Source organism: Pseudolysinimonas sp. (genome assembly GCF_039912695.1).
Lineage (GTDB): Bacteria > Actinomycetota > Actinomycetes > Actinomycetales > Microbacteriaceae > Pseudolysinimonas_A.
Genome location: NZ_JBDSPJ010000012.1, coordinates 1 through 106,800, shown reverse-complemented (window position 1 = coordinate 106,800; position 106,800 = coordinate 1). Strand labels below are relative to the sequence as shown.

Here is a 106,800-nt window from a genome sequence, read left to right as displayed (position 1 = left end):
CGTCGCACTGCGGCGCGGACCCCCGCTCCTCTCACCCCGAGCTAACTGACGGCCCCCGAGCTAACTGACGGCCCCCGAGCTCACTGACGTCCCCTCGAGCTCACTGACGCAATCTGAGGAATGTGATGGCGACGATCCGCGATGTCGCGCTGCACGCTGGTGTGTCTGCCGGGACCGTCAGCAACGTCCTCAATCGACCGAGCTATGTCTCGGCCGAGGTGCGGCGAAGGGTGCTCGACTCGATTTCGGCACTCGCTTTCACTCCGAGCGATTCGGCCCGCAAGTTTCGCCCCGGCCGCGAGCGCACGCTGGGTCTGGTCGTCGCCGACCTCGGGAACCCCTTTTTCGTCGATGTAACCCTCGGCGCCGACGCGGAAGCGAAAGTGCAGGGCGTCGGCGTGGTGATGGTCCACAACGGCCTCGACCGATTGCGCGAAGAACAGAACCTCGATGTGCTGATCCAACAGCGCGTCCACGGGATCATCATCACGCCCGTCGAGGAGGAGAACTCCCGGCTTGAGGAACTCGCCGAACAGGGCATCCCGATCGTCTATGTCGACCGTATTTCGGGAGACCGACCGTGCTGCTGGGTGCGCACCGACGATGTCGCCGGCGGTCGCCTCGCGGGCGAGCATCTCATCGAGCGCGGCCATCGACGCCTCATGTATGCCGGTGGCACCCGAATCTCACACAAAGTCGACGCCCGCTACGACGGATTCCTCACCGCAATCGAAGCGGGCGACGGCCGAGTCGAGCGGGTCGAGACGCAGTCATGGCGCCTCGAAGACGGAGCCCGGGTCGCGGAGCTGCTGTTTGCGCGGCGGCGGGAAGAATGGCCGACCGCGGTGATGTGTGCGAACGACCTCATCGCCTTGGGGCTCATGCAGAGGCTTGCGCTCGCCGGGATCCGCATCCCCGAAGACGTCGCCCTGGTCGGATTCGACGATCTGGAGTGGGCCGGTGCGGCCGTCATCCCGCTGTCGAGCGTGCGCCAGCAGCGTGCGGAACTCGGACGCCGAGCGGTGCGGCTCCTGATGGATGAACTGCTGAGCGCCGACACCCACGTTCACGTGCATGAGGAACTTGAGCCGACACTCGTGATCCGCGATTCGAGTGCGATCCGTCGCACCGACTAAAGAGCCGCGAGGCGGTCCCAGGCGGCATCGATCGTTGGATCGACAACCTTCCTCGACGGTTCCGCGAGGTACCAGTCCGCGATGTCGCGGGCGCCGTCAGAGAACGGAGTCGTCGCGACCCAGCCGGGTACCAGACTCTTGATTCGACTGTTGTCGAAGGCGACCGAGTGCGACCAATCGCCCAACAGCCCCGGTCCCAGTTCGGGAAGCTCGCGCGCGATCCGCTCGCTCGCGACGTGGACGAGAGTCGGCTCGATTCCGATCGTTCGTCCGAGGAGTCTCGCGATGTCATCCCAGGTGAGTTGCTCGTCGGAGGTGATCTGTACGGGCAAGCCCAACGCGTGGGGGTTGCCGAATAGCCCGACGAAGGCGTTCGCGAAGTCTCGAGAGTGGGTGAGAGTCCACCAGCTGGTGCCGTCCCCGTGCACGATGATCGGTTTGCCGTCGAGCATTCGCTGGAAAGCGGTCCAACCCCCGGGGAAGGGCATGTTGCCGCCGTCATAGGTGTGCGACGGCCGCACGATCGTCATCGGAAAACCCCGGTCGCGGTAGGCGGCTACCAGGAGGTCTTCGCAGGCGATCTTGTCGCGCGAATACTGCCAGTACGGATTCCGAAGCGGGGTGGACTCGACGATCGGCAGTGTGGCGATTGGCTTCTGGTAGGCGGAGGCGGACGAGATGAAGAGGTATTGCCCGGTTCGGCCGGTAAAGAATTCGACATCGGCGGCCACCTGCTCCGGCCGGAACGCCCGGAAGTTCGCGACGACATCGAACGTCTGATCCCCGACCGCCGCACGGATCGAGGCCGGGTCGTCGGCATCTCCTCGCAGCGTGGTGAGGGCATCGATCGGAGGCCGGTCGACGTTGACTCCGCGAGTGATTTGGGTCACCTGATAGCCCCGAGCGACGGCGAGCCGACTCACCCACCACGAGATGATTCCGTTTCCGCCGATGATGAGCACCCGTTGCGCTGGCATGACCCAACGCTAGCCGCGGCACCAGTTAGATCGATTACATCGACAAGACGGTGACGGCTCTCACCGATAAGTCGCACGCCCGCTTCGTCGTGTCGCTCTGCCAGGATGACGGCATGACAATGATCCCGGAGCCGATTGAGCCGTCGACAGTTACCCGACCGCTGTTCGAACCCGCGCGCGGCAGGTCGCTCGCGAGCGCGATCGCGGTCTACCTCGGTGGCTACCTGCTGCTGAGCGTTTTCACCAATGGCGAACTTTCGAGGGTCTCCGGGAACCTCTTCGGGGCGGTCCTCGATCGCCCGACCCCCGAGCTCCAGTCGGACCAGGTTGCCCTCTACGTGGCGCACTCGGTATTCGCGCTCGCTGTCGTTGTCGCGGGTCTTTTCCTCGGCCGCGGCCCGCTCGTCGGCAGGGTGGTCGGTTCGATCATCGTCGTGGTCGGAAGCACCGCGACGTTCGTGGTTCTCGGGCTGCGGGTCACCGTAGGGCTCCCCTTCCCGACCGGGCGCGACGCCATCCCCTTCGATATGGTGTTCGCCAACCCGTGGTTCGCGACAGTGCTCTTCGTGGGGGTGGCCTGGCTGCTGACTCGTCGCGCGCGACTCGGGTGGCTCGCGATTGTCGGCGTCGTCGTGCTGATCCCTCTCCCGCTGTGGATGGCGTTCGCCCACATTTCCTCCGGGACGTCGAGCCTCATCCTCCTGACGCTGAGCGCGATCGTTGGGGCCGGGATCATCCTCGCCGGACGCCCGCTGCGCGACTGACCCGGGAATCGCCCACCCCCGCGCGGCAACCCCGCGGGGTGGAAACACCCCCGCAACATGTCGGCCCTAGGCTCACACCATGGGTGACCTGTTCGACGGCTACGGGGTAACCGCAGCCCGACGTCGCGGTGCACCGCCCTTCGACGAGATGTTCTCCGACGTGGCTTTGGCATCGGATGAGGGCTCAGCGGGAGCACGCGAGCCATATCGCGAGATCCACGCGGCTCTCGCCAAGATGACGAAGGATGAGCTGCGCGGCCGTACCGAAGCTCTTGCCTCCTCCTACCTCGCGCAGGGCGTCACGTTCGACTTCGCCGGTGAAGAGCGGCCCTTCCCGCTCGACGCCGTTCCGAGGGTCATCCCGCAGGCCGAATGGATCACGGTCGAGGCGGGCATCAAGCAGCGGGTGCTGGCGCTCGAGAAGTTCTTGGCAGATGTCTACGGCGAACAGCGGGCGGTAAAAGACGGGGTCATCCCGGCCGGGCTGATCTCGTCGTCCGAACACTTCCATCGCGAAGCGGCCGGCATCCATCCTGCCAACGGCGTCCGCATCCAGGTCTCGGGTATCGACCTGATCCGTGACGAACTCGGCGCCTGGCGCGTGCTCGAAGACAACGTGCGGGTGCCGTCGGGAGTCTCCTACGTCATCTCGAACCGCCGGGTGATGGCGCAGACCCTGCCCGAGTTGTTCATGTCAATGCGGGTGCGCCCGGTCGGCGACTACCCGCACCGGTTGCTCAGCGCCCTGCGTGCTGCGGCGCCGGAAGGTGTCGAAGATCCGGTCGTCGTCGTGCTCACCCCGGGGGTGTACAACTCCGCCTACTTCGAGCACACGCTGCTCGCCCGCCTGATGGGCGTGGAACTCGTCGAGGGTCGCGACCTGTTCTGCTCTGGCGGACGCGTCTGGATGCGCACGACTGCCGGACCGACCCGGGTGGATGTCATCTACCGCCGCGTCGACGACGAGTTTCTCGACCCGCTGCAGTTTCGGGCCGACTCGATGCTGGGCTCGCCGGGTCTGCTGCTCGCCGCACGCCTGGGCAACGTCACGATCGCCAACGCTGTCGGCAACGGCGTTGCGGATGACAAGCTCGTCTACACCTACCTGCCCGATCTCATCCGGTACTACCTCGCTGAGGATGCGATCCTGCCGAACGTTGACACCTGGCGGCTCGAAGATCCGGGTGCGCTCGAAGAGGTTCTCGACCGCCTCGACGAACTCGTGGTGAAACCCGTCGCCGGATCGGGGGGCAAAGGCCTCGTCGTGGGACCGGATGCGACGAAAGCCGAACTCGACGAACTACGCATCGCCCTCCGGGCCGACCCTCGCGGCTGGATCGCGCAGCCCGTCGTGCAACTCTCAACCATCCCGACTCTCGTCGAAGACGGGATGCGCCCTCGGCACGCCGACCTGCGCCCGTTCGCGGTGAATGACGGCACCGACGTCTGGGTACTCCCTGGCGGCCTGACCCGGGTGGCGCTGCCCGAGGGTCAGCTCGTTGTGAACTCCTCGCAAGGTGGCGGCTCGAAAGACACCTGGGTAGTGGGGCTCGACCGGCTGCGCACCGCTGAGCACGACATTTCGAGCCTCGTCGCGGATCAGGCTGCGATCACGACCCAGTCGATTCCGATCATCTCGACCGAGTCGCACCTCCCCGACCACAGCCCGCACGACTCCCCCCGCCAAGACCAGCAGCAGCAGCAACAGCAGGCCTCCGTCGGGGGTGGTGAGCCATGCTGAGCCGCATCGCGGAATCCCTCTTCTGGATCGGCCGGTACATCGAGCGCAGCGACGGCACCGCGCGCATCCTGGATGTTCACCTCCAGCTGTTGCTCGAAGACCCCTGGATCGAAGAGAACCTCGCGTGCCGTGCCCTGCTCTCCGTGATGGGCACCGAGGTCGATGCCGACTCGGAGGTTACCCGCGACGACGTGTTGAACCTCCTGGCCGTCGATCGTGCGCAGCCGGCATCCATCGCGTATTCCCTGGGGGCTGCCCGCGAGAACGCCCGTCGCGCCCGCGAGGTCGTGAACACCGAGTTGTGGGAAGTGCTCAACACGACCCGCGCCCGGATGCCGCGCAAGGTTGCGAGCGACAAGGTGCACGAGTTCTTCACCTGGGTTCGCGAACGCTCCGCACTGGCCGTCGGGATCGTCGAGTCGGCCACCAACCGCGACGAGGCGTACCGGTTCTTCACGCTCGGCCGTTCTCTCGAGCGGGCCGACATGACCGCCCGGCTGTTGGCGACGCGCAGTCTGACCGAGGCATCCGGACCGTCATGGACCACGATCCTGCGCAGTGTCGGCGCCTACGAGGCGTATCTGCGCACCTACCGCGGCATCCCGAGCGCCACGAAGGCCGCAGAGTTCCTGCTGCTCGACCGACAGTTCCCGCGCAGCATCCTGTTCTCGGTGACCCGGGCTGAGCAGCAGTTGCGCGAGATCGAGCCGCGCGCCGACAGGTTCGGCGTGAGCGACGTCGCCCAGCGGTTGCTGGGCCAGATTCGCAGCGAACTCGAATACCGCTCCGTCGCCGATCTGATCGCCGAACTTCCGCTTCATATGGATGCCGTGCAGACCACGACAACCTCGGTCAGCGAAGCGATCCGGCAGCGCTACTTCCCGACCAACGATGTCGCCGCTTGGGTGGGGGAAAACACGTGAAACGGCTGAGTTCATGAAGAGACTGCGCATCCGGCATGAGACGGGCTTCCAGTACGGCGGCGAGGTGACGGCGTCGTACAACGAGGCACGGATGCTGCCGGTGAGCGCCGACGGACAGTTGGTGCTGTTCAGCAACCTCGAGATTTTGCCGATCTCGAGCCACCACACCTATGTCGACTACTGGGGCACCCGGGTGTCGTCGTTTGAGATCCTGTCGCCGCACCGCGAGTTGACTCTCGCGGCCACGAGTTTGGTCGAAGTGCGCGACCGCCCGCATCCCGATCACCGGCTCGAGTGGACGGCGCTGGCCGACGAGATCGAGAGCGCGACCGAGTTTGTCGAGCAGCTGGCGCAGAGGCCGCGCACGCGTCCGCCGGCCGAGGTCGCCGCACTTGCCGCCGCGATCGTCGCGAAGGAGCCGTCACCGTGTGCTGCGGCCCTCGCCATCTGCACCGCGATCGGCGAACTCATCGAGTACATGCCCGGGGTGACCGGCGTACACACGACAGCCGCGGAGGCCTGGGAGCACAAGAAGGGTGTCTGTCAAGACATCACGCATCTCGCGATCGGCGCCCTGCGCAGCGTGGGAATTCCGGCGCGCTACGTGAGCGGATACCTGCACCCGAAGCCGGATGCCGAAATCGGCGAAATGGTGAAGGGCGAGTCGCACGCCTGGGTGGAGTGGTTTTGCGGTGCGTGGAACGGCTACGACCCGACCAACCTGATCGAGATCGGCGACCGTCACGTCACCGTCGGGCGCGGCCGGGACTACGGGGATGTCGCTCCCCTGCGCGGGGTCTACGCCGGTCCGTACAAGAGCAAGTTGTTCGTGACTGTGGAGATCACCCGCGAGGCGTAAGCCCACGTCGGCTCAGCTCTTCTGGGTCTCGACTTCGACGATCGCGATTTCTGAGGTCGCGAGTTCGCGGTCTTCCGCTTTTCCGCTGAAGTGCAGCGGCCACCGGCGTTGGCGGTCCCAGGTGACGCGGAGGGCACGGGTGCGCAGGAAGTACCCGACGGCAACGATCACGATCACGGCACCGGCTGCCGCACCGGTCAGCATCGCGATTCGGGGGCCCGCTGTGCCGGCGATCCAGCCCATCAGCGGCGCTCCGGCGGGAGTGCCGCCCACGAAGATCGCCATGTAGAGGGCCATCACGCGCCCGCGCATGCTCGGCGGGGTAGTGATCTGCACGTACGAGTTGGCGGTCGTCATCAGAGTCATCGCTCCGACTCCGACCGCAATTAGGGCGATTCCGAAGACCCACACGTTGGGGGAGAGTGCGGCGAGCGTCATCGAGATCGAAGCCCCGAAGGCGGCCCAGGCAACGGTCGAGAGTCGGGGGATCTCGCGCCGCGCGCTGAGCAGAGCGCCACTCACCGAGCCGATCGCGAGCACCGACGACAGCACTCCGTACTGGGCCGAGCCGAGGTCAAAGACGATGCGCGACATCGTGGAGAGGTACACGGCGAAGTTCATGCCGAAGGTGCCCCAGAGGAAGACCATCACGAGGATCACCACGAGGTCTGACCGCCCCCGCACGTACCGCAACCCTTCACGGATGGCGCCCGGTCCTCGGGGTGGACGCTTCATCGGGATGAGTTCGTTCGAGCGCAAGAGGGCGAGAGCCCCGAGCACAGCGAGGAAGGTGGTGACGTTCAGGATGAACACCCAGCCGCTGCCGATGACGGCGATCAGGATGCCGGCGATCCCCGGGCCGATCAGGCGTGCACCGTTGAACGACGCTGAGTTCAGTGCCACGGCGTTGGTCAGTTGTCCGTTCGGAACGAGTTCTCCGACGAACGCCTGCCGCGCGGGGGAGTCGAAGGCTGCCGCGACGCCGAGCAGCAGCGCGAAGACGTAGACCATCCAAAGTTCGACGTGCCCGGTCAGGGTGATGATGCCGAGCGCCAGGGCGAGAGCACCCATCGCGGCCTGGGTGATCGCGAGCACTTTGCGCCGGTCGAATCGGTCGGCAACGGTACCGGTGAACGGCAGGAGCAACAGCATCGGAGCGAACTGCAGACCCGTCGTGATCCCGACCGCCGTCGCATCGTCGTCAGTGAGAACGGTGAGCACCAGCCAGTCCTGCGCGATGCGCTGCATCCAGGTCCCGATATTCGATACCAGGGCGCCGCCGAACCACAGCCGGTAGTTGCGCACGCGCAGCGAGCTGAACATCGCGCTCAGGAGTCGGCCAACTTCCGCAGAATCGGGATGACGGCGTCGAGGCGGGAGCGTTCGCTCGCCTCGAGAGCCGCCAAGTGCTGCGAGAACCAGGCAGTTCGTTGCGCCCGCACGTCGACGAGGAGGTCGTGAGCCGACGGCGTGAGGTCGACGAGCACTTTGCGGGCGTCATCCACCGACTTGGCGCGCACGACGTGCCCACCCTCTTCGAGCCCGTTGACGGTGCGGTTCATCGACGGTGGGGTGACTCGTTCCAAGATGGCGAGGTCGCCCGGGGTCTGCGGCCCGAGTCGGTCGAGGTGAAAGAGCACGGAGAGTTGGCTGTCGCCGAGGTCGCCGACAGCACGATTGATGCGGATGCGGCGCGCGAGCCGCTGCAGCACCAGCCGCAGCTCGTCGTCATCAGATTCGGGCACGATCGTTAGCCTAACTCATTAGCGGGGCTAATGGCTTGAGGAGTCCTACGATGAACCGAGCGAGGAGGCTCCATGCCCAACACGGCGGCACGCGGCGAACACACCTTCCAGGATGCCGAGGGCGTCACCATCCATTACTACGGATGGCAGGCGACCCAGCCGCGGGGCGTGGTGCAGATCATCCACGGCATCGGTGAGTACGCGATCCGCTACGAGGAGCTCGCGCAGTCCCTCGTCGCCGGCGGCTACACCGTGTACGCCAGTGACCTTCGCGGTCACGGCCAGACGGGCCTGGGCCAGTACGCGGGCGACCACGCGAAGTTGGGCAAGCTCGGCGCCGGTGGCGTGCCGGCGACCCTCGCCGGCATCCGAAAGCTGTCTGGGATCCTGCACGACCAGCACCCCCACCTGCCGCTCGTGCTGCTGGGCCACAGCCTCGGCTCGATCTTCGCGCAGAAGATGCTGAATGAGGATGCCTCCCCCTACGCCGCGGCGGTGCTGAGTGGCACCCCGTACCGCACCGCGTTGCACATGAACTCGGGCGACCTCTCGAAGCGTCACGCGGTTCCCGGTGGAACGGGCACCGAGTGGCTGAGCCGCGATCCCGAGGTGTGGACGCGCTTTGCCAACGACCCGCTGACCTTCGACGCCAAGGTCGCGAAACTGTTCGGGCTGCGCGAGGCGCTGCGGCTGCTCGGTCGCCCCACGAAGATCTCGCACGACCTGCCGCTGCTGATCCAGATCGGTTCGGAAGATCCGCTAGGCGGCCCGCGCAGTGTCGAACTTCTTGCCGCGGCGTACCACACGCGCGGTGGCCTGAGCGATGTCACGGTCGAGATTTACGAGGGCGCGCGCCACGAGGTCTATAACGAAACCAACCGCCGGGAGGTCATGGCCGACCTCGTCACCTGGCTCGACGAGAAGGTCACCCCGACGGTCTAGGCGGTCAGCAAGCTAGGCGGTCAGCAAGCTAGGTGGTCAGTAACACGAGTCGTTGCGTCGTGCGCGTCATCGCGACGTACCGATCGATCACCCTCTCGATGTCGGTACTCGGTTCGTCAGAGTCGGCGAGCATGACGAGGTCGAACTCCAACCCCTTCGACCCCTCGGGAGTCAGTGACAGCACCCGCGGGCGAGCCGTGAACGACGGATCGCCGATGACACAGGCGATCCCCTCGACGTTGCTCGCGAGCCACTCATCGAGGATCGCATCGCGTTCAGCGACCGGCGCCCGGGTGACCGGGATGCCGCTGCTGCGAATCGAGGTCGGCACGTTAGCGTCGGGCAGCACCGCGCGAATGACCGGCTCGGCCACCGCCATCACCTCTTCCGGGGTGCGGTAGTTGATCGTCAACGACGAGATGTGGATGTCGTCAAGCCCGACCCGGCGCAGGCGGTCCTGCCACGACTCGGTGAACCCGTGGCGTGCCTGAGCCCGGTCGCCGACGATCGTGAAACTCTTCGACGGGCAGCGGCGCACGAGCATCCGCCACTGCGCATCGGTGAGTTCCTGAGCTTCGTCGACGACGATGTGGGCGAACGGCCCGGCGAGTTCGTCGGCGTCGTCCAGCTCCACCGCTGTCTCGTCGATCAGGGCGTTGCGTACGTCGTCCCCGTCGAGCATGGCGAGGTTGCCATCGCCGTCCCCGAGCTCCTCAGACGCAATCAATTGCTCGACAACGCGTTGCATCTCTTCGCGTTGTGCTGCGAGCACGGCGGCCCGACGGCGCGCGCGCGCCGGAGCCTCGGGATCCCCGATCAACAGCCTCGCCGCGTCGAGAAAAGGCAGGTCTGAGGTCGTCCACGCCCGGCCGTCGGCACGCTGAACCGCGCGAAACTCGTCGTCGGCCAGCCACGGCGCGCACGCCTTCAGGTACGAGGGGACCGACCAGAGGTCGGCGACGACCCCCACCGGATCGAGCAGGGGCCAGGCCTGCGAGAAGGTGCGGCGCAGACCCGCATCCTGAAGCAGCACGCGGCGCAACAGCGGCCGCGGTGCCTGCTCCTCGTCGTATCGGCTCATGATGATCTCGAGCAGTTCTTGCCACACCGCGGCGCGCGCCTCGTTGTGCGACACCGCCTCGTCGCGCGAACCGAACGCGTCGGCCCAGTCGTCGGCGTCGATCTCGGTGCGGCCCCACGCGGTATCGATGAGCAGGCTGTCCGTCGGCGGCTGTTCGTAGCGGCGCACCGCCGTATCGAGGGCGTCGAACAGCCGTGCCGACGACTTCACGCGCAGCACGTCGGGGTCGGTCTCGGGTGGCGCGTCGGCCCCCTCCGGTACGAGGTCGCGCAACGTGCAGGTCGTCACCCCGTCCTCGCCGAGACTCGGCAACACGTCGTCGACATACGACAGGTAGGCGGCGCTCGGTCCCACGAAGAGGAAGCCGCCGTGGCGGCGGTCGAGCCGCGGGTCGGAGTAGAGAAGATAGGCGGCGCGATGCAGGGCGACGACCGTCTTACCGGTGCCCGGCCCGCCATCGACGACGAGTGCACCACGCGAACCGGCGCGGATGATCGCATCCTGATCGGCCTGGATGGTTCCGAGCACATCGCGCATGCGGGGCGATCGGCTGGTGCCGAGGCTCGCGATGAACGCCGACTGATCGTCGAGGGCCGCGTTGTCGCGGAGCCCGTCGGTCGTGAACACTTCATCCCAGTAGTCGGTGATGCGACCGAGAGTCCACCGGTAGCGACGTCGGCTCGCCAGGCCCAACGGGTTCGCGTGGGTCGCGCCGAAGAAGGGCTCCGCGGCAGGAGAGCGCCAGTCGATCAACAGCCGTTCGCCGTCGTCGCCGGTGAGCCCGAGGCGCCCGATGTAGATGGGCTCGGACCCATCGGAAGGCACCATCCGCCCCAGGCAGAGGTCGAGACCGAACCGCCGAAGCGTCGTCAGTCGGGTGTTGAGACGTCGCACTTCTTGATCGCGGTCGAGCGCCGCTTGGCCTTCCCGAGCGTTCAGCAGCAGCTCCTCGTCGAGCCGCGCCGAGAGGTCGGCGATCGAGCGTTCGAGGGTGCTGGCGATCGCAGCGAACCGCAGGTCGTCGTCGCCGATGAGTTCGGGCGCGGCTTTGGCCTTGCGCGCGGCGGGGAGGGCGAAGGCAGTTGCGTTTCGGGGCACGGTGCAGCGATTCTCCTCCCCTTCGCGTCGCCGCGTCCCAAGTTAGGCTGGCCTTCGCTCGCATTCCGGGCGAGGAGGACCAGATGCACGGCGAATTCAAGGTGCCCGGCGGCAAGTTGGTCGTCGTCGACCTCTCCGTCACCGACGGAAAGCTCGCCGACGTGAGGGTGTCGGGCGACTTCTTTCTCGAGCCGGATGAGGCGCTTGCCGCGATTGACCGCGCCTTGACCGGGATGCCGGAAGACTCCGATGCGAAGGCGCTCGCCGCATCCGTCACCGCAGCGCTACCTGAGGGCGCGGTGCTGCTCGGATTCACGGCCGAATCTGTCGCGACCGCCGTACGTCGGGCGCTGCGGAAGGCGACCACCTGGCGTGACTACGAGTGGCAACTGGTGCACCCCGGTCCGCTCGATCCGCTCACGCATCTCGCGCTCGACGAGGTCCTCGCGACCGAGGTCGGCGAGGGCCGCCGCAAGCCGACTCTGCGCATCTGGGAGTGGGATCAGCCGGCGGTCGTGATCGGCTCGTTCCAGTCGGTGAAGAACGAGGTCGATCCCGAAAACGCAGCCAAATACGGGTTCCGGGTCGTGCGTCGCATCTCGGGCGGCGGGGCAATGTTCATGGATGCCGGCGCGATCATCACCTACTCGATCTACGCCCCGGCCGACCTCGTCACGGGGATGTCGTTCGCCGACTCGTACGCGTTCTTCGACGAGTGGACCGTCGTTGCTCTCAAGAGCCTCGGCGTCGATGCGTCCTATCAACCGCTCAATGACATCGCTTCGCCGGCCGGCAAGATCGGCGGTGCCGCTCAGAAACGTCTCGGCAACGGTGGCGTGCTGCACCACGTCACGATGGCCTACGACATGGACGGCGATCGCATGGCCGAGGTGCTGCGCATCGGCCGCGAGAAGCTCAGCGACAAGGGCACCAAGAGTGCGAACAAGCGCGTCGACCCGCTGCGCAGTCAGACCGGGAAGAGTCGGGACGAGATCATCGAGCGGATGATCTCCACCTTCCGGGATGCCCATGGCCTGACGGACGGTGTCATCACCGACGCGGAGTACGCGCGGGCGGCCGAACTCGTCACCGAGAAGTTCGGTACCGACGAGTGGCTGTACCGGGTGCCGTGATCGTGAAAAATCTGACCTCGTGAAAAAGCTGATCGTTGGCGTCTCGATCGGCGCCCTGCTGCTGGGCGGCATCCTGGCGTCGGCCCTGCTCGGGCAGTTGCCGGTCTCGCCCGCGGAAGTCTTCGGATCTCTGCTGCGGGCGGTCGGCATCCCGAATTCGATGGCGCCCGACGACCCGGTGATCGAGTCAACGCTGTGGGTGATTCGGTTTCCGCGGATCGTGATGGCGATCGTGGTCGGCGCGTCCCTCGCGACGGCCGGTGCGGTCATGCAGGCGATCTTCGGCAACCCTCTGGCCGAGCCCGGCGTCGTGGGAGTGTCATCCGGGGCGGCACTCGGAGCGGCGACCGCGATCACCCTCGGCGCATCGGCGCTCGGCGAGTACGCCGTGGCAATCTTCGCGTTCGTCGGCGGGCTGCTCGCCACCCTCTTGGTGTATTTCGTGGCGCGCGCCAATGGCCGTACCGAGGTCGTGACCCTGCTGCTGACCGGCATCGCGGTGAACGCCTTCGCGGGAGCCGGGTTGGCGTTCGTGCTGTTCGCCGCGAACTCGGCGAGCCGCGAGCAGATCATCTTCTGGCAACTCGGGTCTCTCAACGGGTCGCTCTGGAGCGAGGTCGTCGTGGTGGTCGCGGTGGCCGTCGTCGGCGTGATCGCATCCGTGTTGCTCGCTCGGCGCTACGACCTCCTGTCCCTGGGCGAACGCAACGCGAAGCACCTCGGCCTCGACGTCGAGCGGCTGAGGTTGGTGTCGATCGTCATTGTCGCCCTGCTCACCGGCGTCGCGGTGGCGTTTGTCGGCATCGTCGCGTTCGTCGGACTCGTCGTGCCGCACGTGATGCGCATGCTGCTCGGCCCGCGCCACCGCGGACTCATCGTCGCCTCGGCCTTCGGGGGTGCCGTGCTGATGCTGATCGCCGACCTGCTCGCGCGCACCATCGTCGCCGGCGCGGAACTCCCGATCGGGATGCTGACCTCCCTTGTCGGCGGACCGTTCTTCTTCTTCCTCCTCTGGCGTCAACGGCGCCGGTCGGGAGGGTGGGCATGACTTTGCGCGCGCATTCCGTGTCGGTCGACTTGGGCGGTCGGCGCGTTCTTCACGACGTGACGCTCGACGTCATCCCCGGTGAGGTGCTTGCCCTGGTCGGGCCCAACGGCGCCGGCAAGTCGACGCTGCTCTCCGTGCTCTCAGGCGAGCTGGCCCCGGCATCCGGGTCGGTGCTGCTCGACGATCGCGACGTTCGATCGTTCTCGCCGCTCGAACTCGCGCGGCGCCGCGCGGTTCTCACGCAGGACAACACCCTGATCTTCCCGTTTCGGGTTCTTGAGGTCATCCAGATGGGGCGCTCGCCCTGGACGCGCACCGGCGAACTCGCCGACGACACCCGAGCGGTCAGCTCGGCGGCGGCACGAGCGGATGTCGGGCATCTCGCCCACCGCCGCTTCACCGAACTCTCGGGCGGCGAGCGAGCGCGTGTCTCCCTAGCTCGGGTGCTTGCTCAGGACACCGGTATCGTGTTTCTCGACGAACCGACCGCCGCGCTCGACCTGCGGCATCAGGAAGACGTGTTGCGCATCGCCCGGGAGTTGGCCGACGCAGGCCGTGCCGTCGTGCTCGTGGTGCACGACCTCTCGCTCGCCGGATCCGTCGCCGACCGGGTCGCGCTGCTGTCGGCCGGCCGCCTCGCCGCCGTGGGGGTTCCGGCTGACGTGCTCACGGCATCCACCATCTCGTCGGTCTACGGCCTCGAGGTGCGCGTCGTCGAAATCGACGGGCGGCCGCACATCGTTCCCACGAGGTAGCGACGTATCCTGTGCCCGTGGGCTGGATCGTGTGGGTGATTGTCGGAGTGCTCGTTGTCGCGGCCGGCGTCATCGGCCAGCTCACGGGGATCATGGACTTTCGCGCCAAGAAGGGCGCGGCGACCATCGGCAACGTGCTCGCCCCGATCGACGGTCTCTTCGCGCCGAACCGGCAAGAAGCCATGCAAGAACTCGAGCGGCAACACGAGATGCCCGCTCCCGCCCCGTCGCCCGGTGACGGCGATCGCGACGTTTACAAGGGGACGATCAAGATCGACCTCTCGCAGCCCCGCTAGCAAAAGCGTCGCCATCGCGGTACCGGCCCTTCACCGATGAAGTCGGTCTCTGGCTGGAGTACCTAACTCTCGGAAATCTCGTGCTTCGTCGACGTAGAGGGGCCAGAGTGCTCTGACGCCGAGAGTTAGGCACGCCACAACCCGTTTAACGTGTGGTCAGATCCTGGTACTCGGGATGGGTGTCGAGGAATCGGCGGGTGAACGGGCACGTCGCGCCGATCCGCGCCGTCGTGGTTGCGCGCAGCTGATCGAGGGCGCCACCGACCAGGATGCTGCCGAGCCCGCGCTCCTGTAGCGCCGGGTCGATCTCGGTGTGTGTGAAGACGATCTCGCCGTCGGCGCGCGTGAGGTAGTCGGTCTCGCCGAGCTCGCGGTCGCCGCGCATCAGCACGAATCGGGAGCCGGCCTCGTCGTGCACCACGGTGTCTGCCATGAATCCACGCTAACCCCGGGAACCGGCTGAGGTCTCACTCGGAGCCGCGGCGCACCAAAACCGTCGGCATCATGGTGATGAGCGGAACGTCCTCACCGTTGATCAGACGCATGAGCAGTTCGGCCATGGTGCGACCGACCTCGCTCTCTTCCTGGTCCACGGTGCTGAGCGGCGGGTTCGCGCGCTGGGCGAAGTAGTCGTCGTCGAAGGTGACGACGCCGAGGTCGCGAGGCACCGAGATCCCGCGCGCCTGCAGCACCGAGAGGGCACCGTCGGCCATCTGAGCGGATGCCGCGAACAGTCCGTCGAACGGCTCGCCCCGGTCGAGCAAGCGCTCCATCGCGAGCGCACCGGAGGCCGGGGTGAAGTCGCCGCGCTCGACCAGATCGGTCGGCATCCCGGCAGCCGCGAGAGCCGCGTGCCAGCCTTCGAGACGGTCGAGACCTGCCGTCATGTTCGTGGGGCCGGCGATGGTCGCGATGCGCCGACGCCCGGCCGAGATCAGCAGCTCGACAACTGACTGCGCCGAGGCCGTGTTGTCGACATCCACGTAGACGGGTACCGGGCCGTCGTCGTACGGCGCGGGGCGTCCGCCGAAGACCACGGGGAGGTTGCGCGAGAGTGCGACATACGAGCGGTCGTCGCTGTGGTGGGAGAGGATGAGCGCCCCGTCAACGTTGCCCGCCTGGAGGTACCGGCGGCTCTTCTCCGGGTCGATTTCCGAGGCGATCAGCAGGGTCAGGGTGAAGTCGGTGGTAGCCAGCCGCATCGCCGCACCCTGCACCACGGAGGCGAAGTAGGGGTCGGCGAAGAACCGGGCGGTGTTCTCGGGGATGACGAGGGCGATCGAGTGCGTACGTCGGCTAGCGAGGGTGCGCGCCGCGCGATTGGGCACGTAGCCGAGCTGTTCGATCGCCGCGTTGACGGCAGCGAGTGCTTCGGCAGTGACCTTCGGCGAATCGTTGATCACGCGTGACACGGTGGAGCGTGACACCCCCGCGAGGGCGGCCACCATCTCAAGCGTCGGGGTCGACATCGATGGTGGCGCGCCGATCGTCACGGCGCGGCCTTGGGCGCCAATTCGACGCTCCGACTCGCAGCAATGATCGCCGCGAAGGTGAGCCCCGAGTCTTTGACGGTGCGCTCAAGGGTGTCGTAGTTGACGTGCACGATGCCGAAACGCTTCTCGAAGCCCCAGGCCCACTCGAAGTTGTCCATCAGCGACCACGCGAAGTAGCCGCGAACGTCAACACCGGCCGCGATCGCTTCCGCGACGGCTTGGATGTGGGTCTCGAGGTAGGAGACGCGTTGGGGGTCAGCGACATGTCCGTCCGAAGGTTCAGGGTCGTCGTAGGACGAGCCGTTCTCAGTGACGTAGAGCGTGGGCAAATTCGGATACTCAAGCGTAAGGCGCTCAAGCAGGATGCGCAGACCGTCGGGATTGACCTCCCACCCCATCGCGGTGCGAGGCAGACCGCGGGACGGGAAGGTCACGAACTCCGACCCGACGAACGGCGACTTGAGCGGTTTCGTGACCGGGGTAATCGACGGCGGTTGGTTCGGTGGCAGCGCTCGCCCCGAGACCTGGTCGTCGTGGTAGTGGTTCACCCCGAGGAAGTCGATCGGCTGCGAGATCGTCGCGAGGTCGCCGTCGTGGATGAGGGACTCGAAGTCGTACTCCGCGACATCCGACACGAAGTCGGTCGGGTAGGCGCCCAGCAGAATCGGCTCAAGGAACGCACGGTTCCACAGGGCATCCACCCTGCGGGCCGCGTCGAGGTCTTCGGCCGACGACGCGTCGTACGGCAGAGCGTTGGTGAGGTTCAGCGTGATGCCAAGCCGAGCGGCCCCCGCCCCACGCAACGCCTCGACCACGAGTCCGTGAGCGAGATGCTGGTGATGGAGCGCTCCGAGGGCCGCCCGGGGTTCTTGACGACCGGGAGCGTGCTCGCCGCCCGCGTAGCCGATGAAGGATGAGCAGAACGGCTCGTTGAACGTCGTCCAGTCGTTGACGCGGTCACCGAGAACCTGGTGCACGCCGAGCGCGTAGTCGAGAAAACGCTGCGCGGTGTCGCGGTTTGCCCACCCGCCGGTCTCTTCAACGGTTTGCGGCAGATCCCAGTGATAAAGGGTTAACCACGGCAGGATGCCGGCCGCGAGGAGTTCGTCGACCAGCCGCGAGTAAAAGTCGAGGCCGTCGCGGTTGAACTCGCCGTCATCCGGCTTGACCCGTGCCCAGGAGACCGAGAAGCGGTACGAGTCGAGACCGAGTCGGGTCATCAGCGCGACGTCTTCCGGCATCCGGTGGTAGTGGTCGACGGCACGTTCGGGGGTGTCGCCGTGGGCGACGTTTCCCGGGACGCGCGCGAAGGCATCCCAGATCGAGTCGCGTTTGCCGTCTTCGTGGGCAGCACCTTCGACCTGCGCGGCAGCGGTTGCTGCGCCCCAGACGAAGCCATTCGGCCAGCGGAAGCCGGCCGGAAGCGCGAGAGTCATCAGCCCTTCACCGCCCCCGCCATGATGCCGGAGACGAGTTGGCGACCGGCGACGATGAAGAGGAGCAGCAGCGGGATGGTGGCCAACACGGCGCCCGCGAGCACGACCGTGTAGTTCACATACCTCGCCGACTGCAATTGACTCAGAGCGACTTGCAGCGTTGGATTCGACCCGGCGACGATCAGCGGCCACAGGTAGTCGGTCCAGGCGGTCATGAAGGTGAACAGACCGAGCACCGCCATCGCGGGGCGCGCGGCAGGAAGGCCGACGTACCAAAAGGTACCGATGCTGCTGGCGCCGTCGACGCGGGCCGCTTCGATCAGTTCGTCGGGAATCACATCGACGAGGTACTGACGCATGAAGAACACGCCAAAGGCGGTCACAAGCGTCGGCACGATGATGGCGCCCAGTGACCCGGTCCAGCCGAACTGCTTCATCAGAATGAACAACGGGATGATGCCCAGTTGGGTGGGGATGGCGAGCGTCAGCACCACGAACAGCATCAGCCCGTTGCGGCCACGGAACTTGAGCTTCGCAAACGTGTAGCCGGCGAGGGTCGAGAAGAACAGAACCGAGACGGTGATCGCGCTGGACACGATGATGCTGTTGCCGAGCGCCTTCCAGAAGTCGATCGTGGCGAAGACCTCGGAGGCGTTCTGCCAGAACTGACCGCCCGGGAGCAGCGGCGGATACGGCAGGGTCAGAACACTGTTCGTGCTCGATCCGGCCACGAACGACCACCAGAGCGGATACGAGCTGCCGAGGAACCAGGCGAGCAACAGTCCATAAACCAAGAAGCCAGGGCGCGAACCCTTGATGGCGTGGTGCCGGGGACGCTTGGTGCGGGTGCGATCGAGCGCTGTGGTCATGGGAGACGCTCCAGGTGGTTCTGCGCAACGGGTGGGACGGCATCCTGCTGCGTGGCGCGGTACTTCGCCAATCGTCGGGACGTACGAGTCTTCGTCATCTTGGCCTCGCTTGACGCGATGCCCCGAGAGAGGAAGTAGTTGATCAGGCCGATCAGGACGATGATCATCAGCAAGATGAATGCGATTGCCGCGGCTCGACCGAAGTGATCTTGGTTAAAGGCCATATTCCAGATGTAGAGGGTGGTCGTTTCAAACTGGTGATACACACCACCCGGGTAGGCGAGGGTGGCCTCGAATAGCTTCGGTTCGGTGAAGATCTGGAGTCCACCGATGGTTGCGGTGATGAGCACGAAGATGAACGTCGGGCGGATGCTGGGCAACGTCATCGAGAAGAAGCGGCGGAAAGCCCCGGCCCCGTCAAGGGCGGCCGACTCGTAGATGTCGCGGGGGACAGCCTGCATCGCGGCGAGCAGGATGAGGGCGTTGTAGCCGGTCCAGCGCCAGTTCACCATCGTTGCGATCGCGAAATGGCCGGCGAACGTGTCGTGCTTCCACAAGACCGGATCGAGCCCGATTGACGTGAGCAGGTTGTTCACGAGGCCGTACGTCTCCGAGAAGATGCTGCTGAAAATGAGGGCGACCGCGGCCGGCGTCACGACGTAGGGCAGCAGCACGCTGAGACGCCAGAAAGTCTTGGCGCGCAAGTTCTGGTCGAGGACGGCGGCGATGAAGGTTGCGGCGACGAGTTGGGGGATCGCTGACAGCAGGAAGATGCTGAAGGTGTTGAAAATCGAGTTCCAGAACCCCGGGTCTTGGAACTCGCGGATGTAGTTCTGAAAACCCCAGACCTGGCCCTGACCCTTGAGTAGGTCCCAGTCATTAAGCGAGACCACGAAGGTGTACAGCAGAGGGAACAGCCCGACGAGCGCAAAGAGGATGAAGAACGGCGCTACGTACAGGTAGGGCGAGTACTTGAAGTCTGCATAGTGTCGGCGCTGGCGCCAGGTGAGGCCAGGTCGCGCCGCGCGGGGGCGGTCGGCTTCAGCAGTGCGTGTCATCTTCGGTCGTTTCAATCTGTTCCGAGGCGAAGCCCCCAGGGGCGGTGCCGCTCCTGGGGGCTTCGCGATGGTGTTACTGGTCGGCTAAAGGTCAGCCAAGCAGCTGGTGCAGCAGGTCGATCGCCTGGTTCCAGGTGGTCTCACCGTCAGCCGTGCCGGCGTCGAGCGCCGAGCGCGGCGGTCCGAAGACCTGCTCCTGGATGATCGCGTCATCCGGACCCTTGAACTGTGCGACGACACCCGAGGCGCGCGATCCGAGGATCGTGCCGATCGGAGCGTTGTTGAAGAACTTCGACAGGTCGTTCGGTCCGGTGACACCCGGGTCGGTCTGAGCAGCCTTGACGCTCGGGAAGGTTCCGGCTGCCTGGAAGGCGGCCACCTCCTGAGGCGTGTCGGTCAGCCAGGCGGCGAGCTCAGCGGCTTCCTTCGGGTGCTTCGACGTGGTGGGAACCGTCAGGAACGTGCCACCCCAGTTGGCGTAGCCGCCGGGGAAGACATCCGCGAAGTCCCAGCCGGAGGTGGCGCTTCCGCCGCCGGCCTCAGTCTTGCCCTTGACGACACCCAGCATCCAGCCGGGGCACATGAAGACAGCGAAGGTGCCGTCGACGAACGACGCGCCTCCACCCCAGTCCCACTGAGCCGAGTTGGCCGAGAGTCCGGCCTTCTGCGCGTCGGCGAGCTGCAGCCAGAAGCTCTTCAGCGTCGCGTTGTTCTCAATGTTCAGGGAGCCGTCCTTCTTGTAGTAGCCCTCCTTCTGTTCGTTCACAAACGCGTTCCAGACGAAGCCACTCTGGTCGTAGAAGGCCTTGCCCGTGGCGGCGTGGTACTGCTTGCCAACCTCGAAGAACTTGTCCCACGTTGCGGTCGCGCCGCCGAACAGCGCTGCGACGTCGGCACGATCGGTGGGCAGGCCAGCGGCGGCGAACAGCGTGCTGTTGTAGCAGAGGCCCTCCGGTCCGATGTCGGTGCCGTAGCCGATGACGCGGCCCTTGGAGTCGGTCGCCTGACCGACCTTCCAGTCGACCCAGCGGCTGGCGAGGTCGGTTGCGCCGTAGTCGCGCAAGTCGGTGAAGGTGTCGGAGACCTCCATGACGGAGCCGAGCCAGCCTTCTTCGACGGCCTGGACGTCGGGCAGGCCACCAGAAGCCTGCTTCGTCTTCCAGTCGGTGAGCGCGTTGCCACCGGTGTCGATGTTGGTGGCCTTGATGGTGATGTTCGGGTGGTCCTTCTCGTACTGCGCGTAAAGCCCGTCGAGTCCCATGGTCCCGAAGGTGGTCACGGTCAGTTCGATCGGCCCGTCACTGGCGGCCGGCTGTGAACAGCCGGTCATGACGAGTGCGAGAGAGGCAGCGCCGGCAACGGCGACTACCGCAGTGCGTCGTGAGAGTCTCACGGTCACTCCTTTGTGTGCGTGGATGAGGGTGTGTGCTACCCGTGGGAGCGGTCCCACGGTGGCCGTGGGAGCGCTCTCACGAACTGGCGTCACTGTAGGCACAGCGCATCCACCGTGTCAACAGCAAAGGGCCGCCGATCAGAGGAATCCCTGTTCGGCGGCCCTTTATTTGCGGGCGGGTCAGCGGCGTGACTTTGTCGGTTCGGGCTCATTCGGATCGTAGGTGGGGATGGATCCGGTTCCCGGCTCGAGCATCGCTCCGGTCTGGTCGGCGGCCCGCTGAGCGAGCAGCGCGGCGTCGGCATCCGCCGATTCTTCCATCGCTGACTTGGCGCGAAGCGGCGGCGTCTTGAGGAAGAAACTGAGCACGAATGCGACCAGGACAACAACCAGGCTTACCCAGAAAACCGTCACTGCGGCGCTCGCAAAACCGTCGAGGAAAGGTGCCGTCAGGTTGTGATCCGCGCCGTTCAGGAACGACGTGTCGCCGTCGAGGCTGCTGCCCGCCGATGATCCCGTGCCGTTCGCGAGGGCATCCTGAACCTGGGGAACGAGTTTGTCGACGATCGACGCACGAGTCGCGTCGTCGCCCAGATCGACGCCGGCCGGCAGCTGCGAGATCACGGGGTTCACGATGTTGTCGTAGACGTTGGTCATGATCCCCGCGTTCTGCGGAGCCGATGAAACCGCCGGGTCGAGCGCGGCATTCAGCGCGTTCGTCAAAGTCTGGGTACGCCCGAAGGCGGCCTGGATCGCGTCGGGGATCCGCGCGAACAGCACCGAGAACAGGATGGCGACCCCCAGCGTTCCCCCGATCTGCCGGAAGAACGTCGACGACGAGGTCGCGACCCCCATCTCGCGAGGCCCGACGGAGTTTTGACTGGCGATCGTGAGCGTCTGCATCAGCTGGCCCAGGCCGAGGCCGACGAACAGCATGCCCACCATCATGAAGATGACCGGCTGATCGGCTGACGAGAAGGTGAACCAGAAGAAGCCGAGGGCCATGAATCCCGAGCCGAGGGTCGGGAAGATCCGGTACTTTCCGGTCCGCGCGATGACCTGACCGCTGACGATCGAGGCGATCATGAGACCCAGGATCATCGGCAGAAGCAGCAGACCGGTCGTCGTCGGAGTGGTGCCGTAGACGAGCTGCAGGTAGAGCGGCAACGTCATCATCGCGCCGAACATGCCGAACCCGACGAGGACGCCGAGCACGGTGGCCATCGAGAACGTCGGGTGCTTGAACAGCCGCAGGGGGATGAGCGCCGCGTCACCCATGAGGCGTTCGACGACGACAAAGGCGATCAGTCCGAGCCCGCCGACGATGTAGCAGGCGAACGCTAGGGGCGAACTCCAGCCCCAGTCGCGACCGTTCTCCGCCACGAGCAGCAACGGAACCAGGCCCACGATGATTGTGAACGCTCCGAACCAGTCGATCCGTGCGCTGTGTCGCGTGTGCGGCACGTGCAGGAAGCGCCAGACGAGGGCGAGGGCGACGATGCCGATCGGGATGTTGATCAGGAACACCCAGCGCCAGCCCGTGATGAAGAGAATCTCGGGGGTGCCCGCGAGCAGGCCGCCGATGAGCGGGCCGAGCACGCTCGACGTCGCGAACACTGCAAGGAAGTAGCCCTGGTACTTGGCACGCTCACGCGGAGCGAGGATGTCGCCCATGATCGCGAGGGGAAGCGCCATCAAGCCACCGGCACCGACGCCCTGAAGGGCACGCCACCCGGCGAGCTCGTACATCGAGTGCGAGAAGCCCGCGAGACCCGATCCGATGAGGAACAGGACGATCGCGAAGATGAATAGCTGGCGCCGTCCGAAGATGTCGCTGAGCTTGCCGTAGATGGGCGTCGTCACGGTCGAGGTGATGAGATACGCCGTCGTGACCGAGGCCTGAAGTGCGAGGCCGTCGAGGTCGTCGGCGATCGTGCGTATCGACGTCCCCACGATCGTCTGATCGAGCGAGGACAGAAACATCCCGGCCATCAGTCCGAAGATGATGAGCAGGATCTGCCGGTGCGAGAGCATCGGCTTCTGCGCCGCGGGCGCAGTGACTTCAGTGGCGGACATGGGTCCCGTTCGTGATCTGTGGTGGCTGTGTGCAAAGAATATTGCGGAGACTGCAAATTTACTCCTCACGCCGACACCGAGCAAACTGTGGCTCGCGAATGGTTCGGCGAGCGATGCGTAAACTAACCCGGTGACTGGCGAACCCATGCTCCGCGTGCGACACCGGGGACCCACAAAGCAGCAGATCCGCAACCGCCGGATTGCGGTCGTCGTCGTGCTGGTGCTCTTCGTCGCTCTCGTCGCCGGCGCAATCGTGCTGTTCGCCCCGCGTGGATCCGCGCCCGTGGCCGACCCGTCGGAGACTCCGACCGCGAGCGAGCCCCCGGTGCCGACGCCAACCCCCACTCCGACGCCGACCTTCCCGGTCGACAAGTACTCGCACGACGACCCGAACAGCATCTGGGTGGTCGTCAATAAGACTCGGCCGCTCGACCCCGCCGACTACGCCCCCACGGACCTGGTCGTGGTCAACATCCCCGGCGGGGGGCAGCTTCGGGCGGAAGCGGCCGCGGCCATGCAGTCGCTGCTCGCCGAGTTCACCGCCGAGACCGGCCTGTCGATGTCGTCAATGTCGTCGTATCGCAGCTATGCCCGCCAGGTGGACGTCTACGCCGGCTGGGTGTCATCACTCGGTCAGGCGGGCGCTGACCAGACCAGTGCCCGACCCGGCTTCAGCGAGCACCAGACCGGCTGGGCAATGGATATGGGCGCGGTGCCCAGCACCTGCGCGGGCAAGCAGTGCTTTGCGGACACGCCGCAGGGGCAGTGGCTCGCGGCGAACTCCTGGAAGTTCGGCTTTGTCATCCGCTACCCCGACGGCAAGACGCCGATCACCGGGTACGAATACGAGCCGTGGCACGTGCGCTACATCGGGATCGAAGCCGCGACCGAGATGCACGACACCGGCGTCACGACGCTCGAAGAGTTCTTCGGCTTCCCCGCGGCACCCGACTACAACTGATAACGGTTCAGGAGCCGAGGGCGGCATCGACGATCGTCTTCGCCTCGGCCTGCACTTCGGCCAAATGCTCGGGTCCCTTGAACGACTCGGCGTAGATCTTGTAGACGTCTTCGGTGCCCGACGGCCGCGCGGCGAACCAGGCGTTCTCGGTAACGACCTTCACCCCGCCGATCGCGGCGCCGTTGCCGGGAGCCGTCGAGAGGCGGTCGGTGATCGGCTCGCCCGCGAGAGAATCTGCCCGGATGTCGGCGCCGCTGAGTTTGCCGAGCCGCGCCTTCTGCGCCGGTGAGGCTGCGGCATCCACTCGGGCGTATGCGGGTGAGCCAAACTCGGCGGTCAGTTCGGCGTAGAGCTCCGAGGGCGTTTTGCCGGTCACCGCACGGATCTCGGCCGCGAGAAGGGCGAGCAGGATGCCGTCTTTGTCGGTCGTCCACACCGAGCCGCCGAGCTCGAGGAACGACGCTCCGGCCGACTCTTCGCCGCCGAAGCCGACCGAGCCGTCGATCAGCCCCGGAACGAACCACTTGAAGCCGACCGGCACCTCCCAGAGCCGTCGGCCGAGCGACGCCGCGACCCGGTCGATCATTGTTGACGACACGAGTGTCTTGCCGATCGCGGCGTCCGGCCGCCATCCCGACCGGTGCGTGTACAGATACTGGATCGCGACCGCCAGGTAGTGGTTGGGGTTCATCAGCCCGCCGTCGGGGGTGACGATGCCGTGGCGGTCGGCATCCGCATCGTTGCCGGTCAGCAGGTCGAAGTCCGCCCGACGGGCGACGACGGATGCCATGGCCGACGGCGACGATGGGTCCATGCGGATCTTCTCGTCCCAGTCGAGAGTCATGAAGCGCCAGGTGGGGTCGACGGTCGGGTTCACGACCGTCAGATCCACGTCATAGCGCGAGGCGATCAGCGCCCAGTAGTCGACGCTGGCACCCCCCAGCGGGTCAGCGCCGAGGTGCAGTCCGGCGTTCTTGATCGCCGCGAGGTCGAGAACGTTCTTCAGATCGTCGACGTACTCGGGGCGGTAGCCGTAGCGGTCGATCGAACCCGTCCCGCCGACCTTCACATCGCGGTTGCCGCCGGCGATCAGGTCGTTCGCGCGCCCGGCGATCCAGCCCGTCGCATCCGAATCCGCCGGACCACCGTGGGGCGGGTTGTACTTGAAGCCGCCGTCGCGGGGCGGGTTGTGGCTCGGCGTGATGACGATTCCATCGGCCTGAGCTCCGCCGACTTTCAGCGAGCGATTGAACCGGATGATCGCCCGCGACACAGCGGGGGTCGGCACCCAGCCGTCTTCGGCATCCACGATCGCGGTGATGCCGTTGGCGGCGAGAACCTCGAGCGCCGTCGCCTGGGCGGGGGCGGAGAGTGCGTGGGTGTCGGCGCCGACGAAGACCGGACCGGTGATTCCCTGGGTCGCGCGGTACTCGACGATCGCCTGGGTGATCGCCGCGATGTGGGTCGAGGTGAAGGCTCCGTCGAGTGACGAGCCGCGGTGCCCGGAGGTACCGAACACGACAGGCTGATCGGGCGCGGCGGGGCCGTCGTACGCCGCGAGCAACGCCGGGATGTCGACGAGGTCGCTCGCTTGGGCGGGGGTTCCGGCGCGATCCATCATCCTGTGATCCTTCCATGCGACGACCGCTGTGGGCTTGGTGCGGCCAGCTTCGAGAATTTGTCATTCGCGCTACCCTGCGGGGGTGACAGAAACCGCCCCCCACCCCACGATGCGCTACGCCACCCGGGGTGTCGCCCAAGCGCACTCGAGTTTCGAGCGGACCACGCGCGGGTCGATCCGGTCGTCGACGGCCTGGCTTGCTGCGGCTGTGCCCATCGGTATCGGCACCGCGCTCGCAGCCGTGATCGCGCTGTTCGCGCAACTAGGTCAGGCCTCCATTGTGAATGGTCGCTTGGATGTTCTGGGCACGGCGCCCATCTGGTGGGCAGTCGCCAGGCTCGCCATCGGCGTGCTGCTCATCCTCGGCGTTACGGCAGGCGTGGCGGCGGCGACCAGAGTGGCTCGCGACTTCGTGGATCGTCGCCAGCCGAGCGCCCGCCGCGCGTGGCGCGAGACGCTGGCCGCCATCCCCCTTCTGATGGTGGTGGCAGTGGTCGCCAGTCTCGGAGGGGGCGCCATCGCGCTCGGTGCGTCCACCGCGCTGGCTCTGGTCGGGCCACTCGTGGTGGTCGGTCTGCTGGTCGTGGCCATCCTGGTTGTGGTCGGTGTGGCGATTCTTGCTCCGCTCACCTTGGCGTTACCGGTTGATGCGCTGGAGGGCGGCGGAGTGCGCGCGCTGCCCCGCACGTTCGTGGTCGCGAAGCGCTACTCCCAGATGACGCGGGGACGAGCGCGCCCGCGAGCGACCCTGACACTGTTGCTCGGTCTGGCCGTGGCCGATCTCGCAATTTCGGCCCCCTGGGGCGGTTCGCTCCTTCCCGTCGCACTCGTGACCTTTGGTGTGACGATCGCCGTGGTGGCGTGGGCCGTGTTGGCGGCTGGGATCTGGACGGGTGTCGCGGCCGACGGGCTGGAGGCTCTCGATCGGCTTCCCGTCGAGGGGTCATGGACTCCGGTACCGGGCGCGCCGCGCCGACTGCTGCTGGCGGTGGGCGCGCTGGCGCTCGCCCCGGTGCTCACGGCAGGGACGCTCGCCATCGACCCGATCGGGGTCCCCCGGGTTGAGGCACAGAATCTGGCTCGCGTGCCGATCGGGGGCCCGGAGATCGCGCCCTTCGGTGACGGCGGCGTTGCCGTCTTGAGCATGCGCGGCGTCAGCGGGTTCGGAGCCGACCTCAGCCTCTGTCGGTCAGGGGGTTGCCGAACTCTCGAGTTGCCCGACGTTTTCACGATCGCGATGAGCTCGACTCCGGAGGGCGACCTGGTGTTCGCCCACTGGCGACGCACCCCGGCACAGCCGGAACTCGTGCTGACTCGGCTCACGCCATCCGAGGTCGACGCGTTGGTCGACGACCTCCCTGGGAAGGATGAACCCGACCATCGCGTCGACTCGCGGTACATCGGTGAGGACGACGGTCCGGGGGCAACCGTCGTGATCGCGCGGTACGACGGCGAGTTCCCCGACTCTTATAACCAGGACGTCACGGGGCAGCACACCACCATGGTCGCCGTCGACGCCACGGGGTCGACGCCGGTCGTCGCGTCGCTCGAGGCCTTTCCGAAGGTGGAGGAACACCAGAGCCAGAACGATCAGACGCCGACCCTCTCGGTCTACAGATGCGAGGACGCGGCCTGCACCTCGGCTTCCACGGTCGGCGCGACGAGCCTGACCTGGTCTCCAGCAGTCAACGGGACAGGTCCCACGCTTTTCGACATGGCGGCTGACGATGATCGCGCCGCCGTGGGGTTGTCGTCGTACTCGGCGTCCGACGAGCCCATCCGACTATTCACCTTCGCAGACGGCACCGAGCCGACCGTATCGTCGATCGCAGAGCCCGTGCCGGACACCACCGTTGTGAGCGACGACAACGCCGGGCTTTCGGTCGCGCTTCGTCCGGATGGCCTCGCGACGTTGCTCTGGCGGCTGCCGACGACGTCGTCGTTCTGGCTCTCGAGTTGCCTGGATGAGCGCTGCACCGACTCGACCGACGTCGAAATCGACCCCGGTCTTCCGACGAGCAAATACGGCCCTCCCCCTGCGCTCGCGATCGATTCCTCCGGTCGGCCGCTCGTCGCCGTCGCGACCCCAGATGACACACTGGCGTTGATCGATTGTCTCGACGCCGCGTGCCAAGAGATGAAGCGCACCGAGCTCATCGACATCGTCTGGCACGGCGCCCCGATCGGGCTCGCGCTCGATGGTGACCGTCCGATTCTGATCGCCGACGGAGCGGACCCGACGCCCTCGACACTTCGACTCCCGAGTCAGGTGGTGCGCTGTCTCGAGGCCCGCTGCGGCTGAGCCGCAACGGACTTAGGGAGCGATCTCCACCCGGGCAATCAGGTTGTCGACCAGGGTGAAGCGAAAGGTGCTCGTGCCGTTGAAACCGCCGCCGGTGACGTCGATGGTCACTACCCAGTCGTCACCATCGGCCCGGACGGCGGCTACAGCGAGCTGAGCCTTGCGACCGATGTTGTCTGACTCGTCCCAGTCCGCGATGCCGTCTCGACCCTCGAACACCTTTCCCCAGTCGACCAACACCGCGTCGGGGGCAAAAGTCGCGACGAAAGCGTCGTGGTCGCCCGCGTTGGTCGCGTCGACCAAGCTTTTGATGGTAAGAGGCAGTCGTTTCACTCCGGCGGGGGTCTGGCTCATCCGGCAAGTCTCGCAGCCTCGGTAGGCTCGCAGCCATGGTTGATCGCGCCGCCCCCGATAGCTACAGCTACCTCGGGCCTGCCGGCACCTTCACCTGGATGGCTCTCACCCAAGTACCCGAGGCGCAGGGCGCGACCTGGCGCAGCGTCAACAACGTGGGCGAGGCACTCGACGACGTGGTGTCGGGTCGGAGCGTCGGTGCGGTCATCGCGATCGAGAACAGCGTCGAGGGTGGCGTGAGTGCCACGCAAGACGCGCTCGCCAACATCCCCGGCCTGCGCATCACGGGTGAGTACCTCGTTCCCGTGAACTTCTCGCTGGTCGCCCGACCCGGAACCACCCTCGCGGACGTGAAGGTTATCGCCGCTCATCCCGTCGCCTACGCGCAATGCCACCTGTGGCTCGACGCGCAGCTGCCCGACCACGAACACCTCCCGGCGACCTCGAATGTGAGCGCGGCATCCGGCCTGCTCGAGAACCAGATCGCGGATGCAGCGGTCGCTCCGCCCCGGATCGAGAAGGAACTCGGCGTTGTTGTGCTTGCTGACGGAATCGGGGACAACCCGAACGCCGTTACCCGGTTCGTGCTCGTGTCAGCCAGCCACGCGATCCCGCCAGCAACCGGTGCCGACAAGACCAGCGTCATCGTGGAACTGCCCTCCGATGCACCCGGCGGCTTGGTCGAGATGCTCGAGCAGTTCGCGACCCGCGGCGTCAACCTGAGCCTGCTGGAGTCCCGGCCGATCGGGGATGCCCTCGGTCGGTACCGCTTCGTCATCGATCTCGACGGCCACATCCACGACGAACGGGTCGCCGACGCCCTGCTCGGCCTCAAACGGTTCAGCCCGAATGTCATGTTCCTGGGCTCGTACCCTCGAGCGGACCGGCAGAACGTCGAGGTGCGTCCCCGATACGGCGACGATGTCTTCGTCGAGGCACGCGACTGGCTGCGCGACATCCTCTCGGGAGAGCCGGAGCGGTAGGAGAAAGGGCGAACGGGATGGCGAAGGGCGATTCAGGGGTTGACCCGCGCTACGCGGCGCAGTTCCAGCGCGGCTTTCAGGGTGAGCATGTCGATCCGACCTCGCCACCCGAGTCGGCGCAGCGCCGGGCCCCGGTGCACCTCAGCGGCGGCCGGGCCGCGACGGCGCAACGTGTTGAGCAACACAGCATCCCGCCCTCGACGGTGCGGAGCAGCGCAATGCAGGAAGAGTCGGCCGGTGGGGTCGAGGTCGACGCGGATCCTTTGGCGATCGCACGACCGACCCGGTCGGAACGGATCCTCTTCGGCGGGAGTGCCGTACTTGTGGTGCTCTCGATCTGGCTGTTCTTCCAGATGATGGCGACGGCTACGGCGTCGTCGACGCAGCCTACCCCCGCCGCCACGGACCAGTTGTGGTTGTGGGCACAGGCTGAACTGCCGGCTCCACTTCTCGTCGGTGGGATCGTCGCCTTCTGCGCCGGGCTAGTGCTCGCTGCACTGCGAACCAGGGTGCGGTGACATGCGCCTCCGATATCAGGCTGCCGCTGCCGCTGTAGGAGTGGCCTTGGCCGCGATGGGGATTGTGCTTGCGCTCCTTGCAGCGGATCTGCTGACGCAGTCTTTTGGGACGTTAAACGCGGTGCAGCTGGAGCAGCAGGATATCGACCACGCTTACATCCAGTTACAGGTGGCCTGGGCGATGCAGAAGTATGCGCCCGCGCTTCTTCTAGGGGGAATCTTCGCGGCTGTGACAGCTGTCGTACTCGCCAGCCTCCGGGCGCGCCTCGCGTCCCGCGGGTGACCGTGACCGATCCCGTCGACCCTCGGTACCCCCGCCGATTCCAGCGCGGTCAAGCAGATGAAATCGTCCCCGCCGAGAAGGGCGACGTGGATCCTGCAGATCCTCCGGTCGCCCACCGACCACTCCCCGTGTGGGCCCTGCTGGTTCTCGCTGGGGTGCTCATCGGAGGTGGCGTCGCCGCGCTCATCCTGGCGACCCTCGATCCGTCGCTGGAATCGGGCGTGCGCCCCGGCGTCTCGACCGAGCATCGCGCCCTTGCTCGCGTCGTTGCGGTCGCCGCCGGGCCCATCCTGGTTGCCGCGGTGCTGGCGCTCGTCGCGTGGGCCGCAGTGGCTCGACCACGGTATCCGGTCGCTGCTCTCGCCGTGCCCGCAGTTTCGACGTTCGCTGCCGCGGGGTCCGGGGTGGCCACTGCCCTTGAGATCGCCCGACTCGACGGGCTGGTCGCGCCAGGCCGCGTGAGCTCGGGAGGCATCCCGCTCTCGCGCGAGAATCTGGTGATCTACCTCGCCCGCGTGCAGGCGGATGCCGTACTGGTCGACCTGCTGCCGTGGTTGGTTGCGGCGACAGCCTTCGCTCTGGCCGGAACCGTCGTCGCGGCCGCCTTGCGACGTTAGGCCGGGACCCGTACCGAGATCGCCGAGGGATCGATCACGGCGCGGAAGGCTGTGACCATCCCGAAGTCGTCGCCGTCCAGTTCGAAGTCTTCAGGCCTGTCGAGCGACACCTCGAAGGTCGTTGCCTTCAAATAGCGCAGGGTGCGTACCTCGCGCGAAAGACCGGCCAGTTTGCGGCCGACCGAACTGCGGCGCAGCACCCCGTTCTCCCAGAAGATCTTGACCCAGATCTGAGCCCAGCCGGCAAAACCTTCGGGACGCAGCGCCACGATGTCGAAGACACCGTCGTCGATCTCGGCGTCGGGCAGCAGCAGCACGTTGCCGGGGAGTAGGCCGCAGTTGCCGACCAGCACGGTGTGGGCGCGCATCGTCTTGCGCTCGCCGTCGTCCGAACGAAAAGTCACGCGTACCTGCTCGGCGTCCCGCATGGACCGCACAATGGCATCCACATATGCGAGCCAACCCACGCGTCGTTTGAGCTCAGGGTTGGTGTTGGCGATCATCTTGGCGTCCAGCCCGAGCCCAGCCATGACGACGAAAGCGTGCTCCTCGAGCGAACCGTCGGGTCGCGTGATCGTCACCATTCCGAGGTCGATCGGGCGGTCCCGTCCGGTGAAAGCCGTCCGTACGGAGTCATCCATGTTGGTGAGCGGGAGCGCAAGATTGCGCGCCAGAATGTTGCCGGTTCCGGAAGGAAGCAGCGCGAGCGAGACGCCAGAACCGCGAAGACTCTCGGCAACCGCGCGCACGGTTCCGTCGCCACCCGCGGCGAGCACGACCTCGACGTCTGCGGCGATCGCTTGCCGTGCCAAGCCGCCTCCAGGATCAGCCTCCGACGTCTCCAGCCACAGACTCTTCGCCCAGCCCGAGCTCTTTTCGACCGCCTTCACCGAGGCCTCGAGTTTCGCCCGATCGACCTTGATCGGGTTGTAGACGATTGCCGCGCGCCGCGGGGCGGAGGGCGCAGCCGGGGTCATGCACCAACCCTATGGGCGCGGATGCGGCGCGCTCGCGGCGGGGCAGCGGGGTGCGAACGCGTCAATAGACTGGGGACCGTGATCGATCCGCACCTGCTGCGCGACCATCCCGACGTCGTCCGCCGTTCGCAGGAGGCGCGGGGTGTCTCGCCGGCCACCGTCGACCAGGCGATTGCGGCGGATCTCACACGGCGTGCGGCGATCGGCGCCTTCGAGACCATCCGGGCCGAGCAGAACGCGTTCGGCAAGACCGTGGCCGCCGCCGCGAAGGATGAGAAGGCCGCTCTCGTCGCGCAGGCGCAGGATCTCGCCGCACAGGTCAAGTCAGCTCAAGGCGCGGTAGCGGATGCCGAAGCCGAATTCGCGACGGTCGTCGGCGCCATCCAGAACGTCATCATCGACGGCATCCCGGCCGGGGGGGAAGACGACTTCGTCACCCTCCGTGAGGTCGGTGCGAAGGCGACCTTCGACTTCGAACCGCGCGACCACCTCGAGCTCGGCGAACTTCTCGACGCGATCGACATGGAACGTGGCGCGAAGGTGTCAGGGTCGCGGTTCTACTTTCTCAAAGGCGTCGGGGCGCGCCTGGAGTTCGCGCTCATCCAGATGGGGCTGCAGCGAGCGCTCGACGCCGGCTTCATTCCGCTCATCACCCCGACGCTGGTGCGGCCCGAGATCATGGCGGGTACCGGCTTTCTCGGAGCACACTCCGACGAGATCTACTACCTCGAACGCGACGACCTGTACCTGACCGGCACGAGCGAGGTCGCGCTCGCCGGGTACCACAAAGACGAAATCGTCGACGTTTCCAACGGTCCGCTGCGCTACGCCGGCATCTCGACCTGCTACCGCCGCGAGGCGGGTTCGGGTGGCAAAGACACTCGCGGCATCATCCGCGTGCACCAGTTTCAGAAACTCGAAATGTTCACCTACATCGACCCGGCGGATGCCGAAGCCGAACACGAGCGTCTCCTTGAGTTGCAGGAAGGGATGTTGCAGTCCCTCGGGTTATCGTACCGCGTGATCGACATCGCCGCCGGCGACCTCGGCTCGAGCGCCGCACGCAAGTTCGACGTCGAAGCCTGGGTGCCGACGCAGGGCGCATACCGAGAACTCACCTCGACATCCAATTGCACGACCTACCAGGCGCGTCGGCTCGACATCCGCTACCGCACCCCGGAAGGCAAAACGGCTCCCGTCGCGACCCTCAACGGCACCCTCGCGACCACTCGGTGGATCGTTGCTCTGCTCGAGACGCACCAGCAGAAGGACGGCTCGGTCGTCGTGCCGGAGCCGCTGCGGCCGTTCCTCGGGCTCGACGTGCTGCGTCCGGTATGACCGGCTCTTCGCGCGAACGTTGGCTCGTAGCTCTCGACATCGACGGCACCGTGCTGTTAGAAGACGGCACGTTGAGCGACCGCGTGCGCTCCGAGATCGCGCGGGTGCAGGAGCTCGGCCACGAAGTCATGCTTTCGACAGGTCGCTCGGTGTCAATGACTCTGCCCGTCGTGGACCAGCTGCAGATCACTCCCGAATACCTCGTCTGCGCCAACGGGGCCGTCGTGGTGCGGCGAGACCCTGACGCCCCCCTCGGCTACACGCGGGCGCACGTCGAGACCTTCGACCCGAGCGAGGTGCTCACGACGATTCACGGACATCTCGAGCAGGCGAGCTTCGCCGTCGAGGATGCCGAGGGCATCTTCCGTTACACCGGTTCCTTTCCGGAAGGCGCGCTCGCGGTCGCGCGCCGCAAGGTTGAGTTCGATGAACTGCTCGGGGTCGCGGCGACTCGCGTCGTCGTCATCTCGCCCGGTCACGCGATCGACGACTTCCTCGCGGTCGTCGAACAGATGGGGCTCCACCGAGTCACCTACAACGTCGGATGGACGGCGTGGCTCGACATCGCGCCGGATGGCGTCAACAAGGCCACCGGTCTCGAACGCGTTCGTGCCGCACTCGGCATCCCGGCATCCCGAGTGTTCACGGCGGGCGACGGCCGCAACGACATCGACATGCTCGAGTGGACGGTCGCCGGCGGCGGGGTAGCCGTCGCGATGGGGCAGGCGCCGCCCGAAGTCATCGCGGTTGCTTCCGAGGTCACCGGCACGGATGTCGATGATGGTCTCGCCGACGTTCTTTCACGGCACTTCCAGGGTTGAACCGGATCCTTCCGTTACGATCAGGATTCGGATCTGTCAGGGAGGGCTGTCCGAGCGGCCGATGGAGCCAGTCTTGAAAACTGGTGGGCAGAAATGTCTCGTGGGTTCGAATCCCACGCCCTCCGCCATTCGCGTTGTGCGACGTATCGAGACAGGGGTGTTGCCATGAGCGAGTTGAGCAAGCGCAGCGGTGGCGACATCCAGGTTGCTGGCGCGGCTCCTGTAGCCCGGCACGGTCGGCTGAAGCGCTCCGCAGCCTGGAAGGCCGTGCTGGCCTTCGTCGGCGGGGCGCTCGCTGTGGTTCTTGTCGCGGGCAGCTCTGTGGCGGCAATCACCGTCTGGCAGCTGCAGAACAACATCGATGTGGTCGCGATTGATGCCGATCAGCATGGGCCGCCGCCGCCGATTGGGGAATACGAGGGCGGCTTCAACATCCTCCTGATCGGGAGTGATACCCGCGACGGTCAAGACGGGATCGGAGGCAAAGAGACAGCCGTGCTGAACGACGTCAACATGCTTCTGCATGTCGCGGCTGACCAGAAGAGCGCAGTCTTGGTCAGCATCCCTCGCGACACGGTGGTGCCGTTGCCGCGATGCGAGCACGGCGGCCCGGCGACCGGCGAGCCCATCAATACGGCGCTCTACTACGGCGGACTCCCCTGCGCGGTGCTGACAGTTCAGAACCTGACCGGTCTCGACATCCAGTTCGCTGGCCTGATCACCTTTAAGGGCGTGATCGCGATGTCGGACGCGATCGGCGGCGTTGACGTCTGCATCGACGGACCGGTGGTCGACCCGTACAGCGGGATCGACCTCCCGAGCGCTGGAACGTGGACGCTTCAGGGGTTTGATGCGCTGGCATTCCTGCGGAGCCGTCACGGAGTGGGCGACGGAAGCGACCTCGGACGCATCGGATCGCAGCAGGTCTTCTTGTCATCGTTGGTGCGCAAGCTCAAGAGCGATGGAACGCTGACCGATCTCGGCAAGCTGTATTCGATCGCTCTGGCGGCTACGCAGAACATCCAGTTGTCGGCGAACTTCGCCCGCCCTGACACCCTCGTCTCGATTGCCCTGGTTCTGAAGAACATCCCGCTCGAAAACATCGTGATGGTGCAGTATCCGGGCAAGACCGGGGGCGACGGCATCTTCACCGGCAAGGTAGAGCCGGTCAAGTCGGTGGCGAATGCGCTGTTTGCAGCGATCAAAGCCGACCAGCCGATCGGCCTCGACGCCAACGCGCTCGAAGGGGCCCACGGAGGGTCGGCACTCGACCCCAATGCCCCGGCGCCAACCGGCAGCCCGACTCCCGACCCGACCGCATCCGCGGAGCCCGCGACGGAGACCACTGTCATCCCCGGCCTCAAAGGCCAGAACGCGGCGACCTACACCTGCTCCGTTCACAACTGAATCGGTCGGGTCGCGCACCGCGCGCGGCTATGATCGTGAGGGCAGTTCCGGGAGACGTCGCATAGTCCGGTCGAGTGCACCACCCTGCTAAGGTGGAGAACCCGCAAGGGTTCCAAGGGTTCAAATCCCTTCGTCTCCGCTTCCAAAAGGCCTGATCGGCCGGCTCCGAAAAGGCCTGATCGGCCGCGATTTCCTCGTACCTCGCGTGAGCTCTCGTCGGTGCAGACGGTGTCTGATGCCGAGCGCATTCGGGCATCGCCGTCGATGTCATCCACGGCAACGAGGTGTTCAGGGGGCGCCGGGTCCGGCTGTGACCCGCAGCGTCGCGAGTTGGGCCCCGACGACTTCTGATTCGGCTCGCGTCAGAGGGCTTTTTGCGCTGATACACTCGTGAGGTTGTCGTCGCTGACCACGCGCCTGTAGCTCAACGGATAGAGCATCTGACTACGGATCAGAAGGTTGGGGGTTCGAATCCCTCCAGGCGCACCAAGAAAACCCCTGGTCAAGTCTTGATTGTGGCCACGCCTGTTGGGTCGTTTCTGGCTTCGCCAGCCGCTCGTCGCGTAGCCCATTCCTGGCAGTTCGCACCGACAGGCGTGCGCAACCTCTGCTCGGGCCTAACGTCGACCCTGCCGCCACCGGCCTTTCCGGGGCGCTGGAGAGGTCAACCCATGAAAGCGCTCGTCTACCAAGGTCCGGGAAAAAAGAGCTGGCAGGACGTTCCCGACCCCGTCCTCCAACGGCCCACCGACGTCATCGTGAAGATGGTCGCGACGACCATCTGCGGTACGGACCTGCACATCCTCAAGGGCGACGTGCCCGAGGTCGCGGTGGGACGCATCCTCGGCCATGAGGGCATCGGAGTCATCACCGAGGTCGGCTCGGGCGTCACCCAGTTGGCCGTCGGCGACCGCGTCATTTTGGCCTGCGTGAGCTCGTGCGGAAAGTGCTCGAACTGCCGCAAGGGCCTCTACAGTCACTGCCTCGACCCCGAGGGGATTGCCGGCATCGGCTGGATCTTCGGCTACATGATCGACGGCACGCAGGCTGAGTACGTTCGTGTTCCTTTCGCCGAGAACTCGGTCTACAAGGTGCCGCCGGGGCTGACTGATGCCGAAGGCATCCTGCTCTCCGACATCCTGCCGACCGGGTTCGAGATCGGCGTTCAGTACGGACACGTTCAGCCCGGGGATGTCGTTGCCGTCATCGGGGCAGGTCCGGTTGGGCTCTCCGCCGTCATGACGGCGCGGCTCTACGGTCCGTCGAAGGTCATCGCTGTCGATTTGGATGCCGCCCGCCTCGCCCGCGGAAAGGACTTCGGCGCCACCGACACGGTCAACTCAGGCGACTCCGATTGGAAAGAGCAGGTTCTCGCACTCACCGACGGTCTCGGCGTCGATGTCGCGATCGAAGCGGTCGGCATCCCGTTGACTTTCACGATGGCGACGCAGATCGTGCGCCCCGGTGGCCACGTGGCGAATGTCGGCGTGCACGGCAAGTCGGTGGAACTTGCCCTCAACGAACTGTGGATCAAGAACATCGACATTTCCACGGGGCTGGTGAACACGAACACCCTCGGGATGCTGCTGAAGCTGGTCGCCGAGCACAAGTTGCCAGCCGAGAAGTTTGTGACCCACGAGTTCACCTTCGACCAGGTGGTTGAGGCGTATGAGGTGTTCGGGAACGCGGCTGAACACGACGCGCTGAAGGTGCTCATCCACTGACCTCTGCTGCTCGAAACCGTCGCTACGGCAACAGGTTGGCGAGATCATCCTTCAGTCGGCGCAGTTGTGTCTCACGTTCGTCGTCGGTGAGTCGATCGACAGGTCCGCGCTCGCGCAAGGCGGCTGCCTTCACCGAATCCGAGATCTCGCTCGACGCCATCTCTCGGCTGGCGGTCGCGAGGGTGTGAACGTAGTCGGCATCCTCGGCGAGTTCTCGGAACCGGGCGTCGAGCCCCGTGAGCAACAGGCGGCGGCGTTCGAGTCGCGAGACGTCGATGCTGCGGAAGTCCGAGGCGTGTTCACCCTTGCCCGACCGACCGCGCGCGCTACCGATTTCGTGGGTGACGCGCTCGGCATCCTGAGCCTTCTCGTCGGCGAGGCGACGCAGTTCCTTGCGCACCCGCTGGTCGTACCAGGCGCCGTCGTAGTCGGAGCGATCCCGCAGGGTGCGCAGAATTCCCTTGTTCTTGACCGCCATCCGGATGGCGGCACCGGCGATCAGCACGCCTTCGTCGATCATCTCGTTCAGCGGAGGCGGCGCGACCCGATCGGGTGCCTCGTAAGTGCCGACGTCGACGCGACGACGAAGTCGCGGCAACCGTAAGAGACCCACACGTTCAGTATCGCCGTCTCAGGCGCACGGGTACTCAGGGTGGGCGCGTACTGTCGAGGCATGGGAAGCAACGCGAGTGGTAGCCAGTCGGGCGATTCGGCGCAGACGTACGACGTCGTCGACTCTGGCCAGAGTGAAGACATCGAGAACAGCCTCACCGGGCAGGGGATCTCCGACCGCGAGACGGTCAAGCCGCTGTCGACCGATCCGAAAGACTAGAGCGCACGCGGTCGCTGCGTCACCGTGGTGAACACCGCCACCAGAAGTGTTGCGGTGATCGCTCCGGCGGCGAGGATGGCGGCGAGCACGATCAGCTGAAACCGGCCGGCCTCAAGCGGGGAGGCTCCCGCGAACACCGCGCCGATGAACGCCCCGGGCAGCACGACGATTCCAGTCGTTCGGGTCTGATCGACGGAGGGCAATAGCGACGTCGCGATCGCCTGCCGAGCCAGGAGCGCGGTCGAGACTCGGGGGGTCGCGCCAAGGGCGAGCCAGCCTTCCACCTCGTCCCAATGGTCGAGAACCGTGCCGCGGAAGACCCGTCCGCTGAGCACCGCGATCGTCATCGTGTTGCCGATCACGATTCCGCCGAGCGCCAGCACGTAGCGCGGCGAGAACTCGATCGCGCCGAATCCGAAAGCGATCACCCCGACCAGCAGCGGGCCAGCGACCATCGCCGCGGCAAGGCGGGGCAACCCTCGCCATCCCGCCCGGCTGCGTCCCGCCGCCGTGCCGACCGCTGCGATGAACATCACGCCGAGCCCGACGCCGACCCACAGCGGGCTCTGGATGATGCCGGTCAGCACGAGGCTCAGGGCCGCGAGCTGCACAACGGCACGCGCCATTGCGGCCGCGAACATCCACGGCGATCGGATGCGGCCGAGCGTCAGCGCCGCTGTCCCGATCGCCACGAGCACGACCAGCGCGATCGCGGTCGGGATCCAGTCCTCCACGGGTTCGACCCTAGGTCGCGGCCGGGGGTGGGCGGCGAACCCAGACAGGCAGGGCGGCCCTACGGCGCTCCGCATCGACGCGGGCGGCAAGTGGTGCCCAGACGATGATCGCGACCCCGGCTCCGATCAGGACCCCGCCGATCGTGTCTGAGATCCAGTGGGCGCCCAGATAGGTGCGGCTGAGCATCATCGCGGCGGTGTACGTCGCGCCGACGATCCAGACCCATCGGCGCGTCAGGATGATTCCGATCACCGTTGCGATCACCGCCGCGTTTGCACTGTGGCCTGACGGAAACGAACCGAAGTCGGGGGTGACCAGGATGTCGAGCGGTCGCGGTCTTCCGACGAGAACCTTGACTCCTTGGACGACTGCGGCACTGAGTATGACCGCGAGGAAGAAGAACAACGCCGACCACGGCCGCCGCCAGAGCAGGAGGAGCGCCAATACCGCGAGCGGGACCACCAGGATTCCGATCAGGCCACCGCCGATCGCGTTGAAGACGAGGGCTGGAACCGTCCAGAACGGAGCGCGGTGCTCGACGATCTCGCCCATCCACTCCAGCTCGAAGCCGAACGGCTTGTCGTTCTCGCGATAGAAGATGACCGCCGCGAGCGCACCGGTGAGGACGAGGGCTAGGGCGGCGGAGATGAACGGCCAAAACCGCGCGACGCGACGCGGCACCTCGGGCGCCCCCGTCATCCGCTGAGCGAGCACAAGGTCGGCCTGAATGCTGTCACCGGGATGAGACCTACGCCTCGACGAGCTCCTCGAGCAGCACGGCATCCGGGGTTCCTTCGCCTTCGCCCGAGATGCCGCGCTTGTCGAGCGCGTTCTCCACGATGGTGAGGCCTTCCATGCCGGGGAGCTTGGCGATGTGCGAGTCGATACTGCGGATCAGCTTGCGACCCTCGGATCCGGCGAAGAGGTGGCCCATCACGTGGGTGACCTCGGCGTCGGTGGAGATGCTGGTGCCGACCGGTGCCCAGAACTTCTTCAGCGCGAAGCGGGCGATGACCTGGGCCTTTTTGCTCTTCTCGAGGCGGTCGCGGGCCTGAGAGGCGTAGAAGGCGACGTGCTTGGTCTCTTGGGCCGCGATGCGCTTGAGCAACTCCGCGAGCACAGGGTGGTTCTCTTGCCGAGCCATGCGCAGGTAGGCGGCGTTGGCTGACCACTCGTTGGCGGCCCCCCACGACATGTGCACGGCGACGAAGTCGTTGCCGACGAGCCCGCCCATCAGGGACTGCTTGATCGGGTCGAGGCGGTCTTTCCAGCCGAGCTTGAGGCGGCTCGCCTTGAGCTCGTCGAAGTCGACGGTGATGCCGTGCTTGCCGAGCACGGCGGCGAGAGCCTCGCCGTGCCAGAACTCTTCGCGGTTCCACATCGTCATGAACGAGCCGACTTCGGGCTCCTTGTGGGATGGCGTGGTGAGCAGATCGCGGAGGTAGCAGACCGTGTGGTACTCGACGTCGCACATGTACCGCAGCACGCGGAGCGTCTCCGGCGGCAGCGGGTTGCGGTCGAACTCGTCCATATCCAGGTCGGTCCAGGTCACCGGCTCGGAGTTAGCGGTGTAGCGGTCGATGTCGAATGCCATGGGTTCGCCTCCTACTCGGACGAGTTTTTCGGGTCAGAGGGTTTCGGAGCCGAAGCGGCTACCGGATTGGCCACCATTGAAGCACGGTCTGGTGAACGAAGGCTTCTCTTCCAATGATGCATCGGCCAATTGCGGCGCTTCGCCTCAGCGGCCAACTGGGGATCGGGATTGACCGCGGTCGGGTGCCCCAGCATTTCGAGCCACCCCAGGTCGGCGTGACTGTCGCCGTATCCGTAGGAGGCAGACAGGTCGGCGTGGTGCTCGGCGGCATACCGGGTGAGCCAGGCTGCGCGTGTTTCGTCGACGATCGGCGGCTTGGTGAGGTAACCGGTCAGCACACCGTTGCGCTCGTGCATCGTGGTCGCGACGACATCGTCGAAGAGGTTCTCGAACGGCTTGGCGAGGAGCCCGATCGACCCCGAGACGAGCACGGTGCGGTGGCCTGCCTCCTTGTGGAGGCGAATCTGCTCGAGCGCCTCATGCGTCGTGTGACGGCGCATGGTGTCGCCGTAGCCGCCCGCGACGATCTTCTCGAGGCGTGCGACCGGCATCCCCGCGTAGCGGCGCAGGAAGTCGCGGATGAACTCCCCACGGTTGCGACGTTCGGCCCGCAGGTAGCCGGGCACCGAGCCGAGAATGCGGAGCACCTCACCGGGCCAAGCCGCCTTGCGGAACCCGGCGGAGCGCACCCAGAGGTACTGCTGAACGATGTTCGAGTCGACGACCGTTCCCTCCATGTCGAACACGGCGAGCACATCGCCGCGCGGCGGCAATTCGGCGGACCGGGTCGGCAGGGCGGCGGCGCGTTCGGCCTGACGGGCGCGCGAGAACGCCTTCGTCAATTTCGTGATCGCGGGGAAGTGCACGTTCTGGAGGTAGTCGTCCCAGTCGATCGCGGTGATGTCGAAGCCCTTGTCGGCCTTCTCTTTCGCTGGGAGGGCATCGTGGAGGGCGCGCAGGTTGGAGTCGTCGAAGATCAGCTCGGTCTGCACGTAGACGCGGTACAGCTCGAGGAAGGTGCGCAGCGTGCCGAGGTCGGCGACACCCTTCTGCATCCGGGCGAGGGCCGATCGCGACCCTTTCGTCTTGGGAAGGATGCGCAGCGTGCGCTCGGCGGTGCGCACCCGGCGCTCGAGGCGATTGATGCCGCGCTCGACCTTGTCGCCACCGGGAAACTTCCACTCCGGCGCAACAATCGGCTTGCCGTTTTTGTCGGTCAGCGGATTCTTGACGAAATAGGAGTGCACGTTTTCGTACATCTGGTGGAACGGCACCGGGTTCGAGGCGCCCGAGGCCACGTGGTAGTACTCGGGCTTACCCGTCTCGGCCGGGTTGGCTGCGGCGGCGAGGATCGCGTTGACGACGTAGTCGACCGGGATGAGGTCGAGGATGCTGTCAGGCAGTCCGGGAAACTCGGGGAGCTGCCCGCGGCCGTAGGCCATGATCAGCGGGTCGGCGACTTTGAAGCCGTCGATCCAGCCCGGGTAGGGATGCTTGAGGGCACTTTCGATGATCGCCGGGCGCACGATCGACAGGCGGTGGTCGACGCCCCACAGCTCTTCGGCGGCACGCTCCGAGAAGGCTTTGGAGAGGGTGTAGACGTCGGTCCAGCCCAGGCTCTGCGCGCGAGTGCGGCCGGCATCCACCAGTTCGCTTCTGACCCACGCGACGCGGGCGAGCTCGCTCCATTTCGCGACCGCCTGCGGACCCTCTTTGCCGTGCTCGGTCTGAGCCCGCTCCATGAAGGACCGCAGCCGATGGGGTTCGCGCGACTCATCTTCGATGCGCTGGTGTGCGGCGAACGACGAGGCGTACTCGGCCCGCCAGTCGACGTTGTGCTTGAGGCTTGCTTCGGGGGCGACGCCCTTGCGCAGCCCCTGGACGTAACAGGTCGAGACGTGCACGACCCGAGGGTCGCCGCCGTCGGCGCGGAGCGTCTCATAGAGGTTCACCGGGCCACCGATGTTGGCTTCGAACGACTCGTTGATCGGATCGTCGAACGAGACGCTCGCAGCGCTGTGGATGACGAGGTCAAGATCGCGAGGCAGCTTCAGGCCCGAGCCGAGCCCGCCTTCGACGACGGAGATACGGTTCTTGACCGCGTCCTCGATGCCCTTTTCGCCGACCTTCGTTCGCCAGGCCTCGAAGACGGGCTTCTTGAGCAGGCTGCGGACGCGATCCTCAGCTCCGGCCCCACCCTTGATGCGCACCAGGATCGAGATCGTCGTGCCGGGGTGGTCGTTGAGGAGCCGCTCGAGCACGGCTTGGCCCACGAACCCGGTTGCGCCGGTCAGAAAGACTTTGGCGGTTCCGAGATCGGTCGTGGCCTTCTTCGGCGTCACGGGACGAGTCTCGCAGAGACGACCGGTCCGAGGGCAGCCATGCCGGGCAGCGCTCCCACCAGTTCCCCGATGCGTGAAGCCTCCGCGCGACCGCGCTCGTCGCCGAAGACGGTCTTCTCGAAGAAGGTGCGGTCGTCGCCCGAGCGCTCGTTAGCGCCGACCGGCCACGCGGTGCGCCGCAGCTCTTTGGCGGTGAGTTTGCGCGCCCGCTCGGAGTCGGCGAGGCGGCGCTCCGCGTCCTCCGCGAGGAAGTTGATGTGACGGTCCTTGATGGCGATGATCCGGTCGACAACCGGGGTGAGGCCGATGGCCATGTCTTCGAGGCGGCGGAACGCGGCGGAGGTGATCCACTCGTCGACCAGCCCGACGGTGACGTGTGCCGCGACGAGCTGCGCACCCGCGATGTTGCCGGCGATCGCGCGGGCAATGGGGCCGCGACGGTCGGCTCGTTCGGCGAGAGTATGGCGGATGGCGCCATCGGCTCCGGCGTCGGCCTCGGCCGGGTGACCGGTCGCCTCAAGCACGGCATCGAGGGCGTCGGCGATCCAGAACTTCTCGAACGCCCAGGTGGTCAGAAAGGCCGTGACCCGAGCGTCTTTGTGGGTTGCGGTGACCAGCAGATTGCGCATGCGTTGCATGGTCGAGCGCTCGAGGTCGCGCAGCGTACGCAGCAGGCGTGCAGCGTCGATCGTGATGCCCGCGGCGGCGATCGCATCCAGATTTAATTCGGAGCGGTGGCTGCCGCGTGCGGTGCGAGCAAACTCGCGTACGTCGAACGTCATCGGAAGTCAGGCCCTTCGGTACGGGGGTGGCACGTCCCGTGTGGGGATGGTGATTCCCCTCCACGTATCGTAAGGGACATGGGTATCGCTCTGGTCACGGGAGGGACGTCGGGCATCGGCGCCACCTTCGCCCGGCAACTCGCTGCGCGGGGGGACGACATCGTCCTCGTCGCGCGCAACAAGGACCGTCTTGAAGAGATGGCGCATGAACTTCGGGGCATGGGTCGTGAGGTCGAGGTGCTCCCCGCCGACCTCGCCAACCGAAAAGACGTTGACAAGGTCGTCGCCCGTCTCTCGGCCACCGACAAGCCCGTCGACATCCTCGTGAACAATGCCGGATTCGGCATGCATTCGAGAATGTCGGACGAAGACCAGACCGACCAGGACTACGCGATGGAAGTGATGGTGCGTTCGGTGCGCGTCCTTGCGGCGGCGGCGGCCCGATCGATGCGCCTCCGCGGTCACGGCCGCATCATCAATGTCTCGAGCACAGCGGGCTTCATCACGATGTCGAGCGGGTACTCGTCGATCAAGGCGTGGGTGACCAACTTCAGCGAGGGACTGTCCAACGAGTTGCACGGCAGCGGGGTGACGGTGACCGCACTGTGCCCGGGCTGGGTGCACACGGAGTTCCATTCCCGCGCAGGCATATCAAAGGGCGGCATCCCGAGCTGGATGTGGCTCGATGCCGATCCTTTGGTGAAATCCGCACTGAAGGATGCCGACCGCGGCAAGGTGATCTCCATACCGAGTGTTCGGTACAGGGTGCTCATCTGGTTCGCCCGGCATCTCCCGAGGTCGGCTGTTCGCTCAATCTCCCGTGCCATATCTTCGGGTCGCAGTAGTACCGTGACGGAGTGAGCGACGACGACCGCGCGGAGAAGACGAAGGCTATGTCCGAGAAGGCCAAGCGGTTCACATCCAAGGCGAGAGCTGCGGCGCGCTTCGTTGCTCAACGCGGACTGCTGGTCCCCGTCGCCTGGTCGACGGTCAAGGTCGAGGTGCACGGCGTCAAGAAAGTCAAAGGCGTCGGCAAATCATTCATCATCGTCGCCAACCACTCCAGCCACCTCGATGCGCCCCTCATCATGGGCTCCCTCCCGATGCGGATGTCGCGCTACCTCGCAGCCGGCGCGGCAGCCGACTACTTCTTCGATGTCTGGTGGCGGCGCGGCCTGACCGGCCTCTTCTTTAACGCCTTCCCCGTCGACCGCAGCGGTGTCAACCCGCGCGGCGTGAGCGCGAAGGTTCTGCTTCAGAAGGGCGTGCCGCTCCTGGTGTTCCCCGAAGGAACTCGGGCCAAGGACTACCGCAAGCGAGGACATTTCAAGCCCGGTGGCGCGGCGCTCGCGGCGGCGACCGGGGTGCCCTGCCTTCCGGTCGCGCTCGTGGGCGCAGGTCGCGCGCATCCCCGCGGTTCGAAATGGCCCAAACCCGGTCGCCTTCGGGTCGGCGTGGTCTATGGCGAGCCGATGTACGCTCGCGACGGCGAAGTGCCCACCGCGTTCATGGCTCGCATCAAGGCCGAAATCGAGCGAATGCTCGCCGAATATTCACCCAAGATCTTGGGCGACGACTACGTTTCACCCGAGCGCCTCGCGAACGAAGAAGGAAAGAAATCATGACCGACGCCGACAACAAGAAGGTCAGCCACATGAAGTGGTGGGGTTGGGGCTTCGACGGTGTCGGATTCCACTGGGAAGACAAACCGGACTTTGCCCCGTTCGTGCTGCAGGCCGTCGGACTCGACCTGCACACCGCCAAGCCCGTGCCGGAGCCTTCTTTCGCCGACGTGAAGATTCCTAAGAGCCGAACCACCGCGAAGTTCTCGGCCGCGCTGGCCGGCATCGTCGGTGAAGACGATGTCACGTCGGATGACATGGAACGCGTCGTGCACACCTACGGCAAGAGCCTGCGCGACCTCGTTCGCATCCGCGCCAACAAGATCGAACGCCTCCCCGACCTCGTCGTCTATGTCGATGACGAGGCTGAGGTTCAGAAAGTCGTCGACGCGGTTGTTGCGGCGGATGCGGTGCTCATCCCGTTCGGTGGGGGGAGCAATATCGCTGGTTCTCTCGAGCCGCGGGCGGACGAGTCGCGCATCGTTGTGTCGCTCGACCTGGGTCGCCTCAACAAGGTGCTCAGCATCGACGAAGAGTCGGGCATCGCCCGTATCCAGGCCGGCTCGCTGGGGCCAGACCTCGAGGCGCAGCTCAACGCCAAGGGCTGGACGATCGGGCACTTCCCCGACTCCTTCACGCACTCCTCAATCGGCGGCTGGGTCGCAACGCGTTCCTCCGGGATGCAGAGCGACAAGTACGGCGACATCTCTGAGATCGCCCGCGGGATGCGCGTCGCGCGTCCCGGCGGAACCATGGTCATTCGCGCCCTGCCCTCAACCTCCAGCGGCCCCAGCGTCCGCGAGATGGTGCTCGGCAGCGAAGGGCGGCTCGGCGTCATCACGGAGGTCACCGCCCAGGTGCACCGTCAGCCCGCCAAACGTGACGTTTACGCGTACTTCTTCCCGAACTGGAAGGCCGGTCTCGCCGCGATGCAAGAGATCTCGGAGTCGGATGCGACCCCGTCGATCACCCGGGTCTCCGACGCTCGCGAGACCGGTTTCTCGCTCGCGACCAGCAAGGCCCGCAAGGGGTTCGACAAGTTCCTCGCCGGCACCGTGCTGCCCGGTCTGATGAAAAACAAGGGCTGGGCGAAGCAAGCCGGTGGCCTGGAAAACATCTGCCTCTCATTCATCGGCTTCGAGGGCAGCGTCTCTCACGCGAAGCGCCAAAAAACTCTCGTCGATCAGATCGTCAAGAAGCACAACGGCATGGGCGTGGGCACCGGACCGGGCGTGCTGTACGACCAGAAGAAGTTCGACACCCCGTACCTGCGCGACTTCCTGCTCGACCGAGGCGCGGCCGGCGACGTCTCGGAGACGGCCGGCCCGTGGTCGAAGCTCACCCAGCTTCACGACGGCGCCTACGCGGCTGCCGAAGCTGCGTACGAGAAGATCGGCAGGAAGGGCTGGATCATGAGCCACCTGTCGCACTCGTACCATTCGGGTGCCTGCCTGTACTTCACCTTCGCGTTCGTGGGCGGCAAGGACATGCTCGCCGAGTACGACGTCGTGAAGAGCGCGATTCAGCAGTCGTTCATCGACAACGGCGGCACGCTCTCACACCACCACGGTGTCGGACTCGAGCATGCCCCGTGGCTTGAGCAGGACATTTCGCCCGAAGGCGTTCACGTCATGTCGGGACTCTTCGCGGTGACCGACCCGGGTGGCAACCTCAACCCGCGCAAGATCATCCCGGATGCGAAGTCGCCGGCCGCGAAGGCACCGGTGTCGAAGGCGCCCGCCGCGAAGGCGTCAGCGGCGAAGGCACCCGCAAAAGCGCCGTCAGCGAAGGCATCCGCGAGCCGCTAGAAGTCCCCGAGAGTCACCGCGTCGGCCGGGTCGACACTCGGTCTCTCGGGCGCTGAGCGGCGAGCAGAGATGCCGGTACCGTTAACCGATGTTCGCGCCGCTACTCACCACCGAGGTCGCCGCGGCCATTGCCGCCGGGCGCCCAGTGGTCGCGCTCGAGTCGACGATCATTTCGCACGGATTGCCGCGTCCCGCAAATCACGCCGCCGCCGTCGAGTTCGAGGAGATCCTGCGCGAGCGCGGCGTCGTACCGGCCACGATCGCCGTGCTCGACGGAGTGCCGCGCATCGGTCTGGATGCCGAGGGCATCCGTCGGATCGCCAACGAGGACCTCACCAAGGCCAGCGTGCGCGATCTGCCCGTGCTGGCGGCCCTCGGGCGTTCGGGAGCCACGACAGTCGCGGCCACGGTTCGCCTCGCTGCTCTCGCCGGCATTCGAGTGATGGCGACTGGCGGGCTCGGCGGAGTGCACCGGGGCGCAACGACAACCTTCGACGAGTCGGCCGATCTGCCGACCATCGCCGAGAGCGCGGTCACGGTCGTCAGCGCCGGGGTGAAGAGTGTGCTCGATATCTCCGCCACTCTCGAGCGACTCGAGACGCTCAGCATCCCGGTCGTCGGTTACGGCACCCGAGAGTTCCCGGCGTTCTGGCTGCGTGAATCGGGGTACCAGCTCGACTGGGCAGTCGATAGCCCCGGGGAGATCGCCGCGATCATGCGTGCGCGGGACGAACTCGGCGCGCGGCAAGGAATAGTCGTCGCTAACCCGGTGCCGCTCACCGAGCAGTGGGATCCCGACCAGCACGACCGCGTGTTGGAAGAGGCCTTTGCTGCCGCCGATGCTGCGGGCGTGCGCGGCAAAGCCGTCACCCCGTTTCTGCTCGGGTACATCGTTACCGCGTCGGGCGGCCGCAGCCTCGAGGTCAACCTCGACCTGGCCCGCAACAATGTCACAGTCGCCGCTGACATCGCGCAGGCGTGGTCGGCCCTCTCGGCGGATCGTTAGATGGCCGACGTGCGCGACCGCATTCTGGTGGTCGGCGACATCATGAACGACGTCGTCGTCGTGCCGCGCGGCGAGATCATCCCCGACACCGACACCGAATCGCAGGTGCGCCCGCGCCCGGGTGGCTCGGCCGCGAACACGGCGGCGTGGCTGGGTTCCCTGGGCGCCCCGGTCGACTTTGTGGGCTCCGTCGGCAACGCGGATGCCGAGAATCACGCCGAACTGTTTCGGGTCGGCGGGGTGACGCCGCATTTGCAGGTCGAGCTGGGCCTGCCTACTGGAACCATCGTCATCCTGGTCCGGGGTGAGGAGCGCACCATGCTCACGGAGCGTGGTGCCAACGCGGCGCTCTCGGGCGCGACGGTCACCGACGAGCTACTCGACGGCGCTGCCGTCGTGCACATGAGCGGGTACGCGATCGTGAAGGATCGCGGATCAGGCGCGGCACTCGACATCATGCGTCGCGCCCAAGCCCGCGGCATCCCTGTTTCGGTGACGACCGGGTCGGCCGGCTATCTCGCCCAGCACGGCGAAGGGCAATTCCTCGCAGAGATCAGCGGGAGCGAGATTCTGATCGCGAACCTCGCCGAGGGGCGACTGCTGACGGGTGAAAGCGATCCGATGAAGATCGGTGCGGCACTGAGCCGCCATGCCCCGATCGTCATCCTCACGAGCGGTTCGCTCGGGGCGGCCCTCTTCCGCCCGGGGGTGGCGCCCGTCGAAGTGCCGGCACCACCGGTCGCGAAGTTGATCGACACCACAGGTGCCGGTGACGCGCTGGCCGCCGGCTTCTTGAGCCACTGGGTGGCCTCCCGCGACCCTGAGGCCGCTTTGCGTTCGGCGATGAACGTCGCGGCCCGCGCGGTCATGCTGATCGGCGGCCGCCCGCCCCTCTAGCGCCGGAGTGTGGAAAACGCTTCGAGCGCCTCGCGGCGGGATGGGCCGCGCGCAGCGCGGGGTGATCGCCGAGCCGAAGGTCATCCCGAAACCAGACGATCGCGGGGGCAACCACGAGGTCAGCCTAGGGCTGCCGTTAACGTGATTGAGGGTCGGCCGCAGAGGCGAGCGGCCGACCCTCTCCCTTGCACCAAGAGTGTCCTGCAATCACATTCCGCACCCTCCGCCACAGCAAACGGTGGGCGCTGGTTCGAATGTATAACGGAAAGGTAACGGTGTCTAGTTACCAATCCGTTATTTTTCTATGACTTCGCCGAGAGCGCCTCTTGTCGATGTGCGCTCGACGCGCGAAGGGGACGGCAGGGCAACTAGAGGCCTTCGATGAAGGTGAGCATCGCCGAGGCCAATGCCTCTGGCGCCTCCAGTGCTACGTAGTGACCGACCCCGTCAATCTGCACCCTGGTGACGGGAGTCGCGGACACCTGATCGAGTGTGTCGGCGGTGAATGAACCGCCCGCGGTGCCGACAGCGAGTACGGGCATAGTCAGGGTTTTCGCCGCCGCCAGGGCCTTCATCTCCTCACCCTCCGAGAGAGCAGAAGCGTAGAGCCCGGCAGGGCCGCGCCAGGCTCCCGGCACCGAGTAGGCGCGAACGAACTCCGCGAGCTCGTCGTCGGGGATCGACGTCACGTCGGCGGTCACCGCCCCGAAGATCCAGTCGAGCAGCTCGCGCTCCCGGTCGACCAGAAGCCACTCGGCGACGCCGGGGGTTACCAAGACCCGGATGTACCAGACGCCGGCCACCCGCTCAAACCCGAACCCCGCGATGCCGGTCTCGATCCCCGTGAGGCTGAGCAGATCCTCCGGATGGGTTGCCGCGAGACGGAAGACCGCTCCGCCGCTGATGTCCTGGGCAGAGATGTGGACCGGGCCGACATCGAGGTGCCCGATGAGTCGGTGGAGATCCTCCGCACTCGCAGCGCTGCCGTATTCGCCTTCGCCATGGGATGACTCGCCAAAGCCGCGAAGATCGACAGCGAAGACACGGTGGGTTTCCGCGAGGTGCGGGATGAGTCTGTCGAACGCTCGGGATGTCTCGGGGAATCCGTGCACGAGCAGGATGGGGGAGCCCTGCGTCCCGGCAGCTTGATAGTGCAGGGTGGCTCCGTTGATCGATGCGTAGTGGTGGGTGGAGGAGTTAGACGACATAGTTGTCGATTGTAGACAATGAGGTTGTCTATGTCTAGTCCGTACGCTGGGGGGATGACCCGCGCCGGACCCCACCTCGCACTCTTGCTGCTCAGCAGCTACCGGAAGCTCGCGGATGCGGCCCAGCGTGAACTCGCGGACTGGGGCTACGGCAGCATGCGGTCGTCGCTGCACTACGCGATGAGCGCCATCGAACGGGGTGCGGCGTCTGCCTCGGAGCTTGGCCGCGCTCTGTCGGTCACCAAGCAGGCCGCGGCCAAGACGATCACGATCCTGGTCGAACGTGGGTACGTTGTGGTCGACCAGGACCCCACCGACCGCCGGCGGCGATCGCTCCGGGTCACCGAATGGGGACATCAAGCGACCACGGCAGGCGAGGCGATCTTCGACGAACTTCGCGCCCAGTGGGCCGATCGAATCGGCTCTGAAGCGCTCGATCGCCTCGAGGCCCAGCTCACCGAGTTCGTTGGCGATGACGGCATCCAGCTCGAGAAGCCAGGCGCTGCGTCCGCGGATTAACGCTGGGCAAACTGGGTCGCAGAAAGCGGTGCGACGCGACGCCTCAGCGAGTGTTGGGCTTGTCGGCTATGGTCGGCGCGTGAGCATTCTCGTGGGCCTGGGGCTGATGTTCGCCGGGCTTCTGGCGGGTATCGAGGCGGTCGTACGTTACGGAGTTCATCCTGCGCTGAACGCGATGCCTGATGACGTGCACCTTCGAGCGCGACACGAGATCGTTCGGATCGTACGAGTGATCGTGCCTGCAGTCATGCTGCCATCCGTGGTGGTGGCGGTCGTCTGCCTTGTCGTGACCAGCAGCGGTCCCGCGTATGGACTCAGGTTCGCCGCGGTCGCGGTTTACGCCATCTACCTGGTGGTCGTCTTCGCCGGAACCGTGCCGATCAACGACCGCTTCTTCAAGTGGGATGTGAGTAACCCACCGGCCGACTGGAAGTCGGTCATCCGTCGGTGGGCCTTGATCGATGTCGTGCGCAGCTCGGCGGCGATCGTGGCCTTCGGCTTGCTGGTCGCGGCAGCCGTCATCTAGGTCGAGCGCGGACCTGACGCGCGCGAACCCGAAGTATCCGCCTCACTGCTGCCAGAAGGTCATGAAACGGCCTCGGTCGGGGCTACTGGCACGGCATCCACCACCGGCGCTGGAAGCGCTAGCTGCATCTGTCGGGGCGGCTCGCCGCGGCGCAGCAGTCGGGCGCGTCCCGGCACGCTCGGAGCAGCCCAGATTCCAGGCCAGAGTTGCCCTTCGCTGCGCTCGCCCGACAGCAGGATTCCGGTAGCCCCCAGATCTTTGAGGGATTGCAGGGCCGACTCGAACAGCGCGCGCGCGCTGCCGGCGACGGGCCGGGTGACGATCAGGTGGAGGCCGAGGTCGCGGGCCTGGGGCAGGTACGGCAGCAGCGGGTCGAGGGGAGTCGCGCCGCCGGCACTCAGGATGTCGAGGTCGTCGGCGATGACAACGATCCGCGGACCCGTACCGCCGGCCTGACGACTCTCGAGCTCGACCGCGACCGCGGTCGCCAGTTCACGTGCCTTGAGTCCGGTTCCTGCGTGTCCGCCGAGCATGTCATCCGGAATGCCGGCCGCAAGGCGCCCGCGCGGTTCCATCAGGGCGATGACCAACTCTTCGGCCGTGCTACGTGCCACCAGGCCGCGCACGATCAGTTCGAGCAGCGACGTCTTGCCGCTCTCCGGGTCGCCGAGAACCAACAGGTGCTGGTCGCGTCCGTCCAGGTCGAGCAGTGCGGGTTCCATCGTGTCTTCACGCAACCCAATCGGGATGCGCTCGGGCTCATCGAATTCGTCGGGCAGCTCCGAGACCTCGAGCAGCTCGGGCAGTCGGCGAATCGGGGCAGCGGACGGTCCACTCCAGGCTGCGGCCGTGCGGGCGGCAAGTTCCGCGAGCGCCTCGCCGAGCCGCTCGTCGGGGACATCGTCGACACTCGGCAGGGCGACCTGCGCGAACAGTTCAGCTTCCGTCAGCACGCGTCCGGGCTGGGTGATCGTCGCGCTCAGGCGCCGGGCGATCGTCGACTCGGTCGGATCGTTGAGCCGCAACTCGTAGCGGTTTCCGATGAGCGGTTGCAGCCGCATCGGAACCTCTGCCCAGCGGGTCAAGGACGCGACGACATGGATGCCGTACGACCCCCCGCGGGTCAGCAGTTCAGCGAGGGCTGGCTCCAGTGACTCAAAGTCGGTGCGGCTCGCGCCGAAGCCGTCGACCAGGAGGACGACATCCGCTGACACGATCTTCGGGATGTCGCCCGCCGCGTGCAGGGCGCGAAACTCTGAGACGGACTCGACGCGCTTCTCGCGGAACAGAACCTCGCGGGCGCTCAGCATCCCCACGAGTTCTGCGAGCAGGCGGGTCTGCGCTTCACCGTCGTTGCGGGTCGCGACGCCACCGACGTGCGGGAAGGCTTCCAGTCGGGCCAAGCCGGCACCGGCAAGGTCGAGGCCGTAAACCGCAACCTGGGCCGGGGTGAGGGTCGTCGCGATACCGGCCGCGATCGTGCGCAGCATCGTGGTGCGTCCGCTCTGCGGCGCTCCGATGATCGCGTGGTGTCCGCCCGATCGGCTCAGATCGATCACCCAGTCGCCCTGGTGTTGATGCGCGGGGTCGTCGAGCAGGCCGATCGAAATTTCGAGCCCCGTGCGCGCCGTGCCGTCGAGAACCTGGAACAGCGGCACCCGATCGGGCAGCGGCGCAAGCCAGACGCCGGCCGCCCGCTTGGTCGACGTCGCGAGACGGGCGACGGCCTGGTCGATCAACGGCGGGCCGGTGCGCGGCAGCGATCCTGCGGGGACGAGGGCTTCGAGCGTGGCGTTGAGGGTGTTGTAGACCGGAAGGGGGAGAACATCCGGTCGTACGCCGTTGTCGACCATCACCGGTCCCGGGGCTGCCCCCGCGACGTAGCCCGACTTGAAGCGGGTGTACACGGAGGTGTCGACCTTGAGGTAGCCGTACCCGGGAATCGGCGGGAGGGTGAACGCGTCGGGGGTGTTGAGGACGACGTTCGACTCCTGCTCCGAGAAAGTGCGCAGGCCGACGCGGTACGACAGGTAACTGTCGAGCCCGCGGAGGCGGCCGCCCTCGATGCGCTGGCTGGAGAGCAGCATGTGCACCCCGATCGAGCGCCCGATGCGTCCGATCGTCAGCAGCAGATCGATGAACTCAGGTTCTGCCGTCAGCAGTTCGCCGAACTCGTCGATCACCAGAAAGAGGTGGGGCATCGGCGGCATCGACGGGTTGTCGCGCCGAGCGATTCGGTAGGTGCTGATCGAGTCGAATCCGCCGAGGTCGCGCAGTTGACGTTGGCGACGCACGATCTCGCCGTTGATCGAGGCGCGGGCCCGCTCGATGAGCCCGGCCTCACCCTCGAGGTTGTCGATCAGGCCCGCGAGGTGCGGCAAGGGCTGGAACGGGCTGAACGCGGCGCCACCCTTGTAGTCGACGAGGATCATCGCCAGATCTTCCGGGGAATGGCGCACGGCGAGAGACAGCAGCAGCGTCCGCAAGAACTCGCTCTTACCCGAGCCGGTCGCGCCGATGCAGATGCCGTGCGGACCCATGCCGCCCTGCGCCGATTCTTTGAGGTCGAGAAACAGTTCGGCGCCCGAGTCGTCGGTGCCGACCGGCACGCGCAGAAAGTCGGGCCCTTCGGTGCGATGCCAGCCCGACGGGCCGATCTGCTCGACCTGGTCGACGCCGAGCAGTTCGAGTGCGCCGACCTCGCGGAGGGTTCCCCCGCTCGAACGCGACTCGACAGAAAGCCGCAGCGGGGCGAGCCGTGAGCTGAGGTCAGCGAGCAGCGCCGGCGACACCTCGTCGATCGTTGCGGGCACCGACTCGTCGTCGCCGATCGTCTCGATCCGTGCCGCCCCGGCGTCGTCCACCGTGATCCGCAGGGTCGTGTCGCTCGGTTCATCGAGCCGATCACCGACGACCGCGACGGTGATCACGCCGGGCAGCGCGGCGGGTGCGAGCGAGCGCACCGGGCCGTCGGGGCTGTCGATCACGGCGACGAACAGGGGCTCGGGAGCCACTCCGTTGCCGCGGTGGGCGGCCGAGCGCGCCAAACGACCGGCGAACTCCTCGCGCACCAGACCGGCGAGTTCGTGCGCGTCGGGAGCGATCCGGCGGGCGCGAATCGGGCCGTCCCACCGTTCGGACATTTGCACGTGCGGCAGCAACTCGATGCCGGTCCAGGCGTCGAGCGCCTCGGGCGGGATCGCGAACGCGAGCAGCACGTCGTCGGGAGCGTGCCACACCGCGAGTTGTGCGACGAGCGCGCGCGCGGCACGACGCCCGACAGCCGCAGGCCCGACGATCGAGATGCTGCGGTGGACGGTCAGGTCGACGATCGCGGGAAGGCCAGGGACGCTGCGGGCCGCGACGCACACGTTGGCGGCTTCGGTCGCCATTGTCGGGTCGGCGGGTTGCACCGGGTCCGGATCTTCAGGAATCCCGAGGCGGAACCAGGGCACAACGCCGGTTCCGATGCGCGCGCGGCCGAAGTCGACATCCGTCGGTCGGCGTTCCCACAGCCGGGCGGGGTCGCCCACCAGTGAAGCCAGCCGTGCCGGTTCGGGATGCGTGGCGACCGCTGCTTCCCGCACCTGATCGCGCTCGGTGCGCAGTTCGGCACGGGTCTGCTCGAGATAGTCGAGGTAGCGCTCGCGGGCTCGGCGCCGGGTTCGAGCCTCGCGTCCGCGAGACGACAACGCCATCCCGACACCACCGACCAGCGCAACCACGAGCACCATCGCGCCGACCACCATGAGGATGGGGTTGGAGCGAAACACGAGCATCATCGTGATCGACGACATAGACCCGACTACCGGCAGCAGGGACTGCAGCGGCAGGCCGCCGACCGGAGCCGCTCCGAGCGGCGGGGGCGCGGCGAGCATCCTCTGCTCGGGGGGAGCCGTCGGGCTCACCACTCTCGCCGGCCGGTGGACCACGCGCACGCTCATCGGGTCTCCACCAGGTCGCTCATCATCACGTCGGTCATCAGTAGACCTGCCAGTTCGGCGACCCGCAGTGCCGCCCTCGACCGAAGCGGGACCGCGGGATTGACCAGGCCAGGATCAGCGTCGAGGGTCAGAGCCGGCGTCGCCAATCGCGGGGTGACCACCCGTGCCCACGACATCCGGGCCGCCCGGGTGTGGTCGAAGGCGATGACCACACGTCGGCCCTCTCGAGTGAGTTGCTCGGCAATCGCAATCGCATCTTCGGCGGCGGCGCGGTCGGGGGGCGTGACCAGGCACACCGCATCCCGGCTGCGGGCCAACACCGGAAGCGAGGCGGGGGTGACCGCGCCCACGTCGGCGACCGTCACATCGAAGTAGCGGTCGTCGAGTTCTGGCGCGGCGATCCACGCCGATCCCTCGACACGCAACCACGGCTCGGTGCCCCGCGGAGCCGCCTCGAGTCGCTCAGCCGTAGGAGCCGGGTACTGCTGCCAGTCCGAGGTCGTGTACAGGATGCGCCCGGCTCGGTGCCGCGCGAGCGTGCGGGCGATGAGTCGCCCCAACATCGGGGCTCCCGACGAGGCCGCGACGGTCGCCACCGTCACTCGCCGCACTGTCGTCAGCGGTCGCCGAAGCATCTCGGCGACCGATTCCAGGTCGTGCACGCGAGTCGCAGAAGCGAAAACCGACACCTCAGAACACCCCGAGCAGGAAGGCGTAGACGCCGAACACGCCCAACAGGCACGGGATGACGGCCACGGTAGCCAGCGACTCGAGCGTGTCGCCTGCTCGCCGCAACCGGATGAGCCCGTGAGCCGTGGGAGCGACGATCGCGAGCGCCGCCACGACGAGACCGATCCCGACCAGAATCAGGAGGCGCGCGACATCCGGGATGGCGGGGTCGAACCAGAGGCCGACCAGCGCACCGCCGAGAGCCGCGATCCAGAGCGCCCAAGTGGGGAGGGCCATCGCGACGACGCGGGTGCGCAGGATGGCGACGAGGGTCGCCGCCAGACCGAGCAGTGAGGGCCACAACTGCCCGGATCCAATCAGGAGAGCGATCGCGGGGGCGAGCCAGATGGCGACCGCAACGACGGCCCACCCCGTCACCCGGAACGACTCGTGCAGGCTGCGCGTCACCCGGCCGCGGGCCGGAAGGGTGCCGCCAATCACCTCGTCATCGAGAGCTGCCAAACCGGATGCCGAGATCGCCAACGTCGGCAAAACTCCGAGCCCCAAAATGGCGAGCGCTGCAACCACTCCGGCCGTGCCGACCAGGTCGGCGCCGAGTGCGGGTGCGACGATCGCGGCGAGGGCGAGCAGGATGCCGATCGCTGCCGCGAGAGCTGCTCCGGGGTGACGACGGCCAACTCCCACCGCGGCGGCGAGCACGACCCACTCGAGGGCGATCACGGATACGACGGCGAGTGCAGCCGCAACGGGGAGTAGCCCGACACCGGGAAGCATCGCCGCGATCGGACCCGCGATCCACGGGGCGACGGGAAGGGCGACCCCGAGTGCGGTGCCCAGCAGTATCGAATGAGCGAAAGGACGGTTCATCAGACCGGTCGCGGTCGCGGCGACCGTGACGGCGACGAGCAGGACGAGGGCGACCCATCCTGAGGTGAGGGTGATCAGCGGAACCGTCAGCGAGGCGCCGACGGCGCCCATCCCGATTGCTGCGGCAATGAGGCCGTGCCGTTGAGTCCAGAGCCCCGGGCTCTCGTCGCGCAGCGTCGCCACCCGGTCGGTCACGTCGGTAACCTCGGGCGGCGCGGGCAAGCGCTCCTCGGCGACGAGCCGCAACACGGCACCGTCGACGACCCCCTGATCGGTCGCACTGCCGGCGAGGTCGAGTTGCTCGCCGTACGAGGTCATCAGCGCACCGCGAGCGTCGACCTGGTCGAGCAGCCGTGCGATCTCGGGCAGATGGGTGCCGAGCGGTTCGTCGCCGGGGATGACGAGTGTCGCCCGGCGGCTTCGCCCGACGATCGTGATTCTGGTGAGGTCGGTCATCAGTTGTCTCCCGGGGTGGGGCTGGGGGTCAGCGTGGAGTCGGGTGTCGGAGTCGGGCTCTGGGTTGCGGCTGCTGCCGCGGCCGCATTCGCGATCAGGATGCTGCTGACGAATCCGACGCCGATGCAGACGGCGCAGGCGATCGCCGCGAGCACCATGCCGATCAGCAGTCGCCGCACGATCGACCCGACCGAACGTCGCGCACCCATCGACCCAAAGGCCAGAGCAGCGCCGAGGCGACGACGGTGCGTGCTTACCGACTCGAGAAGGGAGTCATCGCGTTCTTGCATCGGTCACATCCTCACGAAGCCACGAGTTGGACGGCGACCGCGTGGCGACCGATCTGCACGACGTCATCCGCGGCGAGGACGGCGTGGCCGCCCGAAGGAATCGTGCTGGTGGCGCCGCTGGCATGAGTGACGACCGAGCCATTCGTCGAGTTCAGATCGATCGCCCAGACGCGTCCCTCGGCATCCGGCCTAATCGCGAGGTGGGTCTTCGACACTTCGCGTGCGAGGTCGGCGATCGAGATGGGGCGCTCGCCGCCGGTCGGCTCGGGGTTGCGACCGAGTACCACCCCGACGCCGAGAGCACCCTCAATCCGTCCGTCGATCGAAAGCAAGGCGCGGTAGCGCACCGCCGGTTCAGGATCGGATGCCCGGGGTGCGACTCCGGGGGGTGGCGCGATAACCCCCGACGTCGACGCTTGCGCGGCGGGCGCGGCGACCGGGATCCCTGCCCCCGGAGCCGTGACGGGCGGGGCGAGCTGACTTGAGAGGCGCGGATCGACCGGATCACGGGCTCCGCGCACGTCGGCGAACCAGCTCGCCTGAAGGAGACGGGTCAGGCCGAGAGGAGCCGAGTCAGAGGAGGAAACCTGGCGCACTCCGGTGAGGCGCCATCCGAGGCTCGTGCCCTCGCGCGACCACAGACGCAGCTGCGCGCCCAGCACCGCAAGGGCGACGATCAGGGCGGCGGCAGCGAGTTGGGTGAGGCCGGCCGCCGCAGTCGCCCCGGCAACCGCAACGGGCACCGCGAGTGCGGCTAAATCGATCAGGATTCCCACCAGCACGCGGCCGGCGGGTGCGACGGCACTCCCGATCGGACGGGGCGCGACCCGGGCGATGCTCGTCACGTCACTCCCTGCGATTGACAGGGAATCCCCTGTTAATTCGATGCTAGCCTCGCTATCGCGGGGTGATTTGCGTTTTGCTCAATACCGCGCGACGCGCTCAACTCGGATCGACAACGGGGAGTAAAACATGAAGTTTGCGATGGGGGCCGATGTGCTCTCGACTCTGACCAAAAAGACCTCGAGTGCCGGCGACGACCTCGGTGCGACAGTACGCCAGCTCGCCGAAGCCGGCGCACCGCTGGAAGGCAAGTTCAACGGCTCTGGCCGCGCTGCCTTCGACTCGTTCAAGGCACACACCGACCAGATCGCGACTGAGCTGTCTCAGTCGCTTCGCGCAGTTCTCGCCGGGGTCTCGAGCATGGATCGATCATTCGGCGAAGGCGATCAGGAGATCGCCGACCAGACCCGCCAGGCGCAAGCCGGGGTGTCGTTCGACGCGGGCCGCTTCGGCACCCGCGCCTAGGAAAGGGGCATCACGACATGGCTGGAAACCAGACCGACCGCCGCGACTATGACACCGCGGCCTCGCAGACGGCGCAGGAATACTTTCTCGCCACTGCCGCTCGCCTTGAGACGCTGATCGATCAGCGCAATACCGACGTGCGCCAGGCCATGGCTGACTACACGGCCGACGGGGTCGCCGAAGACTACGCGGCGAAAGAACTTCGCTGGAAGAACGCGGCCGACAACGTGAAGTCGATCATCGACACAGTGCGTAAGAGCCTCGAGCAGTCGGACGAATCCGCCCAGGCTGCGCTGCAAAAGGCGAAGTCTGCGGTCGCCAATATCGGTTGATCTCGGCCCGCACAGATGGCTGACATGCTGACGGGATTTACACATCCACTCGTTGACCATGTCGACGGACTGTGGGCGTGCGTCGAGTCGCGCGCCGACACCGTTCTGCTGACGGAGTCGATGGCGGATGCGTTGGTGGCGATCCAGGGCGCCGGCCTCACCCCGGTCGTGATCACTCGCCCCGGAGCGACCATGAGCTACCTGGCGCGCTATCACCTCACTCTCGCCGGGGGCCGGTGGCTGGTGCGCGAGAGCGCCTCCGCTTTCGTCGACCCGCTCACCGGCGTCGTCTCCGATCGCATCGACCGCGCTCTCGAAGCGGCGGCGCCCTCGTACGACCAGTCGACAGCAACGGGCGACGTTCGGTTCCTGGTGGCCATCAGCACGCAGTCGCCTGCCGACGAGAGCACCGAGCTCGGTGAGACAGCTGTCACTCTCGCCAAACGCCTTGCCAGTACCCAACTCGCCTGTTGGGGCGCTCACGAACCCGCCACTTTGTCGTGGAACCGCAAGGCATACACCGCGGCTTCGCGGGCCTGGATGCCGGGTCCTGTGCGCTGGATGATCGCGGATACCGACGGCCGCGCACGGTTCACCACGACGATCCGCCGCACCAAGGGTGGCGTCGAAGAAACGACCACGGGCATCCTGCTCGCCGCGAAGGGTTCCACCGCCGATCTGACGGCAACCGCGGTCGAGGTGTTGACCCGGATTGCGACCGCAACCGCCTCGCCGCTCTTCGGCACCGTGGCGATGCAGTCCGGTCCGGTCGACCTCGGATTCCGTCCCGAGCCGATTGGCGCCGCGACTCCACTTGCTGCGATTATCGGCCCGCGCGCGACGAAGGCTCTCGCCCCCAACCTCGACGAACTGAGTCGCGATTTTGGGGCGAAGACAGTCGGTCGGGGCCGTACCCCGTCGCTCGTCGTCGGATTCGACTCCCCGACCGAACTGCCTTATTCGGTGGCGACCCGGTTCACCGAGGCTCTGGGAACCGACAAGATCACTCGCCTCTTGAGCCGAAGCGGAGGGACCGCCTGATGCCGTTCGAAGTCGCAGTGCTTGCTCCTCGGGAGCACACGCTGGACGAGTTGCGCGCGCTCGCCGAAACAATGACTCCTCCGATGCTGGTGCGCGACACAGTGCGGGAGGGCGCGGTCACGGTGACCGAGCTGGACGAGACGCCGCTGGCCACCTTTGGCCGACCACGTCGGGTCGAGACGACGGTAGATCTGGTGCGTTCTTATGGTCCCGAAGCTGAGCTAGCGGGGGGCGAAGGTTTTCTGACCGAAGCGGTCGTGCCGTTCGAACACCGTCGCGGCATGGCCTTGGTCTTCGCACTTGAGCACTTCGTCGACGGCTCCGCGATCGTAAGGGGATTGGACCGATGACCGGTTGGCGTGTTGACCCCGCGGGGGTCACCCTGATCCTGACCCAGACCGAGGCTGAGGTTGAGGCCGTGAACAAGGCACTCGCCGGGCCGGCTGATTCGATTACGACCGTGCAGGACGGCGCCGGTTTCGATGGGATCGTCACGTCGGCCTACTCCGCCTTCTTGCAGGAACAGTACGAGGGCACTGTCACCCAAATTTTCGGCAAGTACAAGGGGGCGCTTGAGGGCACCGCAAACGCCGCCAATGCATATTTGGCCGGCGATGAAGAGATCGCAACGTCGATCGCGGCAGGGCTGAACTCGGTCGCAGCTGTCGCGCCGCCGCTACCGGGGAGTAATGGCTGATGACACTGAATGTCCACCGCTATGACGGGTTGATCATCCCGGATCTGATTCCCGGCGACGATCTGCACCCCAACTCGCTCGACGATGTTGCCCAGACCTTGCGAACCGCTGGTGGCGATGCCGTCACGCACGCCGATACGGCATCCACAATCTGGGCGGGCATGCCCGCCGTGCTGGAGTCGCCGCAGGGCGCCGTAATTTACAGCGCCCTCGGATCTCCTGACACCGAACTGCGAACGCTCTCGGGCAAGTTTGATCGGGTCGCCAACGCGCTCGAGACCTTTGCCTCAGCGGTGCGTCCGCTCATTAAGACGTTTGCTGCGATCAAGGTTGATGCGATCAAGCTCACTGATGAGATCGGCTACGACGGTCTGGTCTGGGTCTCGCCTCAAGAGACCAAGGCGTACGAGTGGGATTCGAAGGCGACCGTCGGCGGGTCGCGCGCCGCGGTGCGAACGGCGACAGAGGTTGTCGACTACCTCCATTCCCTCGGCGAATCCGCGCACGTTCGCGGCAGGGGAGTCGTGATGCTCGCACCGTGGACGGAGTCCAGCGAGCACATCGACCGCAACAACGGCCTGATGGATCGGGTGGCCGACGCATATACGAAGCTGCAGAACGCCGAGGCCGACTGTGCGAATGCGATCAACCGCGAGCGCAACCTGTGCGTGGCGGATGTCGAGAAGATCGAGGCCTGGCAGCTCAAGCAGTCGGGTGACAACACCGCGGTGCTTCCGTGGGGTCACCGAGTCGACGAAAACCGCAACTGCGGCGAGTCGGCATGGTGGGGTGTCGGCAACGTCGGCAAGGAAACCCTCGAGGGCTTGGGGACGCTCATCGGCCTCGACAGCCTGACGGGAAAGTGGAGCTGGGAAACCGCGGGCAAAGGATGGCTCGGGGTCGCGACGGGTCTCGGGTCGCTGGTTCTCATGACGATCCCGCCCGCACAGATCCTCGGACAGCTGGGAGTGCCGGTCTTCAAGGAAGCGCTCAACAACACCACCGAAATGGGTAAAGGGCTGCTGGCTTGGGACGTTTGGGCGAAGAACCCCGCTGAGGCGGGCGGCCGGGTCGCCGCGAACCTCCTGACGTTCCTCATCCCCGGCCCGGGCGAAATCGCGGGAGCGATCAAGGGAATCACGGGGGCCGCACACGTGGCGGAGGTCGCCTCCGACGCGGCCCGACTCTCCGAGGCAGCAGGCGTTGGCGTGTCGAAGGCCGATGGTCTCGTCACCAAGCTCGAGGGTCTCTCGGGAGATGTCGTCGGTACCGGCGTGAAGATCGAAGAGGTCGTCACCGTCGGATCGAAGATCGAGATGCCGGACGGTTCCTTGCTGCACGTCGAGGCGCCCCACATCGAGGCGCCCCACGTGCAGGGTCCCCACGTGGATGGGCCGACCATCCATACGCCCCATGTCGACACCCCCCATATCGAGGCACCGCACCACATCGACACCCCGCAGATCCCGGAACCGCACATCGGCGATCCGCTCCCCACGCATCCGGATGTGCCGCACGGCGACCCCGCCGACCCAACGCCGCACGGCGGCGACGGTCCGGGTGGCAACGTTCCCGACCACACGGGTCTCTCGGAGCCGCCCGCGCACGCAGGTCCCGACGGTACGCCGTTGTCGTCGGTCGACTGGACGGCCATCGACGCCGAGTTCCGCCCGCCCGAGGGAGGTTTCGTCGATCCGGCGCGGCTCGACGAATGGGCACAGAAGGTGTCGGATGCGTACCCGACGCTATCCCCGACTGACGCTAAGGCGATCTACGACTACACGACCGACGCGGGTTACCAGCCGATGAACGAGTACCTGCGCTACGGAACGATCGACGGCGGCCATATTCCGACCGCAAACGAGGTCGCCTCGATCGAGTCACGGATCTCTGCCACGACCGAGGCGTTGTCGAAGCTGCCTTCCGCACCCGGGTACGTGACGCGCGGCGTCGGGATCACGCAGGACTTCCTCGACCAATTCGTCGAAGGCAAGCCCTGGCACGACAACGGCTTCGCGAGTTCCACGCTCAGCCCGCAAGTGACGCACGAGTTCGTCGAGCGAGCAGTAGCCGAAGGCAAGCAGCCGGGGATCATGGAGATCTACGGCCAGACGGGGACGGTCGTTCGGCCGATCTCGGCGTTCCAGGCCGAGGCTGAGATCCTCTTCCAGAGGGGGACTGAGTTCGACGTGATCTCGAAGTTCGCCGATGCGGACGGTGTCTGGCACATCGTTCTCCGAGAAGTCGCTCCGTGACGTCGATCTCATTCTCCGACGCCGAGCGCCGGACGGCGTTCACAGTCGCCGAGGCGGAGTTGATCCGTGAGATGGGCAACGTCAGCATCGTGAAGTTCCTCGGCGGAACCGATCAGGCGACCGCGCGCGAGAACTGGTTTGCCAAGATCGAGGAGTTCGTCGAGGTGCTCCCGGACGGGGTGTTCATTGCGCTCGATGCGTCAGATGGACAAGTCGCCCTTCGTCTCGCGGGTGGGTCCACGGTCGTACTGCGACTCTGGGAGGCGCGGTACGCGCCGACTCTCGAGGATTCTTGGCGCATCATGCTTAAGCCACGTCTCGCTCCCGTCGTCGTGGACATGGTCGGCACGGCGCTCTGGGGCGACGTTTGGGTCGAAGCCGTCGCTGGAGCACTCGAGGGCGAACCCCTCCCGGTAGTGCCATCGGGCGACCGGCCATTCGGGACGTTCATGCGCGAGGCGCGCGAGCAACTCTCTGCGTCAGGAGCGGTCGAGGCGACCGTCCGCGGCTGGACGGTGCAGGCCGCCCCGGAAGACGCACCGTGGCCGTGGTTCACTGACGAGCAGACGGCGCATCGCGCGGCGAAGGCCCTCGCTCTGGGAACCGATCGCATCGGCGCGTTGTTCTCCGACTGGCAGCGGGCTTCGGATGGCTGAGTCGCAGGCGGGGCTCGTCAACGCGCTGGAATCGCTCCCGGTCTACCAGGGGGTGACGTGGCGTGCGGCGACGGGCGCTCTGGCGGGCGGGATCCTCCTGCCGGCGCCGGTGCCGACCAGCCGTGACCTTCGGATCGCAAGCGCCAACTTCACCGCTGCCTGCGTGTGGGCGATCGTGTCGAGTGCGGGGCGCGATGTGGGACCGATCTCCGCCGATCCGGCCGCGCGTGAGGTCGCGATCCTTCCCGGCAGCTCGCTGAGCCCGGCCTCCGCTCTGCACGACGTCTCAGGCCTCACTCTCCAAGTCGTCATCGAGATCCGTCCGGGCGTCGAGGCGGGTCGTGCGGTGTCCGACGACGACCTCGTCGTGCTGATCGAGAGCGCGCGCGCCACCGCAGCGGTTACGGTGCGGCAGCCCGGCCGATTCGGTCCCTGAATCCGTGCGCCCGCGAATCAATCTGCACAGATGTTCGAAGGCCTCGAGGTCCCGCCAGGCGCGGGTGACCTGGGCCGTCTCTTCCCGATCGGGGGTGCGCGGTGATCGGTGACGTCCGCTTCTACGCCGTCATGCACAACGGGTTTACCCGGGAATGGCCGAGCGGGTTCCGTCGGCGCACGTCGATTGACGACACCGGGGTGACCCGTGACGAGGCCTGGACCAGCCGCGAGCAGTGGGAGCCGAGCGCTTTCTTCTTCGGGGCTCAATTTGGGGATTTCAGCGACCAGGACGTGCCGTACGTCGAAGTCGGCGAAGCGGAGGCGGACGACATCCGTTCGATGCTCACGACCCGTCCGCGCGGTGGCCCGTTTACTGAGGCTGGCCAGCAATGGCTCACCGCCCATCCCGAGGATCGAGCAGCGATCTACCTCGGGGTATCAGGTCCGGTGTTCGACTCCGCGGGGCACCGAGTGACCCCTACGGGAGATGCGACGTAGCACTGGCTGGCTACGTTGGGAAGATGAGCGCCGATCGAGATGCCATCGCCGCTGAGGTTCTTGAGCCAATCCTGGGAGTGGACTCTCGACCTCCAACACATCCTCACCGTGCGTCGCGATGGTGTGCTCGCCTCATCGCAACATCCGCCGGTCGGAGAGCTTCCTGACTAATGATGACTGAGTCGCCTACCGATAAGCCAGCGGCGTTCGCGCTCGCCCGCCGCGTCACCTCCGCACTCCGCGAAGACTTCCACGGCGCGGCGCGCTCCTTCACGATCTCCAACCTTCAGGAGGACGGACCGCTCATCGCATTCTCCGTGCGTTTCGAGGTATATGGCTACTTCCCGATCGTTTTCAACTACGACCGTGGCTTTTTCGGCTTTGCAATCGCATTCGGGGAGGTCGGCGTCTCGGTGCTCGGATCCCTTGAGGGGGGCTCGCTCGACGACCTCCCGGCACTCCTGGAAGAGTTCGATCGGCGTATCCGGCTTCGTATCCCCGACAAGTACCTCGACGCTTACACGCCGTCCGGGTAATGAGTGCAAGCGGCACGACTACCGCTTCGCTTGTCATGCAAAAATCTTCTTTACCGGTGCATACTTTGCCGCACGTATTGGATCATGACCGAGCGATATGCCGCACCCGTTCCGATCGACCAAGCGCGGGAAGCGTTCCCCGCCTTGGTGACTGAATGACAACGTGGTGCAGCCTGCGAATCATGAGCGATTCAGCTCATGACCACGGCGACCGCGGCGAGCAGCAGTTCGGGAGTCTCAACCTGCGGCACGTGGCCAGTACCGCTCAGTAATTCGAAGCGAGCGCCGGGGATCGCAGCTGCATAGGCGCGGCCGTAGCCGGGTTCGACGATTCGATCGGCCTCTCCCCAGATAACGAGAGTCGGCACGTCGATTTCGCCGAGGCGGCCGAGTAGCGTCGGGTCATCCATCGTCGGTCCGCCGTAGACGGCAAGTGTCGCTCGGTTCGCCGCGAAGCCGGCTTGCGCGGCAGGCGAAAGTGTCGACGGGTCGATGCGGAAGTTGTCGGGCGCGAAGAAGCTGTAGTCGGCGATCTGCGGGATCGGTATCGAAAAGAAGTCGATGCCGGGGTAGCCGTCCACGACAGGTCCCGTCGCGTCGACCAATACCATCCGGCTGACGCGAGGGGAGTGCCGCAAGGCGATCTCGCTGGCGATCCAGCCGCCGACGGAGTTGCCGATCACGGTGACGTCATCCAGGCCCAACTCGTCGAGGAGGGTGACGTAGACCTCGGCGAGGGCCGGGATGTCCGCGATCCCGTCGGGTCGGGGCGTGCCTCCGAAGCCGGGATGCGTCGGTGTGATGACCCGCACTCCCCGCGACTCGGCAAGGAGATCGGCGAACACAGCCACCGATTGCGGGCCGGCGCCTCCGTGGAGCAGCAGCACGGGCCGACCAGAGCCGTTTTCCAGGGTGCTCAGTTCGACCTCGCCGCGCGAGGTGGACAGGTGATGCGTGGTGGGGACGGCGGTCATGGACGCCACCGTATATCAATATGTTTATATAAACAAGCGTAGACATCGATAGAGTGGCGCCATGACCTCGCTGCACGACCTTGGCCTCTCCGTCAAACGCCTGCAGATGAAACACCACCGCGCCGCCAACGAGGCGCTCGCCTCGATCGGATTGACCATCGTGCAGTGGGATGCGCTACGCCACCTGTCCGAGCGGCCCGGGTCGTCGTTACACGATCTGGCGGTTCTGACCTTCCAAACCGACCAGGCGTTCGGAACTCTCGCGGCCCGGCTTGAGGATCGCGGGCTCATCGCGCGGGCGGCGGGAGCCGGGCGCGCCATCCGTCCCGTTCTCACCGCGAAAGGCGAGCGGCTGTTTCAGGAGGGAGTCTCCCTTACGCGCGGCGTGCTCGAAGAGTCCTTCGGACCGCTGGATGCCGGCGAGCTGCAGCAACTCGATACCCTGATCGCGAAACTGCTCGCCAGCGGCTAGCTCGGCTCGGCGACGGGCGATTCGCGCGCTGATGAGTGCCGAAGGCAATCGACGCGCGGTCACCGCGTTCGACGACGAATGATCAGAAGATGCGGGTGATCAGAAGATGTCGGGCGACGGCGTCGAGGCGTAGCGGATCGTGACGTCCGCGTGGCGGTCGAACCGGTATCCGGCCCCGCGCACGGTGCGCACGATGTCTTCGTAGGCACCGAGCTTGGAACGCAGCCGCCGCACGTGCACGTCGATCGTGCGCTCGTTCGGCGTCTCTTCGTCGTCGGTGTCGCCCCAGAGGGTCGAGATGATCTCGGTGCGGTCGATGGTGCGGCCTTCGCGCAGCACGAGGAACTGCAGCAGCTCGAACTCCTTGTAGGTCAGCGGTGCGGTGTCGCCGTCGAGCTGCACGCGCTTGCGCGAGATGTCGATCACGACGCCACCCTTCGGCTCGGCCTTGTCGGCCGCGGCGGATTGGCGGTGCTTCGCGAGGGCCGCCGGATCTTGCAGGGCGAGGCGGACGACATCCACATCGCGTCCGCCCGCACCGATCGGGGCGAGCGCAACGGACGCGTAGGTCTCGGATCCCGGGGCGAGGTCGGCGACCAGCCGCTTGATCGCCTCGACGATTCGAGGGAGGTCGGTGCCGGCATCCGCGGCCTTGAGTTCGTCGAGGCCGACGTAGAGCGCGAAGCCGCGAGCTTCGGTGCCTTCGGGTACCGCACGGATGCGGTTGACGGCCGGGGCCGGGGTCTCGGCGACGGGGGCGGAGGTGGGTCGGAGCTGGGACAGGGTGGCAAGTGACATGGTGTCGAATCCTTGGTCAGAAGGAGGCGGCGTGGAGTCAACCATCGTGAACCGCCTCAGAGGGTGTGGGTGAGATGCGGGAGCCACGGAACGGGCTCCGAAGGGCGTCTGCTACGCACACATTCGACAACACATGACCGCACGCACCGACTCCACCTCGAGGGAGGTCAGGGCACGCTCGGTTGCGGTCATGCTCAAAAGTGTCGCCTACCCCGGCCCCAAACGCAACTACGCGCTCTTAGACCAGGCCGTAGAGCCGGTCGCCGGCATCCCCAAGCCCCGGCACGATGTAGCCGACCTCGTTGAGTCTCTCGTCGAGAGCACCGAGTACCACGGTTACATCGCGACCCTCGGTGGCCTTGCGAACGGCTTCGACGCCTTCGGGCGCACCGATGAGGCAAATGGCGGTCACGTCGACTGCTCCGCGATCGAACAGGTACTGGATGGCGGCGCTCAGCGATCCGCCGGTGGCGAGCATCGGGTCGAGCACGAAGCATTGCCGATCAGACAGATCGTCGGGTAGGCGGTTCGCGTAGGTCGTCGGCTGAAGGGTCTCTTCGTCGCGCATCATGCCGAGAAAGCCGACCTCGGCGGTCGGAACCAGTTTGACCATGCCGTCCAGCATCCCGAGTCCGGCACGAAGGATGGGCACCACGAGCGGCCGCGGAGAGCTGATCGCGAGACCGGTGGTTTCCGCCACCGGGGTGCGGATTGTCAAAGGTTGCGTGCGCACGTTGCGGGTCGCCTCGTAGGCGAGCAGCGTGACCAACTCTTCGACGAGCGCGCGAAACGTCGGCGACGGCGTCGTCTCGTCGCGGAGCACGGTCAACTTGTGGGTGATGAGCGGATGGTCGGCGACATGCAAGCGCATAGGGTCGATGCTATCGAGCCCCTCTCTTCGTCCGGCACGGCTTCTGCCGACACCTCAGACATCGCCGCGATGCGCCTTGCGCTCGCGGAGGCCGAACTCGCGCTCAGCACGGGAGACGTGCCGGTTGGCGCTGTGATTCTGGATGCCGATGGCTCAGTTCTCGCGCACGGCCGTAACGAGCGGGAGAAGACTCACGATCCGACCGCGCACGCCGAGATCGTCGCCCTGCGTCGAGCGGCAGAACTTCGCGGCACCTGGCAACTCTCCGATGTGACCCTGGTGGTGACTCTCGAGCCCTGCGTGATGTGCGCGGGGGCGATTCTCGCGGCGCGGGTGCCCCGGGTGGTGTTTGGTGCGTGGGATGAGAAAGCCGGCGCCGCAGGGAGCGTCTACGACGTGCTGCGCGATCGACGGCTGCCGCACCGGGCCGAGGTCGTTTCCGGGGTGCTCGACGCCGAGAGCGGCGAACTGTTGCGGCAATTCTTTGCCGACGTGCGCGACGCCTAGTGCCAGAGAGTGGCGACCAAGACGTTGATCACGGCGAGGCCGCCCGCGGCGTGAAACCACGGCTGCACGCGCCCGCCGCGCCGCTTCTGAACCACGGCGACGATTGCCGCGATCAGCACGATGACGGCGATCACCAGCTTCACGCCCACCCACGCCATGTTGAGCTTGTCGTCGGTAGACGTTTGAGCGATCCCGACCATCCCCAGCCCGGTGACCACCTGGGTGATCGCGCCGGCGAGGAGCGGCCACAGCACGAAGTCGACCTTGTGCCGGAGTTGCACGAAGAATCCACCCACGATGGCGGCGAGGCCGAACATGTGGAGGGCGAACAGGACGTTGCTGACGGTCGCGAGTAGTTCCATGAGGTTCTCCTAGTTTGAGCTCTGCACGACGATCGCGTCGGTGCTCGGCGATCCCGGTGTGACGTAGATGTCAGGCTCGATGTAGATCACCCGGGCGGCGGGAACGGCCGCCCGCACCGACGCTTCGATCTCATTGATGGCCTTCGCGATTTCGGTGGCCCTCGTCGCCTTCGGCACGGCGACTTTGGCGGCCACCATCAACTCGTCGGGTCCGAGGTAAAGAGTTTTCATGTGGATGACGGCCTCGACTTTGGCGTGACCGTTGAACGCCGCGCGAATCTTCGCGAGATCGCCCGCCGTGGCTCCCTCGCCAATCAGCAGCGACTTCGTCTCGATGCCGAGAATGATCGCCACCACCACCAGCAGCGCACCGATCGCAATCGTGCCGATGGCATCCCACAGAACGTCGCCGGTCAGGATCGTGAGTCCGACGCCCGCGAACGCGAAGGTCAGGCCGGTGAGCGCCGCAACGTCTTCGAGCAGGATGATCGGCAGCTCGGGCTGTTTGGCATGCCGGATGAACGCAACCCAGCTCTGACCCTTCGTTCGGCTGTGGTTCGACTCGCGAACGGCGGTGCGCAGCGAGAAACTCTCCAGCACGATCGAGACGGCGAGCACGACCAGCGGAAGCCACGGGAGTTTGAGCGGTTCGTGCTCCGAGAGTTTGTGAATGCCTTCGTAGAGCGAGAAGACACCGCCCACCGAGAACAGGATGATCGAGACCAGGAACGCGTAGATGAACCGCTCGCGCCCGTAGCCGAAGGGATGCGCGCTGTCCGCATCCTTCTTCGAACGGCGACCGCCCACGAGCAGTAACACCTGGTTGCCCGAGTCGGCGAGCGAGTGGATCGCCTCCGCGAGCATCGACGCGGAACCCGAGATAGCGGCCGCGATGAACTTCGTAATCGCGATGCCGGTATTGGCCAGCAGGGCCGCGACGACGGCCCGAGTACCGCCCTCTGTGCTCATGAGTTTCAACCTACACTCGGCACGTGAGCCGAAATCTCCCGCGTATCGCCATTCTCGGAGCCGGTTCGATGGGTGGGGCGATCCTCGTCGGCCTGATCGACTCCGGGCGCGCGACCGCGGGTGTGGCCGTCACCAACCGTACGGCGGCGAAGGCGGAAGCGGTGCGGCTGCCGGGCGTCGACTCGTGGGCACTCGAGTCGGACCCGGGTGCCACCGCGACGGCGCTCCGTGATGCACGGGTGGTTCTGATCGGCGTCAAGCCCGCCATGGTGCCCGATCTGCTGCGCTCCATCGCAGGCGACCTCGAACCGGATGCCGTGGTCGTCAGCATTGCGGCCGGCGTCACCATTGCGACGATTGAGGCGATCGTCAGCAACCCGGTCGTGCGCACGATGCCCAACACGCCATCCGTCGTGCGTCGCGGCGTGACGGGTCTCGCCGCGGGCTCACGGGTCACCCCCGACGATCTCGCCCTGGTGCGCGACCTTTTCGAAGCGGTCGGAGCCGTCGTTGAACTGCCGGAAGACCAGATCGACGCCCTCGGCACCATCTCGGGCTCCGGCCCTGCCTACGTCTACTTCCTGATCGAACAACTCACCGCGACAGCCCAGCGGATGGGCTTCACCGAAGATCAGGCGCGCCTGATGGTCGAGAACACCTTCCGTGGAGCCTCAGAACTCCTGGCGGCATCAGAAGTAGGCCCCGCAGAACTCCGCCGCCGCGTCACGAGCCCCAACGGCACCACAATGCAAGCCATCGCAATACTCGAGTCGGCAAACCTCGGCACCCTCTTCGACCAAGCAACCTCCGCCGCACTCCAACGTACGAAGGAGCTGGCCGCGGGTTCCTGACCGGGCAGCGAAGCGTGACCCGGATCGGATTCGCGAGTCGATCGGGGTAGGGGTCCCCGCTCCTTCGGCTCGCGAATGTGATCCGGGTCACGCGTCACCTACGGCCACGCGTCACCTAAGTCTGCAAAGCAGAGAACCGATCCAGATCCGCAGTGTTACCGCTGACGATGATGAGGTCGTGATTAGAAACTACGGTCTCGGCCGTCGCGTAGGTGAAGTCTTTGCCGGGGCTTTTCACGCCGACGACGGTGACCCCGTATTTCTTGCGCACGTGCGATTCGGCCAGCGACATCCCGCGGATCGGTTTCGGCGGGTACATCTTGACGATCGCGAAGTCGTCGTCGAATTCGATGAAGTCGATCATCCGTCCTGACACCAGGTGGGCGACACGCTCGCCGGCTTCCGCCTCGGGGTAGATGACATGGTTGGCGCCGATGCGCGACAGGATCTTGCCGTGCGATTGGCTGATCGCTTTCGCCCAGATCTGCGGGATCTTGAGGTCGACCAGGTTTGCGGTGATGAGCACCGAGGCCTCGACCGACGAGCCGACGGCGACGACCGCGATCGAGAAGTCTGCGGCGCCGATCTGCTGAAGCGCTTCGATCGATCGGGCGTCTGCCTGCACGGCGTGGGTGACGCGTTCGGCCCATTTCTGCACGAGGCCGGCGTCTTCGTCGACGGCGAGTACGTCACGGTTGAGCTTCTGCAACTGTCCCGCGGTTGCGGCACCGAAGCGTCCGAGCCCAATCACGAGCACGGGCGCATCGTGTGCGATCTTGTCAACCAACGATCGGCCTCTCCTCGGGCCGCCGGAACAACTGCCGGCGGGTGCTCGCCGCGAGTGCCGCGGCGAGTGTCACGGTACCAATGCGTCCCAGAAACATGGTGGCGGCGAGCACGTATTGCGCGCCATCCGAGGCGTGTGCGGTGAAACCCGACGAGAGCCCGCAGGTCGCGAAGGCGCTGATGACGTCGAACAGCACGTAGTCGAGCGGCTGATTGTCGGTGATCAGCAGGATGAGGATGGTCGCCCCCGCGACGGTCGTGGCGCCCCACAGCACGACGCTCACACTCAGGCGCAGAACATCCTGCGGGATCCGTCGCTCGTACGCTTCCATATCGTCGACGCCTCGGGCTTCGGCGAAGGCGGCGAGGAAGAGTACGGCGAGGGTCGTCACCTTGATACCGCCTGCGGTGGATGCTGACCCGCCGCCGATGAACATCAACATGTCGGTGACGAGCAGGCTCGAGCCGTCGAGCTGGCTGATGTCGAGGGTTGAGAAACCGCCCGATCTCGCCATCTGCGAGAGAAAGAGACTCTGCAGGATGCGTTGCCCGACATCCATATCGGCCATCGTCGCGGGGTTGCGAAATTCGAGCACGAAGTACGCAACGGCGCCCCCGAGGGTCAACAGGGTGAAGGTGACCAGGGTGAGTTTCACGTGCAACGACCAGCGCCGCGGGTGCCGCAGGTTGCGGCGCAGTGCGTAGATCACCGGGAAGCCGATCGCGCCAAACGCGACCCCGAGGATCAGGACGATCAGGAACCACCAGTCGGAACCGTACTGGGAGAGACCCTGTTCGCTCGGCAGGAATCCGGTGTTGGTGAAGGCCATCGCAGAGATGTACACCGACTGCCAGGCGGCGGTCAGCGGGTCGACACCCTGGATGAGCATCCGCGGGAAGAGCAGCAGCGCAACCGCACCTTCGATCACCAGAACGCTCACGGCGACCGTCGCGAGGAGTTTTCCGGTCTCGCCGAGGCCGACGGCCTGCCCTTCAGCGATCGGACCTTTGCGGATGCGTGACGGGTTCGCGTCGCTCGCGGCCATCAACTTTTGCCGCAGCCCGAGGCGACGGCTGATAACCAGCCCGAGGATCGAGGCGAGAGTCAAGACGCCGATGCCGCCGATCTCGACGCCGAAGAAGACGAAGACGTGACCGAGCGGCGACCAGAACGTCGCCATGTCGACCGTCGAGAGACCCGTGACACAGATGACCGAAACGCCCGTGAACAGCGCATCGACGAACGGCGCTGGTTGACCCGATGTTGTCGCAGCGGGAAGAGAGAACAACGCGGTGAAGACAGCGATCAGGCCCGCGAAGACGATCACCGCGAATCGGGCGGGTCGCGACGCTGAGAAGTCGCTGATCCGATCGATGACGCGAGACGACAAGGACTCATGCCGCACAGGCTTCGTGTGCATCCGACCCCCTTGCTCCGCGGAACGCCCGGCAGAACGCCAGGGGGAAATGCTACTCGCGCGGCGCTCAGCGGCCCCGACTACCCTGAGCAGATGGCTGACATCTTCGACGTGCTCGCCGAACCGAAGAGGCGTGACATCTTGCGCCGACTGCTTGACGGCGAGGCGACGGTCAGCGATCTCGTCGAGGCCCTCGGGCTGACCCAGCCGACGATCTCCAAACACCTCGCCCAACTCCGCGACGCCCAACTCGTGACAGTGCGCGAAGACGGTCGCAACCGCATCTACGCCGTACGGGTGGGCCCGCTGGGGGCAGTGGATGCCTGGCTCGCGCCATTCCTGGGCGGGGCCCCGGTCACGATGGCCGACCTCGACGCCGACCCGGATGCAGGCCCAACGATCTTCGCCGCCTGGGCCGGTGCCGAAGCGGGCGACCGCGTCGGTCGGGTCGCGGCGGGCGCCGCCCATTCGGCACGCGTTGCCCTTGATGCTGCCCAAGAGAAGTTGCAGGGCGCGCAGAAGCGGGTCGTCGAGAAGCTTCCCCGCTGGGGCCGCGGCGACTGACGCCCTCGTTCGGGCGTCGACACCAGCCATAGACACCGGCGCGCGCGGAGCCGTAACCTGAACGGTCGAACGAACAGCTTTAACATCAGCACCATCATCCACAGGAGCCGGCATGGGTAGCGCACTGAAAGACATGCGCTTTCTGACCGTTGCAGAGGTGGCGGAGCTGATGCGCGTGTCGTCGATGACGGTCTACCGGCTGGTGCGATCCGGTGAACTACCGGCCGTGCGTTTCGGGCATTCCTACCGCATCCCGGAGACCGCAGTCGCGGCTGCGGTCGAACTGCCGACTGGGGTGCAGGCGCCGAATCGCATCAACCGAGCAGGGTAGACTCGCCACTTGTGATTTCTGCGGCTCGTTGAGGGCCCGGTATGGCCCTGACGACGAGACGAGGTGAACATGGGTTCTGTCATCAAGAAGCGCCGTAAGCGCATGGCGAAGAAGAAGCACCGCAAGCTTCTGCGCAAGACGCGTCACCAGCGTCGTAACAAGAAGTAAGTCCTGGGTCGTGGCGCGGCGCGCCTCGGAAGTCAAGAGCGGGGACCCCTACCCCGATTGACTTCCGAGGCCCACCGCGCAACTCTGCTTTAAGAAGCGGGGAGTCGGCGGGCTTTGGTCCGCACGCGCTTCGCCTCTTTTCGCACTCGACGGCGGGCATCTCGGATGCTGCCGGGGGTGAGTCTCAAAACCGGCCAGCCGTGCTCTTTCGCGTGCGCGGCGAGGGTGGCATCCGGATTCACCACGACCGGGTTGCCCACCATCTCGAGCAGCGGGATGTCGTTGCGACTGTCGCTGTAGGCCCAGCAATCGGCGAGGTCGGCTTTCGCCGCCGCTGCGAGGTCGCGGGCGGCGTCGGCCTTGCGTTCGCCGTGCAAGGTGTGGCCAGCGAGTTTGCCGGTATAGACGCCGTCGACCGCTTCCACGACGGTTCCCAGCGCCCCGGTGAGGCCGAGGTGCTTCGCCATGACGGCGCCGATCTCAACCGGGGTCGCCGAAACGAGCCACACCTCGTGGCCCTTCGCGATGTGCTCTTGCGTCAAGCCAACCGTGCGCGGGTAGAGCCGCTTCTTGATGCCGTGCTCCCAGATGTGCTCGGCGAGCTGCTGTATCTCCACGACAGTGTGTCCTGCGGCGAGACCGAGGGCACGATCACGGGCGGTGTCGAGGTGCTCCAGGTTCTCGCCGATCGAGATAAAACGGCGCTGCTGCCAGGCGAACAGGGCGATCTGCCGGAACCCGATGATCTTGCGCGCCCAAGCTTCGCGACCGAGGTGGAACAGGCTCGTTCCTCGCATCAGAGTGTTGTCGACGTCGAAGAAGGCGATGATCGGCCGGTCGCTCGGGGTGGGGGAGGTCTCCTCGGGCACTGCCCCATGGTAGCTGGCCCCTACGCTGGAACCGTGTCCGGCGCTCGACTCACCCTGGTCTCGAAGCCGGATTGCCACCTGTGCGACGACGCCCGCGCGACGATTGCTGAGGTTCTCACCGAGTTTCCCGGCGTTGTGTTTGACGAGCAGTCGATCCTCGATGACCCCGATCTTTTCGCCTCATACGTCGAGGAAATCCCGGTCGTGCTGCTGGATGATCGGGTGCACACCATCTGGCGGGTCGATCCCGCACGACTCAGAAAGGCGCTCTCGTGATTCGTCACCTCGTCATGTGGAAGCTCGCCGCTGAAGATCCCCACCAGAAGGCGATGGATGCCGCTGGCATCAGAAGTCGCCTCGAAGCGCTCGTGCCGTTGATCGACGGCCTCGAGTCGCTGACCGTCTCGGTCGACCTCGGCGACAACTCGAGCAACTGGGATGCCGTTCTCGAGTCCGACTTCGTCGACGCTGACGCTCTCGATCGGTACCTGGAGCACCCCGACCATGTCGTGGTGGCGGCGTGGATGAAGACGGTCGTCGCCTCGCGATCGTGTGTCGATTTCGAGGTCTGATTTAACCTCCGAGGCGTAGGCTCCGGTAACGCAAGGACGCCTGAGGAGGCCACCATGAAGTTCCAGATCGTCAAGGGCAAGAGCACGACTCAGCCCTTCTTCTGGCGGATCGTCGCCGCCAACGGACAAACGCTCGCCGTGAGTGAGAACTACGCGGCGAAGGCGTCGGCGAAGAACGCCATCGAGTCGGTCATGAAGAACGCCGGCGCCGCAAAGGTCGAAGACCTCACCTAAACCACGCCTCGACGTCCGCAGGGTCGTGAACGCGAAACTTTGGGCTTCGCGTTCACCAATCGGCCCGGATGAAGGCTTCGGGTGGACCGTTTGGCGCGCGCGAAGCCGCGTACGCGCCGCATCGGGTGCGTGGAGCCCTAGGGCAGCAGACGGTTGGGGCCGCGGAAGAGGTAGGTCACCTCGCGGATCGAGGGCTGGTGCAGCAGCAGCATGATCACGCGCGAGAGCCCCATCCCGAATCCGCCGTGCGGCGGCACGCCGTAGCGGAAGAAGTCGAAGTAGAACCCGAGCTCTTCGGGATCGACACCCTTCTCGCGCGCCTGTACTTCGAGGACATCCACGCGGTGCTCGCGCTGCGCTCCGGTCGAGATCTCGGTGCCGTTGAACAGCAGGTCGTAGCTGTTGGTGAGCGTTGGGTCGTCGGCGTGACGCATGTGATAAAACGGCCGGATGCCGACGGCGTAGTCGGTGACGAACACGAATTCGTGGCCGTACTCCTCTTTCACGTACTCGGCCAGTCGGCGTTCGCCTTCGGGGTCGAGGTCGCCGTCAGCACGCGGAACCGTGTAGCCGCGAGAGTTCAGGATGCTGTGTGCCTCAGCGAGCGGGATGCGGGGAAACGGCAGCGTCGGAACAGTCACCGGCACCCCGAATGCTGCTTCGATCTCGGCGCCGTGCTTCTCTTTGACGGCCGTCAGCGCGGCGACCAGCAGCTGCTCGTGCATCGCCATCACGTCGTCGTGAGATTCCACCCACGAGATCTCGGCATCGACCGAGATGAACTCGGTCGCGTGCCGGGAGGTGAACGAGGGGTCGGCGCGGAAAGCGGGAGCGACCTCGAACACCTTGCCGAACCCGGCGGGCTGCGCCATCTGCTTGAAGAACTGCGGGCTCTGCGCCAGATACGCCTTGGTCTCGAAGTACTCGACCTCGAACAGCTCGGCTCGGCTCTCGGAAGCCGACGCCATTAGCTTCGGGGTGTGGATTTCGATGAAGTCGTGCTCGACCCACCAGGTGCGCATCGCGTGCAGCAGGGTGGTCTGCACTCGGAAGGTCAGGTTTTGCTCCGGACGACGCAGGTCGAGAAAACGCCAGTCGAGACGCTTGTCGATTGATGAGTCGTCGGCGATCGGGGAGTCGAGCGCGGCCGCGGCGACGTCGATCGCGCCGATGACAACCTCAAGGCCGCCGAGTTTCACGCGTTCGTCGTGCTTGAGTTCGCCTTCGACCGACACGAAGGTGCCGGCAGTCAGACCCGAGATGATCGCGGCGACGGCGTCAGGTTCCGACCCCTCTTCGACGTCGGTGCGCAGGTGCAGCATCTGGGCCGCACCGGACTCGTCGCGCAACACGACGAACTGGATTTTCTTCTGATCGCGCACGGTGTCGACCCAGCCGGCGACCCGAACGGGTCCATCGATCGCGGCGGGAAGGTCTTTGATGAGAGTGCGGTGAGTCACGGTCCCCGAGTTTACGGGGCGTTCCCACAGCCGCTGGGCTCGTAAGCTCGACATCGTGCCTGCCGACCTCATCCATCTGGTGCGGCATGGCGAGGTTGAGAACCCGCACGGAGTGCTCTACGGACGCCTCGACGGCTTCGGCCTCAGCGATCGTGGCGCACTGATGGCGAAGGCTGCGGCCGATTCGCTGGCCGGTCGAGACATCCGCAGCGTGGTCTCGAGTCCGTTGCAGCGCGCTCAGGAGAGTGCCGCACCGTGGATCGAGCGCTTCCAGCTCGAGCTTGAGCTCGAGCCCCGGTTGATCGAGCCGACCAACCGCTTCGAGGGTCTCAACCTGCGGCGCGACATCCCGCGCGACCCGCGAATCTGGCCGTACTTCCTCAACCCGCTTCGACCGTCGTGGGGCGAGCCGTTCACGAGTATTCGCCGCCGGATGATGGCGGCTATCAGCGATCACTGGGCGGCCGTCGACGGCGGCGAGGTCGTGCTGGTCAGTCATCAGGCACCGATTTGGATGGTGGCGCTCAGCGTCGCCCGCAAGCCGTTGCCGCACAACCCGAGTCGGCGTCGCTGCGCCCTGTCGAGCATCACGACTCTCGCCCGCCGGGGCGACACCTTCGTTGAGGTCTCCTACGCGGAGCCCGCCGCTGAACTACTGACCGGCGCAATCGACACGGGTGCGGTGTGAACCGCCGCATCGCGGTTGTCGTGGCCGCCGCGACCCTCCTGCTCGCCGGCTGCACGTCGGCCGACGGCTTGGCCGGTCAGCCCGGCAACGGAGGCTACATCTCGGGCGACGGCAGTGTGCTGATCATCCCGGCGGCAGACCGCGCCGGCTCGATCGCGTACGCGGGCGACACCGTCGAGGGCGACCGCGTCGACAGCGCCACCCTTTCCGGAGTTGTGGTGCTCAACTTCTGGTACGCCGGATGTCCGCCCTGCCGGGTCGAATCCCCCGACCTCGAGGCTGTGCACCAGGAGTACCTCGACACCGTCACCTTCATCGGAGTCAACACGCGCGACTCGGCCCCGACGGCGAAGTCTTTCGAGACGACGTACGGCGTCAGCTATGACTCGATCCTCGATGCGACCACTCGGGATGTGCTGAGCGCGTTCGCGGAAAACGTTCCGCCTGCCGCGGTACCGACCACGCTCGTACTCGACGCGAAGGGTCGCGTGGCCGCCCGCATCTCGGGACAGTTGCCCAGCCAGACGACGCTCGCCGACATCCTCGACGCCGTGCTCGCGGAATGAACATCGGAAGCATCATCGCCGACGGCGGACTCTGGTTCGCCCTCCCGATTGCGATCGCGGCCGGGCTGCTGTCGTTCCTGTCGCCGTGCGTGCTGCCGCTGGTTCCGGGCTACCTCGGCTACGTCAGCGGCATTGCGAGCGGCGCCGAACGAACTCGCGGCCGCATGGTCGCTGGCGCGCTGCTGTTCATCCTCGGTTTCAGCGTCATCTTCATCGCGGTCAACTTTCTGGGCGCGACAGCCGGTCGGTTCTTCCTCGACTACGCCGACCTGTTGCAGCGCATCGGCGGGGCGGTGATCATCCTGCTCGGGTTCGTTTTCATCGGGCAGGTGACGTTCCTGCAGCGCACGATCAAACCGACGTGGCAGCCGCGGATGGGCCTGATCGGCGCTCCGCTCCTGGGCGTCGTGTTCGCCCTGGGCTGGACGCCGTGCATCGGCCCGACGATGTCGACGGTCTTTCTGCTCTCGGGGTTCGACCCGGTGCGCGCCGTGCTGCTGGCGGCGGCGTTCTGTATCGGCCTGGGCATCCCGTTCGTGCTGGTTGCGCTCGGGTTTGGCTGGGTCGGCTCATCGATTGCGTGGGTAAAGCGCCACATCCGGCTCATCAACATCATCGGCGGCGTGCTGCTGATCGTCATCGGTGTTCTGCTCGTCACCGGGATCTGGAATCTGCTGATCTCCGAGTTCCAGGCGGTGATCGGTGGCTTCATCACGCCCCTCTGATGCCATAGACGTCGACCCGATGGAGTCTCGCCCCGCGGAAAACCCCCGTCTCGGGCCGATCGGGTTCGCCCGCTTCCTCTGGCGGCAACTGACGAGTATGCGCACGGCGCTCGTGCTGCTGCTCATGCTGGCGCTCGCCGCCGTGCCGGGATCGCTCGTGCCGCAACGCAGTTCCGACCCGAACGGCGTTCTGCAGTATCAGGCGAAGAATCCCGACCTGTTCAAGGTGCTCGACTCGTTCGGACTGTTCAGCACCTTTTCGTCGCCGTGGTTCGCGGCCATCTATCTGCTGCTGTTTGTCTCGCTGATCGGCTGCATCATCCCGCGCGCTCGGCATCACTTCGAGGCGCTGATCGCGAAGCCGCCGAAGACTCCCGCGCGTCTAGCGCGTCTGGTGGGCTTCACGGAACTGACCACGACCCTGGATGCCGAGACCGCCGTTCTCGAGGCACGGCGGGTTCTGAAAGCACAGGGCTACCGGGTCGAGCGATACGGCGACTCCATCTCGGGCGAACGCGGCTACCTGCGTGAGACGGGCAACCTGGTGTTCCACACGGCGCTGGTCGGGGTGCTCGCGTCGGTTGCGATCGGCGGCGGACTTGGCTACACCGGGCAGCGCGTGCTTCTGCAGGATGAACCGTTCACTAACGTGCTGGCCGACTACGACTCGTTCCACCCGGGCACCTGGTTCGACCAGGACACCTCGCTCGCCCCGTTCTCGCTGCGGCTCGACCATTTTGATTCCGTGTACTCGTTCGAGAGTGACGGGGTGTGGCATCCGCGCGACTTCACGGCGAGCCTGAGCACCCGAACGCCCGGCGGCGACTGGGCGCCGGCGACTCTGAAGGTGAACTCACCGCTCGAGATCGGCGGCGCGCAGGTCTATCTCCAAGGCAACGGTTATGCGCCGGTCGTCTCGATCCGCAATCCCGCCGGCGTCGAGGTGTACCGCCAGGCGGTGCCGTTCCTCGCGCTCGACGGCAACCTCCGCAGCGGCGGCGTCGTCAAGGTCACCGACGGTCTGTCGGCGCAGCTCGGGATGCAGGGCTTCTTCTACCCGGATCCGTACACGTCGAGAGACGGGTCGCTTCAGTCGTTCTCCCCGAATCTCGGCGACAACGCGCTGCTCACCCTGCTGGTTTACCGCGGCGATCTCGGGGTCGACGAGGGTCGCAATGGCAACGTCTACAACCTCGACACGACCAACCTCCAGCAGATCGCAGGGGCCACCGACGCTCTCACGCTGACGCCCGGCCAAATCGTGGACCTGCCCGACGGGATGGGCAGCATCGAGTTGGTCGGCGTCGCGCGCTACATCGGCATCGACATCCACCACGATCCGACGCAACTGTTCGTGCTCGGCTTCGTCATCGCGGCGGTGCTCGGGCTGCTGACCAGCCTCTTCATCTCGCGACGTCGGATGTGGATCAAGGTCACACCGGGGTCCGACGGATCACGCCTCGAGTACGCGGGACTTGCCCGCGGTGAGGATGCCGGCCTCGCGAGCGCCGTCACCGAAATGGCACAGGCACACGCCGACGCCCTCGAACGTAGGATGAGCTCATGACCGAGACCCTCGCCGCCTGGTCCCTCGTGGGCGTCTATTCGGCGGCCGTGGTTTACGCGATCGCGTTCGTGGTGTTCGTGCTCGACCTGGGTAAGCGGTCCGCGGCGCCGGTGGCGGCATCCCGTGTTCATTCCGAGGTCGCCGCCTCGGCGGGTTCGACCGCGGTGCTGGAAAAGGTCGACGCGCCGCCCGCCGTTCCCACCGCCAGCGCCAGCCGCTATGCCCGCACAGCCCTTGCCCTGACTGCTGTCGGTTGGGTGGTGCATGTGGCCGCGATCGTCATGCGCGGAGTTGCGGCAGAACGCGTGCCGTGGGCGAACATGTTCGAGTTCGCGATGACCGGCACCGGCATCATCGTCGGGGTCTTCCTGTTCGCGAACCTCTGGAAAGACCTGCGCTTCCTCGGCGTCTACGTGCTCGGGCTCGCGCTGATCCTGATGACGCTCGCGACCGCCAACTTCTACGTGGATGTCGTCCCCCTCCCGCCGGCACTTCAGTCGGCGTGGCTCGTCATCCACGTGCTGATGGCCATCATGGGCACCGGCTTCTTCTCGCTCGGCGCCGGTATCTCGGTCGCGCAACTCGTGCAGAGCCGGCGGGAAGCCGGTCACTTCAAGCGGCTCACCCTGTTTCGCACCATCCCGTCGTCAGAGAACCTGGAACGTCTCGCCTATCGGGTCATCGTGATCGGCTTCGTGCTGTGGACCTTCACCCTCATCTGCGGCGCGATCTGGGCCGAACACGCCTGGGGTCGCTACTGGGGCTGGGACACCAAAGAGGTCTGGACCTTCGTGATCTGGGTCGTCTTCGCCGGCTACATCCACGCCCGCGCAACGCGCGGCTGGCGCGGGAGCCGTTCGGCGGTGCTCGCGATCATCGGATTCGCGGCCGTGATGTTCAACTTCACCGTCGTCAACCTGTTCTTCGCCGGTCTGCACGCCTACTCCGGTCTGTAGATCGGCCTTTGCTGGTCCGGCCCGGCTCCCTAACTCTCACTGTGGGGGCACGGCAGGTGCCGTAGGTCCATGTGGACTCTCCTGAGTGAGAGTTAGGCGGGCGCTACTAGTGCTCAAGACGGTTCGACTGCTACGCGAGTCGGACCGAGGCATCCGGGGCTTAACGCGCACAAGTATCGATCCCTCGCGCCGCCGAATGGCGAGGAGTTTTGAGGTTTACGTCGAAAACCGGACCCCTGGCGCGTGGCGGCTGTGGTGGTGCTCCGGACCGGATGCCGCACGATCACCCTGGTCACCGTCGGCCCGCATCCCTGAGCCGACCGTGCCGCGCGGCCCTAACTCTCGGTGTGGAGGCTGTTCGAGCGCGCTGCGTGGATGAGGTGGTCTGGGGCCGAGAGTTAGGACGCGACCCGCGCCGCAAGCAACTCCACACACCGGTCGAGCCGTGCGAGCCACCACTCCCGCCGTTCTGCCGCCGCTTCCCACCGATCGAGCAGGTCCGCATCCACCGAGACCCGACCCACCGGCACCCGGCCTTGCACCGGCAGCAGCGGTTTCCCCACGACGTCGGCGGCAAGTAGAGCCGCCGTGCCAAGGCCACAGTCGTACTCGAGCACAGGGAGGGCCGCCGCCAGCATCACGCCCATCGACAGTCCGATGGAGGTGTCGAGGGCGCTTGAGACGACCGCTGGCAGCCCGGCTGCGGCGACGATTTGAAGTGCAGCGGTCACTCCGCCCAGTGGTGCGGCTTTCACGACGAGCAGGTCGGCTCCGCCCGCGGCCACGACGGCGAGTGGATCGGCGGCTTTGCGCACACTCTCATCCGCGGCGACCGGCAGTTGCCAGTCGTGCAGTCGACCCCTGAGTTCAGCCAGCTCAGCTACCGAAGCACAGGGTTGCTCGAAGTACTCCAGGTCGAATCCGGAGAGGGCGTGCGCCGCGTGCTCGGCTTCATCCACGTTCCAGCCGCCGTTGGCATCCAGCCGGATGCGGCCTTCCGGCCCGATCAACTCGCGTACCGCGCGAACTCGGGCGACGTCCTCGGCGAGGGTCTGCCCGCGCTCGGCGACCTTCACTTTCACGGTGCGGCAGCCGGGGAACCGGGCGAGCACCCCCGCCACCTCGGAGGGCGCGACCGCGGGCAGCGTCGCATTGACCAGAATCTCGTCGCGCAGCTGGGAAGGCTGTGGCCCCCACCCGAAATCCACGGCGGCCGCGAGCCAGGTCGCCGCTTCGGCGTCGTCGTACTCGACGAAGGGGGCGAACTCCGCCCACCCGTTCGGACCGCGCACCAGGAGGGCCTCGCGCACGTCGATCCCGCGAAAGCGCGTCACGAGGGGCAGAGCGACCACTCGCGCCGTGGCTCGGAGTTCGGCGGAGGACGGCGTCGGGTGCACGATCCCAGTCTGTCGATAGAGGCTGCGTCCCGTAAGGTGGCGACACGGGCCGAAGGGAATCCGACATGGCTGCGCAACAGCGTCTTGGTCAAGGTTTCGTTCCGCGCGCGTTCGTGGCGCAGCAGCAGGCGCAGGCCCCGACGCTGGGGCAATTCTGGCGAAGCGACATCCGCGTCACACCGGGCCGCAAGCCAGCTAAATGGGCGGGCGTCACCGCGCTGTGGCTTGGCCTGATCGCTCTCACGATTTTTCTCGCCGGACTGTTCGTCGATACCTCCGGCTTTCTGGTCGCCGTCGCCACGCCGATCGGGTTTGTCGCCGTGCTGTTCGGGTTGCTCGCCGTGATCGCCGGCATCGGACGTGGCGCCGGCATCTTCGGGTTGATCTTCGCGATTCTCGGCAGCCCGATCTTCTGGGCTTGGCTCGCCCGCTCATTCGCCTGAACCGTTTGTTCGCACAGGCCGTCGCCTAGGCTTCGAGCGTGACCTTCGAGGCGGCGACGATCCCCGAGACAGGTGTCTCGATCGGACTCGACGCGCCTCATGCGCTGAGGTGGCCGAGTCGTCTCGCGCTGGCATTCGGCATCCTGACCCCGATCGTTGTTGCGGTCGGGATGGCGGCGGTCACCTTTGACGTGTACCTGGTCGCCACAGTCGCGGCGTGGGTGGCGATCGCGACGAGCGTGCTCGCCGTCGCGGCGGGCGTGTTCGGACTCATTCGCGGGGTCGATCGGGTGCCCGCCATCGCGGGGATCGTGTTCGGCGTGCTCGGCAACCCGCTCGTGCTTCTCTACGGCGTCGATGCGATTCAGGGGATCGGATGACCGGCGCAACGGTCTCGGAGTTGTTCGACCCGACCCGCTGGGTCGAGGTGCCCGGCTTCGACGGACTGACAGACCTGACTTATCACCACGACACGACCGGCCGCATCGCGCGCGTCGCATTCAACCGACCCGAGGTGCGCAACGCGTTTCGCCCGCACACCGTCGACGAACTGGCCCGCGCCCTCGACGACGCCCGGATGAATCCGAAAATCGGTGTCGTTCTGCTGACCGGCAACGGCCCGAGCCCGAAGGATGGCGGCTGGGCGTTCTGTTCCGGCGGCGACCAGCGCATCCGCGGGCGTGACGGGTATGAATACCAGGGTGGTGGCAGCGGCAGGTTGCACATCCTCGAGGTGCAACGGCTGATCCGCTTCATGCCCAAGGTCGTCATCGCGGTCGTGCCCGGGTGGGCAGCCGGCGGCGGGCACTCGCTACACGTTGTTTGCGACCTCACGATCGCGAGCGCCGAGCACGGCCGGTTCAAGCAGACGGATGCCGATGTCGGCTCGTTCGACGGCGGCTACGGCAGCGCGTACTTCGCGAAGCAGGTCGGTCAGAAGTTCGCCCGCGAAGTGTTCTTTCTCGCGCAGGAGTATGACGCGCAGCGCGCCCATGAGATGGGTGCCGTGAACGCCGTGGTTCCGCACGCCGAACTCGAGTCGACAGCGCTGGCGTGGGCGGAAATCATCCTCGGCAAGAGTCCGACCGCGATTCGCATGCTGAAGTTTGCGCTGAACGCCGTCGATGACGGGATGGTCGGCCAGCAGGTCTTCGCCGGTGAAGCCACCCGGCTCGCCTACGGCACCGACGAAGCCGTCGAGGGTCGCGACGCGTTCCTCGAAAAGCGCGCACCCGACTGGGGCCCGTACCCCTGGCACTTCTAGAGGCCTGACATGCTTCTCAAGGACTGACGTGCGTCCGCTCCGGGTTGTGCCGCCGGGACCAACGGTGCTCGCCGAACTCCGCTCCGCCCTGGCCGCGGGTGACGCAATCCTCGTGGGGGAGCCGTCCCCCGACCTGCCTGCGCAGGTCGAGCAGCGCATTGCCCTGGTCGTCGAAACCAGCGGCTCCACCGGCCGCCCCAAACGCGTCGCCCTCTCGGCGGATGCCGTGCTGGCGAACGCCGCCGCGAGCGAGTCGGCACTCGGCGGCCCGGGACAGTGGGTGCTCGCGCTCCCCACCCACTACATCGCTGGACTCAACGTGCTCGCCCGCTCCCTCGCCGCCGGGACCGAACCTGTCGTCGTCGAGGGCGACCACTTCAGCGCCGCCGGGTTCATCGCGGCCGCTCAGCGACTGACCTCCCCCGACCGCTTCACTTCCCTCGTTCCGGCCCAGCTCGCGACCGTGCTCGACGACCCCTCGGCGGTAACCGCCTTGCAGGGTTTCCGCGCCGTACTGGTCGGCGGTCAGGCCGCGCCCGCAACGCTGCTCACTCGCGCCGCCGCGCACGGCGTCAGGGTCGTCCGCAGCTACGGCTCGAGCGAGACGAGCGGCGGATGCGTCTACGACGGTGTTCCCCTGGCGTCCACGACCGTTCGGGTGGTCGACGGCGAGGTGCAGCTGGCCGGGCCGTCTCTGGCCGAGGGGTACCTCGGTGATGAGCAGCTCACGACCGAGCGGTTCATTCAGGACGACGGGATGCGGTGGTTCCGCACCGCCGACGCGGGCACCTGGGAGGCCGGTCGCCTTTCGATCGCGGGACGCCGGGATGACGTCATCATCTCCGGCGGCCTCAAGGTCTCGCTCGGCGCCATCGAGACGGCGCTGCACGAGCTCCCCGGGTTCGACGATGCCGTCGTCGTCGCGGGCCAGGACGAGAAGTGGGGGCAGGTGCCCGTCGCGTTCACCTCCAACGGAGGCGTCGGTACTGCACCCGCCATCGTCGCGATCGAAACCCTTTTCGGACCTGCTGCGCGTCCCCGCTTCGTGGTGGTGGCATCCATTCCCCTGCTTCCGAGCGGCAAACCCGACCGCGCGAGTTTGAGCAGTAGAAGCCGACAGTAGAGTTTCCCCGTGGCTCAGCAGCAGCGTCCGATTCCCCGCGTGAAGACCCCGCCGACCTCTCGGCCGATCCCGCCGAAGGCCAAGGGCCGCACGGCGGGGAAGATCAAGCCGGTCAAGCCCGCGACCCTCGGCACCTGGATCGCGGGCGCGCGTCCGATCACTCTCGTGCTCGGCATCGTGCCCGTCGCACTCGGCACCGCCGCCGCGGCTCAAGTGATGACCCACTGGTACGACCACTGGGTGCGCGCGCTGCTCGCCCTCGGGGTTGCGGTCTTCTTGCAGATCGGTGTCAACTACGCCAACGACTACTCCGACGGCCGCCGCGGGGTCGACCAGGATCGCGTCGGTCCGGCTCGGCTCGTGGGGTCAGGTCGTGCCAAGCCGCGCACCGTGCTCATCGTCGCGCTGGTGTTCTTCGCCCTCGCTGCTGCCGCGGGCATCGTGCTCGTGTGGCGCACCGAACAGTGGTGGTTGCTGGCCGGTGGCGCGCTCTGCCTGATCGCCGCCTGGTTCTACACCGGCGGTCGTCGCCCCTACGGCTACCTCGGCCTCGGCGAACTTGCCGTCTTCATCTTCTTCGGCGTCGTGCCGGTCGCCGGCACCATGTTCGTGCAGGTCGGCACGGTCAACATCGAGGCCTGGCTTGCCGGAGCCGCTGCGGGCGCCCTCGCCTGCGCTGTGCTGGTCGCCAACAATGCCCGCGACCGCGTGCGTGACCAACAGCACGGCAAGCGCACCCTCGCGGTGCTGCTCGGCAACGTCGGCACCCGCATCTTCTACGCCATCCTGATGGTCGTGCCGTTCCTCATCTTGGGCTTCTTCGCGCTGTTCTATGAGCCGAGCACCGGCAGTGGATTCGCGCCCTACGTCTACTTCGCCGCGGCCGCCGCGCTGCCCGCGATCCTGATCGCGAGCACGGCGAAGACCCCGCGGGAATGGCTGCTCGTGCTGCGGCTCACCCTGCTCACGGCACTGCTGTTCGGCCTCGGCCTGAGTGCGGCGATCATCTTCCCAGCGGCCGCGAACTTCTAGTCGGCGTCTTCAGCTAGTCGGCGTCTTCGGCGAGTTCGTCGGCACCGCGCGGGGCGGGAGCCGATCGGGCGGTCGCGATCTGTAGCGCCACGCGGTCGCGAAGCGGTTTCAGCGCCAGGTAGGACAGACAGAATCCGACGACGGCGGCGATGAGTGCGGCCCACCACCAGTCGAACCCGATCAGCATCAGGATCGCGAACGGAACGACGAAGACGAGCACGCGCGCGACCGTGTAGATGAGGACAGCGCGCACCCGCACAGTCTAAGTCGGTCGCGCTGACCGCTCCCTCAAGCCGTGCAGGCCCCCGGTGCCTAGAATCAGGGCATGACGCGCGTGCTGATCCCGGTCTTTCTGATCGTCGTGGCGTTCATGGTTTTCACCGTCGCCGACATCGCCCTCATCGATCACCGTCGCATCCGCACCCTGCCGCGCGGGGTGTGGATCATCGTCGCCATCGTCCTGCCGATCCTCGGCGGAGTGCTGTGGATCGCGGTCGGTCGGGTTCGCTCCACCGACGCCGCTGCGCAGGGATCACGGCGGCGTGCTCCGCTCGCCCCTGACGACGACCCTGCCTTCCTCGGCAAGCTCAACCGCGAGAAAGATCTCGAGTCGCGCATCGAGCAGCTCGAGAAGGAGCTGCGCGACCTCGACGATGACACGCCCCAGGGCTGAGTCGCCGGCGAGCGCGTTCGCGGTCGCCTTTCTGGCAGAACTGGTGCGCCGCGGCATTCGGGATGTCGTGCTCTCGCCGGGTTCGCGGTCGCAGGCTCTCGCGCTCGCCGCAGGGTCGTTTGAGGCAGCCGGTCTGGTGCGCCTCCACGTGCGGATCGACGAGCGGTCGGCAGGATTCCTGGCCCTCGGGCTCGCGCTCGAGTCCCGCACCCCGGTCGTCGTCATCACGACCTCCGGAACGGCGGTGGCCGAACTGCACCCCGCGGTGCTCGAAGCCTCGCACTCCGGGGTTCCGCTCGTCGTCGTCACCGCCGACCGACCCGACGAGTTGCGCGGGATCGGGTCGAACCAGACCACCGTGCAGACCGGCATCTTTGGCACGGCCGCCCGGTTCATCGAGGTGCCGGCACCGGATTCCGACTCGGGAGCCGCCGACCTGGCGACCGAGGTGCTCGACGGCATCGTCGGCCCGGTTCATGTCAACCTGGCGTTTCGCGATCCGCTGTCGTCGACGCTGCCGCTGCCGGGGGTGACTCGGGGTGAGTGGATGCCGACAGGTGCGGTGGGGGACCCGGTCAGCATCCAGCCCGGTCCGCTCACCGTGGTGGTCGCAGGCACGGGGGCTGGACCTCGGGCTGAGGTTCTGGCGCGTGAACTCGGGGCACCGCTGCTGGCCGAGGTCGCGAGCGGTGCTCGGTTTGGACCGAACCTGGTCGCGGCCTACCGGGACCTGCTGAACACCGACGGCTTCGGCGACCGGATCGAGCGCGTCGTCGTGCTCGGGCATCCCACGCTGAGTCGCGAGGTGCCCGCCCTCATTCAACGCGCGGGTGTCGAAACCGTCGTCGTGCGCGGCCCTCAGCGCGACGTGTACGACCCCGCGCGCTCGGCACGCATCGTGGATGATCTCCGTGTCGAAGGTGAGCCGCTGCCCGAGGCGCGGGCCTGGGTCGGCTCGTGGGTCGTCGCCTCGCGTGACCTCCTTGCGGTCGACGACGAGGTGGCATCCTCGCTGACCGACGATCGACTCGAACGCGCGGCTTTCGCGCGCGCCCAACTGGAACGGCTTCGCGAACCCGTCACGCGGCGGATGTTGGTGGATGCCGTGTGGGCGATCACCTGGCCGCACGATCGGCTGATGCTGGCGGCATCCCGACTGGTGCGCGATCTCGATCGGGTCGCTCCGGGCAAGAAGATTCCGGTGTTCGCCAACCGCGGCCTGGCCGGAATCGACGGCACCATCGCGACCGCCAGCGGAATCGCCCTGGCCTCCCCCGGCGACGGCGTCACCCGGGTGCTGATCGGCGACCTCGCGGCCCTGCACGACGCGGGTTCGCTGCTCAGCACCCCCGGCGAGCGGATGCCGCGCATGCAGATCATCGTCGGCAACGACGTCGGCGGGGCAATCTTTGACACCCTCGAAGTGGCCGAGACGGCCGAGCCCGCGGTGTTCCACCGTGTCATGTCGACGCCGCGTCCGGTCGACTTCGCTGCGCTCGCGGCGGCCTATGGGTGGGAGTACCGCCTCGCGGCGACGCGCGCCGATCTCGATGACGCGCTCTCGGCATCCACTTCGCGGGTGCTGATCGAGGTGCCTCTGCCGCGAAGCCCCGGATAGTCTCGCCCCATGAATGACCGTCCCATCAAGGACCTCCTGCGCGCCGGCGCCGGGGTCGACCTGAACGCAATCGACACGTCGGGCACGCCCGGCTTTTCTGGCGACAAACACGACGGCGAGAAGGCGCTTGAGGTCGGTGCGGCCCAGCTTGCCGACCTGCAGGAAAGACTCTTCGCCGCGAGCCGCACCGGGGGGAGCGCCCAGAGTGTGTTGCTCGTGCTTCAGGCGATGGATACCGCGGGCAAGGGCGGCATCGTCAAGCACGTTGTCGGGTCGGTGGATCCGCAGGGCGTGATGCTGCACGCGTTCAAGCGCCCGACTCCCGAGGAAGACAAGCACGACTTTCTCTGGCGGGTGCGTCCGCACCTCCCGGGGCCGGGGATGCTCGCCGTTTTCGACCGATCGCACTATGAGGAGGTGCTCATCCATAAGGTGCGGCACCTCTCGACGCCGGAGCAGATCGAGGAACGCTACGGGCAGATCACGGCTTTCGAGAACGAGGTGATCGCGGCGGGTACGACGATCGTCAAAGTCATGTTGCACATCTCTGCCGAGGAGCAGAAGGCCCGGCTCGGCGAACGGCTCGCGCAGCCCGAGAAGTACTGGAAATACAACCCCGGCGACATCGACGAACGCGAGTTCTGGCCCGCGTACATGGATGCCTACCGCATCGCGATTGAGCGCACCTCGACGGATGCCGCCCCCTGGTACGTCGTGCCCGCCGACCGCAAGTGGTACGCGCGCCTCGCCGTGCAGCATCTGCTGCTCGACGCCCTGAGTGGTCTGCACCTCGAGTGGCCGCCCGCCAACTTCGACGTCGCCGTCGAGAAGTCCCGTCTTGCGGCGAGCTGAGGTGCGCAGATGACGACCCGCGCGCTCGTGCTCGGTGGAGGCGGGGTCACCGGGGTCGCCTGGGAGACCGGGCTTCTGCTCGGCCTAGAGCGGCAGGGCATCCGGTTGCAGGCGGCGGATCTGCTCGTCGGCACGTCCGCGGGGTCCGTCGTCGCCGCGCAGATTTCCGGGACCACCTCGCTCGACGACCTCTACCGGGCCCAACTCGACGGCTTCGCGCAGGAGCTGCCGAGCAAGCTCGGGCTGCTCAGCATCCTGTCGCTGGTCGTCGCGCTGCGCGGCACGAAAGATGAGCGGCAGGCTCTCGCGAAGGTCGGGGCGCGGGCGTTACGCACGACGACGGTCTCGGAAGAATCCCGCCGAGCGGTGATCGCCCAGCGCCTGCCCGTGCACACCTGGCCAGCGCGGGCGCTCAAGATCCCCGCGATCGACGCGATCACGGGTGAGTTCACGGTCTTCGACAGCTCCAGCGGGGTGGATCTCGTGGATGCTGTCGCCGCGAGCTGCGCGGTGCCGATGGTCTGGCCCCCGGTCACGATCGCCTCGCGGCGGTACATCGACGGAGGGATGCGCTCGGTCGCCAACGTCGACCTCGCCGCCGGATTCGAACGCGTCCTGGTCATCGCCCCGGTCACCACAGCCCTGCGCCGGGGAGGGGAACCCGCCGCACAACTCGCGGCGCTGCACACGCTCGGGTCAGCGTTGGTCGCGCCGGATCGCGAGGCGCGTGCGGCGATGGGCAGCAACTCGCTCGACCCGCGATACCGCGCCGCTTCGGCCGCAGCAGGTCTTGCGCAGGCCTCCCGTGTCGCCGACACCGTCGCTGCAGCCTGGGGTTGAGGGCCCTCTAGCCGAAGGCGCTCTGCTCTCTTATGCGGCCGTCTAGCCGAAGGCCTCGACGATCGGGCGGAACTTCAGGGTGGTCTCGGCGAGTTCCCGCGCAGGAACCGAGTCGGCCACGATGCCAGCGCCGGCAAATGCGGTGATGGTGCCGTCGGCATCCACTTCTGCTGAACGCAACGAGATGGCCCACTTGCCGTCACCGTGCTGATCGACCCAGCCGACCGGACCCCCGTACCGGCCGCGGTCGAAAGGCTCCAACTCACGAATGGCGTCAAGCGCCCGGGCAGTCGGGGTTCCGGCGACCGCCGCCGTGGGATGCAGTGCCGCGACGAGGTCGAGTGCACCGGACCCGTCGGAGAGGCTGCCGTGCACGTCGCTGGCCAGATGCCAGAGGTTGGGCAGTTTGAGGGTGAAGGGCAGTTCGTTCGCGGTGATTCCCGGACCGTGCGGGCGAAGGGCAGCCAGCACGCTCTCGACCGCGAACCGGTGTTCGTCGAGATCTTTGGTGCTGGTGGCGAGTTCGAGGGCGGCCGCGGCGTCGGCCTCGGCGTCGCTGCCGCGAGCGTGGCTGCCGGCGAGGACGCGGGCCGTCACATCTCCGGCGTGCACGCGTACGAGGGTTTCGGGGCTCGAGCCGATGTGCCGGTCGACGGCGAAAGTCCAGGTGTCGGGGTAGCCGAGCGCCAACTCGAGCAGCACGCGACGCAGGTCGGCGCTCTCCGGCACATGCCCGACGAGGTCGCGGGCGATCACGACTTTCTGCAGACCGCCGGCCAGGATGCGGCTCACCGCGGTCGCGACGGCCGCCTGGTACGCGTCAGGCGCGAGGCTGCCGGGGTGCAGCGACAACCGGTATTCCGTGCCGAGTGCCGAGGCCGCAACCGGGTTCGTCGCGCCGTTGACCCGCGTGACCCAGCCGACGCCATCCCGCCGCCCGATGACAACCTCGGGAACGATCAGAACGCTCGTGCGGGCCGACGCGTCGTCGAACGTGAACGCCCCGAACGCGACCAGACCGGACCCGCCGATCTTCACCTCGTCGTCGACCCGGGCGGATGCCGAGACCTCGCGCCAAGCGGCGGCAGCGTCAGCGAGCCGGGTCGGGCCGCTGAACTCCAGCCGTAGCGCCTCACCGAGACCGGCGATGCCGTCGCCACGTCGCTGCATGAGCAGCGGGTTCACCGGATCGGCGAAGGGGATCAGCGAGGCGACCGGATCAGTCCGGCGCGTTTCGACGGTGAGGTCCGTCACAGTTCCACCCTATGCGGAGCGCCCACAACCCGCCGACTCCTCCCCCGTAGGATGGATCATCGTGGGTAGGGCCGAGATGGACAAAGACCCGGACGACGTGTCCGGCATGTTCGACGAAGTCGCGCCCGGTTACGACCGCACGAACGCCGTGCTCAGTGTCGGCAACTCGGCACTCTGGCGCATTGCGACCGCTAAGGCGATCGACCCCAAGCCCGGCGAGCGCATCCTCGACATCGCCTGCGGTACCGGGGCGTCGACCCTTCCGCTGGCCCGCGCCGGGGCGACGGTGGTAGGTGTCGACTTCTCGCCCAAGATGATCGCTGAGGCGAGCAAGCGTCATCCGAAGATCGATTTCCGTCAGGCCGACGCGATGAAGTTGCCGTTCGGCGACGACGAGTTCGACGCCGTCACGATCAGTTTCGGGCTGCGTAACGTGCACGACCCCAAGCAGGCGCTCGCCGAGATGTACCGCGTGCTCAAGCCCGGCGGCCGACTCATCGTGTGTGAGTTTTCGAAGCCGCCCGCCGCCCTGCTGCGCACCGGGTACTTCGCGTACATGCGATTCGTTGCGCCGCTGATTGCGACGGTCACCAGTTCCAACCGGGACGCCTACCGCTACCTCACCGAATCCATCCGGGAGTGGCCCGATCAGGGCACCCTGAGCCAGTGGATTCGCGGGGTCGGATTCACCCGGGTTGCCTACCGAAACCTCACCGTCGGCATCGTCGCGCTGCACCGCGGCCGCAAGCCCGAAGACTTCGCCATCCGCGCCTCGACCGCCCGCCGCACGGGTCGCGCCCGAACCACCGACCCCGCCGGCTGAGCCCGGCACCGACAGATCGGTCCGACGTGAATCCGAGCCCTTCGATCGCTCGACGCAACAACCGCCGCAAGACCCTGAGCTCGTCTCTGGGTCTCGGCGAGGCGCTCTTCGCGTCGAGCGAGGAACGCCAGTTCGCGGCCGACATCGAGGCTGGTCTCGAGATCGTCGAGCAGCGTCTGGTTGATCAGGTGCGCTTTGCCGACGAAATCGCCGACGTCACGACCCGCTACCTGCTGGATGCCGGCGGCAAGCGGGTACGTCCGGTGCTGACTCTGCTGACCGCGCAACTCGGCGCGGGTGCCACCGACGACGTCCTGACCGCCGCGCAGGCCGTCGAGATCACCCACCTCGCCTCGCTGTACCACGACGACGTGATGGATGAAGCCGAGATGCGGCGGGGCGTGCCCAGCGCACAGGCGGTGTGGGGCAACTCGGTGGCGATCCTCACCGGCGATCTGCTGTTCGCCCGGGCGAGCAAGCTGGTGGGCAGCCTCGGCGAGCGTGCCCTGGCGATTCAGGCCGAGACGTTCGAGCGGTTGTGTCTGGGGCAGTTGCACGAGACGATCGGACCCCAGGAGGGCGACGACCCGATCGAGCACTACCTCCAGGTGCTCGCCGACAAGACCGGTTCGCTCATCTCGTTGGCCGCTCTCGTCGGGGTGATTTTCTCCGGCGCACCGGAGGAGTACCGCGAACCCGTCACAATCTTCGGCGAGCGCATCGGGGTGGCCTTCCAGCTCATCGACGACGTGATCGACCTCTCCTCGGCCGTCGAAAACACCGGCAAGGCGGCGGGCACCGACCTTCGCGCCGGGGTCCCGACCCTCCCGCTGCTCTACCTGCGTCAGCGTGCCGAGACGGATGCCGATGCCGCGGCGCTGCTGGAGCGTCTCGAACGCGACATCGACGCCTCGGCCGAGGGGGACCTGCATCCCGACTTCGCGGCCGCAGTCGCCGAGCTTCGTGGCCACCAGGTGACGGACGATACACTCGCCGAGGCGCAGCGCTGGTCGGATCGTGCGGTGGGGGCTCTCGGGCCGCTCCCGGACGGGCCGGTCAAGAAAGCGCTCACCCGATTCGCTCAGGCGATCGTCGAGCGATCGGGCTGAAGCCCCGCTCCGAACACCTGAGCGAACCAACGCGCGCAGCAACTTCAACACTGACTGACGTCACTAGGTAGTGAGGAACCCCCGTTGACCAAGCTTCGCCTGGCCATCGTCGGAGCCGGCCCGGCCGGCATCTACGCCGCAGACATCCTGCTCAAGCAGGAGCGCGAGTTCGACGTCTCGATCGACCTGTTCGAGCAGCTCCCCGCGCCCTACGGACTCGTGCGATACGGGGTGGCCCCCGATCATCCACGGATCAAGGGGATCGTCACCGCGCTGCGTGAGGTGCTCGACCGCGGCGCAATCCGCATCTTCGGCAACGTGCGGTACGGCCGCGACATCACCCTTTCCGATCTGAAGAAGCACTACAACGCCGTGATCTTCTCGACGGGCGCGATTCGGGATGCCGATCTCCACATCCCCGGCATCGATCTGCCCGGCTCGTACGGCGCCGCCGATTTCGTGTCGTGGTACGACGGCCACCCCGACTTTCCGCGTGAGTGGCCGCTCGACGCTTCGTCGGTCGCCGTCATCGGAAACGGCAACGTCGCACTCGACGTCGCTCGAATTCTGGCCAAGCATGCCGATGACCTGCTGCCGACCGAGATTCCGGCAAACGTCTACGAGATCCTCAAGTCGTCGCCGGTGACCGACGTGCACGTCTTCGGCCGCCGTGGTCCGACCCAGGTCAAGTTCAGTCCGCTCGAGTTACGCGAGATGGGCGAGCTTCGGGATGTCGACATGGTCGTTCACGAAGAAGACTTCGACTACGGGGATGCCGAGCGCGCCGCCATCGAGTCGAACAAGCAGATTCTGGTGATCGACCGGATTTTCACCAAGTGGCGTGACGAAGAAGTCGGATCCGCATCCCGACGCCTTCATCTGCACTTCTACGCTCAACCGCTCGAGGTCGTCGCCGGCCCCGACGGGCGGGTCGCGGCGTTCCGGTACGAACGCACCGAACCGGATGACGCCGGCGGCGTGCGCGGTACCGGCGAGATCCGCGAAGTGGCGGTCGGGCAGGTGTACCGGGCTGTCGGCTACTTCGGTTCGCCCCTCGACGGCATCCCGTTCGACGAACGCCGAGGCGTCATCCCAAACCACGAAGGTCAGGTTCTGGCTGCAAATGACAACGAAATCGTGCCCGGTGTCTACGCGACCGGGTGGATCAAGCGCGGGCCCGTCGGCCTGATCGGCCACACCAAGTCCGACGCGATGGAGACCGTGTCGCACCTCGTCAACGACCAGGCGTCGTGGTGGAACCCGGAGTCGCCGGCGGAGGACGCTATCGTCGCCCTGCTCGAGGAGCGCGGGATCGAGTACACCGACCTCGCCGGCTGGCAGCATCTCGACGCTTACGAGATTGCGCTGGGCGAACCGGACGGGCGGGCTCGTATCAAGGTCGTCCCGCGCGACCAGATGGTGAAAATCTCGCGCGGCACGGATCGTGACTGAGCGGAGGTACCCGTGGACGACCAACGACTGCTCTTTGAGCGCGAGATCAGCCCGACCGGCGCGCTGATCGTCGTCGGATATCTCGCCTGGGTGATTTCGGCGATCGTCGGGCTCAACATCCTGGGCGGATTTCTGACGTTCCTCCCAGGCGCTGGCGTGTTCGCGCTCTCATTCGTTCCGTGGCTGATTCAGAGGAGCAACCGTCGGCGACGAGTCGCCGTGCTTCTGAAGAAAACCGCGCCGGAGACCGCCGTCGTGGCGCTCACCGACATCCCGATCTATACACGGCCGGAACTGTTCATCGAGCGCGCCCCCGAAGGGCTGCTGTTCTTCAAGGCCGCTGAACCCTCGAGGCGACTGCTCTTCGAGTGGGAGTCACTCACACGGGTCAGGGTGGTGGCTTTTCCGCCCGCCCTGCGGATCGCGTTCACCGACGGTCGGGAGCTTCGGTTGCGGGTGGTCGTTCGCCGCTTCTTCGGCCCCTCGCCCTCGCAGCTTGATTCGGTCAAGAAGTGGATCGAGGGCACCGCGGCCTTCCCCGAATTCCTGCGGCTCGAACCCGCGCCCCGCGGAGCTACTGCACCGCAGCCGTAAGCCGCGCGAGGTTGTCGAGGGTGCGGTGCCGGATCGGGCGTCGCAGCCACTCTTCGAGGGTGAGTTCGCGTGATCGGGCGCGGTTGGCATCCTCGATGGCCCGCAACTCTGCCAGGAACTTCTCGCCGCGCACCATGATCGAAATCTCCAGGTCGAGGCTGAACGAGCGCATGTCCATGTTGCTCGAGCCGATGACCGAGATCTCGTCGTCGATCGTCAGGTGCTTGGCGTGCAGAATTGTCGGCTCGGCGTAGAGCCAGATCTTCACGCCGGCTCGCAACAGGGTCTCGTAATACGAGCGTTGCCCGTGGAATACCAGAAACTGGTCGCCGATCTCAGAGACGAACAGTTGCACGTCGAGCCCCGACTGCGCGGCTGTGGTGATCGCGTAGAGCATCGAGTCGTCGGGCACGAAATAGGGGGAGGTCAGGATGACCTTGCGCTGGGCCGCGTAGACGAGCGAGTTGAACAGGCGCAGGTTGTTCTCGCCTTCGACGCCCGGCCCCGACGGCACCACTTGGCAGTCGTAGTCGCCGCCCGAATGGCGCTCGGAGGGAGTCTGACGGGGGAGCAGGTCGCCCGTCTCGCTGAACCAGTCAGTGGCGAAGAGCGCGTCGATGCCAGCAACGACCGGTCCCTCGAAACGCACCATGTAGTCCTTCCACTGCAGCCCGCGACGCTTGTTGCGCCGTCGCTGGTAGCCGGGATCGATGATGTTCTGCGAACCCGTGAAAGCGACCTCGCCATCGATGACGAGCAGCTTGCGATGGTTGCGGATGTCGGGGCGTTGGAACTGGCCGCGCGACGGACGGAACGGCAGCATCCGCCGCCACTGCACGCCCATCTTGTTGAGCCGCCGCACGGTGCGCCGGTACCCCGGATACTGCGCGTTGCCGAGGTGGTCGAGCAGCACCCGCACGACGACGCCCCGGTCGTGGGCCTCGGCGAGAGCCTCGAAGAAGTCGGCCGTCGTGGGGTCGAGCAGCAGGATGTAGAACTCCGCGTGCACGGTCGTCTTCGCGGCTCGTATCGCGGCGGTCATCTGCGCGAGCGAGACGGCGTTCTCGGCCCACATCTGAGCCGAGTTGCCGCCGACCAGGGGCGTCGACCCGAGAGTTCGGTTGAGTTGGACGATCGGTTCGAGCCAGGCCGGCGAAGAGAGGTCCCGCGTGACCAGGTCGGCGCCTTCGGTGGTGTCGTGGATGTACTCGTTGATCTGCTGCTGTTTGCTGCGCCGGGCCCGCGGCAGCCGGGCGCGACCGAGGATGAGGAACAGGATGATTCCGACGTACGGCAGAAAGTAGATCGCCAACAGCCAGGCCAACGCGGTCTGCGGGCGCCGGTTTTTCGGCACAAAGATCAGCGCCAGGATGCGGACCACGAAGTCGATCGCGATCAACGTGATCGTGATCGTGACCGCGAGCCAGCCGGAACCCATGGTCACAGTCTGACAGCGGCCCGTGGTAGACCGGGAGCATGATCGATCGCTTCATGGCCGAGACCTGGTTCGCGGGCTACCGCACGGCGTGGGACTCCAACGATCCCGCCGACATCCGCGCGTTGTTTACCGATGACGCGGTCTACTTCGGGCGCCCGTCAACGCCCGACCCGTGGCGGGGAGTGGACGCGATCGTCGCGAAGTGGCTCGAGCACAAAGACGAACCCGGCGACACCGAGTTCGAGTGGAAGCTGCTCGCGGTTGACGGTGACGTCGCGATCGCGAAGTGTGTGACCACCTATCTGCACGAGACCCCGCGGGAGACCTACGACAACCTGTTCGTCGTGCGCCTCGCGACGGATGGTCGAGCGACCGAGTTCACCGATTGGTTCATTGCCCGAAGGGTCGCTGCGTGAGCGCGGAGTCGTCGCAGCAGGAAAGCGCGACAGACGGTGACGCCGTACGTGCCTGGATGGATGGCTACCGTCGCGCCTGGGAGACGAACGATCCCGACGACATCGTTGCGATCTTCACCGACGACGCGGTGTACCGCGGACGACCGGGAACTCCGGCCTGGACCGGCCACGACGAGATCGTCGCCGGGTGGCTAGAGAACTCCGACCCGCCGGGCGCTACGACCTTCGCGTGGGAGACCCAGGCTCAGGATGGCGACCTCGCAGTCGTCCGGTGTGTGACGACCTACCCCTCGGGGCCGAAGAAGGGCGTGTACGACAACATGTGGGTGATCGAGTTCGCCCCCGATGGCCGAGTGCGCGAGTTCACCGACTGGTGGATCGAACGCTCGTGGGCGACCCCGGCCGGGTAGCCAGCGGCTCCGTTAGCTAACGACTCCGCTAGCTAACGGAAGTTGATGAACTGCAGGGCGACCTCGAGGTCTTTGCCCTTGAGCAGCGCGATCGTCTGCTGCAGGTCGTCCCGGCTTTTCGACTGCACGCGCAGTTCGTCGCCCTGAATTTGGCTCTTGATGCCCTTGGGGCCTTCATCGCGGATGATCTTCGCGATCTTCTTGGCATCCTCGCTTGAGATGCCTTGCTTGATGGATGCCTCGATGCGGTATTCCTTGCCGCTCGGGAACGGCTTGCCGGCATCCAGCGATCTCAGTGAGATCGAACGCTTGATCAGTTTCTGCTCGAAGACCTCGAGCACGGCCTTCACGCGCTCTTCTGCGCTGGCCTTCATGAGGATCTTTTCGCCGGACATGTCGATCTCGGCACCGACGCCTTTGAAGTCGTAGCGCTGCTGAATTTCCTTCTGCGCTTGCCCGAGTGCGTTCTGAATCTCCATCGGGTCAACCTTGCTCACGATGTCGAAGGAGGAATCTGCCATGCCGTCATGGTAGAACGTCGCGAGTGGATGCCACCCCTCGAGCGATCATCGCCGTCATTGCCGGCCTCGTCGGCGTGACGTTGGTCGCGGTCGCGATTCTGGTTTTCTTGGCGCCCCGGTCACTGGTTCCGGCACCGGGGGCAACACCGACCGTGGAGGCGCTGAGGTGGGCACCAGCCGCTTCTCCTCCTCCGCCCGCCGCGAACCCAACGGCGGGGATCTCGGGGTTGCCTGACCCGGGCTGGGTTTCGGCAACAAGTGAGGCCACCGGCATCCCGACACGTGCCCTGGCCGCCTACGCGGGTGCGGCGATGGCCAAAGCCGCCTCGATGCCCGAGTGCGGCATCTCGTGGAACACGATCGCCGGCATCGGCAAGGTCGAGAGCGGTCACGGGCAGTACGCCGGATCGTCGATCGCCGCCGACGGCACGGTCTCACCCCCGATCTACGGCCCGCCGCTCGACGGCGGAGACGGGGTTCAGCACATCCCCGACTCCGACGGCGGCACGATCGACGGCGACGCGACGATTGACCGCGCGTCGGGCCCGTTCCAACTGATCCCGCAGACCTGGCGTAATTGGCACATCGACGGCAACGGCGACGGGGTGGAAGATCCACAAAACATCGAGGATGCCGCCATGGCGACCGTCAACTACCTGTGCCGCGTCAGCATCCACATGGATACCGAAGAGGGCTGGATCGCGGCGATCACGGGATTCAACTCGCCGGCGTCGTACCGTGCCCTCGTAGCCCGCTACGCCGTGCAGTACGCCGCGTCCTGACGGGTGAGGAGTCGCGCGACGATTCGCGGGGGTATATTTGTATACATGGCTGACATCCGAGCGTTGAGAGTCGCTGCGGGCCTGACCCAGGCCGAGCTCGCGGAGCGCGCAGGGACGGCGCGGCCGAACATCGCCGCGTACGAGTCGGGCGCCAAGACCCCGTCGCCGGAGGTGCGGGATCGACTGATCGCCGCGATGCGGCCACGACCGTCGGATGCGCTGCGCGGGCACGAGGCCGACGTGCTGCTCATCGCCACTCGCAACGGTGCAACGCGCGTCAGAGTGTTCGGCTCGGTGGCGACGGGGTCGGACACGATCGACTCCGATCTCGATCTTCTCGTCGATCTAGCTCCGGCCACCTCGCTGTTCGACCTGTTCCAGATGGAGGATGAGATTGCCGACCTGCTCGGAGTCGAGGTCGAGGTCGTGTCGGCGCGCACCGCATCCGACGAGATGATCGCGTCGGCGATCGATCTGCGACCGAGTTCCGCCGCGTGAGCGACGCCGACCTGAAGGCGGCTGCACGTGCCGCTCGCACGGACGCGAACCTCGCCGCAATCAAGCGCCACCTCGCCGAGTGCGTTGACCTCGCCGAGCGGGGACGCGATGCGTTCTTGGGCCCGGACTTCGTGAACCGCTACGCGGCGCTTGCGGCGCTCATCCAGACCGGGAACGCGGTCAAAGATCTGCCCGACGAGTTCCGGGCGGCGCATCCCGATGTGCGATGGCGTGCGCTCATGGGCACACGCGACAAGATCGGCCACATCTACGGCGACAGCGTCGACTGGGACGCTCTCTGGAATACGGTCGCCCGCGACGTGCCGAACGACCTCGCTGCCGTTCGACGTGCAGTCGCGCAGAGGCGCTGACCTCCTGAGTGAACGACCGCTCGGCGACCGGGTATCCTTGGTGAGCGCTTCGGCGCCATGGCGAGTTACCCAAGCGGCCAAAGGGATCTGACTGTAAATCAGACTCGTAAGATTCGGGGGTTCGAATCCCTCACTCGCCACCATTGTCAACTTTGTTCCACTGCCCCCCGCATCTCGGGCGACCCGTTCGTGGGGTCGCGGGGTCGCAATCGTGCCCCCTATAGTTGCGACCAAGCCGTCGAGGCAATGGGGAATCAGGGAACAGTTCGGTGCCCATGGAGTGCCATCGACATCCAGAACGCGAATGAGAGTGGCAGCAATCGAGCCAGATCTCATCTGAAGGGAACATCTATGTCTATCGAGCGACGTTTCTCGGCCGTGACAATTGCCGCGGCCGCCATCCTTCTGATTGGGGGCTGCTCAGCTCCGAGCGCCTTCACCCCCGGCGGGGCACAACCCCAAACGCCGGTGGCGGCAGAGCCGATCACGCCGACGGGACCCCAGCTCGGTCAGCCGTTCGAGGTCAAGCAGAATGACGGCACCGCCAAGATCACAATCGTCAGTGCAACCTACGGAGACAGCCTCGGGGGTGGTGCCTTTGACAGTCCGGCCGACAATGGCGGCTACCTGATCTTGGACGTTCTGTGGGAGACGTCGGAGGGCGTGAGTTCCTCAAACTTCTTCTACTTCAGCGTCAAGGACGCGGAGGGCCGTGAGGGCGATTTGTCGATCTTTGTCAACGACCCGCTTGGCGCCGGGGACGTTCCGGCGGGTGACAAGAGCCGCGGAAACGTCGCCTTCGACATCGGTGCGGGCCCGTACACGGTCATCGTGACAAACCAGATGCTTCAAGAAGACAAGCGACTCACGATCGAGGCCACACCGCGGTAGGCACCCGTTCGACCCGCCTGGTCCTGTCAGATGAGAGGACCAGGCGGAGAGCAGCGTCGACTCGCCGAAGTTCGTCGAAGGTGAGCTGACCGACCTAGTTGCCGAGCCGACCGGGGTCGACGGCGGCGGTCTGTTCGGCCAGCTAGCCTCGCCGCCTCGGTCGCGCTCGAAACCGCGGCCCGCGAAGCGCCCCCCGAGGGCCCTGTTCCGGCCCACGCAGAGAATTGGGAGTGCCAGACTCCCGTTGCCACCTCAACCCATCCGCCTAAGAGCTGAGAGATCGCGACATGCCCCGACCACTCTTCATTACGCTGCTCGTCGCGACACCAATCGCTGTCTTCGCCAGTACGCGCAACGGCTGGCTCGCAGCGCTCTCTTTGGCCTTGATCATCGCGGCCAACCCGATCGTGCGCACCATTCGCAAGAACCGCTACTTCGGCTCCGAGCAGTTCAGGACGCTCAAAGGAGAGGTGGCCGCCGTTGTGGCCGAGCACAACGATGTCGTCAACTATGTGATGGAAATTCGGGCCGGGGGCTCCTTCGAACTCGGGTCCTCGTCCACCGGCCAACACGCACATCTCGCGTCTTTTACTAACACTTCGGCCTGGAACTACAGGCGTGATCGGAACGTCGCGGAGTACGCCGCCCACGTGCATAACGCGTCGCTGCAAGTAGTCCGGAGCGCTAGCGCTGACCCGATCAAATACTTGATGAAGTACTTCGCTGTGAAGGCTGATCAAGACACGCTCGCAAATGTCCAGCGGGTCGCTGACGATATTTCTCGGCTCGAGGGCGCGGTCACGAATGTCGAGGGACGCAAGGAGGACATCACTGCCAAGATCAACCCACCCGCTTTCGTTCTCAAGTACTACTACGACGAATTCTGGAGACAGGTGGGCGGGAAATTGTCTCCAGTCCAAGTGCCCTATCCCCGGTACAAGTTTCAGTACGTCTCCGCTGGCGGCAACAGTGGGCAAACGGCCAACATTGTTCTCAACACTCCGACTCTTGAAGCGCTCTCGGCAACGCTCGTCGAAAAGATTCGGTGGGCGAAGTCCGTCACCGGTCAGCGCGCGCTGATGACGACGAAGCTTCGCCGAGATATCAAGACGCGCGACAGATACGCGTGCGTGCAGTGCGGGATTTCGGTGGCCGCTGAACCTCACTTGTTGCTCGAGGTCGATCACATCATCCCCGTCTCGAAAGGCGGCCCCAGCCTCCCGGAGAATCTCCAGACCCTGTGTTGGAGATGCAACCGTTCCAAGGGCGCCAAGATCGCGTAAGTGGCGCCGCCCTCTGCGTTGCTTTGTTTCCCCTCGGCTATCGAGTAGCGGGAAGAGACGAGTTAGCGGGAAGGCCTCGGTACGTGCACCCGCCCTGACGCGATCTGGAGCCAGGGTGCCGGATGGTGCTGCATCCTTCGCGATTGACAGCGAGCGCTGGTCGACTTCTTCGACTGAATCGCCCGAACCAATAGCTGCGGCGTCGCGCTAGCGTTTCAAGATGACGACCCTCCTCGATCTCGCGATATCGGTCGCCCTCGAAGCCGGCGCACTCGCCGCGAAGCGCCGCTCCGAGGGAGTCGAGGTCGCCGCGACGAAGTCGACGATCGTCGACATCGTGACCGAAGCCGACCGCGAGGTCGAACGTCTCGTGATCGACCGGCTGAGCAAGGCCCGCCCGCACGACGGGATGCTGGGCGAAGAGGGCGCATCCGTCACGGGCACCAGCGGACTCACCTGGGTGGTCGACCCGATCGACGGCACCGTCAACTACCTGTACGACATCCCGCACTATGCCGTCAGCATCGGCCTCGTCGAGGGTGACCCCGACCCGCTCACTTGGGTGGCGAAGGTAGGGGTTGTCATCAATCCTGCGAGCGGCGAGATCTTCACCGCCGAAGCCGGCCAGGGTGCCTACGCCGGCACGCGGCGACTCAAGGTGGCGGATGCCGTCCCCCTCGAGCAGGCACTCGTTGCGACAGGGTTCGCCTACGCCGCGTCGACCCGAGCGTTCCAGGGGGATGTCGTGGCCCGGCTGCTGCCCCAGGTGCGGGATATCCGCCGGCTCGGCACGGCATCCCTCGATCTGTGCTTCGTCGCCGACGGTCGCTACAACGCGTACTTCGAGCGCACGCTGAGCCCGTGGGATCACGCCGCCGGAGCGCTCATTGCGCGCGAAGCCGGGGCACGAGTCATCGGCATGCGCGGGGCCGCCCCGAGCCGCGAATTGATCCTCGCCGCGCATCCCGAGGTCGCTGCCCGGCTCGAAGCGCTCCTCGACGAGCTCGGTGAATTCGAGGATTTCTGACCCGCGCGCACGGCGCTTAGCTGGGAATTCAGTGAGCCGGGTGGACCCGACCGTTGCCATTTCGTTAGATTTGACGAGTTCTCGCGGCCCGACCCGTGGCCCGAACACGTAGGTCACGGTCGACCTCCCCACTTCGACCGCAGTCCAGGAGTTTCGCATGACCGCTTCTGAGGAAGGCGAGAACGAGCAATCCGTTCTCAACATCCTGGGTTTCGGCACCCCTGCGGCTCTCGAATCGACCTCCTCAACGTGGAGCCTTGAACGTTCCGAAGAGTCTGCGGATTCGTCGGCGGCACCGGCTTTGCCGCCAGCACCGGCACCTGCCACCCGGCGCGAAGCCCGCGAACGCGAACGGGCCGCTGACCCTTCGCCCGCGCCATCCGCCCCCGCAGCAGTCGCTCGACGTAGCGAACCGACACCGCCCTCCAAGGGTCGGGGCACGCCGCGCCGCACCGCGAAGAAGACCAGCCGCCGGGATGTCGTGCGCGCCGCCGCGACCCCGAAGAAGACGATCGGCGCTCGCCTGTTGTCGCTCGGCGCGATGCTGTTCGCCGGCGCGCTCGCGATCGGGATGTCGGTGCCCGCGAACGCGTTCAGCCAAGGGTCGGATAAGACCGAGCTCGCGACATCATTGGCCATGCCGGCCCAGTCGGTCGAGGTCGACAACTCGCTCGTCTCGTTCTCGGCACGTGACACCTGGGGCGTCACCTCGTGGGCCGAGATGTTGCGCCTCAAGTACGGCACCCGCGATTTCTCCTACAACGTCGGCACCGGCGCGATTCGGTGGCCGTTCCCGCGCCCCGTGCCTATCGTCAGCGGCTTTGGTGCGCGAGCCGCGCCCTGTAAGGGCTGTTCGACATTTCACACGGGCCTCGACCTCGGCGGGGGCAACGGCTCGGCGATCTTTGCGATTGCCGACGGCGTCGTCGTTGAGCACGACGACGGTCGCAGCAGCTGGGGCAACTTCGTGTATATCCAGCACGAGATTGACGGTCAGGTCGTTTTCAGCGGCTACGCGCACATGCAGAGGGGTTCGTCTCCTCTGAACGTGGGCGATGTCATCAAGGTCGGTGATTTCATTGGGCTCGTCGGCGCGACTGGTGAGGCAACGGGTCCCCATCTGCACTTCACTATCTCGCTCGATACGAAGTTGCACTACGTCGACCCGTTCGCCTGGATGCAGGCCCACGCGGGCTAAGTCCGGGTCACTCCGCGCAACCAAACCGTGGTGTCGCCCGGCACGACGTCGCCGCTCACCTCGTCGCTAGCCACGACGATCGTGCCGCGAGGCAGCGGCACCGGCGTCGCTCCCGTGTTCGCGATGATTGTCAGGTCGCCATTGCGGAAGGCAAGCACCTCGGGCTGCGAAGCCAGCCACTCGACGGCGCCGGTCGCAAGCGACGACGCGCGCCGCTGCGCGAGGGCCGAACGGTAGAACTCGAGAGTCGAGCCGGGCACCCCGCGTTGCGCATCCCGGGCGTACCGGCCCCAGGTCTCGGGTTGGGGCAGCCAGGACGCGCCCGTGGTGTTGAAACCTGCCGCCGGGGAGTCGGCCTCCCACGGAATCGGCACCCGGCATCCATCTCGGCCGTAGATCTTGCCGGCGGTGCGGGCGAACGTCGGGTCTTGGCGGGCGGAATCGGGCAGGTCGATGACTTCGGGCAGCCCGAGCTCTTCGCCCTGGTAGACGTAGGCCGAACCCGGGAGCGCGAGCATGAACGCCGTCGCAGCGCGACCTCGGCGTAAACCGACCGCCTCATCGGGATGCCTCGGGGAACGTGGTCCGATTCCCTCACCTTGCGGCGGGGGCGGGGTGAGAGCGAGCCGCGACGGATGCCGGATGACGTCGTGGTTGGAGAGCACCCAGGTGCTCGGGGCGCCGACCGAGGCGAAGGCAGCGATCGACTCGTCGACGACGGCGCGGAGGGCAGCGGCATCCCACGGAGTCTCGAGATAGGCGAAGTTGAAGGCCTGATGCATCTCGTCGGGACGCACCCAGTTCGCCATCTTGAGCAGTGGTGCGACCCAAGCTTCGGCGATGAGCACGCGCTCGGGACCGTACTCGGCGAGTACCTTTCGCCAGTCGCGCCAGACTTCGTGCACGCCATCCTGAGCCCAGTACGGGGCGGTGCGATCGTCGCCGCCCATGCTTCCGCCGGTCGGGACCTCGTAATCGGGGAGGCCGTCGGCTTTCACCAGGCCGTGTGCGACATCCACCCGGAAGCCGTCGACGCCGCGGTCGAGCCAGAACCGCAGCACCTCGCGGAACCGCTCGTGCACCCACGGGTTGCCCCAGTCGAAGTCGGGTTGCGACGAGTCGAAGAGGTGCAGGTACCACGGTCCGGGGGTGCCGTCGGTTTCGGTGATGCGGGTCCAGGCCGGGCCGCCGAAGACCGACTGCCAGTTGTTGGGCGGCAGTTCCCCCGCAACGCCGCCGCCGTGGCGGAACACGTATCTCTCGCGCTCGACCGACCCCGGCCCGGCCGCGAGCGCTTCGCGAAACCAGGGGTGGTCGATCGACGAGTGGTTGGGCACCAGATCGACGACGACTCGGATGCCGAGGCCGTGAGCCGTCTCGCGCAGAGCGTCGAAGTCGGCAAGCGTGCCGAACAGCGGGTCGACGTCGCAGTAGTCCGAGACGTCGTAGCCCGCGTCGCGCTGCGGTGAAGTCATGAACGGCGAAAGCCAGACGGCATCCACCCCGAGCTCTTTCAGAGCACCGAGTCGAGAGGTGATGCCGGGCAGGTCGCCGACCCCGTCGCCGTCGGAGTCCGCGAACGATCGCGGGTAGATCTGGTCTTCTTGGCGGTGCGGCGCGGCGCGCCCCGACCCTTGGAGGGTGAAGTCGGCTCGCTGCGGCGGGCGACCGCTGCGGGGGCGGACTCGGTGGCGACAGGCTCGGCGGCACGTTCGCGTTCGCGGGCCTCGCGCCGGGTCGCGGCGACGGGGGCTGCCGACGCACCCGACGACTCTTCAGAGCCTTCGAGGCTCCACATCGATGAGGTCGAGCCGAGGGCCGCGGGGGTGCCGAAACCAAGGATGTCGAGAACGGATTGTTCGTTCTCGCGTTCCTCGGGAACGGTCATGCGTGACTCCTGGACTGCGGTCGAAATGGCAAGGTCGACCGTGACCTACAGGTTCGGGCCGCGGGTCGGGCCGGGCGAACTGGTCAAATCTAACGAAATGGCAACGGTCGAGTCCACCCGGCTCACGGGATTCCCAGCTAAGTGACCCACAAACGGGTCATAAATCCGCGAACTCACCGAGCTCATCGAGCAGCTTTTCCAACTCGACAGCGACGTCGGGATGCCCGGCGAGGATGAAGTCGCGGCTCGGGGCGACCCCGCGCATGCCGGTGACTCGGGCCCCGGCC

Annotated in this window: 116 protein-coding genes and 4 tRNA genes; 78 read left to right on the top strand and 42 right to left on the bottom strand. The window is 66.4% G+C overall.

The features are described 5' to 3' along the window. Window positions 1–125: 125 nt before the first annotated feature. Entirely contained in the window at window positions 126–1,136 is a 1,011-nt protein-coding gene (locus ABIR17_RS03880) for a LacI family DNA-binding transcriptional regulator (RefSeq protein WP_348003045.1), read from the top strand. Here the strand turns inward: ABIR17_RS03880 and ABIR17_RS03875 are convergent. After that, window positions 1,133–2,113 carry an NAD-dependent epimerase/dehydratase family protein gene (locus tag ABIR17_RS03875; protein WP_348003044.1) on the bottom strand — a complete coding sequence of 327 codons (981 nt, stop codon included), beginning with the start codon at window positions 2,111–2,113 and terminating at the stop codon, window positions 1,133–1,135. The genes ABIR17_RS03880 and ABIR17_RS03875 overlap by 4 nt on opposite strands. A gap of 113 nt (window positions 2,114–2,226) precedes the next feature. Between ABIR17_RS03875 and ABIR17_RS03870 the strand changes: the two genes are divergently transcribed. From ABIR17_RS03870 to ABIR17_RS03855, 4 genes are all read left to right on the top strand, one after another. Beyond that, on the top strand, window positions 2,227–2,877 hold the full coding sequence (locus ABIR17_RS03870; RefSeq protein ID WP_348003043.1) for a hypothetical protein: 651 nt from the start codon (window positions 2,227–2,229) through the stop codon (window positions 2,875–2,877). Between the two features lie 79 nt (window positions 2,878–2,956). Further along, window positions 2,957–4,618: a circularly permuted type 2 ATP-grasp protein gene (locus ABIR17_RS03865; protein WP_348003042.1), complete on the top strand. Its 1,662-nt coding sequence runs from the start codon at window positions 2,957–2,959 to the stop codon at window positions 4,616–4,618. Beyond that, window positions 4,612–5,541 (top strand): alpha-E domain-containing protein, encoded by a 930-nt coding sequence (locus tag ABIR17_RS03860; RefSeq protein WP_348003041.1) that lies wholly within the window; start codon window positions 4,612–4,614, stop codon window positions 5,539–5,541. Before ABIR17_RS03865 ends, ABIR17_RS03860 begins: the two co-directional genes overlap by 7 nt. A gap of 13 nt (window positions 5,542–5,554) precedes the next feature. Further along, window positions 5,555–6,400, top strand: coding sequence for a transglutaminase family protein (locus tag ABIR17_RS03855; protein WP_348003040.1), 846 nt, complete (start codon window positions 5,555–5,557; stop codon window positions 6,398–6,400). Between the two features lie 12 nt (window positions 6,401–6,412). Here ABIR17_RS03855 and ABIR17_RS03850 read toward each other — a convergent pair whose 3' ends face one another. Then, on the bottom strand, window positions 6,413–7,723 hold the full coding sequence (locus ABIR17_RS03850) for an MFS transporter (protein ID WP_348003039.1): 1,311 nt from the start codon (window positions 7,721–7,723) through the stop codon (window positions 6,413–6,415). 5 nt (window positions 7,724–7,728) lie between these two features. Further along, window positions 7,729–8,145 (bottom strand): MarR family transcriptional regulator, encoded by a 417-nt coding sequence (locus ABIR17_RS03845; RefSeq protein WP_348003038.1) that lies wholly within the window; start codon window positions 8,143–8,145, stop codon window positions 7,729–7,731. Between the two features lie 72 nt (window positions 8,146–8,217). Here ABIR17_RS03845 and ABIR17_RS03840 point away from each other — a divergent pair, with 72 nt between their 5' ends. Beyond that, window positions 8,218–9,087: an alpha/beta hydrolase gene (locus tag ABIR17_RS03840; RefSeq protein WP_348003037.1), complete on the top strand. Its 870-nt coding sequence runs from the start codon at window positions 8,218–8,220 to the stop codon at window positions 9,085–9,087. A 28-nt stretch (window positions 9,088–9,115) separates the two neighbouring features. On the opposite strand, the gene helR is transcribed toward ABIR17_RS03840, so the two are convergent. Beyond that, on the bottom strand, window positions 9,116–11,266 hold the full coding sequence (gene helR / locus ABIR17_RS03835) for an RNA polymerase recycling motor ATPase HelR (protein WP_348003036.1): 2,151 nt from the start codon (window positions 11,264–11,266) through the stop codon (window positions 9,116–9,118). 83 nt (window positions 11,267–11,349) lie between these two features. Between helR and ABIR17_RS03830 the strand changes: the two genes are divergently transcribed. Genes ABIR17_RS03830 through ABIR17_RS03815 form a run of 4 tightly spaced genes read left to right on the top strand, consistent with a single transcriptional unit; the run spans window position 11,350 to window position 14,498 of the window. After that, window positions 11,350–12,399, top strand: a complete 1,050-nt coding sequence (locus tag ABIR17_RS03830; protein WP_348003035.1) for a biotin/lipoate A/B protein ligase family protein — start codon at window positions 11,350–11,352, stop codon at window positions 12,397–12,399. A gap of 19 nt (window positions 12,400–12,418) precedes the next feature. Further along, a complete protein-coding gene (locus ABIR17_RS03825; protein ID WP_348003034.1) occupies window positions 12,419–13,447 on the top strand; it encodes an iron ABC transporter permease in 1,029 nt (342 codons plus the stop codon). Further along, on the top strand, window positions 13,444–14,202 hold the full coding sequence (locus tag ABIR17_RS03820) for a heme ABC transporter ATP-binding protein (protein ID WP_348003033.1): 759 nt from the start codon (window positions 13,444–13,446) through the stop codon (window positions 14,200–14,202). Before ABIR17_RS03825 ends, ABIR17_RS03820 begins: the two co-directional genes overlap by 4 nt. Before the next feature lie 17 nt (window positions 14,203–14,219). Next, on the top strand, window positions 14,220–14,498 hold the full coding sequence (locus tag ABIR17_RS03815; protein WP_348003032.1) for a hypothetical protein: 279 nt from the start codon (window positions 14,220–14,222) through the stop codon (window positions 14,496–14,498). 145 nt (window positions 14,499–14,643) lie between these two features. Here the strand turns inward: ABIR17_RS03815 and ABIR17_RS03810 are convergent, their stop codons facing one another. The 7 genes from ABIR17_RS03810 to ABIR17_RS03780 all read right to left on the bottom strand — a co-directional run bounded on the left by ABIR17_RS03810 (window position 14,644) and on the right by ABIR17_RS03780 (window position 22,823). Beyond that, a complete protein-coding gene (locus ABIR17_RS03810; RefSeq protein WP_348003031.1) occupies window positions 14,644–14,931 on the bottom strand; it encodes a GNAT family N-acetyltransferase in 288 nt (95 codons plus the stop codon). Between the two features lie 34 nt (window positions 14,932–14,965). Beyond that, window positions 14,966–15,967, bottom strand: coding sequence for a LacI family DNA-binding transcriptional regulator (locus ABIR17_RS03805; RefSeq protein ID WP_348003048.1), 1,002 nt, complete (start codon window positions 15,965–15,967; stop codon window positions 14,966–14,968). 20 nt (window positions 15,968–15,987) lie between these two features. After that, window positions 15,988–17,427 carry a GH1 family beta-glucosidase gene (locus ABIR17_RS03800; RefSeq protein WP_348003030.1) on the bottom strand — a complete coding sequence of 480 codons (1,440 nt, stop codon included), beginning with the start codon at window positions 17,425–17,427 and terminating at the stop codon, window positions 15,988–15,990. Continuing rightward, the gene (locus tag ABIR17_RS03795) at window positions 17,427–18,296 is read right to left on the bottom strand and encodes a carbohydrate ABC transporter permease (RefSeq protein WP_348003029.1); all 870 of its coding nucleotides are present in this window, start codon (window positions 18,294–18,296) and stop codon (window positions 17,427–17,429) included. Before ABIR17_RS03795 ends, ABIR17_RS03800 begins: the two co-directional genes overlap by 1 nt. Continuing rightward, a complete protein-coding gene (locus tag ABIR17_RS03790) occupies window positions 18,293–19,354 on the bottom strand; it encodes a sugar ABC transporter permease (RefSeq protein ID WP_348003028.1) in 1,062 nt (353 codons plus the stop codon). The genes ABIR17_RS03795 and ABIR17_RS03790 overlap by 4 nt, the downstream gene beginning before the upstream one ends. A gap of 91 nt (window positions 19,355–19,445) precedes the next feature. Beyond that, window positions 19,446–20,747 carry an ABC transporter substrate-binding protein gene (locus ABIR17_RS03785; protein ID WP_348003027.1) on the bottom strand — a complete coding sequence of 434 codons (1,302 nt, stop codon included), beginning with the start codon at window positions 20,745–20,747 and terminating at the stop codon, window positions 19,446–19,448. Window positions 20,748–20,927: 180 nt separating this feature from the next. Continuing rightward, window positions 20,928–22,823, bottom strand: coding sequence for an MDR family MFS transporter (locus tag ABIR17_RS03780; protein ID WP_348003026.1), 1,896 nt, complete (start codon window positions 22,821–22,823; stop codon window positions 20,928–20,930). 130 nt (window positions 22,824–22,953) lie between these two features. Between ABIR17_RS03780 and ABIR17_RS03775 the strand changes: the two genes are divergently transcribed. Beyond that, window positions 22,954–23,784 (top strand): M15 family metallopeptidase, encoded by an 831-nt coding sequence (locus ABIR17_RS03775; RefSeq protein ID WP_348003025.1) that lies wholly within the window; start codon window positions 22,954–22,956, stop codon window positions 23,782–23,784. Between the two features lie 7 nt (window positions 23,785–23,791). On the opposite strand, the gene pgm is transcribed toward ABIR17_RS03775, so the two are convergent. Beyond that, window positions 23,792–25,405: a phosphoglucomutase (alpha-D-glucose-1,6-bisphosphate-dependent) gene (gene pgm / locus ABIR17_RS03770; RefSeq protein WP_348003024.1), complete on the bottom strand. Its 1,614-nt coding sequence runs from the start codon at window positions 25,403–25,405 to the stop codon at window positions 23,792–23,794. An 82-nt stretch (window positions 25,406–25,487) separates the two neighbouring features. Here pgm and ABIR17_RS03765 point away from each other — a divergent pair, with 82 nt between their 5' ends. Continuing rightward, window positions 25,488–27,707, top strand: a complete 2,220-nt coding sequence (locus ABIR17_RS03765) for a hypothetical protein (RefSeq protein ID WP_348003023.1) — start codon at window positions 25,488–25,490, stop codon at window positions 27,705–27,707. 12 nt (window positions 27,708–27,719) lie between these two features. On the opposite strand, the gene ABIR17_RS03760 is transcribed toward ABIR17_RS03765, so the two are convergent. Further along, window positions 27,720–28,061 carry a nuclear transport factor 2 family protein gene (locus ABIR17_RS03760; RefSeq protein WP_348003022.1) on the bottom strand — a complete coding sequence of 114 codons (342 nt, stop codon included), beginning with the start codon at window positions 28,059–28,061 and terminating at the stop codon, window positions 27,720–27,722. A 35-nt stretch (window positions 28,062–28,096) separates the two neighbouring features. Between ABIR17_RS03760 and pheA the strand changes: the two genes are divergently transcribed. Genes pheA through ABIR17_RS03740 form a run of 4 tightly spaced genes read left to right on the top strand, consistent with a single transcriptional unit; the run spans window position 28,097 to window position 30,462 of the window. Continuing rightward, entirely contained in the window at window positions 28,097–29,044 is a 948-nt protein-coding gene (gene pheA, locus ABIR17_RS03755) for a prephenate dehydratase (RefSeq protein ID WP_348003021.1), read from the top strand. 17 nt (window positions 29,045–29,061) lie between these two features. Beyond that, window positions 29,062–29,562, top strand: a complete 501-nt coding sequence (locus ABIR17_RS03750; protein ID WP_348003020.1) for a hypothetical protein — start codon at window positions 29,062–29,064, stop codon at window positions 29,560–29,562. Window positions 29,563–29,602: 40 nt separating this feature from the next. Next, on the top strand, window positions 29,603–29,845 hold the full coding sequence (locus ABIR17_RS03745) for a hypothetical protein (protein WP_348003019.1): 243 nt from the start codon (window positions 29,603–29,605) through the stop codon (window positions 29,843–29,845). 2 nt (window positions 29,846–29,847) lie between these two features. After that, complete coding sequence (locus ABIR17_RS03740) at window positions 29,848–30,462, top strand: hypothetical protein (RefSeq protein ID WP_348003018.1); 615 nt, start codon at window positions 29,848–29,850, stop codon at window positions 30,460–30,462. Here the strand turns inward: ABIR17_RS03740 and ABIR17_RS03735 are convergent. Continuing rightward, window positions 30,459–31,439 (bottom strand): diacylglycerol kinase family protein, encoded by a 981-nt coding sequence (locus ABIR17_RS03735; RefSeq protein WP_348003017.1) that lies wholly within the window; start codon window positions 31,437–31,439, stop codon window positions 30,459–30,461. The genes ABIR17_RS03740 and ABIR17_RS03735 overlap by 4 nt on opposite strands. A 78-nt stretch (window positions 31,440–31,517) precedes the next feature. On the opposite strand from ABIR17_RS03735, the gene serS reads away from it, so the two are divergent. The 7 genes from serS to ABIR17_RS03700 all read left to right on the top strand — a co-directional run bounded on the left by serS (window position 31,518) and on the right by ABIR17_RS03700 (window position 36,729). Continuing rightward, window positions 31,518–32,777 (top strand): serine--tRNA ligase, encoded by a 1,260-nt coding sequence (gene serS / locus ABIR17_RS03730; protein ID WP_348003016.1) that lies wholly within the window; start codon window positions 31,518–31,520, stop codon window positions 32,775–32,777. Next, window positions 32,774–33,598, top strand: a complete 825-nt coding sequence (locus ABIR17_RS03725) for an HAD family hydrolase (RefSeq protein WP_348003015.1) — start codon at window positions 32,774–32,776, stop codon at window positions 33,596–33,598. Before serS ends, ABIR17_RS03725 begins: the two co-directional genes overlap by 4 nt. 40 nt (window positions 33,599–33,638) lie before the next feature. After that, window positions 33,639–33,726 (top strand) — tRNA-Ser (locus tag ABIR17_RS03720). Window positions 33,727–33,763: 37 nt separating this feature from the next. Then, the gene (locus tag ABIR17_RS03715) at window positions 33,764–35,005 is read left to right on the top strand and encodes an LCP family protein (protein ID WP_348003014.1); all 1,242 of its coding nucleotides are present in this window, start codon (window positions 33,764–33,766) and stop codon (window positions 35,003–35,005) included. A gap of 50 nt (window positions 35,006–35,055) precedes the next feature. Then, a tRNA-Ser gene (locus ABIR17_RS03710) sits at window positions 35,056–35,144 on the top strand. Between the two features lie 274 nt (window positions 35,145–35,418). Beyond that, a tRNA-Arg gene (locus ABIR17_RS03705) sits at window positions 35,419–35,494 on the top strand. A 182-nt stretch (window positions 35,495–35,676) separates the two neighbouring features. Then, window positions 35,677–36,729, top strand: coding sequence for a zinc-dependent alcohol dehydrogenase family protein (locus ABIR17_RS03700; RefSeq protein WP_348003013.1), 1,053 nt, complete (start codon window positions 35,677–35,679; stop codon window positions 36,727–36,729). Between the two features lie 22 nt (window positions 36,730–36,751). Here ABIR17_RS03700 and ABIR17_RS03695 read toward each other — a convergent pair whose 3' ends face one another. After that, window positions 36,752–37,342, bottom strand: coding sequence for a hypothetical protein (locus ABIR17_RS03695; protein ID WP_348003012.1), 591 nt, complete (start codon window positions 37,340–37,342; stop codon window positions 36,752–36,754). Between the two features lie 60 nt (window positions 37,343–37,402). Here ABIR17_RS03695 and ABIR17_RS03690 point away from each other — a divergent pair, with 60 nt between their 5' ends. Continuing rightward, on the top strand, window positions 37,403–37,561 hold the full coding sequence (locus ABIR17_RS03690) for a hypothetical protein (RefSeq protein ID WP_348003011.1): 159 nt from the start codon (window positions 37,403–37,405) through the stop codon (window positions 37,559–37,561). Here ABIR17_RS03690 and ABIR17_RS03685 read toward each other — a convergent pair. Genes ABIR17_RS03685 through ABIR17_RS03665 form a run of 5 tightly spaced genes read right to left on the bottom strand, consistent with a single transcriptional unit; the run spans window position 37,558 to window position 43,014 of the window. Next, complete coding sequence (locus tag ABIR17_RS03685; RefSeq protein ID WP_348003010.1) at window positions 37,558–38,295, bottom strand: ABC transporter permease; 738 nt, start codon at window positions 38,293–38,295, stop codon at window positions 37,558–37,560. The two genes, ABIR17_RS03690 and ABIR17_RS03685, sit on opposite strands and share 4 nt — an antisense overlap. Before the next feature lie 10 nt (window positions 38,296–38,305). Next, window positions 38,306–38,995: a phosphatase PAP2 family protein gene (locus tag ABIR17_RS03680; RefSeq protein ID WP_348003009.1), complete on the bottom strand. Its 690-nt coding sequence runs from the start codon at window positions 38,993–38,995 to the stop codon at window positions 38,306–38,308. Between the two features lie 49 nt (window positions 38,996–39,044). Then, window positions 39,045–39,890 carry a ferritin-like domain-containing protein gene (locus ABIR17_RS03675; RefSeq protein WP_348003008.1) on the bottom strand — a complete coding sequence of 282 codons (846 nt, stop codon included), beginning with the start codon at window positions 39,888–39,890 and terminating at the stop codon, window positions 39,045–39,047. A gap of 11 nt (window positions 39,891–39,901) precedes the next feature. Next, the gene (locus ABIR17_RS03670) at window positions 39,902–42,232 is read right to left on the bottom strand and encodes an SDR family oxidoreductase (RefSeq protein ID WP_348003007.1); all 2,331 of its coding nucleotides are present in this window, start codon (window positions 42,230–42,232) and stop codon (window positions 39,902–39,904) included. Next, window positions 42,229–43,014, bottom strand: coding sequence for a hypothetical protein (locus tag ABIR17_RS03665; RefSeq protein WP_348003006.1), 786 nt, complete (start codon window positions 43,012–43,014; stop codon window positions 42,229–42,231). Before ABIR17_RS03665 ends, ABIR17_RS03670 begins: the two co-directional genes overlap by 4 nt. A 78-nt stretch (window positions 43,015–43,092) precedes the next feature. Between ABIR17_RS03665 and ABIR17_RS03660 the strand changes: the two genes are divergently transcribed. The 5 genes from ABIR17_RS03660 to ABIR17_RS03640 all read left to right on the top strand — a co-directional run bounded on the left by ABIR17_RS03660 (window position 43,093) and on the right by ABIR17_RS03640 (window position 48,347). Continuing rightward, complete coding sequence (locus ABIR17_RS03660) at window positions 43,093–43,875, top strand: SDR family oxidoreductase (protein ID WP_348003005.1); 783 nt, start codon at window positions 43,093–43,095, stop codon at window positions 43,873–43,875. After that, the gene (locus tag ABIR17_RS03655) at window positions 43,872–44,639 is read left to right on the top strand and encodes a lysophospholipid acyltransferase family protein (protein WP_348003004.1); all 768 of its coding nucleotides are present in this window, start codon (window positions 43,872–43,874) and stop codon (window positions 44,637–44,639) included. The genes ABIR17_RS03660 and ABIR17_RS03655 overlap by 4 nt, the downstream gene beginning before the upstream one ends. Next, window positions 44,636–46,444 carry an FAD-binding oxidoreductase gene (locus tag ABIR17_RS03650; protein ID WP_348003003.1) on the top strand — a complete coding sequence of 603 codons (1,809 nt, stop codon included), beginning with the start codon at window positions 44,636–44,638 and terminating at the stop codon, window positions 46,442–46,444. The genes ABIR17_RS03655 and ABIR17_RS03650 overlap by 4 nt, the downstream gene beginning before the upstream one ends. Window positions 46,445–46,532: 88 nt before the next feature. After that, the gene (locus ABIR17_RS03645; RefSeq protein WP_348003002.1) at window positions 46,533–47,450 is read left to right on the top strand and encodes a pseudouridine-5'-phosphate glycosidase; all 918 of its coding nucleotides are present in this window, start codon (window positions 46,533–46,535) and stop codon (window positions 47,448–47,450) included. After that, window positions 47,451–48,347: a PfkB family carbohydrate kinase gene (locus ABIR17_RS03640; protein ID WP_348003001.1), complete on the top strand. Its 897-nt coding sequence runs from the start codon at window positions 47,451–47,453 to the stop codon at window positions 48,345–48,347. A gap of 368 nt (window positions 48,348–48,715) precedes the next feature. Here ABIR17_RS03640 and ABIR17_RS03635 read toward each other — a convergent pair whose 3' ends face one another. Beyond that, window positions 48,716–49,555: an alpha/beta hydrolase gene (locus ABIR17_RS03635; protein WP_348003000.1), complete on the bottom strand. Its 840-nt coding sequence runs from the start codon at window positions 49,553–49,555 to the stop codon at window positions 48,716–48,718. A gap of 54 nt (window positions 49,556–49,609) precedes the next feature. On the opposite strand from ABIR17_RS03635, the gene ABIR17_RS03630 reads away from it, so the two are divergent. Continuing rightward, on the top strand, window positions 49,610–50,074 hold the full coding sequence (locus ABIR17_RS03630; RefSeq protein ID WP_348002999.1) for a MarR family transcriptional regulator: 465 nt from the start codon (window positions 49,610–49,612) through the stop codon (window positions 50,072–50,074). Between the two features lie 79 nt (window positions 50,075–50,153). Beyond that, window positions 50,154–50,600 carry a DUF1772 domain-containing protein gene (locus ABIR17_RS03625; RefSeq protein ID WP_348002998.1) on the top strand — a complete coding sequence of 149 codons (447 nt, stop codon included), beginning with the start codon at window positions 50,154–50,156 and terminating at the stop codon, window positions 50,598–50,600. 59 nt (window positions 50,601–50,659) lie between these two features. Here the strand turns inward: ABIR17_RS03625 and eccCa are convergent, their stop codons facing one another. Genes eccCa through ABIR17_RS03600 form a run of 5 tightly spaced genes read right to left on the bottom strand, consistent with a single transcriptional unit; the run spans window position 50,660 to window position 57,692 of the window. Continuing rightward, window positions 50,660–54,544, bottom strand: a complete 3,885-nt coding sequence (gene eccCa, locus ABIR17_RS03620; RefSeq protein ID WP_348002997.1) for a type VII secretion protein EccCa — start codon at window positions 54,542–54,544, stop codon at window positions 50,660–50,662. Continuing rightward, window positions 54,541–55,206, bottom strand: a complete 666-nt coding sequence (locus ABIR17_RS03615; protein ID WP_348002996.1) for a hypothetical protein — start codon at window positions 55,204–55,206, stop codon at window positions 54,541–54,543. Before ABIR17_RS03615 ends, eccCa begins: the two co-directional genes overlap by 4 nt. Before the next feature lie 28 nt (window positions 55,207–55,234). Beyond that, window positions 55,235–56,557 carry an EsaB/YukD family protein gene (locus ABIR17_RS03610; protein WP_348002995.1) on the bottom strand — a complete coding sequence of 441 codons (1,323 nt, stop codon included), beginning with the start codon at window positions 56,555–56,557 and terminating at the stop codon, window positions 55,235–55,237. Further along, window positions 56,557–56,847 (bottom strand): hypothetical protein, encoded by a 291-nt coding sequence (locus ABIR17_RS03605; RefSeq protein WP_348002994.1) that lies wholly within the window; start codon window positions 56,845–56,847, stop codon window positions 56,557–56,559. The genes ABIR17_RS03610 and ABIR17_RS03605 overlap by 1 nt, the downstream gene beginning before the upstream one ends. Before the next feature lie 11 nt (window positions 56,848–56,858). Further along, window positions 56,859–57,692: an FHA domain-containing protein gene (locus tag ABIR17_RS03600; protein ID WP_348002993.1), complete on the bottom strand. Its 834-nt coding sequence runs from the start codon at window positions 57,690–57,692 to the stop codon at window positions 56,859–56,861. Between the two features lie 127 nt (window positions 57,693–57,819). On the opposite strand from ABIR17_RS03600, the gene ABIR17_RS03595 reads away from it, so the two are divergent. From ABIR17_RS03595 to ABIR17_RS03550, 10 genes are all read left to right on the top strand, one after another. Beyond that, complete coding sequence (locus ABIR17_RS03595; protein WP_348002992.1) at window positions 57,820–58,155, top strand: hypothetical protein; 336 nt, start codon at window positions 57,820–57,822, stop codon at window positions 58,153–58,155. Between the two features lie 17 nt (window positions 58,156–58,172). Then, window positions 58,173–58,487 carry a pore-forming ESAT-6 family protein gene (locus ABIR17_RS03590; RefSeq protein ID WP_348002991.1) on the top strand — a complete coding sequence of 105 codons (315 nt, stop codon included), beginning with the start codon at window positions 58,173–58,175 and terminating at the stop codon, window positions 58,485–58,487. A 24-nt stretch (window positions 58,488–58,511) separates the two neighbouring features. Beyond that, the gene (locus tag ABIR17_RS03585) at window positions 58,512–59,528 is read left to right on the top strand and encodes a DUF6177 family protein (protein WP_348002990.1); all 1,017 of its coding nucleotides are present in this window, start codon (window positions 58,512–58,514) and stop codon (window positions 59,526–59,528) included. Continuing rightward, window positions 59,528–59,878 carry a hypothetical protein gene (locus ABIR17_RS03580; RefSeq protein ID WP_348002989.1) on the top strand — a complete coding sequence of 117 codons (351 nt, stop codon included), beginning with the start codon at window positions 59,528–59,530 and terminating at the stop codon, window positions 59,876–59,878. Before ABIR17_RS03585 ends, ABIR17_RS03580 begins: the two co-directional genes overlap by 1 nt. After that, complete coding sequence (locus tag ABIR17_RS03575) at window positions 59,875–60,225, top strand: DUF6507 family protein (RefSeq protein ID WP_348002988.1); 351 nt, start codon at window positions 59,875–59,877, stop codon at window positions 60,223–60,225. Before ABIR17_RS03580 ends, ABIR17_RS03575 begins: the two co-directional genes overlap by 4 nt. Next, complete coding sequence (locus ABIR17_RS03570; protein ID WP_348002987.1) at window positions 60,225–62,480, top strand: ADP-ribosyltransferase; 2,256 nt, start codon at window positions 60,225–60,227, stop codon at window positions 62,478–62,480. The genes ABIR17_RS03575 and ABIR17_RS03570 overlap by 1 nt, the downstream gene beginning before the upstream one ends. Beyond that, window positions 62,477–63,136, top strand: a complete 660-nt coding sequence (locus ABIR17_RS03565) for a hypothetical protein (protein WP_348002986.1) — start codon at window positions 62,477–62,479, stop codon at window positions 63,134–63,136. The genes ABIR17_RS03570 and ABIR17_RS03565 overlap by 4 nt, the downstream gene beginning before the upstream one ends. After that, window positions 63,129–63,572: a hypothetical protein gene (locus ABIR17_RS03560; protein ID WP_348002985.1), complete on the top strand. Its 444-nt coding sequence runs from the start codon at window positions 63,129–63,131 to the stop codon at window positions 63,570–63,572. The genes ABIR17_RS03565 and ABIR17_RS03560 overlap by 8 nt, the downstream gene beginning before the upstream one ends. Before the next feature lie 101 nt (window positions 63,573–63,673). Next, window positions 63,674–64,072, top strand: coding sequence for a hypothetical protein (locus ABIR17_RS03555; RefSeq protein WP_348002984.1), 399 nt, complete (start codon window positions 63,674–63,676; stop codon window positions 64,070–64,072). Window positions 64,073–64,245: 173 nt separating this feature from the next. Beyond that, entirely contained in the window at window positions 64,246–64,608 is a 363-nt protein-coding gene (locus tag ABIR17_RS03550; protein ID WP_348002983.1) for a hypothetical protein, read from the top strand. Between the two features lie 191 nt (window positions 64,609–64,799). On the opposite strand, the gene ABIR17_RS03545 is transcribed toward ABIR17_RS03550, so the two are convergent. Continuing rightward, window positions 64,800–65,582 (bottom strand): alpha/beta hydrolase, encoded by a 783-nt coding sequence (locus tag ABIR17_RS03545; RefSeq protein ID WP_348002982.1) that lies wholly within the window; start codon window positions 65,580–65,582, stop codon window positions 64,800–64,802. 61 nt (window positions 65,583–65,643) lie between these two features. Between ABIR17_RS03545 and ABIR17_RS03540 the strand changes: the two genes are divergently transcribed. Further along, window positions 65,644–66,054, top strand: coding sequence for a MarR family transcriptional regulator (locus ABIR17_RS03540; protein WP_348002981.1), 411 nt, complete (start codon window positions 65,644–65,646; stop codon window positions 66,052–66,054). Between the two features lie 99 nt (window positions 66,055–66,153). On the opposite strand, the gene ABIR17_RS03535 is transcribed toward ABIR17_RS03540, so the two are convergent. Both ABIR17_RS03535 and upp read right to left on the bottom strand, forming a co-directional pair. After that, window positions 66,154–66,852 (bottom strand): winged helix-turn-helix domain-containing protein, encoded by a 699-nt coding sequence (locus tag ABIR17_RS03535; protein WP_348002980.1) that lies wholly within the window; start codon window positions 66,850–66,852, stop codon window positions 66,154–66,156. Between the two features lie 238 nt (window positions 66,853–67,090). Next, window positions 67,091–67,723, bottom strand: coding sequence for a uracil phosphoribosyltransferase (gene upp, locus ABIR17_RS03530; protein WP_348002979.1), 633 nt, complete (start codon window positions 67,721–67,723; stop codon window positions 67,091–67,093). On the opposite strand from upp, the gene tadA reads away from it, so the two are divergent. After that, the gene (gene tadA / locus ABIR17_RS03525; protein ID WP_348002978.1) at window positions 67,712–68,230 is read left to right on the top strand and encodes a tRNA adenosine(34) deaminase TadA; all 519 of its coding nucleotides are present in this window, start codon (window positions 67,712–67,714) and stop codon (window positions 68,228–68,230) included. The two genes, upp and tadA, sit on opposite strands and share 12 nt — an antisense overlap. Here the strand turns inward: tadA and ABIR17_RS03520 are convergent. After that, the gene (locus tag ABIR17_RS03520; RefSeq protein ID WP_348002977.1) at window positions 68,227–68,592 is read right to left on the bottom strand and encodes a hypothetical protein; all 366 of its coding nucleotides are present in this window, start codon (window positions 68,590–68,592) and stop codon (window positions 68,227–68,229) included. The genes tadA and ABIR17_RS03520 overlap by 4 nt on opposite strands. A 9-nt stretch (window positions 68,593–68,601) precedes the next feature. After that, a complete protein-coding gene (locus ABIR17_RS03515) occupies window positions 68,602–69,561 on the bottom strand; it encodes a cation diffusion facilitator family transporter (protein ID WP_348002976.1) in 960 nt (319 codons plus the stop codon). 23 nt (window positions 69,562–69,584) lie between these two features. Between ABIR17_RS03515 and proC the strand changes: the two genes are divergently transcribed. Next, window positions 69,585–70,412, top strand: coding sequence for a pyrroline-5-carboxylate reductase (proC, locus tag ABIR17_RS03510; RefSeq protein WP_348002975.1), 828 nt, complete (start codon window positions 69,585–69,587; stop codon window positions 70,410–70,412). Between the two features lie 115 nt (window positions 70,413–70,527). Here proC and ABIR17_RS03505 read toward each other — a convergent pair whose 3' ends face one another. Next, window positions 70,528–71,199, bottom strand: a complete 672-nt coding sequence (locus tag ABIR17_RS03505) for a TrkA family potassium uptake protein (RefSeq protein WP_348002974.1) — start codon at window positions 71,197–71,199, stop codon at window positions 70,528–70,530. After that, entirely contained in the window at window positions 71,192–72,619 is a 1,428-nt protein-coding gene (locus tag ABIR17_RS03500; protein ID WP_348002973.1) for a potassium transporter TrkG, read from the bottom strand. The genes ABIR17_RS03505 and ABIR17_RS03500 overlap by 8 nt, the downstream gene beginning before the upstream one ends. A gap of 90 nt (window positions 72,620–72,709) precedes the next feature. On the opposite strand from ABIR17_RS03500, the gene ABIR17_RS03495 reads away from it, so the two are divergent. From ABIR17_RS03495 to ABIR17_RS03485, 3 genes are all read left to right on the top strand, one after another. Next, complete coding sequence (locus ABIR17_RS03495; protein ID WP_348002972.1) at window positions 72,710–73,180, top strand: metalloregulator ArsR/SmtB family transcription factor; 471 nt, start codon at window positions 72,710–72,712, stop codon at window positions 73,178–73,180. A 112-nt stretch (window positions 73,181–73,292) separates the two neighbouring features. Further along, the gene (locus ABIR17_RS03490; RefSeq protein ID WP_348002971.1) at window positions 73,293–73,511 is read left to right on the top strand and encodes a helix-turn-helix domain-containing protein; all 219 of its coding nucleotides are present in this window, start codon (window positions 73,293–73,295) and stop codon (window positions 73,509–73,511) included. Between the two features lie 69 nt (window positions 73,512–73,580). After that, window positions 73,581–73,679 carry an AURKAIP1/COX24 domain-containing protein gene (locus ABIR17_RS03485; protein WP_003792170.1) on the top strand — a complete coding sequence of 33 codons (99 nt, stop codon included), beginning with the start codon at window positions 73,581–73,583 and terminating at the stop codon, window positions 73,677–73,679. A gap of 89 nt (window positions 73,680–73,768) precedes the next feature. Here the strand turns inward: ABIR17_RS03485 and ABIR17_RS03480 are convergent, their stop codons facing one another. Next, window positions 73,769–74,548 carry an HAD family hydrolase gene (locus ABIR17_RS03480; RefSeq protein WP_348002970.1) on the bottom strand — a complete coding sequence of 260 codons (780 nt, stop codon included), beginning with the start codon at window positions 74,546–74,548 and terminating at the stop codon, window positions 73,769–73,771. Window positions 74,549–74,581: 33 nt separating this feature from the next. Here ABIR17_RS03480 and ABIR17_RS03475 point away from each other — a divergent pair, with 33 nt between their 5' ends. Genes ABIR17_RS03475 through ABIR17_RS03465 form a run of 3 tightly spaced genes read left to right on the top strand, consistent with a single transcriptional unit; the run spans window position 74,582 to window position 75,354 of the window. Next, a complete protein-coding gene (locus tag ABIR17_RS03475; RefSeq protein ID WP_348002969.1) occupies window positions 74,582–74,824 on the top strand; it encodes a glutaredoxin family protein in 243 nt (80 codons plus the stop codon). Then, window positions 74,821–75,120 (top strand): Dabb family protein, encoded by a 300-nt coding sequence (locus ABIR17_RS03470; RefSeq protein WP_348002968.1) that lies wholly within the window; start codon window positions 74,821–74,823, stop codon window positions 75,118–75,120. Before ABIR17_RS03475 ends, ABIR17_RS03470 begins: the two co-directional genes overlap by 4 nt. A 54-nt stretch (window positions 75,121–75,174) precedes the next feature. Then, window positions 75,175–75,354 (top strand): YegP family protein, encoded by a 180-nt coding sequence (locus ABIR17_RS03465; RefSeq protein WP_348002967.1) that lies wholly within the window; start codon window positions 75,175–75,177, stop codon window positions 75,352–75,354. A 137-nt stretch (window positions 75,355–75,491) separates the two neighbouring features. Here the strand turns inward: ABIR17_RS03465 and aspS are convergent, their stop codons facing one another. Next, entirely contained in the window at window positions 75,492–76,814 is a 1,323-nt protein-coding gene (aspS, locus tag ABIR17_RS03460) for an aspartate--tRNA(Asn) ligase (RefSeq protein WP_348002966.1), read from the bottom strand. Between the two features lie 55 nt (window positions 76,815–76,869). On the opposite strand from aspS, the gene ABIR17_RS03455 reads away from it, so the two are divergent. From ABIR17_RS03455 to ccsB, 5 genes are read left to right on the top strand one after another with little or no spacing between them, the layout of a single operon-like run. Beyond that, entirely contained in the window at window positions 76,870–77,502 is a 633-nt protein-coding gene (locus ABIR17_RS03455) for a histidine phosphatase family protein (RefSeq protein WP_348002965.1), read from the top strand. Next, complete coding sequence (locus ABIR17_RS03450; RefSeq protein ID WP_348002964.1) at window positions 77,499–78,068, top strand: TlpA disulfide reductase family protein; 570 nt, start codon at window positions 77,499–77,501, stop codon at window positions 78,066–78,068. Before ABIR17_RS03455 ends, ABIR17_RS03450 begins: the two co-directional genes overlap by 4 nt. Continuing rightward, on the top strand, window positions 78,065–78,793 hold the full coding sequence (locus ABIR17_RS03445; RefSeq protein ID WP_348002963.1) for a cytochrome c biogenesis protein CcdA: 729 nt from the start codon (window positions 78,065–78,067) through the stop codon (window positions 78,791–78,793). Before ABIR17_RS03450 ends, ABIR17_RS03445 begins: the two co-directional genes overlap by 4 nt. Window positions 78,794–78,812: 19 nt before the next feature. After that, window positions 78,813–80,360, top strand: a complete 1,548-nt coding sequence (locus tag ABIR17_RS03440) for a cytochrome c biogenesis protein ResB (RefSeq protein WP_348002962.1) — start codon at window positions 78,813–78,815, stop codon at window positions 80,358–80,360. After that, window positions 80,357–81,316 (top strand): c-type cytochrome biogenesis protein CcsB, encoded by a 960-nt coding sequence (ccsB, locus tag ABIR17_RS03435; RefSeq protein WP_348002961.1) that lies wholly within the window; start codon window positions 80,357–80,359, stop codon window positions 81,314–81,316. Before ABIR17_RS03440 ends, ccsB begins: the two co-directional genes overlap by 4 nt. Before the next feature lie 398 nt (window positions 81,317–81,714). Here ccsB and ABIR17_RS03430 read toward each other — a convergent pair whose 3' ends face one another. Next, on the bottom strand, window positions 81,715–82,713 hold the full coding sequence (locus ABIR17_RS03430) for an o-succinylbenzoate synthase (protein WP_348002960.1): 999 nt from the start codon (window positions 82,711–82,713) through the stop codon (window positions 81,715–81,717). A 65-nt stretch (window positions 82,714–82,778) separates the two neighbouring features. On the opposite strand from ABIR17_RS03430, the gene ABIR17_RS03425 reads away from it, so the two are divergent. Genes ABIR17_RS03425 through ABIR17_RS03405 form a run of 5 tightly spaced genes read left to right on the top strand, consistent with a single transcriptional unit; the run spans window position 82,779 to window position 86,575 of the window. Beyond that, window positions 82,779–83,156: a hypothetical protein gene (locus ABIR17_RS03425; RefSeq protein WP_348002959.1), complete on the top strand. Its 378-nt coding sequence runs from the start codon at window positions 82,779–82,781 to the stop codon at window positions 83,154–83,156. Window positions 83,157–83,194: 38 nt separating this feature from the next. Next, complete coding sequence (locus ABIR17_RS03420) at window positions 83,195–83,536, top strand: hypothetical protein (RefSeq protein WP_348002958.1); 342 nt, start codon at window positions 83,195–83,197, stop codon at window positions 83,534–83,536. Next, window positions 83,533–84,420: a 1,4-dihydroxy-2-naphthoyl-CoA synthase gene (locus ABIR17_RS03415; protein WP_348002957.1), complete on the top strand. Its 888-nt coding sequence runs from the start codon at window positions 83,533–83,535 to the stop codon at window positions 84,418–84,420. The genes ABIR17_RS03420 and ABIR17_RS03415 overlap by 4 nt, the downstream gene beginning before the upstream one ends. Before the next feature lie 28 nt (window positions 84,421–84,448). Continuing rightward, window positions 84,449–85,543, top strand: a complete 1,095-nt coding sequence (locus ABIR17_RS03410; RefSeq protein WP_348002956.1) for an AMP-binding protein — start codon at window positions 84,449–84,451, stop codon at window positions 85,541–85,543. A 9-nt stretch (window positions 85,544–85,552) separates the two neighbouring features. Continuing rightward, window positions 85,553–86,575: a 1,4-dihydroxy-2-naphthoate polyprenyltransferase gene (locus ABIR17_RS03405; protein ID WP_348002955.1), complete on the top strand. Its 1,023-nt coding sequence runs from the start codon at window positions 85,553–85,555 to the stop codon at window positions 86,573–86,575. 13 nt (window positions 86,576–86,588) lie between these two features. On the opposite strand, the gene ABIR17_RS03400 is transcribed toward ABIR17_RS03405, so the two are convergent. Further along, complete coding sequence (locus ABIR17_RS03400; protein ID WP_348002954.1) at window positions 86,589–86,828, bottom strand: DUF4229 domain-containing protein; 240 nt, start codon at window positions 86,826–86,828, stop codon at window positions 86,589–86,591. Window positions 86,829–86,900: 72 nt separating this feature from the next. Here ABIR17_RS03400 and ABIR17_RS03395 point away from each other — a divergent pair, with 72 nt between their 5' ends. Genes ABIR17_RS03395 through ABIR17_RS03380 form a run of 4 tightly spaced genes read left to right on the top strand, consistent with a single transcriptional unit; the run spans window position 86,901 to window position 90,558 of the window. Continuing rightward, window positions 86,901–87,248 (top strand): PLD nuclease N-terminal domain-containing protein, encoded by a 348-nt coding sequence (locus ABIR17_RS03395; RefSeq protein WP_348002953.1) that lies wholly within the window; start codon window positions 86,901–86,903, stop codon window positions 87,246–87,248. Beyond that, window positions 87,229–88,866, top strand: coding sequence for a 2-succinyl-5-enolpyruvyl-6-hydroxy-3-cyclohexene-1-carboxylic-acid synthase (gene menD, locus ABIR17_RS03390; protein ID WP_348002952.1), 1,638 nt, complete (start codon window positions 87,229–87,231; stop codon window positions 88,864–88,866). Before ABIR17_RS03395 ends, menD begins: the two co-directional genes overlap by 20 nt. Before the next feature lie 9 nt (window positions 88,867–88,875). Continuing rightward, window positions 88,876–89,718 (top strand): PPK2 family polyphosphate kinase, encoded by an 843-nt coding sequence (locus tag ABIR17_RS03385; protein WP_348002951.1) that lies wholly within the window; start codon window positions 88,876–88,878, stop codon window positions 89,716–89,718. Between the two features lie 9 nt (window positions 89,719–89,727). After that, window positions 89,728–90,558: a patatin-like phospholipase family protein gene (locus ABIR17_RS03380; RefSeq protein ID WP_348002950.1), complete on the top strand. Its 831-nt coding sequence runs from the start codon at window positions 89,728–89,730 to the stop codon at window positions 90,556–90,558. Window positions 90,559–90,600: 42 nt separating this feature from the next. Here the strand turns inward: ABIR17_RS03380 and ABIR17_RS03375 are convergent, their stop codons facing one another. After that, on the bottom strand, window positions 90,601–91,812 hold the full coding sequence (locus ABIR17_RS03375) for a chorismate-binding protein (protein ID WP_348002949.1): 1,212 nt from the start codon (window positions 91,810–91,812) through the stop codon (window positions 90,601–90,603). A gap of 76 nt (window positions 91,813–91,888) precedes the next feature. Between ABIR17_RS03375 and ubiE the strand changes: the two genes are divergently transcribed. The 4 genes from ubiE (at window position 91,889) to ABIR17_RS03355 (ending at window position 95,790) form a co-directional block, all read left to right on the top strand. Next, complete coding sequence (gene ubiE, locus ABIR17_RS03370) at window positions 91,889–92,635, top strand: bifunctional demethylmenaquinone methyltransferase/2-methoxy-6-polyprenyl-1,4-benzoquinol methylase UbiE (protein WP_348003047.1); 747 nt, start codon at window positions 91,889–91,891, stop codon at window positions 92,633–92,635. 26 nt (window positions 92,636–92,661) lie between these two features. Beyond that, a complete protein-coding gene (locus ABIR17_RS03365) occupies window positions 92,662–93,744 on the top strand; it encodes a polyprenyl synthetase family protein (RefSeq protein WP_348002948.1) in 1,083 nt (360 codons plus the stop codon). A gap of 84 nt (window positions 93,745–93,828) precedes the next feature. Continuing rightward, window positions 93,829–95,196 carry an FAD-dependent oxidoreductase gene (locus ABIR17_RS03360; RefSeq protein ID WP_348002947.1) on the top strand — a complete coding sequence of 456 codons (1,368 nt, stop codon included), beginning with the start codon at window positions 93,829–93,831 and terminating at the stop codon, window positions 95,194–95,196. Window positions 95,197–95,208: 12 nt separating this feature from the next. After that, window positions 95,209–95,790, top strand: coding sequence for a hypothetical protein (locus tag ABIR17_RS03355; RefSeq protein WP_348002946.1), 582 nt, complete (start codon window positions 95,209–95,211; stop codon window positions 95,788–95,790). Here the strand turns inward: ABIR17_RS03355 and cls are convergent. Further along, on the bottom strand, window positions 95,771–97,228 hold the full coding sequence (gene cls, locus ABIR17_RS03350; protein WP_348002945.1) for a cardiolipin synthase: 1,458 nt from the start codon (window positions 97,226–97,228) through the stop codon (window positions 95,771–95,773). The genes ABIR17_RS03355 and cls overlap by 20 nt on opposite strands. Before the next feature lie 38 nt (window positions 97,229–97,266). On the opposite strand from cls, the gene ABIR17_RS03345 reads away from it, so the two are divergent. After that, on the top strand, window positions 97,267–97,644 hold the full coding sequence (locus ABIR17_RS03345) for a nuclear transport factor 2 family protein (RefSeq protein WP_348002944.1): 378 nt from the start codon (window positions 97,267–97,269) through the stop codon (window positions 97,642–97,644). After that, window positions 97,641–98,054: a nuclear transport factor 2 family protein gene (locus ABIR17_RS03340; RefSeq protein ID WP_348002943.1), complete on the top strand. Its 414-nt coding sequence runs from the start codon at window positions 97,641–97,643 to the stop codon at window positions 98,052–98,054. The genes ABIR17_RS03345 and ABIR17_RS03340 overlap by 4 nt, the downstream gene beginning before the upstream one ends. Before the next feature lie 32 nt (window positions 98,055–98,086). On the opposite strand, the gene ABIR17_RS03335 is transcribed toward ABIR17_RS03340, so the two are convergent. Then, the gene (locus ABIR17_RS03335) at window positions 98,087–98,575 is read right to left on the bottom strand and encodes a YajQ family cyclic di-GMP-binding protein (protein ID WP_348002942.1); all 489 of its coding nucleotides are present in this window, start codon (window positions 98,573–98,575) and stop codon (window positions 98,087–98,089) included. A gap of 23 nt (window positions 98,576–98,598) precedes the next feature. On the opposite strand from ABIR17_RS03335, the gene ABIR17_RS03330 reads away from it, so the two are divergent. The 8 genes from ABIR17_RS03330 to ABIR17_RS03295 all read left to right on the top strand — a co-directional run bounded on the left by ABIR17_RS03330 (window position 98,599) and on the right by ABIR17_RS03295 (window position 104,625). Beyond that, a complete protein-coding gene (locus tag ABIR17_RS03330) occupies window positions 98,599–99,357 on the top strand; it encodes a lytic transglycosylase domain-containing protein (protein WP_348002941.1) in 759 nt (252 codons plus the stop codon). A 45-nt stretch (window positions 99,358–99,402) separates the two neighbouring features. Continuing rightward, a complete protein-coding gene (locus ABIR17_RS03325; protein ID WP_348002940.1) occupies window positions 99,403–99,855 on the top strand; it encodes a helix-turn-helix domain-containing protein in 453 nt (150 codons plus the stop codon). Beyond that, a complete protein-coding gene (locus ABIR17_RS03320; protein ID WP_348002939.1) occupies window positions 99,852–100,226 on the top strand; it encodes a HepT-like ribonuclease domain-containing protein in 375 nt (124 codons plus the stop codon). The genes ABIR17_RS03325 and ABIR17_RS03320 overlap by 4 nt, the downstream gene beginning before the upstream one ends. A gap of 59 nt (window positions 100,227–100,285) precedes the next feature. Further along, window positions 100,286–100,369 (top strand) — tRNA-Tyr (locus ABIR17_RS03315). Between the two features lie 208 nt (window positions 100,370–100,577). Next, the gene (locus ABIR17_RS03310) at window positions 100,578–101,117 is read left to right on the top strand and encodes a hypothetical protein (RefSeq protein WP_348002938.1); all 540 of its coding nucleotides are present in this window, start codon (window positions 100,578–100,580) and stop codon (window positions 101,115–101,117) included. 287 nt (window positions 101,118–101,404) lie between these two features. After that, the gene (locus ABIR17_RS03305; protein WP_348002937.1) at window positions 101,405–102,400 is read left to right on the top strand and encodes an HNH endonuclease signature motif containing protein; all 996 of its coding nucleotides are present in this window, start codon (window positions 101,405–101,407) and stop codon (window positions 102,398–102,400) included. Between the two features lie 220 nt (window positions 102,401–102,620). After that, window positions 102,621–103,427, top strand: a complete 807-nt coding sequence (locus ABIR17_RS03300; RefSeq protein ID WP_348002936.1) for an inositol monophosphatase family protein — start codon at window positions 102,621–102,623, stop codon at window positions 103,425–103,427. A 157-nt stretch (window positions 103,428–103,584) separates the two neighbouring features. Then, window positions 103,585–104,625 carry a M23 family metallopeptidase gene (locus ABIR17_RS03295; protein ID WP_348002935.1) on the top strand — a complete coding sequence of 347 codons (1,041 nt, stop codon included), beginning with the start codon at window positions 103,585–103,587 and terminating at the stop codon, window positions 104,623–104,625. On the opposite strand, the gene ABIR17_RS03290 is transcribed toward ABIR17_RS03295, so the two are convergent. Together ABIR17_RS03290 and ABIR17_RS03285 are read right to left on the bottom strand one after the other, a co-directional pair. Further along, the gene (locus tag ABIR17_RS03290) at window positions 104,622–106,220 is read right to left on the bottom strand and encodes a glycoside hydrolase family 13 protein (RefSeq protein ID WP_348003046.1); all 1,599 of its coding nucleotides are present in this window, start codon (window positions 106,218–106,220) and stop codon (window positions 104,622–104,624) included. The genes ABIR17_RS03295 and ABIR17_RS03290 overlap by 4 nt on opposite strands. Continuing rightward, complete coding sequence (locus ABIR17_RS03285; protein ID WP_348002934.1) at window positions 106,139–106,513, bottom strand: hypothetical protein; 375 nt, start codon at window positions 106,511–106,513, stop codon at window positions 106,139–106,141. Before ABIR17_RS03285 ends, ABIR17_RS03290 begins: the two co-directional genes overlap by 82 nt. Between the last annotated feature and the right edge of the window lie 287 nt (window positions 106,514–106,800).

Coding starts and splice junctions, on each gene's coding strand:
- ABIR17_RS03545 (WP_348002982.1), bottom strand. CDS start 65,582: ATGACCGCCGTCCCCACCACGCATCACCTGTCCACCTCGCGCGGCGAG.
- ABIR17_RS03335 (WP_348002942.1), bottom strand. CDS start 98,575: ATGGCAGATTCCTCCTTCGACATCGTGAGCAAGGTTGACCCGATGGAG.
- ABIR17_RS03875 (WP_348003044.1), bottom strand. CDS start 2,113: ATGCCAGCGCAACGGGTGCTCATCATCGGCGGAAACGGAATCATCTCG.
- ABIR17_RS03495 (WP_348002972.1), top strand. CDS start 72,710: ATGGCTGACATCTTCGACGTGCTCGCCGAACCGAAGAGGCGTGACATC.
- ABIR17_RS03515 (WP_348002976.1), bottom strand. CDS start 69,561: ATGAGCACAGAGGGCGGTACTCGGGCCGTCGTCGCGGCCCTGCTGGCC.
- ABIR17_RS03500 (WP_348002973.1), bottom strand. CDS start 72,619: ATGCACACGAAGCCTGTGCGGCATGAGTCCTTGTCGTCTCGCGTCATC.
- ABIR17_RS03760 (WP_348003022.1), bottom strand. CDS start 28,061: ATGAGCCAGACCCCCGCCGGAGTGAAACGACTGCCTCTTACCATCAAA.
- ABIR17_RS03580 (WP_348002989.1), top strand. CDS start 59,528: ATGCCGTTCGAAGTCGCAGTGCTTGCTCCTCGGGAGCACACGCTGGAC.
- ABIR17_RS03805 (WP_348003048.1), bottom strand. CDS start 15,967: ATGTCGACCCCGACGCTTGAGATGGTGGCCGCCCTCGCGGGGGTGTCA.
- ABIR17_RS03445 (WP_348002963.1), top strand. CDS start 78,065: ATGAACATCGGAAGCATCATCGCCGACGGCGGACTCTGGTTCGCCCTC.
- ABIR17_RS03675 (WP_348003008.1), bottom strand. CDS start 39,890: ATGGCATTCGACATCGACCGCTACACCGCTAACTCCGAGCCGGTGACC.
- ABIR17_RS03665 (WP_348003006.1), bottom strand. CDS start 43,014: ATGACGTTCGACGTACGCGAGTTTGCTCGCACCGCACGCGGCAGCCAC.
- ABIR17_RS03380 (WP_348002950.1), top strand. CDS start 89,728: ATGACGACCCGCGCGCTCGTGCTCGGTGGAGGCGGGGTCACCGGGGTC.
- ABIR17_RS03800 (WP_348003030.1), bottom strand. CDS start 17,427: ATGACTCTCGCGCTTCCGGCCGGCTTCCGCTGGCCGAATGGCTTCGTC.
- ABIR17_RS03690 (WP_348003011.1), top strand. CDS start 37,403: ATGGGAAGCAACGCGAGTGGTAGCCAGTCGGGCGATTCGGCGCAGACG.
- ABIR17_RS03735 (WP_348003017.1), bottom strand. CDS start 31,439: ATGACCCCGGCTGCGCCCTCCGCCCCGCGGCGCGCGGCAATCGTCTAC.
- ABIR17_RS03440 (WP_348002962.1), top strand. CDS start 78,813: ATGGAGTCTCGCCCCGCGGAAAACCCCCGTCTCGGGCCGATCGGGTTC.
- ABIR17_RS03540 (WP_348002981.1), top strand. CDS start 65,644: ATGACCTCGCTGCACGACCTTGGCCTCTCCGTCAAACGCCTGCAGATG.
- ABIR17_RS03630 (WP_348002999.1), top strand. CDS start 49,610: ATGACCCGCGCCGGACCCCACCTCGCACTCTTGCTGCTCAGCAGCTAC.
- ABIR17_RS03645 (WP_348003002.1), top strand. CDS start 46,533: ATGTTCGCGCCGCTACTCACCACCGAGGTCGCCGCGGCCATTGCCGCC.
- ABIR17_RS03640 (WP_348003001.1), top strand. CDS start 47,451: ATGGCCGACGTGCGCGACCGCATTCTGGTGGTCGGCGACATCATGAAC.
- ABIR17_RS03715 (WP_348003014.1), top strand. CDS start 33,764: ATGAGCGAGTTGAGCAAGCGCAGCGGTGGCGACATCCAGGTTGCTGGC.
- ABIR17_RS03345 (WP_348002944.1), top strand. CDS start 97,267: ATGATCGATCGCTTCATGGCCGAGACCTGGTTCGCGGGCTACCGCACG.
- ABIR17_RS03560 (WP_348002985.1), top strand. CDS start 63,129: ATGGCTGAGTCGCAGGCGGGGCTCGTCAACGCGCTGGAATCGCTCCCG.
- ABIR17_RS03860 (WP_348003041.1), top strand. CDS start 4,612: ATGCTGAGCCGCATCGCGGAATCCCTCTTCTGGATCGGCCGGTACATC.
- ABIR17_RS03820 (WP_348003033.1), top strand. CDS start 13,444: ATGACTTTGCGCGCGCATTCCGTGTCGGTCGACTTGGGCGGTCGGCGC.
- menD (WP_348002952.1), top strand. CDS start 87,229: ATGACACGCCCCAGGGCTGAGTCGCCGGCGAGCGCGTTCGCGGTCGCC.
- ABIR17_RS03425 (WP_348002959.1), top strand. CDS start 82,779: ATGGCTGCGCAACAGCGTCTTGGTCAAGGTTTCGTTCCGCGCGCGTTC.
- ABIR17_RS03590 (WP_348002991.1), top strand. CDS start 58,173: ATGGCTGGAAACCAGACCGACCGCCGCGACTATGACACCGCGGCCTCG.
- ABIR17_RS03810 (WP_348003031.1), bottom strand. CDS start 14,931: ATGGCAGACACCGTGGTGCACGACGAGGCCGGCTCCCGATTCGTGCTG.
- ABIR17_RS03795 (WP_348003029.1), bottom strand. CDS start 18,296: ATGACCACAGCGCTCGATCGCACCCGCACCAAGCGTCCCCGGCACCAC.
- pgm (WP_348003024.1), bottom strand. CDS start 25,405: ATGATGGATCGCGCCGGAACCCCCGCCCAAGCGAGCGACCTCGTCGAC.
- ubiE (WP_348003047.1), top strand. CDS start 91,889: ATGGACAAAGACCCGGACGACGTGTCCGGCATGTTCGACGAAGTCGCG.
- ABIR17_RS03790 (WP_348003028.1), bottom strand. CDS start 19,354: ATGACACGCACTGCTGAAGCCGACCGCCCCCGCGCGGCGCGACCTGGC.
- ABIR17_RS03605 (WP_348002994.1), bottom strand. CDS start 56,847: ATGCAAGAACGCGATGACTCCCTTCTCGAGTCGGTAAGCACGCACCGT.
- ABIR17_RS03325 (WP_348002940.1), top strand. CDS start 99,403: ATGGCTGACATCCGAGCGTTGAGAGTCGCTGCGGGCCTGACCCAGGCC.
- ABIR17_RS03300 (WP_348002936.1), top strand. CDS start 102,621: ATGACGACCCTCCTCGATCTCGCGATATCGGTCGCCCTCGAAGCCGGC.
- ABIR17_RS03415 (WP_348002957.1), top strand. CDS start 83,533: ATGACCGGCGCAACGGTCTCGGAGTTGTTCGACCCGACCCGCTGGGTC.
- ABIR17_RS03520 (WP_348002977.1), bottom strand. CDS start 68,592: ATGGAACTACTCGCGACCGTCAGCAACGTCCTGTTCGCCCTCCACATG.
- ccsB (WP_348002961.1), top strand. CDS start 80,357: ATGACCGAGACCCTCGCCGCCTGGTCCCTCGTGGGCGTCTATTCGGCG.
- tadA (WP_348002978.1), top strand. CDS start 67,712: ATGCAAGCGCATAGGGTCGATGCTATCGAGCCCCTCTCTTCGTCCGGC.
- ABIR17_RS03750 (WP_348003020.1), top strand. CDS start 29,062: ATGGCGAAGGGCGATTCAGGGGTTGACCCGCGCTACGCGGCGCAGTTC.
- ABIR17_RS03395 (WP_348002953.1), top strand. CDS start 86,901: ATGACGCGCGTGCTGATCCCGGTCTTTCTGATCGTCGTGGCGTTCATG.
- ABIR17_RS03660 (WP_348003005.1), top strand. CDS start 43,093: ATGGGTATCGCTCTGGTCACGGGAGGGACGTCGGGCATCGGCGCCACC.
- ABIR17_RS03610 (WP_348002995.1), bottom strand. CDS start 56,557: ATGACCGACCTCACCAGAATCACGATCGTCGGGCGAAGCCGCCGGGCG.
- ABIR17_RS03310 (WP_348002938.1), top strand. CDS start 100,578: ATGTCTATCGAGCGACGTTTCTCGGCCGTGACAATTGCCGCGGCCGCC.
- ABIR17_RS03870 (WP_348003043.1), top strand. CDS start 2,227: ATGACAATGATCCCGGAGCCGATTGAGCCGTCGACAGTTACCCGACCG.
- ABIR17_RS03840 (WP_348003037.1), top strand. CDS start 8,218: ATGCCCAACACGGCGGCACGCGGCGAACACACCTTCCAGGATGCCGAG.
- ABIR17_RS03880 (WP_348003045.1), top strand. CDS start 126: ATGGCGACGATCCGCGATGTCGCGCTGCACGCTGGTGTGTCTGCCGGG.
- ABIR17_RS03485 (WP_003792170.1), top strand. CDS start 73,581: ATGGGTTCTGTCATCAAGAAGCGCCGTAAGCGCATGGCGAAGAAGAAG.
- ABIR17_RS03575 (WP_348002988.1), top strand. CDS start 59,875: ATGACCGGTTGGCGTGTTGACCCCGCGGGGGTCACCCTGATCCTGACC.
- eccCa (WP_348002997.1), bottom strand. CDS start 54,544: ATGAGCGTGCGCGTGGTCCACCGGCCGGCGAGAGTGGTGAGCCCGACG.
- ABIR17_RS03305 (WP_348002937.1), top strand. CDS start 101,405: ATGCCCCGACCACTCTTCATTACGCTGCTCGTCGCGACACCAATCGCT.
- upp (WP_348002979.1), bottom strand. CDS start 67,723: ATGCGCTTGCATGTCGCCGACCATCCGCTCATCACCCACAAGTTGACC.
- ABIR17_RS03700 (WP_348003013.1), top strand. CDS start 35,677: ATGAAAGCGCTCGTCTACCAAGGTCCGGGAAAAAAGAGCTGGCAGGAC.
- ABIR17_RS03570 (WP_348002987.1), top strand. CDS start 60,225: ATGACACTGAATGTCCACCGCTATGACGGGTTGATCATCCCGGATCTG.
- ABIR17_RS03385 (WP_348002951.1), top strand. CDS start 88,876: ATGAATGACCGTCCCATCAAGGACCTCCTGCGCGCCGGCGCCGGGGTC.
- ABIR17_RS03595 (WP_348002992.1), top strand. CDS start 57,820: ATGAAGTTTGCGATGGGGGCCGATGTGCTCTCGACTCTGACCAAAAAG.
- ABIR17_RS03295 (WP_348002935.1), top strand. CDS start 103,585: ATGACCGCTTCTGAGGAAGGCGAGAACGAGCAATCCGTTCTCAACATC.
- ABIR17_RS03635 (WP_348003000.1), bottom strand. CDS start 49,555: ATGTCGTCTAACTCCTCCACCCACCACTACGCATCGATCAACGGAGCC.
- ABIR17_RS03780 (WP_348003026.1), bottom strand. CDS start 22,823: ATGTCCGCCACTGAAGTCACTGCGCCCGCGGCGCAGAAGCCGATGCTC.
- ABIR17_RS03680 (WP_348003009.1), bottom strand. CDS start 38,995: ATGACGGGGGCGCCCGAGGTGCCGCGTCGCGTCGCGCGGTTTTGGCCG.
- ABIR17_RS03465 (WP_348002967.1), top strand. CDS start 75,175: ATGAAGTTCCAGATCGTCAAGGGCAAGAGCACGACTCAGCCCTTCTTC.
- ABIR17_RS03830 (WP_348003035.1), top strand. CDS start 11,350: ATGCACGGCGAATTCAAGGTGCCCGGCGGCAAGTTGGTCGTCGTCGAC.
- pheA (WP_348003021.1), top strand. CDS start 28,097: ATGGTTGATCGCGCCGCCCCCGATAGCTACAGCTACCTCGGGCCTGCC.
- ABIR17_RS03850 (WP_348003039.1), bottom strand. CDS start 7,723: ATGTTCAGCTCGCTGCGCGTGCGCAACTACCGGCTGTGGTTCGGCGGC.
- ABIR17_RS03490 (WP_348002971.1), top strand. CDS start 73,293: ATGGGTAGCGCACTGAAAGACATGCGCTTTCTGACCGTTGCAGAGGTG.
- ABIR17_RS03855 (WP_348003040.1), top strand. CDS start 5,555: ATGAAGAGACTGCGCATCCGGCATGAGACGGGCTTCCAGTACGGCGGC.
- ABIR17_RS03285 (WP_348002934.1), bottom strand. CDS start 106,513: ATGACCGTTCCCGAGGAACGCGAGAACGAACAATCCGTTCTCGACATC.
- ABIR17_RS03650 (WP_348003003.1), top strand. CDS start 44,636: ATGACCGACGCCGACAACAAGAAGGTCAGCCACATGAAGTGGTGGGGT.
- ABIR17_RS03725 (WP_348003015.1), top strand. CDS start 32,774: ATGACCGGCTCTTCGCGCGAACGTTGGCTCGTAGCTCTCGACATCGAC.
- ABIR17_RS03550 (WP_348002983.1), top strand. CDS start 64,246: ATGACTGAGTCGCCTACCGATAAGCCAGCGGCGTTCGCGCTCGCCCGC.
- ABIR17_RS03865 (WP_348003042.1), top strand. CDS start 2,957: ATGGGTGACCTGTTCGACGGCTACGGGGTAACCGCAGCCCGACGTCGC.
- ABIR17_RS03585 (WP_348002990.1), top strand. CDS start 58,512: ATGCTGACGGGATTTACACATCCACTCGTTGACCATGTCGACGGACTG.
- cls (WP_348002945.1), bottom strand. CDS start 97,228: ATGGGTTCCGGCTGGCTCGCGGTCACGATCACGATCACGTTGATCGCG.
- ABIR17_RS03535 (WP_348002980.1), bottom strand. CDS start 66,852: ATGTCACTTGCCACCCTGTCCCAGCTCCGACCCACCTCCGCCCCCGTC.